The 99,669-nt window shown below is 42.9% G+C and carries 91 protein-coding genes, 4 tRNA genes and 1 pseudogene; 45 read left to right on the forward strand and 51 right to left on the reverse strand.

Annotated elements, in window-relative coordinates; all coding sequences use genetic code 11:
- Positions 1–63: 63 nt before the first annotated feature.
- From ilvC to B4C48_RS08320, 3 genes are all read right to left on the reverse strand, one after another.
- Positions 64–1,080 carry a ketol-acid reductoisomerase gene (ilvC, locus tag B4C48_RS08310; protein ID WP_291355429.1) on the reverse strand — a complete coding sequence of 339 codons (1,017 nt, stop codon included), beginning with the start codon at positions 1,078–1,080 and terminating at the stop codon, positions 64–66.
- A gap of 108 nt (positions 1,081–1,188) precedes the next feature.
- The gene (gene ilvN, locus B4C48_RS08315; protein ID WP_131287452.1) at positions 1,189–1,680 is read right to left on the reverse strand and encodes an acetolactate synthase small subunit; all 492 of its coding nucleotides are present in this window, start codon (positions 1,678–1,680) and stop codon (positions 1,189–1,191) included.
- Positions 1,677–3,404 carry an acetolactate synthase 3 large subunit gene (locus tag B4C48_RS08320; RefSeq protein ID WP_291355433.1) on the reverse strand — a complete coding sequence of 576 codons (1,728 nt, stop codon included), beginning with the start codon at positions 3,402–3,404 and terminating at the stop codon, positions 1,677–1,679. Before B4C48_RS08320 ends, ilvN begins: the two co-directional genes overlap by 4 nt.
- An 832-nt stretch (positions 3,405–4,236) precedes the next feature.
- On the opposite strand from B4C48_RS08320, the gene B4C48_RS08325 reads away from it, so the two are divergent.
- From B4C48_RS08325 to B4C48_RS08355, 7 genes are all read left to right on the forward strand, one after another.
- A complete protein-coding gene (locus B4C48_RS08325; protein WP_409449787.1) occupies positions 4,237–4,554 on the forward strand; it encodes a DUF4124 domain-containing protein in 318 nt (105 codons plus the stop codon).
- 147 nt (positions 4,555–4,701) lie between these two features.
- Positions 4,702–7,323, forward strand: coding sequence for a leucine--tRNA ligase (leuS, locus tag B4C48_RS08330; protein WP_291355437.1), 2,622 nt, complete (start codon positions 4,702–4,704; stop codon positions 7,321–7,323).
- 256 nt (positions 7,324–7,579) lie between these two features.
- Entirely contained in the window at positions 7,580–8,116 is a 537-nt protein-coding gene (lptE, locus tag B4C48_RS08335) for an LPS assembly lipoprotein LptE (RefSeq protein ID WP_291355439.1), read from the forward strand.
- Between the two features lie 17 nt (positions 8,117–8,133).
- The gene (gene holA / locus B4C48_RS08340; protein ID WP_291355441.1) at positions 8,134–9,123 is read left to right on the forward strand and encodes a DNA polymerase III subunit delta; all 990 of its coding nucleotides are present in this window, start codon (positions 8,134–8,136) and stop codon (positions 9,121–9,123) included.
- Positions 9,124–9,332: 209 nt separating this feature from the next.
- Positions 9,333–10,676, forward strand: a complete 1,344-nt coding sequence (locus tag B4C48_RS08345; RefSeq protein ID WP_291355443.1) for a MacA family efflux pump subunit — start codon at positions 9,333–9,335, stop codon at positions 10,674–10,676.
- A gap of 2 nt (positions 10,677–10,678) precedes the next feature.
- Positions 10,679–12,658, forward strand: a complete 1,980-nt coding sequence (locus B4C48_RS08350; protein WP_291355885.1) for a MacB family efflux pump subunit — start codon at positions 10,679–10,681, stop codon at positions 12,656–12,658.
- A gap of 11 nt (positions 12,659–12,669) precedes the next feature.
- Positions 12,670–14,073: an efflux transporter outer membrane subunit gene (locus B4C48_RS08355; protein WP_291355445.1), complete on the forward strand. Its 1,404-nt coding sequence runs from the start codon at positions 12,670–12,672 to the stop codon at positions 14,071–14,073.
- A 63-nt stretch (positions 14,074–14,136) separates the two neighbouring features.
- On the opposite strand, the gene B4C48_RS08360 is transcribed toward B4C48_RS08355, so the two are convergent.
- The gene (locus B4C48_RS08360; protein WP_291355448.1) at positions 14,137–14,658 is read right to left on the reverse strand and encodes a CHAP domain-containing protein; all 522 of its coding nucleotides are present in this window, start codon (positions 14,656–14,658) and stop codon (positions 14,137–14,139) included.
- Positions 14,659–15,291: 633 nt separating this feature from the next.
- Between B4C48_RS08360 and thyA the strand changes: the two genes are divergently transcribed.
- The 5 genes from thyA to msrA all read left to right on the forward strand — a co-directional run bounded on the left by thyA (position 15,292) and on the right by msrA (position 19,019).
- The gene (thyA, locus tag B4C48_RS08365) at positions 15,292–16,134 is read left to right on the forward strand and encodes a thymidylate synthase (RefSeq protein WP_291355449.1); all 843 of its coding nucleotides are present in this window, start codon (positions 15,292–15,294) and stop codon (positions 16,132–16,134) included.
- A 79-nt stretch (positions 16,135–16,213) separates the two neighbouring features.
- Positions 16,214–16,726: a dihydrofolate reductase gene (locus tag B4C48_RS08370; RefSeq protein ID WP_291355451.1), complete on the forward strand. Its 513-nt coding sequence runs from the start codon at positions 16,214–16,216 to the stop codon at positions 16,724–16,726.
- A gap of 28 nt (positions 16,727–16,754) precedes the next feature.
- Positions 16,755–17,804 carry a DUF4105 domain-containing protein gene (locus B4C48_RS08375; protein WP_291355453.1) on the forward strand — a complete coding sequence of 350 codons (1,050 nt, stop codon included), beginning with the start codon at positions 16,755–16,757 and terminating at the stop codon, positions 17,802–17,804.
- 114 nt (positions 17,805–17,918) lie between these two features.
- Entirely contained in the window at positions 17,919–18,380 is a 462-nt protein-coding gene (locus B4C48_RS08380; RefSeq protein WP_291355455.1) for an META domain-containing protein, read from the forward strand.
- 114 nt (positions 18,381–18,494) lie between these two features.
- Complete coding sequence (gene msrA, locus B4C48_RS08385; RefSeq protein WP_291355457.1) at positions 18,495–19,019, forward strand: peptide-methionine (S)-S-oxide reductase MsrA; 525 nt, start codon at positions 18,495–18,497, stop codon at positions 19,017–19,019.
- A 66-nt stretch (positions 19,020–19,085) separates the two neighbouring features.
- Here msrA and B4C48_RS08390 read toward each other — a convergent pair whose 3' ends face one another.
- From B4C48_RS08390 to B4C48_RS08410, 5 genes are all read right to left on the reverse strand, one after another.
- Positions 19,086–19,490 (reverse strand): ExbD/TolR family protein, encoded by a 405-nt coding sequence (locus tag B4C48_RS08390; protein WP_291355459.1) that lies wholly within the window; start codon positions 19,488–19,490, stop codon positions 19,086–19,088.
- On the reverse strand, positions 19,490–20,110 hold the full coding sequence (locus tag B4C48_RS08395) for a MotA/TolQ/ExbB proton channel family protein (protein ID WP_291355461.1): 621 nt from the start codon (positions 20,108–20,110) through the stop codon (positions 19,490–19,492). Before B4C48_RS08395 ends, B4C48_RS08390 begins: the two co-directional genes overlap by 1 nt.
- 20 nt (positions 20,111–20,130) lie before the next feature.
- The gene (locus B4C48_RS08400) at positions 20,131–20,928 is read right to left on the reverse strand and encodes an energy transducer TonB (protein WP_291355463.1); all 798 of its coding nucleotides are present in this window, start codon (positions 20,926–20,928) and stop codon (positions 20,131–20,133) included.
- Positions 20,929–21,141: 213 nt separating this feature from the next.
- Positions 21,142–22,008, reverse strand: coding sequence for a formyltetrahydrofolate deformylase (gene purU / locus B4C48_RS08405; RefSeq protein ID WP_291355465.1), 867 nt, complete (start codon positions 22,006–22,008; stop codon positions 21,142–21,144).
- Positions 22,009–22,086: 78 nt separating this feature from the next.
- Positions 22,087–22,788 carry a TetR/AcrR family transcriptional regulator gene (locus B4C48_RS08410; protein WP_291355467.1) on the reverse strand — a complete coding sequence of 234 codons (702 nt, stop codon included), beginning with the start codon at positions 22,786–22,788 and terminating at the stop codon, positions 22,087–22,089.
- A 116-nt stretch (positions 22,789–22,904) separates the two neighbouring features.
- Between B4C48_RS08410 and B4C48_RS08415 the strand changes: the two genes are divergently transcribed.
- The 4 genes from B4C48_RS08415 (at position 22,905) to B4C48_RS08430 (ending at position 26,789) form a co-directional block, all read left to right on the forward strand.
- Positions 22,905–24,353, forward strand: coding sequence for a coniferyl aldehyde dehydrogenase (locus tag B4C48_RS08415; RefSeq protein WP_291355469.1), 1,449 nt, complete (start codon positions 22,905–22,907; stop codon positions 24,351–24,353).
- A 162-nt stretch (positions 24,354–24,515) separates the two neighbouring features.
- Positions 24,516–24,752, forward strand: coding sequence for a 50S ribosomal protein L28 (gene rpmB / locus B4C48_RS08420; protein WP_000048256.1), 237 nt, complete (start codon positions 24,516–24,518; stop codon positions 24,750–24,752).
- Positions 24,753–24,764: 12 nt separating this feature from the next.
- Positions 24,765–24,920: a 50S ribosomal protein L33 gene (gene rpmG, locus B4C48_RS08425; protein WP_001205031.1), complete on the forward strand. Its 156-nt coding sequence runs from the start codon at positions 24,765–24,767 to the stop codon at positions 24,918–24,920.
- A gap of 150 nt (positions 24,921–25,070) precedes the next feature.
- The gene (locus tag B4C48_RS08430) at positions 25,071–26,789 is read left to right on the forward strand and encodes a cation:proton antiporter (RefSeq protein ID WP_291355490.1); all 1,719 of its coding nucleotides are present in this window, start codon (positions 25,071–25,073) and stop codon (positions 26,787–26,789) included.
- 56 nt (positions 26,790–26,845) lie between these two features.
- On the opposite strand, the gene B4C48_RS08435 is transcribed toward B4C48_RS08430, so the two are convergent.
- From B4C48_RS08435 to B4C48_RS08480, 10 genes are all read right to left on the reverse strand, one after another.
- On the reverse strand, positions 26,846–27,124 hold the full coding sequence (locus tag B4C48_RS08435; protein ID WP_086198409.1) for a hypothetical protein: 279 nt from the start codon (positions 27,122–27,124) through the stop codon (positions 26,846–26,848).
- A 109-nt stretch (positions 27,125–27,233) separates the two neighbouring features.
- Complete coding sequence (locus B4C48_RS08440) at positions 27,234–27,737, reverse strand: DUF6586 family protein (protein WP_291355493.1); 504 nt, start codon at positions 27,735–27,737, stop codon at positions 27,234–27,236.
- A 465-nt stretch (positions 27,738–28,202) separates the two neighbouring features.
- On the reverse strand, positions 28,203–28,457 hold the full coding sequence (locus tag B4C48_RS08445; RefSeq protein WP_086173986.1) for an RNA recognition motif domain-containing protein: 255 nt from the start codon (positions 28,455–28,457) through the stop codon (positions 28,203–28,205).
- Positions 28,458–28,534: 77 nt separating this feature from the next.
- On the reverse strand, positions 28,535–30,526 hold the full coding sequence (locus B4C48_RS08450) for an ATP-dependent helicase (protein WP_291355496.1): 1,992 nt from the start codon (positions 30,524–30,526) through the stop codon (positions 28,535–28,537).
- A gap of 276 nt (positions 30,527–30,802) precedes the next feature.
- Entirely contained in the window at positions 30,803–31,939 is a 1,137-nt protein-coding gene (locus tag B4C48_RS08455) for a glycerate kinase (RefSeq protein WP_291355498.1), read from the reverse strand.
- Positions 31,940–32,112: 173 nt separating this feature from the next.
- On the reverse strand, positions 32,113–32,871 hold the full coding sequence (locus B4C48_RS08460; RefSeq protein ID WP_291355500.1) for a hypothetical protein: 759 nt from the start codon (positions 32,869–32,871) through the stop codon (positions 32,113–32,115).
- Between the two features lie 335 nt (positions 32,872–33,206).
- A complete protein-coding gene (topA, locus tag B4C48_RS08465) occupies positions 33,207–35,846 on the reverse strand; it encodes a type I DNA topoisomerase (RefSeq protein WP_291355502.1) in 2,640 nt (879 codons plus the stop codon).
- Positions 35,847–35,881: 35 nt separating this feature from the next.
- Positions 35,882–36,331, reverse strand: a complete 450-nt coding sequence (locus B4C48_RS08470) for an ammonium transporter (RefSeq protein ID WP_291355504.1) — start codon at positions 36,329–36,331, stop codon at positions 35,882–35,884.
- A 70-nt stretch (positions 36,332–36,401) separates the two neighbouring features.
- Positions 36,402–37,403 carry a hypothetical protein gene (locus tag B4C48_RS08475; RefSeq protein WP_291355506.1) on the reverse strand — a complete coding sequence of 334 codons (1,002 nt, stop codon included), beginning with the start codon at positions 37,401–37,403 and terminating at the stop codon, positions 36,402–36,404.
- Between the two features lie 223 nt (positions 37,404–37,626).
- The gene (locus B4C48_RS08480) at positions 37,627–37,872 is read right to left on the reverse strand and encodes a SlyX family protein (RefSeq protein WP_291355508.1); all 246 of its coding nucleotides are present in this window, start codon (positions 37,870–37,872) and stop codon (positions 37,627–37,629) included.
- 33 nt (positions 37,873–37,905) lie between these two features.
- Here B4C48_RS08480 and B4C48_RS08485 point away from each other — a divergent pair, with 33 nt between their 5' ends.
- The 3 genes from B4C48_RS08485 to B4C48_RS08495 all read left to right on the forward strand — a co-directional run bounded on the left by B4C48_RS08485 (position 37,906) and on the right by B4C48_RS08495 (position 42,173).
- Complete coding sequence (locus tag B4C48_RS08485) at positions 37,906–39,813, forward strand: ATP-binding cassette domain-containing protein (protein ID WP_291355510.1); 1,908 nt, start codon at positions 37,906–37,908, stop codon at positions 39,811–39,813.
- A 106-nt stretch (positions 39,814–39,919) separates the two neighbouring features.
- A complete protein-coding gene (locus tag B4C48_RS08490) occupies positions 39,920–40,855 on the forward strand; it encodes a lauroyl acyltransferase (RefSeq protein WP_291355512.1) in 936 nt (311 codons plus the stop codon).
- Between the two features lie 217 nt (positions 40,856–41,072).
- Entirely contained in the window at positions 41,073–42,173 is a 1,101-nt protein-coding gene (locus B4C48_RS08495) for a glycosyltransferase family 4 protein (protein ID WP_291355513.1), read from the forward strand.
- A gap of 88 nt (positions 42,174–42,261) precedes the next feature.
- On the opposite strand, the gene B4C48_RS08500 is transcribed toward B4C48_RS08495, so the two are convergent.
- The 3 genes from B4C48_RS08500 to B4C48_RS08510 all read right to left on the reverse strand — a co-directional run bounded on the left by B4C48_RS08500 (position 42,262) and on the right by B4C48_RS08510 (position 44,420).
- Positions 42,262–42,669, reverse strand: coding sequence for a GNAT family N-acetyltransferase (locus B4C48_RS08500; protein WP_291355514.1), 408 nt, complete (start codon positions 42,667–42,669; stop codon positions 42,262–42,264).
- 7 nt (positions 42,670–42,676) lie between these two features.
- A complete protein-coding gene (locus B4C48_RS08505) occupies positions 42,677–43,069 on the reverse strand; it encodes a hypothetical protein (RefSeq protein ID WP_291355515.1) in 393 nt (130 codons plus the stop codon).
- Positions 43,070–43,289: 220 nt separating this feature from the next.
- On the reverse strand, positions 43,290–44,420 hold the full coding sequence (locus tag B4C48_RS08510; protein ID WP_291355517.1) for an endonuclease/exonuclease/phosphatase family protein: 1,131 nt from the start codon (positions 44,418–44,420) through the stop codon (positions 43,290–43,292).
- Positions 44,421–44,610: 190 nt separating this feature from the next.
- Here B4C48_RS08510 and asd point away from each other — a divergent pair, with 190 nt between their 5' ends.
- The 5 genes from asd to truA all read left to right on the forward strand — a co-directional run bounded on the left by asd (position 44,611) and on the right by truA (position 50,519).
- On the forward strand, positions 44,611–45,729 hold the full coding sequence (asd, locus tag B4C48_RS08515; RefSeq protein ID WP_291355519.1) for an aspartate-semialdehyde dehydrogenase: 1,119 nt from the start codon (positions 44,611–44,613) through the stop codon (positions 45,727–45,729).
- 147 nt (positions 45,730–45,876) lie between these two features.
- Positions 45,877–47,316: a hypothetical protein gene (locus tag B4C48_RS08520; RefSeq protein ID WP_291355521.1), complete on the forward strand. Its 1,440-nt coding sequence runs from the start codon at positions 45,877–45,879 to the stop codon at positions 47,314–47,316.
- Between the two features lie 70 nt (positions 47,317–47,386).
- Complete coding sequence (locus tag B4C48_RS08525; protein ID WP_291355523.1) at positions 47,387–48,688, forward strand: hypothetical protein; 1,302 nt, start codon at positions 47,387–47,389, stop codon at positions 48,686–48,688.
- Between the two features lie 46 nt (positions 48,689–48,734).
- Complete coding sequence (locus B4C48_RS08530) at positions 48,735–49,709, forward strand: asparaginase (RefSeq protein WP_291355525.1); 975 nt, start codon at positions 48,735–48,737, stop codon at positions 49,707–49,709.
- A 12-nt stretch (positions 49,710–49,721) separates the two neighbouring features.
- Complete coding sequence (gene truA, locus B4C48_RS08535; protein ID WP_291355527.1) at positions 49,722–50,519, forward strand: tRNA pseudouridine(38-40) synthase TruA; 798 nt, start codon at positions 49,722–49,724, stop codon at positions 50,517–50,519.
- Between the two features lie 91 nt (positions 50,520–50,610).
- On the opposite strand, the gene B4C48_RS08540 is transcribed toward truA, so the two are convergent.
- Complete coding sequence (locus tag B4C48_RS08540) at positions 50,611–51,618, reverse strand: AraC family transcriptional regulator (RefSeq protein ID WP_086195313.1); 1,008 nt, start codon at positions 51,616–51,618, stop codon at positions 50,611–50,613.
- A 231-nt stretch (positions 51,619–51,849) separates the two neighbouring features.
- On the opposite strand from B4C48_RS08540, the gene infA reads away from it, so the two are divergent.
- The gene (gene infA / locus B4C48_RS08545; protein WP_001284370.1) at positions 51,850–52,071 is read left to right on the forward strand and encodes a translation initiation factor IF-1; all 222 of its coding nucleotides are present in this window, start codon (positions 51,850–51,852) and stop codon (positions 52,069–52,071) included.
- Between the two features lie 134 nt (positions 52,072–52,205).
- On the forward strand, positions 52,206–52,607 hold the full coding sequence (locus B4C48_RS08550; protein WP_291355531.1) for a hypothetical protein: 402 nt from the start codon (positions 52,206–52,208) through the stop codon (positions 52,605–52,607).
- Positions 52,608–52,668: 61 nt separating this feature from the next.
- Here B4C48_RS08550 and leuB read toward each other — a convergent pair whose 3' ends face one another.
- The 5 genes from leuB to B4C48_RS08575 form a co-directional block, all read right to left on the reverse strand.
- Positions 52,669–53,748 (reverse strand): 3-isopropylmalate dehydrogenase, encoded by a 1,080-nt coding sequence (gene leuB / locus B4C48_RS08555; protein WP_291355533.1) that lies wholly within the window; start codon positions 53,746–53,748, stop codon positions 52,669–52,671.
- 44 nt (positions 53,749–53,792) lie between these two features.
- Complete coding sequence (locus B4C48_RS08560) at positions 53,793–54,356, reverse strand: hypothetical protein (protein WP_291355535.1); 564 nt, start codon at positions 54,354–54,356, stop codon at positions 53,793–53,795.
- Between the two features lie 105 nt (positions 54,357–54,461).
- Positions 54,462–55,112, reverse strand: a complete 651-nt coding sequence (leuD, locus tag B4C48_RS08565) for a 3-isopropylmalate dehydratase small subunit (protein ID WP_291355537.1) — start codon at positions 55,110–55,112, stop codon at positions 54,462–54,464.
- Positions 55,113–55,133: 21 nt separating this feature from the next.
- Positions 55,134–56,567: a 3-isopropylmalate dehydratase large subunit gene (gene leuC, locus B4C48_RS08570; protein WP_291355539.1), complete on the reverse strand. Its 1,434-nt coding sequence runs from the start codon at positions 56,565–56,567 to the stop codon at positions 55,134–55,136.
- A gap of 249 nt (positions 56,568–56,816) precedes the next feature.
- The gene (locus B4C48_RS08575; protein WP_291355541.1) at positions 56,817–57,008 is read right to left on the reverse strand and encodes a hypothetical protein; all 192 of its coding nucleotides are present in this window, start codon (positions 57,006–57,008) and stop codon (positions 56,817–56,819) included.
- 198 nt (positions 57,009–57,206) lie between these two features.
- Here B4C48_RS08575 and B4C48_RS08580 point away from each other — a divergent pair, with 198 nt between their 5' ends.
- The 3 genes from B4C48_RS08580 (at position 57,207) to ovoA (ending at position 60,859) form a co-directional block, all read left to right on the forward strand.
- Complete coding sequence (locus tag B4C48_RS08580) at positions 57,207–57,449, forward strand: DUF2061 domain-containing protein (protein WP_291355543.1); 243 nt, start codon at positions 57,207–57,209, stop codon at positions 57,447–57,449.
- Between the two features lie 203 nt (positions 57,450–57,652).
- Positions 57,653–58,525, forward strand: coding sequence for a LysR family transcriptional regulator (locus B4C48_RS08585; protein ID WP_291355545.1), 873 nt, complete (start codon positions 57,653–57,655; stop codon positions 58,523–58,525).
- 147 nt (positions 58,526–58,672) lie between these two features.
- A complete protein-coding gene (gene ovoA / locus B4C48_RS08590; protein WP_291355547.1) occupies positions 58,673–60,859 on the forward strand; it encodes a 5-histidylcysteine sulfoxide synthase in 2,187 nt (728 codons plus the stop codon).
- Between the two features lie 54 nt (positions 60,860–60,913).
- Here ovoA and B4C48_RS08595 read toward each other — a convergent pair whose 3' ends face one another.
- The gene (locus B4C48_RS08595; RefSeq protein ID WP_291355549.1) at positions 60,914–61,159 is read right to left on the reverse strand and encodes a DUF2789 domain-containing protein; all 246 of its coding nucleotides are present in this window, start codon (positions 61,157–61,159) and stop codon (positions 60,914–60,916) included.
- 279 nt (positions 61,160–61,438) lie between these two features.
- Complete coding sequence (locus tag B4C48_RS08600; protein ID WP_291355551.1) at positions 61,439–62,089, reverse strand: HAD family hydrolase; 651 nt, start codon at positions 62,087–62,089, stop codon at positions 61,439–61,441.
- A gap of 182 nt (positions 62,090–62,271) precedes the next feature.
- On the opposite strand from B4C48_RS08600, the gene B4C48_RS08605 reads away from it, so the two are divergent.
- Together B4C48_RS08605 and ptsP are read left to right on the forward strand one after the other, a co-directional pair.
- Positions 62,272–62,754 carry an RNA pyrophosphohydrolase gene (locus B4C48_RS08605; RefSeq protein ID WP_291355553.1) on the forward strand — a complete coding sequence of 161 codons (483 nt, stop codon included), beginning with the start codon at positions 62,272–62,274 and terminating at the stop codon, positions 62,752–62,754.
- A gap of 82 nt (positions 62,755–62,836) precedes the next feature.
- Positions 62,837–65,134 carry a phosphoenolpyruvate--protein phosphotransferase gene (ptsP, locus tag B4C48_RS08610; RefSeq protein ID WP_291355554.1) on the forward strand — a complete coding sequence of 766 codons (2,298 nt, stop codon included), beginning with the start codon at positions 62,837–62,839 and terminating at the stop codon, positions 65,132–65,134.
- A gap of 12 nt (positions 65,135–65,146) precedes the next feature.
- Here ptsP and B4C48_RS08615 read toward each other — a convergent pair whose 3' ends face one another.
- From B4C48_RS08615 to B4C48_RS08625, 3 genes are all read right to left on the reverse strand, one after another.
- Complete coding sequence (locus B4C48_RS08615) at positions 65,147–65,332, reverse strand: DUF7230 family protein (protein ID WP_291355556.1); 186 nt, start codon at positions 65,330–65,332, stop codon at positions 65,147–65,149.
- A 163-nt stretch (positions 65,333–65,495) separates the two neighbouring features.
- Positions 65,496–65,876 carry a YkvA family protein gene (locus tag B4C48_RS08620; protein WP_291355558.1) on the reverse strand — a complete coding sequence of 127 codons (381 nt, stop codon included), beginning with the start codon at positions 65,874–65,876 and terminating at the stop codon, positions 65,496–65,498.
- 295 nt (positions 65,877–66,171) lie between these two features.
- Positions 66,172–67,851 (reverse strand): acyl-CoA dehydrogenase family protein, encoded by a 1,680-nt coding sequence (locus B4C48_RS08625; RefSeq protein ID WP_291355559.1) that lies wholly within the window; start codon positions 67,849–67,851, stop codon positions 66,172–66,174.
- A gap of 94 nt (positions 67,852–67,945) precedes the next feature.
- Between B4C48_RS08625 and B4C48_RS08630 the strand changes: the two genes are divergently transcribed.
- The 4 genes from B4C48_RS08630 (at position 67,946) to B4C48_RS08645 (ending at position 70,910) form a co-directional block, all read left to right on the forward strand.
- Complete coding sequence (locus tag B4C48_RS08630; RefSeq protein ID WP_291355561.1) at positions 67,946–68,581, forward strand: TetR/AcrR family transcriptional regulator; 636 nt, start codon at positions 67,946–67,948, stop codon at positions 68,579–68,581.
- 289 nt (positions 68,582–68,870) lie between these two features.
- A complete protein-coding gene (locus B4C48_RS08635; RefSeq protein WP_291355563.1) occupies positions 68,871–69,803 on the forward strand; it encodes a hypothetical protein in 933 nt (310 codons plus the stop codon).
- Complete coding sequence (locus tag B4C48_RS08640; protein WP_291355565.1) at positions 69,796–70,086, forward strand: DUF4258 domain-containing protein; 291 nt, start codon at positions 69,796–69,798, stop codon at positions 70,084–70,086. Before B4C48_RS08635 ends, B4C48_RS08640 begins: the two co-directional genes overlap by 8 nt.
- Before the next feature lie 41 nt (positions 70,087–70,127).
- The gene (locus tag B4C48_RS08645; RefSeq protein WP_291355567.1) at positions 70,128–70,910 is read left to right on the forward strand and encodes a hypothetical protein; all 783 of its coding nucleotides are present in this window, start codon (positions 70,128–70,130) and stop codon (positions 70,908–70,910) included.
- A 126-nt stretch (positions 70,911–71,036) separates the two neighbouring features.
- Here B4C48_RS08645 and B4C48_RS08650 read toward each other — a convergent pair.
- Positions 71,037–71,168: pseudogene (locus B4C48_RS08650) on the reverse strand (catalase-peroxidase 2); the annotation flags it as partial.
- A 377-nt stretch (positions 71,169–71,545) separates the two neighbouring features.
- On the opposite strand from B4C48_RS08650, the gene B4C48_RS08655 reads away from it, so the two are divergent.
- The gene (locus tag B4C48_RS08655; protein ID WP_414631504.1) at positions 71,546–72,019 is read left to right on the forward strand and encodes a thiol-disulfide oxidoreductase DCC family protein; all 474 of its coding nucleotides are present in this window, start codon (positions 71,546–71,548) and stop codon (positions 72,017–72,019) included.
- Positions 72,009–72,410: a DoxX-like family protein gene (locus B4C48_RS08660; RefSeq protein WP_291355569.1), complete on the forward strand. Its 402-nt coding sequence runs from the start codon at positions 72,009–72,011 to the stop codon at positions 72,408–72,410. Before B4C48_RS08655 ends, B4C48_RS08660 begins: the two co-directional genes overlap by 11 nt.
- Positions 72,411–72,445: 35 nt before the next feature.
- Here B4C48_RS08660 and B4C48_RS08665 read toward each other — a convergent pair whose 3' ends face one another.
- The 9 genes from B4C48_RS08665 to hcaE all read right to left on the reverse strand — a co-directional run bounded on the left by B4C48_RS08665 (position 72,446) and on the right by hcaE (position 81,356).
- Positions 72,446–73,501, reverse strand: a complete 1,056-nt coding sequence (locus tag B4C48_RS08665) for an MBL fold metallo-hydrolase (protein ID WP_291355571.1) — start codon at positions 73,499–73,501, stop codon at positions 72,446–72,448.
- 75 nt (positions 73,502–73,576) lie between these two features.
- Positions 73,577–74,515, reverse strand: coding sequence for a cation diffusion facilitator family transporter (locus B4C48_RS08670; RefSeq protein WP_291355573.1), 939 nt, complete (start codon positions 74,513–74,515; stop codon positions 73,577–73,579).
- A 279-nt stretch (positions 74,516–74,794) separates the two neighbouring features.
- Complete coding sequence (locus B4C48_RS08675; protein WP_291355575.1) at positions 74,795–75,697, reverse strand: DMT family transporter; 903 nt, start codon at positions 75,695–75,697, stop codon at positions 74,795–74,797.
- Positions 75,698–76,052: 355 nt separating this feature from the next.
- Positions 76,053–77,285, reverse strand: a complete 1,233-nt coding sequence (gene hcaD, locus B4C48_RS08680) for a 3-phenylpropionate/cinnamic acid dioxygenase ferredoxin--NAD(+) reductase subunit (RefSeq protein ID WP_291355577.1) — start codon at positions 77,283–77,285, stop codon at positions 76,053–76,055.
- 11 nt (positions 77,286–77,296) lie between these two features.
- Entirely contained in the window at positions 77,297–78,259 is a 963-nt protein-coding gene (locus B4C48_RS08685; protein WP_291355579.1) for a 3-carboxyethylcatechol 2,3-dioxygenase, read from the reverse strand.
- A 70-nt stretch (positions 78,260–78,329) separates the two neighbouring features.
- Complete coding sequence (gene hcaB, locus B4C48_RS08690) at positions 78,330–79,145, reverse strand: 3-phenylpropionate-dihydrodiol/cinnamic acid-dihydrodiol dehydrogenase (RefSeq protein ID WP_092819094.1); 816 nt, start codon at positions 79,143–79,145, stop codon at positions 78,330–78,332.
- 2 nt (positions 79,146–79,147) lie between these two features.
- Positions 79,148–79,474: a 3-phenylpropionate/cinnamic acid dioxygenase ferredoxin subunit gene (gene hcaC, locus B4C48_RS08695; protein ID WP_067722172.1), complete on the reverse strand. Its 327-nt coding sequence runs from the start codon at positions 79,472–79,474 to the stop codon at positions 79,148–79,150.
- Positions 79,474–79,992 (reverse strand): 3-phenylpropionate/cinnamic acid dioxygenase subunit beta, encoded by a 519-nt coding sequence (gene hcaF, locus B4C48_RS08700; RefSeq protein ID WP_291355585.1) that lies wholly within the window; start codon positions 79,990–79,992, stop codon positions 79,474–79,476. The genes hcaC and hcaF overlap by 1 nt, the downstream gene beginning before the upstream one ends.
- On the reverse strand, positions 79,989–81,356 hold the full coding sequence (hcaE, locus tag B4C48_RS08705) for a 3-phenylpropionate/cinnamic acid dioxygenase subunit alpha (RefSeq protein ID WP_291355587.1): 1,368 nt from the start codon (positions 81,354–81,356) through the stop codon (positions 79,989–79,991). The genes hcaF and hcaE overlap by 4 nt, the downstream gene beginning before the upstream one ends.
- A gap of 282 nt (positions 81,357–81,638) precedes the next feature.
- Between hcaE and hcaR the strand changes: the two genes are divergently transcribed.
- The gene (gene hcaR, locus B4C48_RS08710) at positions 81,639–82,538 is read left to right on the forward strand and encodes a DNA-binding transcriptional regulator HcaR (protein WP_291355589.1); all 900 of its coding nucleotides are present in this window, start codon (positions 81,639–81,641) and stop codon (positions 82,536–82,538) included.
- A 285-nt stretch (positions 82,539–82,823) separates the two neighbouring features.
- Positions 82,824–83,498, forward strand: coding sequence for a DUF1345 domain-containing protein (locus B4C48_RS08715; protein ID WP_291355889.1), 675 nt, complete (start codon positions 82,824–82,826; stop codon positions 83,496–83,498).
- Between the two features lie 57 nt (positions 83,499–83,555).
- On the opposite strand, the gene B4C48_RS08720 is transcribed toward B4C48_RS08715, so the two are convergent.
- From B4C48_RS08720 to B4C48_RS08750, 7 genes are all read right to left on the reverse strand, one after another.
- Positions 83,556–84,413: an alpha/beta fold hydrolase gene (locus tag B4C48_RS08720; RefSeq protein WP_291355591.1), complete on the reverse strand. Its 858-nt coding sequence runs from the start codon at positions 84,411–84,413 to the stop codon at positions 83,556–83,558.
- A gap of 293 nt (positions 84,414–84,706) precedes the next feature.
- Positions 84,707–85,960, reverse strand: coding sequence for an OprD family outer membrane porin (locus B4C48_RS08725; RefSeq protein ID WP_291355593.1), 1,254 nt, complete (start codon positions 85,958–85,960; stop codon positions 84,707–84,709).
- Positions 85,961–86,374: 414 nt separating this feature from the next.
- A complete protein-coding gene (gene dmpG, locus B4C48_RS08730; protein ID WP_291355595.1) occupies positions 86,375–87,394 on the reverse strand; it encodes a 4-hydroxy-2-oxovalerate aldolase in 1,020 nt (339 codons plus the stop codon).
- An 11-nt stretch (positions 87,395–87,405) separates the two neighbouring features.
- A complete protein-coding gene (locus B4C48_RS08735) occupies positions 87,406–88,302 on the reverse strand; it encodes an acetaldehyde dehydrogenase (acetylating) (protein WP_291355597.1) in 897 nt (298 codons plus the stop codon).
- A gap of 38 nt (positions 88,303–88,340) precedes the next feature.
- Positions 88,341–89,138 carry a fumarylacetoacetate hydrolase family protein gene (locus B4C48_RS08740; protein WP_291355599.1) on the reverse strand — a complete coding sequence of 266 codons (798 nt, stop codon included), beginning with the start codon at positions 89,136–89,138 and terminating at the stop codon, positions 88,341–88,343.
- A gap of 657 nt (positions 89,139–89,795) precedes the next feature.
- Positions 89,796–90,464, reverse strand: coding sequence for an HAD-IA family hydrolase (locus B4C48_RS08745; protein ID WP_291355601.1), 669 nt, complete (start codon positions 90,462–90,464; stop codon positions 89,796–89,798).
- A 344-nt stretch (positions 90,465–90,808) separates the two neighbouring features.
- Positions 90,809–91,759, reverse strand: a complete 951-nt coding sequence (locus B4C48_RS08750; RefSeq protein ID WP_291355603.1) for an RluA family pseudouridine synthase — start codon at positions 91,757–91,759, stop codon at positions 90,809–90,811.
- A gap of 761 nt (positions 91,760–92,520) precedes the next feature.
- On the opposite strand from B4C48_RS08750, the gene B4C48_RS08755 reads away from it, so the two are divergent.
- From B4C48_RS08755 to B4C48_RS08780, 6 genes are all read left to right on the forward strand, one after another.
- Positions 92,521–95,892 (forward strand): Rne/Rng family ribonuclease, encoded by a 3,372-nt coding sequence (locus tag B4C48_RS08755; RefSeq protein WP_291355605.1) that lies wholly within the window; start codon positions 92,521–92,523, stop codon positions 95,890–95,892.
- A gap of 196 nt (positions 95,893–96,088) precedes the next feature.
- A complete protein-coding gene (locus tag B4C48_RS08760) occupies positions 96,089–97,930 on the forward strand; it encodes a long-chain-acyl-CoA synthetase (RefSeq protein ID WP_291355607.1) in 1,842 nt (613 codons plus the stop codon).
- A gap of 192 nt (positions 97,931–98,122) precedes the next feature.
- Positions 98,123–98,198, forward strand: a tRNA-Lys gene (locus B4C48_RS08765).
- A gap of 23 nt (positions 98,199–98,221) precedes the next feature.
- Positions 98,222–98,297 (forward strand) — tRNA-Lys (locus B4C48_RS08770).
- 57 nt (positions 98,298–98,354) lie between these two features.
- Positions 98,355–98,430 (forward strand) — tRNA-Lys (locus B4C48_RS08775).
- A gap of 217 nt (positions 98,431–98,647) precedes the next feature.
- A tRNA-Lys gene (locus tag B4C48_RS08780) sits at positions 98,648–98,723 on the forward strand.
- Between the two features lie 114 nt (positions 98,724–98,837).
- Here B4C48_RS08780 and B4C48_RS08785 read toward each other — a convergent pair.
- Positions 98,838–99,443: a hypothetical protein gene (locus B4C48_RS08785; protein ID WP_291355609.1), complete on the reverse strand. Its 606-nt coding sequence runs from the start codon at positions 99,441–99,443 to the stop codon at positions 98,838–98,840.
- Between the last annotated feature and the right edge of the window lie 226 nt (positions 99,444–99,669).

The raw sequence follows: 99,669 nt of genomic DNA on the forward strand, positions 1-99,669 counted from the left end.
TTTTACAAGGCCTAAAAAAGCCCCTGTTATCAAACAAGGGCTTTTTGACTTAGAAATTAGAACTTAGTTCTTTTCTTTGTCTACGATTTTGTTCGCTTGAATCCAAGGCATCATCGCACGTAATTTGTTACCTGTTACTTCGATGCCGTGTGCAGCGTTTTGACGACGACGAGCAGTCATAGATGGGTAGTTCAACGCACCTTCTTGAATGAACATCTTCGCGTATTCACCAGATTGAATACGTTTAAGCGCATTACGCATTGCTTCACGAGACTGTTCGTTAATAACTTCAGTACCAGTTACATATTCGCCATATTCAGCGTTGTTAGATACTGAGTAGTTCATGTCCGCGATACCGCCTTCGAACATTAAGTCAACGATCAGTTTAAGCTCGTGTAGACATTCGAAGTAAGCCATTTCAGGGGCATAACCAGCTTCAACAAGAGTTTCGAAGCCCATTTTAACCAACTCAACAGCACCACCACAAAGAACTGCTTGCTCACCAAAAAGGTCAGTTTCAGTTTCTTCACGGAATGAAGTTTCGATGATACCTGTACGGCCGCCACCTACACCTGAAGCGTAAGAAAGAGCAACGTTACGCGCATTACCAGAAGCGTCTTGGTGAATCGCGATAAGGTCAGGGACACCTGAACCACGTTGGTATTCAGAACGTACTGTGTGACCAGGTGCTTTTGGCGCAACCATGATTACGTCTAAGTCAGCGCGTGGAACAACTTGGTTGTAAAGAATCGAAAAACCGTGAGCAAATGCTAAAGTTGCACCTTGCTTGATGTTTGGTTCGATTACGTCACGGTAAAGTTGAGATTGGAACTCATCTGGAGTCAAGATCATAACCACGTCAGCTTGCGCTACAGCAGCAGGAACTTCAGCAACTTTAAGACCAGCATTTTCAGCTTTCTTCCAAGAAGTAGAGTTAGCACGTAAACCTACAGTTACGTCAACGCCAGAGTCTTTAAGGTTAAGCGCATGCGCGTGACCTTGTGAACCATAACCAATGATCGCTACTTTTTTGCCTTGGATGATAGATAAGTCTGCGTCTTTATCGTAAAAAATTTGCATTGCTGTCTCCGCTTAAATGCTTATGTTTCCTTTTATCCAAGTCAATGATGTTATTGGTATTCATTAACCTGGATCCTCATCTTTATAATGAGTAGAATGTGTTAAAAATTAGATTGTTAAAACTTTTTCGCCACGTGCGATGCCTGACACACCAGAACGCACCACTTCAAGAATGGTATTTTCTGCAAGCGCATCGATGAAACCGTCGAGCTTTTCAGTGGTACCAGCAATTTGAATGGTATAAGTCGTTGGTGTCACATCCACGATTTGGGCACGGAAAATGTCAGCTGTACGCTTGATTTCGGCACGTGCTGATCCAAGTGATTTCACTTTAATCAACATCAATTCGCGCTCGATATGCGCACCTTCAGACAAATCCACCACTTTAACCACTTCAACCAGTTTATTCAGCTGTTTGGTGATTTGTTCAATTTTATGATCATCACCATACGTGGTCAGGGTCAAACGTGACATGGTTGGGTCTTCGGTTGGTGCAACGTTCAGAGTCTCAATGTTATAACCACGTTGAGAAAACAGACCCACCAAACGAGAAAGTGCACCCGCTTCGTTTTCTACGAGAACAGAGATGATATGTCTCATTGCGTGCGCTCCCCTTTTCCTAACCACATATCTTGCATCGATTGACCTGCAACCAACATTGGATATACATGTTCCGCACGGTCTACCATGACATTAATAAATACGCACTTATCATTGATTGCCATAGCTTCTTCAAGCTTGGATTCAAGCTCATCGGCATGATCAATCTGAATACCGACATGACCATAAGCTTCCATCAACTTGGCAAAGTCAGGCAATGATTCAACATAAGAACTTGAATGACGACCTTCGTAGTTCATATCCTGCCACTGTTTCACCATACCTAGGGCACGGTTATTCAAGCAAAGAATTTTCACATTTAAGCCATATTGCTTACAGGTAGATAATTCCTGGATACACATCTGAATCGATGCTTCACCGGTGATACAAACCACTTGCTGATCTGGATAAGCCAGTTTTGCAGCCATTGCATAAGGCAAACCTACGCCCATGGTGCCTAAACCGCCTGAGTTGATCCATTGACGTGGACGCACATAGGTATAGTACAGCGCACCAAACATCTGGTGTTGACCAACGTCAGAAGTAATAATGGCCTGACTATTGGTGATTTTGTCTAAGGCTGCGACTACTTGCTGTGGCTTCATTGTGCCATCAGTTGGTGCAACAACTTTTAAGCCGTGTGCTGAACGCCACTCATGAATTTGCTTCCACCATGCTGCAATATCTTCAGGATTTGGTTTAGAAACATTCATTTGTTTCAACTGTACCAACATCTCTTGAAGAACAGGCTCTACCGCACCCACAATTGGAATGTGCGCCATGATGGTTTTAGAAATGGTTGCCGGGTCAATATCAATATGAATAACCTTAGCATTTGGACAGAACTTAGCCGGATTATTGGTCACACGGTCATCAAAACGCGCACCGATACACAGGATCAAGTCTGCATTATGCATACTCATGTTGGCTTCATAGGTACCATGCATACCGAGCATCCCCAAAAATTGAGGATCATTACCCGGGAATGCGCCCAAGCCCATCAAGGTATTGGTCACTGGATAGCCCAATAAGTGTGCAAGTTCAGTCAATAATGCTGATGCATTACCCTGCACCACACCACCGCCCGTGTAAATCACTGGACGTTTAGCACTGATCAATTCGTCAATCGCTTTACGAATTTGGCCTGAGTGACCACGATGCGGTGGTTGATACGAACGCATCTTCACTTTTTCAGGATATTCGTAGGCAAATTTTTCTGCAGGATTAGTTGCATCTTTAGGAATATCGACAACTACAGGACCTGGACGACCTGAAGATGCAATATAGAATGCTTTCTTGATAATGCCCGGAATTTCGCTGGCGTGACGCACCTGGAAACTGTGTTTTACGATTGGACGGGAAATACCGACCATATCAGTTTCCTGGAATGCATCCTCACCGATGAGATGGCTTGCAACCTGACCAGACAAAATCACCATTGGGATTGAGTCCATATAAGCGGTTGCAATTGGCGTTACGGTATTGGTCGCACCCGGACCTGATGTGACGAGTACTACGCCAGTCTTACCTGTAACACGTGAATAAGCATCTGCCATATGACCAGCAGCTTGTTCATGACGTACAAGGTAATGATTGATTTTGTCTTGTTGAAAGAGCGCGTCGTAAATATGTAATACTGCGCCGCCTGGATATCCAAAAACATGTTCAACGCCTTCGTCCGCTAATGCGCGAACAAGCATTTCACCACCAGATAAAAGTTCCAACGTGATTCACCCTAATCTTTTTTCACGCACAAATGGAGGGCATTTGCGGTGATTAATTCATTCACTGTGTGCTCTGTTATAGCACACAAATTTCATAGTTTTCATAGCAATAAGAAAAAAATCTGACCTGTTTGCCGTTTAAGCAATATGAGGTCTAAAACATGTTGGGATAAACATATTTTGTTGGCTTTGTTCAGCTTCTCGGCTAGAGAAGAAGTCCATTGCTAAAATGCGCTTATTCGAAGGGTGATCGATCTAAGGCATATAAAACTAAAGCAGCATTTTTGTGGTTTCGAGTATTAAAGTCAAGTTTAAAAATTAGCTTTTTATGCATTATTTTTGAATTCTTCGCTTTTTATTCACTCATTTTGTATTTAGCTGTTCACACAATAATCGCAAATATTAAAAATATTATTTTATTTCAATTAAATAACAAATATTTTTCATAAAAAATAAATATAAAAATTATAATAAAAAAGAATGAATATTTATTTTATTGAAAAATGTTTTTATTAATAAAAAGCTATTTCCAATCCTTTGATTTTATATTTTGATATCTTTTTATGCTCAAATTAGCGATACAGCAACTGACATGGAAGAATTTTTCCTGATTAAATCATTCGTCAAATAATTTCACCCCCTTAATACAATTCACTTATCTGCATTTTAGGGCTGTTTATCTTTTTTTTCTGCAAAACACTCAAGATCATATAAAATATGCAAACATTCAGGAGCTCTATTTCTCCCGCACTTTATCCGACTGATTATGACAATAAAGGACTTCACTATTATGACATCATCTTTCATAAAAATTGGATGCATGGCTGCATGCTTGAGCTTCAGTCTAACTGCAACCACGAGTTTTGCTAAAGAATATTACAAATGGGTCGATTCCAAAGGATCTACGCATTACACCACCACGCCCCCGCCAAAATCGGCCAAGAAAAAAGGTAAAGTTGATACCTATGGCGTCAGTCACTCTGCAACGCCTAGCCAATCGACAGCTGAAAATAAGACAACCCTAGAACAGCCGACTCAAAACACCACTATAGTTTCAGGTGAAAAAGTTATTGTCTTACCAACGTCACCTGTATCACCAAAGCCTCAACTACAACCTGCACCGGATAATTCGGCCCCTGCTGCACGATGATCAATTTGACGATATAAACTCAACTGCTGATCTTTATCCCAAAACGTCGATATTTTTCTTATTTATCCAGAGCCGCAAAATTCACTTTTAGGTGCATTTTGCGCTATGCTGTGCAACAAACTTTTTAACCATTGTTCTTATACGTTTATGACTACTCACATTGACCCTGAATATCAAGCTAGTGCGATTGAACCAACGGTCCAACAAGACTGGGAAACTCGCAAAGCCTTTAAAGTTGCCGATACTGTAGAAGGTCCACGTCGTTATATCCTCTCGATGTTCCCTTACCCAAGTGGCAAACTGCATATGGGTCATGTGCGCAACTATACCATTGGTGACGTGATCAGCCGTTTTCACCGCTTAAAAGGTGAAACTGTATTGCAACCTATGGGTTGGGATGCGTTCGGTCTTCCTGCGGAGAATGCTGCGATTGCACATAAAGTTGCACCGGCAAAGTGGACTTTTGAAAACATTGATTACATGCGTAATCAATTAAAAAAATTAGGTCTTTCAGTTGATTGGGATCGTGAATTTGCGACCTGTACACCAGAGTATTATCACTGGGAACAATGGTTATTTGTTCAGCTTTATAAGAAAGGTTTGATTTATCGTAAACTTTCAACCGTGAACTGGGATCCTGTCGATCAGACTGTTCTGGCCAATGAACAGGTTGAAAATGGCCGCGGCTGGCGTTCAGGTGCATTGGTTGAAAAACGCGATATTCCAATGTACTACTTCCGCATTACTGATTATGCACAAGAATTATTAGACGACTTAGACACATTAAAAGACGGCTGGCCGCAGCAAGTGCTGACCATGCAGCGCAACTGGATTGGTCGTTCACAAGGGATGGAAATTACCTTCCCTTCAGCGAACCCTGACGTATATGCCGATGATTTAACTGTTTATACCACACGTGGTGACACCTTGATGGGTGCAACTTATGTGGCGGTTGCTGCTGAACATCCAATGGCGCTTAAGGCGGCTGAAACCACCCCAGAATTAGCTGCATTTATCGAAGAATGCCGTATGGGTTCTGTGGCAGAAGCGGATCTTGCCACTGCCGAGAAAAAAGGCATGGCAACAGGTCTTTCTGTTAAACATCCTGTGACTGGCGAAGAAGTTCCTGTCTGGATTGCCAACTATGTATTGATGTCATACGGTTCAGGTGCAGTAATGGCCGTACCTGCACATGACGAACGTGATTTCGAATTTGCCAATAAATATGGCTTAACCATCAAGCAAGTGATTGATGCCAAAGGTGCAGATGATGCAGACTTTGATTCAACCCAATGGCAGGAATGGTACGGTTCTAAAGAAGGTAAACTGGTTAATTCTGGCGAATTTGATGGTTTAAATTTCCAGAGTGCTTTTGATGCGTTTATCGCGAAATTAGAACCACAAAAACTGGCAAATACCAAAGTTCAGTTCCGTTTACGTGACTGGGGTGTTTCTCGTCAGCGTTACTGGGGTTGCCCAATCCCAATGATCAACTGTGAAACTTGTGGTCAGGTGCCTGTACCTGAAGAACAGCTTCCAGTGATTCTACCGACTGATGTGGTGCCAGATGGTTCTGGTAACCCATTGAACAAAATGCCGGAGTTTTATGAAACCAAGTGTCCTTGCTGTGGCGCAGACGCTCGTCGTGAAACTGATACATTGGATACCTTTGTAGAATCTTCTTGGTATTACGCTCGTTATGCATCTCCAGACTTTACCGGTGGCATGGTGAAACCTGAAGCGGGTCAAACCTGGCTTCCAGTGAATCAATACATCGGCGGTGTCGAGCACGCAATTCTGCATTTACTTTATGCACGCTTCTTCCACAAATTGATGCGTGATGAAGGCGTGGTACAAGGCAACGAGCCATTCACCAATCTTCTTACTCAAGGGATGGTTTTGGCTGATACCTTCTACCGTGAAGCGGAATCAGGCAAGAAAACCTGGTTTAACCCGGCGGATATCGAGCTTGAAAAAGACGAAAAAGGCCGCGTTCTTTCTGCGAAATACAAAGAAGATGGTCAAGAAGTTGTAGTTGGCGGTCAGGAAAAAATGTCGAAATCGAAAAACAACGGTATCGACCCGCAAGCTATTATTGATCAATACGGCGCAGATACTGCACGTGTATTCATGATGTTTGCTGCTCCGCCGGATCAATCTTTAGAATGGTCTGATGCCGGTGTTGAAGGTGCAAACCGTTTCTTAAAACGCGTATGGCGCTTGGCAACTGGTTTCCTTGAACAAGGCAATAATGCTGCAACCATTGATAAAGCAAATTTATCAAAAGATGCGCAAGATTTACGTCGTAAAACACATGAGACCATTCAGAAAGTGGGTGATGACATCGAACGTCGTCATGCATTCAACACTGCAATTGCAGCGATGATGGAACTTCTAAATGCCAACAACAAGTTTGAAGCGAAAGATGAAAACGATGTTGCTGTAGCACGCGAGTCAATCACGACGCTTCTTACATTGCTTGCACCGTTTGCACCGCACTTAAGCCAAACTTTATTAGCTGAGTTTGGTATCGAATTAACTACGGCTGCTTTCCCTGCGGTAGATGAATCAGCGCTGACTCGTAATACGCAAACGATTGTGGTTCAGGTCAACGGTAAACTTCGTGGCAAGCTTGAAGTGTCTGTAGATGCTTCTAAAGAAGACATTTTGGCGCAAGCTAAAGCCTTACCAGAAGTTCAACAATTCTTGACTGCTCCAACCAAGAAAGAAATTGTGGTTCCAAATAAGTTAGTGAATTTGGTGGTTTAATTTAATCCCCCTAAGTCTCCCTTTTATAAAGAGGGACTTCCCAATCTTAATTAAAAAAGAGATTCTCCTCCCTTTTTAAAGGGAGGTCGGGAGGGATTAAATCTCCCCTAACCCCTCTTTAATAAAGAGGGGAATTTAAGGATTACAACAATTCCCAAACAAAGCCCGTTGCCAGTCAACGGGCTTTGCACATACAATCACTACATAATTTTAGATCTTCCTTTTTTGCTTTGAAGAACAACACAGAGGACAACGCATGCATTTGGGCAAACGTTTAGCAGCAATTGTTTTAACTTGTGGTCTAAGTGCAAGCTTAGTCGGTTGCGGCTTCCATCTAAAAGGCACCAATCCGGCGACAGCTCCTGTGGCTTATTCTAAAATGAAATTGGTACTGCCAAATGATGCAGGACAATTGCATGAAAAACTTGCAATTTATTTAGGTGCAACAGGAATTCAACTGAGCGACAGTGCTGATGCCTATGTATTGCGTGTACTGAATTACACCCCACAACGCCATGAATTGAATGGCAAACTGGTCGAAACCCTGCTGCGCCTGACCGTGACTTTCCGTATTGAAGATGCACAAGGCAACCCGGTCACCGAACCGCGTACCATTACAGCTTCACGCAGCTATCAATATGATGTGGCTACAGTAAACACGGATGATCAGGAACAGAAGTATCTCAATCAAGTGATTGTTGATGATGTGGCACAGCAAATCGTACGTCAGATTTCATCTAACCGTTTGCCTAAAGTCGTGACCAAACCGGCCAGTTCAACCCTTCAACCTTAAATATAGAAAATAGAGCTATGAAACTTGACTATCCCCAAGCACTCAAACGTGTTGATGAAGCTCGCGGTGCCTGGATTATGTATGGTCAAGAGCCCTTGCTCGAACAAAATTTACTGGATGCTTTTCGTCAAAGTTGGCAAAAACAGGAAATTGAACGGCAGCGTTATGATATTAGCAATGTCAGTGACTGGAAAAATGTCTTTAATGCTTTAAATAGCCTATCCTTATTTTCTACTCAACTTGCTGTTGAAGTGCATGGCAATATCAAGCCGGATGCAAACGGCATCAAGCAACTAAAAAGCTATATCCAGCACAATGAGCAAAACCTGCTTTTGGTGGTGATGCCCAAACAGGACAGCAGCAGCTTGAAATCGAGCTTCTTTCAGGTGGTAGATGCCAACGGTGTCACCGTACCGCTTACGGCCAATTATCCGCAAGACCGGCAGCGCATTTTAAGCATTGAGGCTGACAAGCTTGGGATTAAACTTGCCAATGATGCCTGGGCTTGGCTTGAACAACATCATGAACATAACCTACTGGCAGCCAAAAACAGTTTAATGCGCGTCAGTGATACTTTTGCAGATGTGGATATCATCCAGATTGATCATTTGTATTCATGCTTACAGGACCAGTCGCGCTACACCACTTACGATTTAAATGATGCCCTGCTTGCAGGCAATCTGGCTCAGGCGATTAAAATTTTCCAATATCTGATTGTTTCAGGCGAGCCGATGAGTCTGATCTTATGGAGCATCAGTAAAGAAATGCGTTTGCTGATGCAACTGTTTGAACAGCCGCAAAATGCCTTGCAGCTCGGAATCTGGAAAAATAAGGTCAGCCAATATCAGCAGGCTTTGAGACGACTGAATCCAAACATTTTTCTGACTTGGCCTTCCCTGTTATTACGTATTGATGCGTCCATTAAAGGTTTGGGAAAAGAAAATCCTGAACATTTGATTATGCAAGCGATTGGCAGCATGTGTGGTCAAACTTTATTTGTAGAGTAATCTGCACAGCTTATTTTCACTTTTTTTGTCGCTTATTGTTAACCAGAAAATTCTTATTTTCGTTCTAAAATGGCGTAACTACAGTAAAATTCAATAATACAACTCCATCTCACAAAATAATAACAATTCTCATTTGTTAAAAAAATTCACGTTTTATCCTCATTTAACTTTTATAATCCTTTTTAATTTCCATAATTTATATGTTTAGCATGCCAAAAATTAAACCATCTAAAATTGTCGTCGCGGTGGTCTGCATACTTGCGATCGCCGTAACCGCCTGGTTTTTCTTAAAACCTAAAGAACAGCAACCTCAATACATTACCAGCGAAGTGAGCCGTGGTGATATTGAGGATTCTGTGCTTGCAACCGGTGTACTTGAGGCGACCAAAATGGTCAGCGTGGGCGCACAGGTGTCCGGTCAGGTGAAAAAAATGTATGTGAAATTGGGCGACCAGGTGAAACAAGGTCAACTGATTGCTCAAATTGATTCGATCCGTCAGGAAAATGACCTAAAAACGGCTGAAGCGAGTATTAAAAATCAACAAGCGCAACTCGCAGTCAAGCAAGCCAACCTAGCTAAAGTTCAAGCCGAATATCAACGCCAACAAGCGATGTATGCACAAGATGCAACCTCACGTGCTGAACTTGAGTCCGCATTGGCCAGCTATAAAACAGCCCAAGCTGATATTTTGGCAATTAATGCACAAATTGAACAATCCCGTTTAACCCTGGCAACGGCTAAAGAAGATTTGGGCTATACCCAGATTGTTGCGCCGATGGATGGTACGATTGTGGCGATTGTGACTGAGGAAGGCCAAACCGTAAACGCCAACCAAAGTGCACCGACTATTGTAAAACTGGCAAAACTTGACAACATGACCATCAAGGCGGAAATTTCTGAAGCCGACGTGATGAAAGTTGAAGAAGGTCAAACTGTATATTTCACTACCTTGGGCAATAGCGACAAAAAACATTATGCAAAACTGCGCCAAGTAGAACCTGCACCGAATTCAATTAATACTGAAACCAATAACAGTTCAACCTCATCTTCAAGTTCTGCGGTGTATTACAACGCCTTATTTGATGTACCCAATGAAGATGGCAAGCTACGTATTGATATGACTGCACAGGTTTATATCGTACTGAATGAAGCAAAAAATGTGTTAACCGTTCCTGCGGCGGCTTTACAAACTTCAAACCGTCCACAAGGCAAACGTAGTGAGCGTAATGTAGACAAAGCCAAGGAACAAAAGCCGGCTGCTACAGATCAGGCTAAAGCTGAACGACCAAAACGCCTGGAACTGTCTGCTGAAGAAAAATCCCTGATTGAACAAGGCAAAGCTTCCATGTCGATGGTTCGTGTAGTGCAGGCTGATGGCACTGCAAAACCGCAACCTGTGTTGGTTGGCTTGAACAACCGTGTCACTACTCAAGTGATTAAAGGCTTGAAACAAGGTGACAAAGTCGTGATTGCAGATGCTTCTGATACATCAAATGATTCTGCAAAACGTAGTAACCGTGCTGGCGGTGGTGCTGGTCCAATGAGAATGTAATGATGAGTCAAGATCAACAACCTTTGCTCAAGGTCACAGATCTGACTCGTGAATTCCCTGCCGGGGAAAGCACCATTCAGATTCTAAAGGGCATTAATTTAGAAATTTATCCCGGAGAACTGGTGGCCATTGTCGGGCAATCCGGTTCGGGGAAATCCACCCTGATGAATATCCTCGGTTGTCTAGATCAACCGACTGCGGGTAGCTATCAGGTTAAAGGGCGCGAAACACGCAAATTGGAACCGGATGAACTGGCACAACTGCGCCGTGAATATTTCGGTTTTATTTTCCAGCGCTATCATTTACTCGGTGATTTAACTGCGGCAGGGAATGTTGAAGTACCAGCGATTTATGCTGGAGTGGATGCCTCTGCGCGTCAGCAACGTTCAACCGAACTGCTGTCCAACCTAGGTTTAGCTGAAAAAACCCAGAACCGTCCCAGTCAGCTTTCCGGTGGTCAGCAGCAACGTGTTTCGATTGCACGTGCCCTGATGAATGGCGGCGATGTGATTCTGGCCGATGAACCGACCGGTGCACTGGATAAAAACAGTGGTATTGAAGTGATGCGTATTTTACGTGAACTAAATGCCAAAGGTCATACCATCATTTTGGTTACCCACGATCATAACGTTGCGAAAAATGCCTCGCGCATTATTGAAATCAGTGACGGGAATATTATTTCGGATAAACCGAATGTTCCTGAAACCGATGGCGAAGTACTGGAAAAGCAGCAGCTTGACCGTACCCCGCAAAAGAAAACACCTTCTTGGCGTTCGGCAGCCGACCGGCTAGGCGAAGCCTTCCGTATGGCACTGCTGGCCATGAATGCCCACCGCATGCGTACCTTTCTGACCATGCTCGGGATCATTATTGGTATTGCATCTGTTGTATCGGTAGTCGCTTTAGGGAATGGCTCACAGAAACAGATTCTGGAAAATATCAGCAGTCTGGGTACCAATACGATTACGGTTTATCAGGGTCGTGGATTTGGTGATAACTCCAAAACCGCCCAAGTCAAAACTCTGGTTCCTGCCGATGCGGAAGCCTTGGCTGAACAACCTTATGTCGATGGGGTCAGTCCTTCAGTCAATAGCAGCGTCACTGCCCGTTTTAAAGATACCGAAGCGTCTGCCACAGTGAATGGTGTCAGTGAAGACTTTTTCTACGTGAAAGGCATGACCTTCGAATCGGGGCAACCTTTTGACAAAGAAGGTGTCACTAAACGTGCCCAAGATGTGGTGATTGATGACAATACCAAAAAGACATTTTTTAGTGATGGCACCAATCCTGTCGGTCAAGTTATTTTGCTGGGCAGTGTACCGAGTCGTATTATTGGCGTGATTGAAGCGCAAAAATCGATGATGGGGAATTCAGACAGCCTGAATGTTTATCTGCCCTACTCCACTGTGATGAGCCGGATGTTAGGTCAGGCCAATGTACGTAGCATCATCGTGCGGATCAAAGATGAATACCCAAGTGCGGCAGCTGAAAATGCCATTTTGAACCTGTTGGTACAACGTCACGGCGCACAGGATGTATTCACCCAAAATGCAGACAGTATTCGTGAAACCATTCAACAAACCACTCAGACCATGACTCTACTGGTTTCTGCAATTGCGGTGATTTCCCTGATTGTCGGCGGTATTGGGGTCATGAACATCATGCTGGTTTCGGTGACCGAACGTACTCAGGAAATTGGCGTACGTATGGCGGTCGGTGCTCGTCAAAGTGACATCTTGCAGCAGTTCCTGATTGAAGCCGTGTTGGTGTGTATTTTAGGCGGAATTTTAGGTGTGCTTTTATCTTTAGGTATTGGGCAGCTGATTAGTCATTTTGCTGGCGGTACTTTCCAGATGGCATATTCAACCACATCGATTATTGCAGCCTTTGTCTGTTCCAGCATGATCGGAATTATCTTTGGTTTTATCCCGGCCCGTAATGCAGCACAGCTTAATCCTGTCGATGCACTTTCTCGCGAATAAGGATTTTTAGAATGCAAATGAATTTTACCAAACTTGTCGCTAGTCTTATTTTAACTGGATCACTGGTCGGTTGTGCTGCGGTGGTGAAAACCCCGTATGAGCAGCCTGCCGTAAATATTCCAGGCAATTTCCAGAACAGTAAAGCACTCAGCCAGCAGGTACATGCCGATGTCTACGCTGATCAATGGTGGACCCTGTTTGGCGATGCACAGCTGAATCAACTGGTTAATCAGGTGTTAGCGACTAATACCGATTTGGCAGTGGCTGGCATTAACTTGCAGCAGGCACGCTTACAAGCCGGTTTGGCTCAAAACAGGCAAGGTCCACGGGTCAGCTCCAGCGTTTCAGCAGGACATAGTATTGACCTGAATTCAGGTGATGATGCTTCACGCGGCTTGTCTTTAAGTGGCGGTGTGAGTTATGAACTCGATTTGTTCGGCAAACTGGCGCGTCAAACTGAAGCCAGTAAATGGGAAGCGCTAGCGACTGAACAGGACTTGCAAAGTACCGCACAAAGTCTGATAGCGACCACTGCCAACTTATACTGGCAATTGGGCTATCTGAATGAACGCTATCAGATAGCCCAACAAAACCTCGCCAGTACACAAAAAGTCTTTGAGCTGGTACGCACCCAATATCGTGCCGGGGCAGTTTCAGGTCTGGATCTCACCTCTGCAGAACAATCGGTTCAAAGCCAAAGAGCCAGTTTAAGTCAGATCGAACAGCAGCGTGTTGAAGCACGCACGGCTTTGGCCGTTTTACTTAATATGCCCGTCCAGCAACTGAACATTCAGGAACCTGCCCGTTTACCGCGGATTACCCTACCGACTGTATCGGCTGGCTTGCCGGCTGACTTGCTGTCGCGTCGTCCGGATTTACAAGCCTCCGAATTACGTTTACGTAAGGCTTTGGCAAGCAAAGATGCCACTAAGGCCAGCTATTATCCTTCCATTAGTCTGACCGGAAATTTAGGTTCTTCCAGCACATCGTTAACTAACCTGTTGCAGAACCCGGCTTTAACCTTGGGTGCGAATCTCAGCTTGCCGTTCCTGCAATACAACGATATGAAGAAAGATGTGGCGATTAGTAATCTGGATTATGAAAAATCGATTATGCAATATCGCCAGACCTTATATCAGGCTTTTGCTGATGTAGAAAATGCGCTATCTGCACGCACGGAATTAAACAAACAGGTGGCTTTGCAGGAACGGAATGTACAGCTGGCCGAGAAAACCGAGCGCTTAACTGAAGTGCGTTACCGCAACGGTGCCATCGCGCTGAAAAACCTGCTCGATGCCCAGGAAACCACACGTAATGCCCGACTTTCTTTGGTGCAGACCAGACAGAGTCAATACAATGCCTATGTAACCTTGATGCAAGCTTTAGGTGGCAGTCCCATCAAACAATTGCCTTAAGCCAAGCAATAAAAAAAGCCTCAACAGAGGCTTTTTTTATTTAACTAGTTTTCAAGAAAAACTTTAAAAACTCGGACGATAATATTTATAAGTCAGACCTTTTTCATTATAAACGTCATAACTTTTTTGCTTAAAGTCAGAGACCCATTGCTTGCCATTAAACCCTGCAATATGTCCATACACATGTTTACCGGTCCGATCAATAATATAAATATCGCCTTCTTTAGGAGCATCGAATTTAGGATTAATCTGTCGATAGCCAATTTTCATTAAAGTATTACCCCAGTCTGCCGCAGCAACGGGATGACTTTGAAAGCGTGCCCCTGCCGACTCTAAAGCAAGACGAATACTTTTCGCACACTTTTGTGAACTGCTATATGAACTGATACCCTGCAAGAAATTGGTGAATTTATTAATATCTATTCGTTGGCCATTAGTGGTCAATATATTATTTTTTTGAGATGATTTGACGGACGTGGATTCTGTATTTTTCTTAGAATTTTTACCAGATTTGGAACGTATTACGATATTTGCCTGAACAGGAGCATGTACTTCACTCATGTTTACATTATGATCATAAGCCATTCTTTACCAAACACTCCTAAGCCTAAGACTAGCGGCTTTTCATTTATTTCGACGGCAAGATGGTACCTGTTAAAATGTGATTTTTCATGTAACAAATGTAATTAAATATAAATAAATCCCGCCAAATTGAGTTAAATGATTATTTTTTGTTAATTTTTATAATTCAAAAGCACTGAAAATTTAATTGATGCTCACTCGAGCAAGACTAAGCTGTTATTGCGTTTCGAGTCTCTAAGCCATAATTCGATGGAATAAAATGGCATAAATTGCGAAATCTGATATGGGCTATATTTTGTAATTTTTTTAAGCCCTGCTTGTGCTCTTGCAGGATCATGCAATTATTTTGAATATTGAATAGCAACTGACCTATAGCGTTTTTTAGGGGTTTGAAAATTCTTTACAGAAAAATTGATTCATTTTCCTTACCCTTATAATTTTTCATCCAATCCAGTCAAGATTTGACGTGATGACTCAGGTCACCATAAAATATTAATAATATTTATATAAATCATTATTTTATGGAAATTTACTCACAGATTTTAATTTAGCTATCTGCTCCCTTGATAGAGTTTCCTCACCGGTAAAAAAAGGCTAATATGTGCCACATGCAATTCACACGATTATGAGAGAGACATGCGTCAATATTTAGACCTTTTACAACATATCCTCGACAACGGTGGCGACAAAGGCGATCGTACTGGAACAGGTACACGTTCTGTATTTGGTCATCAAATGCGCTTTGATCTTTCCAAAGGTTTCCCTTTATTGACCACCAAAAAAGTTCATTTCCGTTCTATCGTGATTGAACTGTTATGGTTTTTAAAAGGCGATACCAACGTTAAATATCTGCAAGACAACAAAGTGACGATTTGGGATGAATGGGCGACTGCAGAACAAACGGCTCGTTTTGGTCGTCCTGAAGGTGAGTTGGGTCCTGTCTATGGTCATCAATGGCGTAACTTTGGCGCAACTAAAAAAGAAAATGGCTTATATGAGCAAGATGGTTTTGACCAGATCAAATGGTTGATTAATGAAATTAAGACCAATCCTAATTCACGCCGTTTAATTGTCTCTGGCTGGAACCCGAATGAAGCGGGAACTGTGGCGCTTCCACCTTGTCATACCCTGTTCCAGTTCTTTGTCCAGAACGGTAAGCTGTCTTGTCAGCTCTATCAACGTAGTGCGGACGTTTTTTTGGGCGTGCCTTTTAATATTGCCAGCTATGCGCTGCTCACACATATGATTGCGCAAGTATGCGACCTGGATGTAGGTGACTTTGTCTGGACCGGTGGTGATACCCATTTATATACCAACCATTTTGAACAGGCAAAATTACAGCTCAGCCGTGAACCTTTGCCACTTTGCCAATTAAAATTAAATCCTGAAGTGAAAGACATTTTCGACTTTAAATTTGAAGATATCGAAATTGTTGGTTATGAATCCCATCCAGGGATTAAAGCGCCGGTTGCGGTTTAATTTCTAAAATCCCCCTTTAATTCCCCCTTTTGCAAAGGGGGAAAACGTATCTGAGTATAAAAAATACAGGGAAAATTTTATGACCTTCCAAAATTTAGAAGTGGTTCATGTTGTGGCCATGGACCAGCAGCGCTGCATTGGTAAAAATAATGACTTGCCTTGGCACATTTCAGCTGACCTCAAGCATTTTAAAGAAATCACCCAAGGCGGTGTTGTGGTTATGGGTCGCAAGACTCTGGAATCGATGGGTCGTACCTTACCGAAACGGGTCAATTGGGTGATTACCCGTGACACCAGCTGGTCATTTGAAGGGACTAAAGTCGCCTATTCGATTGAAGAGGCCTTAGCCCAAGCGGTTGCCGATGTGCAAGCCTCAGAAAAGCCGGAAGCGATCTTTATTATCGGTGGCGGAGAAATCTTCAAACAGACCATGAATATTGCCGACCGTTTAGAGCTGACCCATGTTGAACTGGATGTTCAAGGCGATGCCTACTATCCGGAAATTCCAGCTGAATTTAAAAAGGTCGCCTCGGAACAACATATTGACGACAAAACTGGGATTGCTTTTGAGTTCGCAACTTACCGAAAATAAAGGCAATAATTATTTATAACAGCCAAATATGCATAATATTGAAAGAAGCGGATTCATTATTGCCTTAGGCATGGGGCTGCTGCACTGCCTGTTCGGTCTTTTCGTTGTTGTGTCCTCTATTTGGTTGTGTATGGCGTTATGGTTTCAGGAACCGTTTAGCGGTTTTGTGACCCGAGTACTGATCGGTGTGTGGGTCGTTTTTGCCTTAACTATTCTCGGCATTTTTATTACCCAATCTGTCTTTAACCGCCAGACTGATGCGCTTATTTATTTGCTGGCTTTTCTACTGGGCTTATTTTGGTATTTTGGCCTGCCAGCCAAACAGGATCGTGACTGGAATCCGGAAGTGGCCCAAATCCTCTCTTATGAAAGAGAAGGCGACCATGTCACATTACATCATGTACGTAATTTTAACTGGCATGCAGATGGCAGTTATGATGAACGTTGGGAAACCCGTCAGTTTGATTTAAACCAGATTACCGGCGTGAATATCATCACCTCCTACTGGATGGGACCACGTATCGCGCATACCCTGGTCAGTTTTGATTTTGCCAATAGCCAACCACTGACCTTTTCGATTGAAATTCGCAAACAAAAAAATGAAGAATTTTCAACCTATGGCGGTTTTTTTAGAAAATATGAACTCAGCCTGATCGCAGCAGATGAAAAGGATCTGATTTATACCCGCAGCAATATTCGTGGTGAGCATGTCTATTTTTTCCCGGTCAATATGTCAAAAACAGAAAGACGGGCTTTGTTCGAAGAATATCTGCGTAAAGCCGATGAATTGAAACATCAGCCGAAATGGTATAACAGCTTGACCAGTAACTGTACCACGCTGGTGTTTGATATGGTGCAAGCGATATCCAAAAGACCTTTCCCTGCAGATTATCGCCTGCTGGCTTCAGGCTATTTACCCAATTATCTGTATGACCTGAACGCCATTTCACATGACTTAACCATAAAACAGTGGTATGAGATTGCCTACATTAACCCACGTGTCAGCAAGCTAAAGAATATTTCCAGTACCCAATATTCAGACTTGATTCGCCAAGGTATACCTAAACCAGCACCATAAAAATGACCATAATTAAAAATGTAAAAATATATAAAACATGGATTTATCCCTAGTTAAATCAGTATTTTTTTGTTTATATAGAACACAGCTTAAATCAAGAATGAGAATTCCAATATGTTAAAAAAACTATTTGCCGTTGGCATACTGGGCGCTGCGATTGCTTTTAGCGGTTGTGAAACCACTCCAAGCGCCTCTGCTACCATTGAAACTGCAAATTTAGTGCAACTGCAAAACCGTAGCTGGATTGCAACCCATATTGGCAATACTGAAATCAAAACAGCACCGACTGCACACAATATTCCAAGTTTACAATTTGATGCGGCAACCAAACGGGTTAGCGGTGCTGATGGCTGTAACCGTATTATGGGCAGCTACGAAGCAGGTCGAGATACGCTCCTGCTCAGTCAAATGGCGGGAACCAAAATGGACTGTCTAGATCAGAACAATGTAGCGCCTCAATTTAATGAAGCCTTGGCTAAAGTCGCCAACTATCAGGTGTTTGGCAAGACCCTCAAATTGCTGGATCGTCATGGCAATGTGGTACTGCAATTCATCAGCCCGGTACAACCACGATAATCGCTCAAACAAAAGCCTGAAATCTCAGGCTTTTGTGTTTAAAATGTATAAATTCATTGTCGCTTCATAGAAAGCCCCTATATTAAAAATAATAAACAAATACAGGATAAGATCATGCAACAAGCTTTATTGGGTGGTGGATGCTTCTGGTGTGTCGAAGCCATATTCTTACAGCTTAAAGGTGTGGAAAAAGTGGTCAGTGGCTATGCTGGCGGTCACACTGTAAACCCGAGCTATGAGGATATTTGCAGTGGTGATACCAACCATGCGGAAGTCATTCTGATTGATTATGATGAAACACAAATCAGCTTTGCTCAGCTTTTGGATGTATTTTTTACTACCCATGATCCAACTACTTTAAACCGTCAAGGCAATGACGTTGGTACGCAATATCGGTCAGTGGTTTATTATCTGAATGATGAACAGCAGCAGCAGGCTCAGCAAGCCATTGATGCCCTGAAAGCGGAAGGTTTAAATATTGTGACTGAACTGAGTCCTGCACCCCGGTTCTACCCTGCCGAAGAATATCACCAGAATTTCTTTGCCCGAAATCCTGCACAAGGCTACTGTAACTTTGCCATTCCACCGAAACTGATGAAATTACGCAGCAAGTTTCAGGACTTGCTGAAGTCGGAATAGTCTAGTCCTGCCAATATTAGACATAAAAAAAGCGACCATTCAGGTCGCTTTTTTTATAGCATCAGATTAGTTATCGGTCGCAAAAGCAATATCACTGAGCCCGGCTTCGCTCGCACGGGACATCACTTGTGCAACAGCATCATAACGTGATTCTTTATCAGCTTTCAGCACAATGGTTGGCTGACGCTGTTCCTGACCAGCTTCGTTAAATTTTGTCTGTAATTCATCAAGCGTAAGCACCTTGCCATTCCAGGCAACATCTCCACTTGCATTAATACTGATAGTCACATTTTTAGGTGGCAAATCAATAATATCTGCCGTTGTTTTTGGCAAGGTTAATGGAATTGATGGGTTAGCAACGGTTGCTGTCACCAAAAAGATGATCATCAATACCAACATAATATCGATCAGTGGAATGAGGTTCATCTCATTCATACCTACATCGTTGTCTTCGCCCAATTGAAAGCCCATTAAGCTTGACCTCCAACTAAATTGTTTGCTGTTTCTTTGGTCGCAACTTGAGCTGCACTGTCCTGTTGCAACATGGTGTCAATTAACAGACTGTGCGCCTGGTCTTGTAGCTCATGCGCCAGACCACGGTTAACGCGGGTACAAATATTATAGGCCAGCACTGCAGGAATCGCCACAGCCAAACCCAGACCGGTCATAATCAAGGCTTCACCTACCGGTGTCGCCACTTGGGCCAAACCTGCCTGACCACTTTTACCAACCGCAACCAGTGCGTGGAAAATACCCCAAACCGTACCAAACAAACCTACAAACGGTGCCAGTGAAGCAATGGTACCTAACACTGCTACACCTTTTTCAGCATTGGCTTTTTCAGCAGAAATCTGACGCAATAACGCCTGTTCTACCACAGCTTTACGTTGTTCAAAATTCAAAGCTGAAAATTTTGCTTTTAACTTGCTTAATGCTTGAGAGAGTTGAGCATAAGCTTGTTGCTTCAGTTGGCGAGTCCCCATTACACGTAAGACGAAGATGGTCCATGTCGCAATCGACATTGCCAATAACACGAAATACAGTGTTTTACTCACTGCATCAGCATGTTGCCAATAAACTGAAAAGTTCATACTCGAACTCCTAATAAATGTTAGCCGCGTGGATTCAAGGTCAATAGTAATGGGAGGTTAGCCTTAATAGGATAAGCCACACCATTTTCTTTGTACGGTTTGAATTTGGAACTACGCACTGAGCGTAAAATCTTTTCATCTAAAGCAGGAACACCCGTCGAACGTACCATACGCGCCGAGGTAATTACCCCTTTTTCATTCGCTTCAATATAGACCATGGCATTCCGCGTTTGACCTTCCAAATCGCTATTGCTATAGGACGGCTTTGGCGAACGGCTCCATTGCACTCCAGAATCACCAATCACAACATTTTTTGGTGATGGTGGCGCAGGTGGTGCTACCGGTGCCGGAGGAGCAGGCGGTGTGACTGGTGCTGGTGGTGGGGTAACCGGTGCAGGTTTCACCACTTTAGTTTCAGAAATCGTCGTGCTTACTGTCGGTTTCGGTGGTGCTTCAACCGGTTTAACCACAGGTTTTGGTGTTTCTGCTTTTTTAACTTGTTGAACCTTTTCTATCTTTTTCGGCGGTGGTGGAAGTTGTTTTTCTACAATTTCAACTTTTTTCACTTCTTTAGGTTTTGGTTGTTCTTTTTTAGGTTCCGCTTTAGGTTTCGGCGGTAATGGTTTTGGTGATTCTTGAATTTTTACAAAACGAACCTTTAACGGTTCTTTTTCAATCGGTTTGAGTTCAGGGGTTTTCATTTGCCCCACCGCCCACAACACGCCCATGTGACCGACCACAACGGCGATCAGCGCTGTGATAATTTTCTTTTTCATCGGATTGGGAGTTTGCATATTTAGAGCGGGAGATTGACTCATTAAAATCAGTTACCTAATTAAAGCGATTGTCGATCAATTAAGATTTCAGCAATCAAGCTCATCGGTTAGTACAATTAAAGCACCGCAATAATAAATGAGAAGTGTTTTCATTTGCAACTATTAAATCGTAAGTTTTGATGAGTTTTTTTAATCAATAAAACAAGAAAGGCATACTTAAAGTATGCCTTTCTTTGAAAATTAGTCAATGTTGTTTTATTGGAAGACTACGGTTTTATTGCCATCGACAATAATACGATCTTCCAGATGCCATTTTACTGCGCGGGCCAAAACATTTCGTTCCACATCTTGTCCAAGTTCACGCAGCTGATCAACGGTGAAATCATGATTCACGCGTTCAACATCCTGTTCAATGATCGGGCCCTGATCCAGATCGGCAGTCACATAATGTGCTGTTGCGCCAATCAGCTTCACGCCTTTCTCATAGGCCTGTTTATAAGGGTTTGCACCCACGAATGCTGGCAGGAATGAATGGTGGATATTGATCACTTTCATTTCCCATTTCTGTACGAATTCCTCATCTAGAATTTGCATGTATCGCGCCAGAATCAGTAAATCATTGCCCTGCATGAGTTCATCAATCTTGCTATAGGCTTCACGTTTGTTTTCTTTATTGACTGGCACAACTTCAAATGGAATGCCAAAGTTTTCCACCGACTCGCGTAAAGTCTCGTGATTTGAAACCACTTTAGTGATTTCACATGGTAAACCGCCGCGCGCATGACGCCATAATAGTTCAAGCAAGGCGTGATCGACTTTGGAAACCAGAATCCCGACTTTTTTCACATCACTCACCAGTGCCAGACGCCAGTGCATGTCATAGCGTTCGGCAACATTGCTGGCAAAAGTCTGAGTGATACTTTCTTTACGGCTTTGCAGATTGTCCAGTTCAAACTCAACACGCATGAAATAACGCCCGCCCTGAGCTTCAGTCGCGTATTGATCAAGTGCGGTAATATTTGCTCCCTGATGATACAAAAAGCTCGAAACAGCTTGCACGATACCTGGTTTATCTTCGCAAGTAATCAGTAAACGTGCTGTGTTAGCGGTGGTCATATTCATGTTGGTTAATATCACTAATCAGTTAAATTGAAAAACAAGCCGAGTATTCTAACGCTTTTTTCATGCTTTCTAAATAGGCTAGTTCGCATCATGATTTTTACTTGAAGATAAACTCTCAAAAAGCTCTGAAGGACCCAGGGTTTCAAGTAAATGTTCATAAGTTTGACGGCTTTCACCACGCAAATATGCCCCTTCCAGGAACACCATTTGACGTAACGCCTGCCAGACCCACTTTTCTTCCAGATGGTTCGAATCGGTAATATGCCCCGACATGTACAGGAAGTTGGTCCAGTTGGTCAAAACAATCCACAAGTTAATAATCAGGGCTTCAATTTCTGAATCTGTCATTTCCATTAAGCCGGCAGTCACGAAGGCTTTGTAGATTTTTTGTCCCTGCTGCATCACCTGACCGGCAAAACGTGGATACATTTTTCGAAAATCTTCATTATTTTCAACCAAATGATAAACATCACGATGCAAGAAGCGATAGGCCCAAAGCTGGCTGCTGAGCACCTGAAAATAGCGAATTTTATCGTTGGCATCAAGTGCACGGTCATCGGGCAATGACAGCATTTCCAAAGTTTCGCTCTGGTACTGCTCCATCAACTCTTTGATGATTTCGTTTTTATTGCGAAAGTGGTAATACAAATTACCCGGACTCATATTCAGTTCAGCGGCAATATGATTTGTTGTCACTGAACGCTCACCGCGCTCATTAAATAACTGTAAGCTGAGTTGCAAAATACGTTCTTTGGTTTTCACCGTTTTGGAGTGAGACATCCTAAAGTAACCATTCATTCAATAGGTTAGCGAGCTAACACATAAAGTAACTTGACTATTTAGAGCTTTTACTCTAAAAATTAAATTAATCGCTTTTTATTTAATGGTAGCAGGTCATGAACAGTCAAACAAAAACAACTTCAATGACACCACATTCGTTTAATATTCAGCACTTACACGACGTGCTAGAACAGCAAAAGCATGCTTATCTACGTCATCCCTTACCATCGGCAAAGGAACGTATTGATCGTTTAGCACGTCTAAAGCGTATCTTAGTTAAATATCAAGATCAATTTGCCGAAGCAATTAATCAGGACTATGGTAACCGTTCTATCAGCGAAACCAAAATCGGTGAATTACTCACCTGTCTTGAACAGATTAAATATTATAGCAAGCATTTGACCAATTGGATGAAACCGTCCAAGCGCCATGTGGGAATTATCCATCAGCCGGCAAAAGCCTGGGTTCAATATCAACCTCTCGGTGTGGTGGGAATCATTGCGCCTTGGAACTATCCACTATTATTGTCGGTTGGTCCCCTGATTTGTGCAATCGCAGCGGGTAACCATGCCATGATTAAAATCTCCAGTGCTTCAAGCCATTTTGGCCGTGCGCTGGAAAAGGCCTTAGGCGAAGCGTTTCCAACCGAACTGGTTGCAGTAATTAATGGCGGCGGACCGGTTTCCGATGCCTTTAGTCATTTGGCCTTTGATAAAATCATTTTTACCGGTTCAACTGAAATTGGTAAAACCGTAATGGCCGCTGCTTCAGAAAACCTGGTGCCTGTGATTTTAGAATTGGGTGGAAAATCCCCTGTTCTGGTTCATCCTTCTATCGATTTGCAAGATGTTGCGCAGCGGCTGGCTGCCGGTAAACTCTGGAATTCAGGTCAAACCTGCGTGGCACCTGACTATATGTTCCTGCCTAAAGGCAAAACGGCTGAATTTATTGAGCACTATAAGGCCTGTATTGAAGAGATGTATCCGAGTATTGAATACAATCAGGATTACACCTCGATTATTAATGACAAACAATACAATCGTCTGCAGGGCTATCTGGAAGATGCGCGTAGTCAAGGCGCTAAAATTACTGAATTAAATCCAGCACATGAAGACTTAAGCAAAGTCCGGAAAATTGCGCCCACTGTCGTGACCGGCGTCACCACAGAAATGCGGATTATGAAAGAGGAAATTTTTGGACCGATCCTTCCTATTCTAGAATATGATCAAATCGACGATGTGATTGACTTTATTAATAGCCGTCCGCGTCCACTTGCATTATACTATTTCGACTTTGATCAGGCGCGTGCCGACTATGTCGCACAGCATACTCATTCAGGGCATTTCGGGCAGAATATGGTACTCACCCATGTCGCACAGGATGACTTACCTTTTGGTGGAGTCGGTGCTTCAGGTATGGGCAAATATCATGGTCCAGAAGGTTTCTTCAGTTTGTCGCATGAACGGTCAGTAATGTCTAATCCAAAGCTCTATAGCTTGAAATTCATTCTCCCACCGTTTAACAAGCCGATTCACAAGCTAATTTCGAAGACCCTTCTTCGATAACTGATCAAGGCATGATCTATCACACCTGATCATGCCGCGTTTTTCTTAAATTCGCTTGTCTTTTAAGCGTATTTTTGGTATAAAACGCCCCTTGAATGATTTCATCCGTTTACTTTTAATGACTAGCCGCACAATCGGTGCTGTCTAGCAATGGAGTTCACCATGTCTAAGGTTTGCCAAGTTACCGGCAAGCGTCCAGTCGTTGGAAACAATGTCTCGCACGCCAATAACAAAACCAAACGCCGGTTCGAGCCGAACCTGCATCACCACCGTTTCTGGTTAGAAAGCGAAAAACGTTTTGTACGTCTTCGTTTAACCACTAAGGGTATGCGTATTATCGACAAATTGGGCATTGAAAAGGTTGTTGCTGACCTACGTGCTCAAGGTCAAAAGATCTAAGGAGTCTGAACCATGCGTGATAAAATTCGCTTAGTTTCTTCAGCTGGTACAGGTTATTTCTATACCACCACTAAGAACAAACGTACTATGCCGGAAAAAATGGAAATCAAAAAATTTGATCCAAAAATCCGTCAACACGTAATCTTCAAAGAAGCTAAAATTAAATAATTTTGACTTCTTTAAAAAAGCGACCCTTCGGGTCGTTTTTTTTTGCATTTTTTTTGCTCGAGTTGTTACACTTCTAATTATTCTTTTTTGGCATTTTTTGTGCTTATTCTTTTTTACCCTTAACTTTGGCTCAAGCTTAAGGAGTTTTTAGTGCCTCATGATGTAGATCTGATTATATTACTTGCCGTCGGCTTTGGACTGGCGCTCATTTTTGGCTATATTGCTGCGCGTATTCGTCTTCCCCCTCTAATTGGCTATTTAGTTGCGGGTATTTTAATTAGCCCGAATACCCCCGGAGTGGTAGGAGATATACATCTTGCCAATCAGTTGGCTGAACTCGGGGTGATGTTCCTGATGTTTGGTGTCGGGATGCACTTTTCCTTAAGCGACCTGATGCAGGTACGCCGTATTGCTTTACCGGGTGCTGTTCTGCAAATTGCTGTAGCGACTTTACTCGGTATAGGCGTGACCATGATCTGGGGCTGGAGTTTTGGTTCAGCACTGGTGTTCGGTTTAAGCCTGTCCTGTGCCAGTACGGTAGTCCTACTGAAAGCCTTGGGAGACCGAGGTCTGATCAACTCTGTGAATGGTAAAATTGCCGTAGGCTGGTTACTGGTTGAAGATCTGGTCATGGTACTGGCTTTGGTGTTGCTTCCTGCTACAGCCGTTTTACTAGGGGGAACAGCAATTGTCGGCTCAGACCCCAATGCCAATATCTGGATGACTTTAGCTATTACGTTATTGAAAGTGGCCGGCTTTATTGCCTTTATGCTGATCGTTGGCAAACGCCTGGTGCCATGGATTATGCAGATTGTTGCCCGCTTGGGATCGCGTGAACTGTTTACCTTAACTGTCGTTGCTGCGGCAGTATCTATTGCATTTGGGGCGTATAAAGTTTTTGGCGTGTCGATGGCACTCGGCGCATTCTTTGCCGGAATGGTGGTTAAAGAGTCTGATTTCAGTCACCGCGCAGAAGAAGAAACCCTACCCTTACGTGAAATTTTTTCCATTTTATTCTTTGTGTCGGTAGGGATGCTGTTTGATCCGATGATTTTGGTACAGCAGCCTTGGCAGGTTCTTGCTGTGGTTGCCATTATCATGATTGGTAAAACGATCGCTGCGATGGCACTGGTACTGTTCTTTCGTTATCCTATTAATACGGCTTTAACCGTCGGTGCCAGTCTTGCACAAATTGGTGAATTTTCATTTATTCTGGCGACCTTAGGGGTCTCACTGCATCTGTTGTCTTTAGATGGTCAAAACCTGATTTTAGCCGGCGCACTCATCTCCATTACCTTAAACTCATTCGTGTTCTCTGCCATTGAACCGGTACAAAACTGGATTCGTGAACGCTCGAACTTGGCCCGTTTACTGGAACGTAGCGGTGACCCGCTGTCCATGTTGCCAGATGAAGTCTCACAAGAGTACTTGCGTGATCAGGTGGTGATTGTCGGTCATGGTGAAGTCGGTCGTCGTATTACCAAGTCATTAATGGCACAAGACATTAAGGTGGTGATTGCTGAAGAAAACCGTGAGATTGTTGAAAGTCTGCGTGCCAAAGGCATTGCTGCGGTGTCGGGGCATGCGACCGAAGCCGGTGTACTTATTCAGGCACATATTCAACATGCACGCCTGTTGGTGCTTTCTCCTATGGATATTCTGGATATTCATAAAATTGTCGATATTGCCAAAACATTGAATCCGCAAATTCAGGTTTTGGTCTGTGCCGAAAGCAAGGAAGAAGCTGAAGTGATCCGTCGCGATAATATTGGTCAGGTTTATTTTGCCAAAGAAGAAATGGCCATCAACATGACCAATCATATTTTAAATCAGATTCAGATTGCGCATCATCAAGCACCCACACACTAATTTTCAGCCCATAAAAAAAGCGCACTTCAGTGCGCTTTTTTTAGGTTTAAATAAGCTTAGCTCATGTACTTTGGCTGTTCATCCACGATTTCAGCCTGCCATTCATTGACCTGCTTTTCCATCATCGCGAACAAAGCCGCCTGCACCATATGCTGGGCAATTACTGGTGTCTGGTCACCAAGTAACGCTTTGACTTCATCATTAAACTGAATTTTGACGAGCGGTTCTTTTTCAGAGCCTGCATTTCGCAATGCTAACTCACCACCTTCAAGTTGAACAAGTTCCAAAATCGCTTCTTGATTACCAAATAATTCTTTCAAATGTTCTATAGACATATATCCTCCATGTTCAACATGGTGGCAAAGTGCTGTGTGCACTTTGCATTGCTTAGACTATTGTATATAAGGTCTGTGGCAGAAACTTCAAGAGCATTGGTCGTAAAGTTTAAAATTCAACCATCTCATTGCGAAAGCCATCAATTAATTGAGTCAAATCGCGATGCCATTCACGCAGGATTTTGGTATCTGGCAACCAGGCTTGAGGAGTCTGAGTCACCTTAATAATCAGGTTGGAAGATGTTTCATCTTCAGGTTCCGGTGCACTCGGTTCCGGCGCATATTGGCACATACGGTAGGCACGTTTTAGCTCGGCAATAAACCCCTGTTTTGCCAACTGCTGCATTACGGTCACTTCAGGCGAGATTTGCCCTTTGTCTGCCATGTGTTCTTCAATCGACTTCAGGGTCGGTGCAAAGTCATTTAAACGGTAGTAACGAACCAGTTCCTGCAAAAATGCCAATACTGCACCGTGCAAATGAAATACTGCCGCTTCACGGTGTGCTTGCGCCTGCTGAACATGATCTGTTTGCTCAGCGAGTTGACATGCAAGACGTGCAAAATACAATTTTTGATTGGTACGATCCGCATGAAAGCGCGCAACACGAGACATGGTGATTTCCTAAATTCTGGCGTGAGTTACATCACTAAGAGTAAACTTAATTTTACTCGATGCACAATAAAAAATTATGCACGATTCATTTTAATTAAATAGATTTTGCGCTTTGCCTGTACAGCAATTGGTGAGTCGATAGGCATACATTGTTATCACCAAGGCAATAACCTGCTGTCCAGTATGTAGCACTGCTGCAATTCCATTTTCTTGTCAGGGATGAACTGACTCCATAGCCACTCTTTTGACTACAAAAACTTGCACTTGATGACCCGCATTGGTCCGGCAAGTTTTATTTACTACATTCCACCAATCTTGCACATTTAACAGTTTGGATTGCTTAAGACGTATTTCTAATTCATTTTGTTCTTGAGCAATTTACCGTCCAGCAGCTGCTACTCTAAAAACTGGAAAACGCCATTTCTTTTCCATGCATAAAAAAAGGAGCATCGCTCCTTTTATTGTTTATTCTGCTGCCGGCTTGTCTTCAGCCTGCTTGACGCGAATACCCTGTCCATGCAAACGCAAAGTATTTAAGCCTTTAATCGCTTTCACTGCTTCACGACCATGCGGCATTTCCACAAAAGCAAAGCCTTTTGATTTACCTGTTGCAGCATCTAAAACCAAAGTGCATGAATCTACTGTGCCATATTGCTTGAACAATTCAAGCAATTCAGCTTCTGTCACTGTACGTTCTAAATTACGAACTAAAATTTTCATCTGATGACCTTAAAATAGGCTAAAAAAACCAAAAAGCACTCGCCTACTTACTTTTTGCACTTCAATATTGAGATAGTTTAATCGAGATCGATACCAAAATCTAAATTAATCGATTGCCGTTCAATTAAGGCACTTTTTACCGTTTGTTGACGCTGCTTGTAATGGGTTTCAGTCGTACAGAGGTTGCGGGTCAAGTCATTGAGGAAATAACTTTCAACTTTACGCCCCTGTTCATCGACCTGATCCCGTGCCCACAGATTCAGGTTCTGTTTGGTTAGGATCAGTTCATCCTTGGCACGGGTTAAAGCCACATACAAGACCCGGCGTTCCTCTTCGACGTCGTCGAAATTGCCCGAAGCTCGTGCATGTGGATACTGTCCCGCAGAAACATTCGCGACATAGCAAATCTTCTGCTCTGTGCCTTTGGCAGAATGAATGGTGATGAGGGTTACAACATCATCTTCAGACTGGCGTTCTATTTCACTGATTGATACCGGATCGAGCACATATTCTTCCAAAAACTCACTCAGCTGATCATGTTTGGTGGCCAGCTGTTTGACCAGGTCAAAATCGCCCATCCGTTTCGACCAGTCTTTCTTGGCGTAGTTTTCTTCCAACTGTTCGACCAAGGCTTCTATCCCTAAAGTGACACAAGCTTGCACCTGATCTTTTAATACCGACATTTGCTTCATAATCAGCAAGGTCTTTTCAGGAATACGGCCAAATTTTTCCAGTTTGTCAAAAATCAGTTCGACATCGTCTTGCTGCAGTAGCTGCTGCGCCAGTTTACTGGCACCGACATCACCCACTCCGTTCCACAGGGTCAGAAAACGCATCCAGGCAATATCATCCAAAGGATTAGCAATGACCCGTAATAAACTGAGCAGGTCTTTGACATGCGCTGTTTCTAGCAGTTTCATGCCGCCAATAAAGCGGTAAGGCACATTAGCCTGAATAAAGGCCGCCTCAATGTGACGCGCAGCAAAACTGGAACGCACCAGCACCATATGGTCATGCCATGGCGTGCCTTCCAGAAAATGCCGCTCTTTAATATCAATGGCAATCCATTTGGCTTCATCAAACTCGTTCGGGAAAATATGCAGTTTGGGTTTAATGCCCTCTCCACGATGTGCATCCAGACGTTTGTCATATTTGATCGGACTTTGATCGAGCAGCCAGTTAGACAGATCTAGAATTTGCTGTGTTGAACGGTAATTTTGTTCCAGTTTAAAAATCTGCGCATCCGGTACGCGTTCTTTAAAATAGTGGATATTTTCAAAGTCCGCACCACGAAAGCCATAAATGGATTGGGCATCATCACCAACACAGAACAGACTGACTTTATCTTTTAACGGTTCCAGCAAAGCCCATTGCAGCGGATTGGTATCCTGCATTTCATCCACCAGCATGTGCTGACAAATCGAGGCTACATAATCACAGAGACCTTCAGATTGCGCCAGTGCTGATGCGACCACCGCCAAAATATCGTCATAGTCCAGAAAGCTACGGGCACGTTTTCGTGTTTCGTATTCTTTCATGATATCGGCGATTTGATCTTTATATTCCAAAAATTCAGGATGCTGTTTTTCTAGGGAAATACTGAGTTTTTGTCGGGTATTGCGGGCAAAAGAATACAGGTCACACAGCTGCTGCGGCTTAGGCAAGGCATTGGGATTTTTTTTATCATCCTTTCCGCGAATCAGACGGAACATCATCAACTGATCATCACGATCAATAATCGAGAATTGCTCTAAGCCAAATGCTTTCGGAATACGGCGCAGCAGATACATGCAGAAGGTATGAAAAGTCGAAGCTCGCAAGCCTTTAGCCTGCTCGCCCAAAGCCAATTCGACCCGTGCCACAATTTCACTGGCTGAACGTCGGGTAAAGGTTAAAATTTGAATTTGATTGGCCGGCACACCTTGATCAATCAGGTAAGCCGCACGTGCCACAATGGTTTTGGTTTTGCCACAGCCCGCCCCTGCAAGTACCAGACTATGCTTTGCCTCGGTCGTGGCAGCCTGTTTTTGTTGCGGATTTAATTCATTAATCAGGGTGGCTAAACTCATGGTGTCTCATCGTGCTAGATAGATGAATAGTTTAACAGAGCTGACCATAAATCTGAGATTGATCAACTTAAAAATTGAATCTATCCCTATATTTTGCCATCCAGAAAGGCGACATGGATGTCGCCTGTTGAACTGTGAAACATGGATGTTGAATCAGTTCAACAAAGGATTTTTGTTACTTTTCATCCTTGAAAAGTAAATTTGCCTACCCAAAAACCCATGCTAAAGCTATTCATTGGAGGCCATGACACTCTCTACTTTTAGAATTCAGCATAATCACTTTTCAAGTTTGCTTAACACCCCAACTACCACATCCTCCAAGTGCATTTCTGCATTTTGCATTGCATCTTCTAAATCAAAATTAGGTGGATTAATCCCTACAATTTGAGTAAAGCCCAAGTCATATAACTCATCAATGCCATCGCCAACTAGACCCGCAAAAGCAATCACAGGCTTATTCAATCGCTTGGCGACCTGCGCCACACCAAACGGCGTTTTGCCAAATTTAGTCTGGAAATCAATCTTGCCTTCACCAGTAAATACATAATCCGCCTGAGCAATTTTCTCTGCCAATTTGGTCTGTTCAATTACAAGCTCGACACCTGAACGAATCTTGGCACCTGCAAATGCCATCAAACCAAAACCCAAGCCACCTGCTGCCCCTGCACCCGCAATCTCCCGATAATTTATTCCAAGTTGCTGCTCCACGACATCAGCAAAATGATTTAAGTTATTATCCAGAATTTTCACCATTTCAGCTGTAGCGCCTTTTTGTGGCCCAAAAACATACGATGCGCCGTTTATTCCAGTCAGAGGATTATTCACATCACTAGCAATGAGGATTTCTGTGTGCTTTAAACGTGAATCCAAACCTGTAGTATCAATCATTCTGATTTGATCAAGTTGCCCGCCACCTACTGCAACTTCGGTATTGTGTGCATCTAAAAATTTCACCCCTAAAGCTTGTACCATACCTGCACCTGCATCATTGGTCACACTGCCACCCAAACCGATAATAATTTTAGAAACGCCTAAATCCAGTGCTGCTTTGATCATCTCTCCTGTGCCCAAAGTGGTGGTGAGCAAAGGATTACGCTGGGCAAATTCAATCAGATGAATGCCATTGGCTTTCGCCATTTCAATAACTGCTGTTTTGCCTTCATCCACCAAGCCAAAATAAGTTTTTACTTTTTTTACAAGCAAAGGTCCTGTAACTTCACATGCAATTTTTTGTCCCTTTAAACTTGAGACTAATGCATCGACTGTGCCCTCGCCGCCATCTGCCATAGTAACTGAAATGCAAATCGCATCTGTACATAACTTTTCAATACCACGTTGCATGGCCTGACAAGCCTGTTCAGTAGTCATGCTTTCTTTAAAGGAATCGGGTGCAAGGACAAAAGTTTTAGGCATGATGTTCAAAAAATGAAATGAATAAATCTTTTATACAATAAAATAAATTCCCTAGAGCACTCTTTAACTAAATTGGATTTAAATATCGGCAGAATTTTTGAGTACTTCATGTTCGAGATAGGAAGCTAAAGTGAGATAGGGAATCTTAAAACTTTCAACCTTATCTACAGCTTTTATTTTTTCCAACCGAGTTCAAGCGCACTTATTTCATTGATTAATGTCTGCTGCAAAGTGTCAGGCATCTTGCTTTTATCATTTGACACAGGAATGTGCCCTGCCATTAACTCTGCTTTGGCTTGAGGAAATAAAGGCTGTTGATTCGGATAAGCATAACCTATCGGATACAGCGGCTGTCCTGTTGCTAAATCATATTTATCGGTCGCACCAAAGGCATGGAGTAATTCATGAACCAGCACAATCTTGTTTTGTTCTGACTGTTTTTTAGAAGCAAACAAATTGACTGAACCAATACGGCCTTTTTGCAAGGCAGTAGAATGTTTTAATTCTTTCATTATTTCAGGATCATAATAATTTAAAAATAATGTCACTGTAGGTGAACCATCGATACTTTCATGCTGTTTCCAGGCATAAAAGCGAAACTTTAAGCTCCATAAAATGGTATCCAGTATCGTTGCCTGTGCAGGCACTTTGGGAGGTAATCTGTTGAGTTCACGACCCAACTGAAAATAAATCGCGATCGGCTGTCCACGATACTGTGCCGACATCTGCTGGAGATATTCTTGCGCCCCTTTTAACTCAGAGAGATTTAGGGATTGAATATAGTTTTGTGTGGCAGCCCGTCCATCTGCATTGATGGGATGTAACATGACAATAATGGGCTTGGACCAATCCTGATTTTGGTCACGGTAAGCATTGACTGCCACAATCAATAAAATGATGAGTAAACACAGTATCCGAATATTTTTCCACATTTCCTCAACATCTCAATCTTTTGTATTTATTTTCAACGATCATTAAAACATATAAGTATAGCGGAGTCTTTCCATTCAACCATGAATAGTGGGAGCTCATTCAGTACTTTTTGCCGTCAAAAAGTACCCAAAAACTGTGTCATGTACAAAACTCGGTAACTTCCGTCTTTTATCTATTTTAGCGCTGAAACAGTATTTTACCGATGTAGTCCTGTCTCGAACAATTGTGCATGACCTTGCCACGTGTTCAAATAATTTTTGACAAATCATGCTCAATTCAATTTATAAAACAATAAAAATGCCGACTTTCGTCAGCATTTTTCAGAACTTAAAACTTAAGCTTCAATCCATTTTCCATCCTGGAATACCAGACTCCACTTGGTCTGCTTACCTTCAGCATTTTCAGAACCGATATATTGTGCTTGATTCTTACGGCTGAATTTTACCAAGGTTGGATTCCCTTCAGGATCTGCATCCGGCGCTTGCAAAATAAACTGATATTTTGGATCCAGCTGCTCGGCGACACTACGCAGTTCAGCCACTTTCGGTGCACGGGTTTCGCGCACTTTAGGAAACTTGCTCGCTGCCAGGAATAAACCTGCCGCGCCATCACGAAGCACAAAGTAGTCATCATGCTTGGTAGAACGCAAGTGTTCCATTTTAATTGGATCTACGCGCGGAGGTGCAGGCTGACCATTCTTTAGCACTTTACGGGTATTGTCACAGCTGGTGCAGGCAAAATAAGGACCAAAGCGGCCAGTTTTGAGCTGCATTTCACCATCACACTTGTCACATGGAATGGTTGGACCATCATAACCTTTGATTTTGAACTCACCTTCTTCAAGTTCAAAACCGGCACAATCCGGGTTATTCCCACAGATATGCAACTTGCGACCACCATCAATCACATAACTGTCCATTGCCGTTTCACAAATCGGGCAACGTTTTTTCGACATCAAGTCAGCTGTTTCTGCCGCATCATCATCAGACAATGCCGCCAAGGATTCGACCGGCGTTAAATTCAGAGTCCCTTTACAACGCTCTTTAGGCGGCAGGTTATAGCCAGAACATCCCAGGAATACACCCGTCGTTCCAGTACGAATCTGCATCGGACGAGAACATTCAGGGCAATGTACTGCTTCCACTTCAACTGGCAGATTACGGCGCATACCGTGGTCGCCTTGGGCTGTGGTTAAGCGTTTCTTAAAGTCGCCGTAGAAATTATCCAGCAACTCTTTCCAGTTCCGCTGACCATCAGCGACTTTATCCAGCTGACCTTCAAGATCTGCGGTAAAGTCATAGTTCATCAGATTATTGAAACTTTCATCGAGACGGTCTGTCACGATTTCTCCCATCTTCTCTGCAAAGAGACGACGGTTTTCCAGTTTCACATAACCACGATCCTGAATGGTGGAAATAATGGCTGCATAGGTCGAAGGACGGCCAATGCCACGTTTTTCCAGTTCTTTTACCAGCGATGCTTCAGTGAAACGTGCAGGCGGTTTGGTAAAATGCTGAGAAGGATCAAGTTTTTCCAGTTTCAGGATTTCACCCACTTTAACGGCAGGTAGCAAAATATCATCATCAGCTTTATTTGCACCACGAACTTTGGTAAAGCCATCAAAGACCAAGGTACGGCCTTTCGCTTTAAGTTCCACACCATTGGCATCAACTAAAATGGTCGATGATAAATATTCTGCGGGTGTCATCTGACAGGCTACAAACTGGCGCCAGATCAGGTCATACAGACGCTGAGCATCACGTTCTACACCCGCTAGACTATCGCCTTTCAGTGCCACATTGGAAGGACGAATCGCTTCATGGGCTTCTTGCGCACCCGCCTTGTTACCATAGCGGTTTGGCTTGGCAGGTAAGTATTTAGTACCAAACTCGGACTCAATATGACCACGCACCATATTGACCGCATCATCACTCAGGAATGTCGAGTCGGTACGCATATAGGTGATGAAACCCGCTTCATACAGGCGCTGCGCCAGCATCATGGTTTTCTTCACAGAAAAACCTAAACGTGTGCTTGCAGCCTGTTGCAGGGTTGAGGTGATATACGGTGCACTTGGGTTGACCTTGGTCGGTTTATCTTCACGACTGGCAACTTTATATTCAGCATCTTTAATCAGGTTGAGTAAAGCATCGGTCTCGGCTTTATTGTGCAGTTTGAGCGTCTTGCCACCCTGCTTTACTGCTTCAAGACGGATATCGTCTTTTTGCGATTTGGTATCTGCAAAAACTTGCCAGTATTCTTCAGGGATGAAAGCACGAATTTCACGTTCACGTTCAACCACCAGTTTTACTGCAACCGACTGTACACGACCAGCCGATAAACCACGGGCGATTTTTTCCCAAAGCAATGGCGAAATCATGAAACCCACAACACGGTCCAAGAAACGACGGGCTTGCTGTGCATTGACCTTGTCGATATCTAAACGTGCCGGCTGTTTAAACGCTTCCTGAATGGCATTTTTAGTAATTTCGTTAAACACCACACGCTGGTAACGTGAATCATCGCCACCAATCACTTCTTTTAAATGCCAGGCAATGGCTTCCCCTTCACGGTCCAAATCCGTTGCGAGATAGACTTCATCAACTTGCGATGCCAGTTTTTTCAGTTCAGCAACGACATTTTCTTTGCCTGGCAGCACTTCATAATGTGCTTTCCAGCCGTGTTCAGGATCAACGCCCATACGGTTGACCAAAGCTAATTGTGCTTTTTCCGCTTTTTGTTCATCGGTCAGTTTGGCACGTGATACAGGCTTTTTTTCTGTACTTTTAGATCCGCCAGTCGGCAAGTCACGAACATGGCCCACCGATGATTTTACGATGTAATTTGGACCCAGATATTTGTTGATTGTTTTCGCTTTTGCAGGCGACTCCACAATCACTAAGGCACGCTTGTTCGCAGCACTCGGAGATTTTGCTGTGGTACTTTTAGATGTGGACCGAGGAGCGTTCGCCATAGTTAACCGTTAATCCTGTTTGATTGGTTGATAAATTAAAGTTCAGCCAAAGATGTTAAATAAGCTTTAATGTCTTCTAACTGTGTTGCTCGAAGGTCTGATTCTTCATCCCAATAGAGTCCTACACAGTTTGCCTGCATATCAATAGCATAAATGCCCTTTAATGCAATGGGCAAATCGTTAAACTTGTCATCGCCTTGCACAATTTTCAGCTTTTGATCTTCTACCCGAGCACGCATCAGTGGCAGTCGGGCATCTGGAATTAGAACACTGTAATAAGCCACCATACTGGCACGGTTTTCTGTTGCCATTGGAACTTTGGTCCAATCGGGAGCTGCGACTAAACGCGGATGTAAAGCCATCTTGCGCGCTTTTTCACGCATCAGGCCTAATGCTTTTTCTCTTGGGCTGACACGTAGCCCAAAAATTGAGCCAAGCACAAACAGCACAATGAAGACTGTAATCCAAATTCCAGTATTTTCCATAGTACAACCTTATTATTCCTTTATTAGAGTTGCATAAGCTGAATGTAAAACGCAAGTTACAGCGATGAAATTAATTCAAGAACAGCTCATGACTATATAATATTTCACTACCATTCCAGTAAACATATCCCTTTTCAATCAATTCTTTAAGTAATAACCGAACATCCGATTTGGGAAACATTTGTTCCAGCAAATCGCGCAGGGCATAAATGTCTTTGGGCTTGTCGGATTTTAATTCGCGTAATTTTTGCGCCACAATCACCTGAACAGGATCAATTTTGGAAAAGTTTTTAAATAACTCTTTTTGTGCATGATGCAGCGTATTGGCCTGTTCTACCTTTACTTCTGGTGAAGAATCTTCAGTGGATAATTCCGCAAAAACAGAGGACATATTTGGGGCTTTTTCTACAAATATTTTCTGCTCCAAGTCGAGCTGCATCCATTGCTTAATGACTTTTTTACGGAAGCTGATTTGCTCATCAAAGCGTTTTACAATTTTTAAATTAATCAATAAACCCGTGAAATGCTGAAGCTGATCATTTGGCAGTTGCAAAATATTCGCCAGCGAGTTCTTCAACTTCTCCAGCGTATTCGGTTTACCCTTCATTTTCCCTAAAGCATCACAATACTTTTTCACCAACAGCAAGTCCGGTTTTTGCAGAATAGTCTCAACACTGGGAATTTTATATTTTGAATTTAAAACTGGTCGTTCAGCCTGAATCTGAATCAGACTACAGTTCAGGTTTGAAGATTGCATCATGTCGAGCAAAATTTCACTGCTTGGCATGGCAGAGATTAGCTCAATTGGCGTTTCGGTATCTAGCAGTGCAATCAGTTGTCCTACGACTACCGCATATTCAAATTCTTTGTGCTCAACTTCTGCGGTTTCTAAAATAACCACCTGTCCACTGCTGACCCAACTTGAAAACTCAGTTAAATCTTCCAGAGAATATTCAAATTTTCCTTGGCAATTAAACAGGTAAATTGCAGCATAATGCGGAATAATGTTACGCAGCAATTGCGCAGTCGGCATATTATTTTCAAGATCAAGAAGAACGACTTTATCACTCATATCTTCAAATAAACAGTTCAGCTAGGCAGATGCCGTGCATTAGAACGGGAACCAGGATAAAGGTCAAATATTTTTCTGCTTTTGGCTTTTATTCAATGTCATGACTCATGCTGAATGCTTTACCCGTAAATGATTAATATCAAAGTGAAGGAAAGGTTAAATTCTTTTTTCAGTAAAAAGCCCAAGTATAAGACCCGGGCTTTAATTTATATCTTGATCAAGCTTAATAATGCGGTGGTCGATCAGCCAGAGGATCAAAAGCAGCAATCCCTTCAGATAAATCTGAAGATTCCACACGCTGATAAAGCAGCTGCATTTGCTTCTTTAAATCCGTAATTTCAATATTTTGACGGGTTACTTGCTCATTTAATTGTTCAACTAAATCATCTAAAAATGTAATTCGAACTTGCAAATCTTCCAAGTGTGCGGAAAATGACGCCTGATCATTAAGATTTTTTTGTTTAGTCATTTTAAGTCCTCATTTTGGATTTCAGGAAACAGTATGGCCTATATTACGTTAAGGGATGTCCAACTCGCGTTTGGCGGACCGTCCCTGCTCGACGGCGCGAACTTCAATTTGGAACGCGGTGAACGAGTTTGTTTGATTGGCCGTAACGGTGAAGGTAAGTCTACTTTACTTAAACTCATTGAGGGAAGTTTACTGCCAGATCGTGGTGAAGTTTCTATACAAAATGGCATCACCATTTCCATGCTGGCTCAAGATGTACCGATGGATTCCGGTAAAGTTGCAGATATCGTGGCCGATGGTGCAGGTGAAGCGGCAGCGGTACTCAAAGCCTATCACGAAGCCAGTGATGCTTGTGTACTCGGTGATATGGAAGCCTGCGACCGCATGGGTAACCTACAGCACAAGCTCGATCAGGTCGATGGCTGGGCTTTGGAAACCAAAGTCAATTCTATTTTAAGCAAAATGGGTTTAGACCCGGATGCAGATTTAGCCGATTTATCGGGTGGTCGTAAACGTCGGGTGCTATTAGCACGTGCGCTACTTACTCAACCCGATGTACTTTTACTTGACGAACCAACCAACCACTTGGACGTTGAAAGTATTGAATGGTTAGAAAAATTCCTGCTCGATCAAAATAATTTGACCTTATTATTTATTTCGCATGACCGTTCATTTGTCGACAGCATTGCAACGCGTATTGTCGAACTCGATCGTGGTACTTTGCGTAGCTATGAAGGTAACTATTCACGTTACCTTGACCTGAAAGCGCAGCAAATGGAAGCGGAAGAAAAGCAAAATGCATTGTTCGACAAACGTTTAGCTGAAGAAGAAGTCTGGATTCGCCAAGGAATTAAAGCACGTCGTACCCGTAATGAAGGTCGTGTACGTGCCTTAAAAGCGCTACGTGAAGAATCAAAAGCACGTCGCTCACAGCAAGGCAAAGTCAGCATGGCAACTCAGGAAGCCAATCGTTCTGGCAAGCTGGTCTTTGATATTGAACATTTAAGTGTTGCTTTCGGCAATCAAGAACCGATTATCAAAGATTTCTCTGCTTTGGTGCTTCGTGGCGACCGTATTGGCTTGGTGGGTGATAATGGTGTCGGTAAAACAACACTTATTAAAGCTATTCTGGGTGAGATCGAACATACTGGTACAGTAAAAACCGGTACCCAGCTTGAAGTCGCTTATTTCGATCAGCTACGTAATGCACTCGATTTAGAAAAATCAGTTAAAGACAACGTTTCGGAAGGTTCGGACTTTGTCGATGTTAACGGTGGCCGTCGTCATATCTACAGTTATCTTCAAGATTTTCTGTTCTCTCCGGAACGTGCCCGTACGCCGGTAAAAGCATTGTCTGGTGGTGAACGTAACCGTATTCTGTTGGCAAAACTGTTACTTAAACCATCCAATTTAATTGTCATGGATGAGCCAACCAATGACTTGGATATGGTGACCCTTGAACTATTGGAAGAAATGCTCGGTGGTTATAAAGGTACCTTGTTATTGATCTCGCATGACCGTGCCTTCATGGACAATGTGGTCACGTCGACTTGGGTATTTGATGGTAAAGGTCATATTGACGAATACATCGGTGGTTATCAGGATTATCTGGAACAGCGCCCAGATCAAACAGCCGTAGATCAGAAAAGTGATGTGAAAAAAGCCCTGGCCAAAGCCGAAGCAGCGGCTGCCGCAGCAGCACCGAAAAAAGTGAAGCTGAGCTATAAAGATCAGCGTGCATTAGAACAACTGCCTGCTGAAATGGAAGCGCTTGAAAAAGAGCAAGCTGAAATTAATGCTCAACTTGCAGATGGTTCACTGTTTGTGACCGATGCGGACAAAGCTATGAAACTGTCTAATCGCCTCACGGAAATTGACGAGCAATTGCTTGAAAAATTAGAACGTTGGGAAGAATTAGAGAATCTCAGCAAAGGCGATTAATTTAGCCGTGTTACAAAAGCACCTGTAAAGTATTTTGCAGGTGCTTTTTTATTTAAAAAATAACTTCATGTTAAACTGCAGATAATTTTTGGTATAAACGGTCATTATGAGTAAACAGCCAGACTACAAACCCGGAGAATTCCAATGGTCATTTCTTTTACCTCAATATTGGGGTATCTGGATTGGTATTGTATTTCTGATGATTCTGGCGATTTTACCGTGGGCCATTCAACACCGTTTAGCCACTTTTATTGGCAATCTGGCATTTGACAAACTGAAATCTCGCCGTAAAACCACAGTACGTAATCTGGAAGTCTGTTTTCCTGAATGGACGCCTGAACAGGTACAAGTACATGCACGTCAGGTTTTTGTTGACCAGATGATTGGGATCTTTGAAACCTTAAATGCCTGGTACTGCCCGCAATGGTTTAAAGGCCGTGTCACGATTGAAGGCTTGGAACACATTCAAAATGCCCAAGCCGCAGGAAAAGGTGTTTTACTGTTAGGTACGCATTCAACATTACTCGATGCCGGCGGTTATTTGTGTGCTCAATATTTTGAGCCAGATGTGGTTTATCGTCCGCAAAATAATCCCCTGCTCGACATGCTGATTTATCGCTGTCGTGCCACTATTTATGCCAATCAAATTGACCATGATGACATGCGTGGTCTCATCCGTAACCTGAAAGAGGGTCATGCCATCTGGTATAGTCCGGATCAGGATTTTGGTTTAAAACAGGGCGTGATGGCACCATTTTTCGGTACCCCTGCTGCCACAGTCACTGCACATCGTCGTTTACTGAAAATCTCCAAAGCCGTCCCGATTCCGTTATATTTTTATCGCACCGGTGATTTAAAAGATCCGCGTTATCATGTGCTGATTGAACCGGTTGTAGATAATCTGCCTAGTGAAGATGAAGTGGATGATGCTACACGTGTCAATCAGATTATTGAACGTCAGCTGCGTATTGCCCCGACCCAATATATGTGGTTCCATCGTCGCTTTAAAACTCGTCCGGAAGGCTTTGAGAAAATCTATTAATAAGATAATTAAGATAACTAAGAAACCTCGCACAGAATCTACTATCGTGTAAAGGCGACAAGGATGTCGCCCGTTGGACTGCGATATCATGGATGTATCGTCAGTCCAACAGATGGTTTTTTTACTTTTGCCGAAACAAAAGTAAAGAATAAACTCCAAATATTGGATAAATGAACGGTAAAACTCCGCTTTGCGACAACCCTAAAGGCAAAAAACCATGAAAGTGATGCAACTTCTTCCTGAACTGAATAGCGGTGGCGTAGAACGCGGTACTTTAGAAATCGCCCGTGCCTTGGTTGCAGAAGGTCATGAATCTTTTGTGGTATCCAATGGTGGCCGGTTGGTGGCACAGCTTGAAGCGGAAGGTTCAACACATTTGACGTTAGCCATTCATAAAAAAGCCCTGTCGAGCTTATGGCAAATTCGTCCGTTGCGTCAGCTGATTGAACAGCACCAACCCGACATTGTGCATGTACGTTCCCGTGTCCCTGCCTGGCTGACCCATTTTGCTTTAAAAGGCATTCCTGCAGAACGTCGTCCACATTTAATCAGTACCGTACATGGCTTCTATTCAATTAACCGTTATAGCCAAATTATGACCCAGGCTGAAAAAGTCATTGCGGTGTCCGACAGTGTGGTCAAATACATTACCGATAACTACAAAAATTGCCCCACTCAAGATATTGTGCGGATTTACCGTGGCATAGACCCTACCGCTTTCCCGCATGGTTATCAGCCTTCTGTACAGTGGTTGAATCAAACTTTTAAAGATTTTCCCGAGCTGGAAAACAAGTTTTTACTCTGTCTTCCAGGTCGAATTACCCGCTTAAAAGGTCATGAAACTTTAATTAAGTTAATGGAACAGCTGCAAAACCAGTATCCCAACCTGCATGCGGTGGTGGTTGGCGGGGCTGATCCGAAAAAGGCTGCTTATCTCAAAGAAATGCAGGACAATATTCAAAGCAAAGGTCTGAGCGACAAAATCACTTTTGTGGGGCATCGTTCGGATATTCGTGAATGGCTGGCTTTTAGTGATGTGGTGCTTTCATTGTCCAATCAGGCAGAGACTTTCGGTCGTACTGTTTTAGAGGCCTTATCCGTGGGTACGCCAGTGATTGGCTGGAACCGGGGCGGTGTGGCAGAGATTTTATCGCAGCTGTATCCACAAGGTTTAATTGACGTAGATGATCAGGTGGCACTTTTAAATGCTGTTCAACAGCATATTGATGAGTCCCAGCAAGTTAAGCCCGTCACAACATTTAGTTTAAAAGAAATGTGTGATCAGACACTTCATTTATATAAACAAGTTTTGAAATAAATTTAAAACGATTTATCCCAGTCTCTTGAGAATCTTTATTACAGATAAAAGTAGACTGGGCTAAAGATAGGATTCAATACAGATATTATCAATGTTCCGTGCCTGCATAAATCCACATCGGTTCAGTTTGTCCTGCCCGAACAAAACCCATGGATTGATAAAATTTTATGGCTTGATGTTCAGCAACCAATATTTTTTGATGAAAATCCTTATATTTAAATAGCATTGCTTGCATCATTAATCGACCAACGCCCAAATGCTGAAAATCGGGATGTACCAGCAAATGTGGAAAATACACCACCAAGTGTCCATCAGAGATCGCATTTCCCAAACCAATAAGTTGCCCTTCCTGTCTGGCTGTCACCAGACTATGTGAATGTTGTAATGCTGCCAACAGCTGAACCGGCTTTTGCGCTGATGACCAATGATTCGCTTGATAGATTTTTAATACTTCTGCTTCATGAACCTGATCATGCATTGAGATATCGAAAGTCATAGCGTCATTAGCCTTTCCACACTCGAAATCGAGCCATTAACCAAATAACCAACGGCCAGAAAATGGTGTTGATGATATCGTGCAGACTGGCCCCAATGTGCCAATACCCATAATTGATTAAATCATCATGGGCATCAAACAGCTCTGCAACAACTGCAGCAATTAGCACAGCCCCTATTGCCCATTTCGATTTCAATTGATGATGGTGAAAAAAGGCCACAATAAAGAATAGCGTCAGCCCTGCATAAATATGTAAAGCATCACGTGATAATTCAGTAAAATTAGTGATATCAATTTTAAGTTCTTGAAATTTTGACAAATACATGGCTGAAATTTTATTTTTAGGATGTTCTATTAAAGCATAAACCCGAGTTCTGCATCCTGCAAAACTCGGGTACATGAGGTTGTGCTTCCAAATATTATTTTTATTTTGTTATTGCTATCCATTGCTGCATCATATCCATGATGATTTTCTCTCAGCCACCTGTTTCGTCTTCCTTAATGGGATTTTCCTTTCCCGGCTCCTTGGCTGATGAGTCTAGATTAAGGCAGTTAATAAAAAAGAACCATTCGCAATTGACCTAAATCAATGTAAGCCATTTCGTACACTTTTCTATTATTTAATCCGCCTGCTTGATCCCATTTTTATAGGACTGGGTAATTTTATCTGTAACTAATTTTTCTTCTTTTTCAGCCTTTTCAATACCTTCTTGTATATTCTCTTGAGCTTCCTGTTCATCGGCATCTGTTTGCTCCAGCTCTTCTTGTAGCTGATCGAAAACCCTTCCCGTCTGTAAAACCACATATACTGGAAAATGATCTGACCCCATATGAGGTAATCTTTTCATGCGAACCAGGGCAAAGTCGGTACTGTGAAAAACATGATCCAGTGACCAACGCAATAAGGGATAATCGGCATGGAAGGTATTGACAAAATGCCGCCCCACACGTGGATCGAGCAAACCACTAATCCGCTGAAACAGTCGGGTTGTTCGCGACCAGGCCACATCATTCAGATCCCCCATCACAATACAGCTTGCATCCAGGTCCTTGATCTGATCACCTACAATTAACAGCTCGGCATCGCGCAGCGTCGAATCTTTGGCTTCAGTTGGACTAGGCGGTTTAGGATGTAAACAATAAAGCTGCACCAGTTGACCGGAGCGTAAAATTACCGTGGTATGAATGGAAGGTATCTCATCACTTAAAATAAACTTGACCTCGGTATCTTTTAACTCTAAACGACTATATAGATGCATGCCGTATAAATTATCCAGAGGTACGGGCACCCGGTAGGGATAATCTTTTTCAATCACCGAAAGTGCTTTTTGCCACATTCGATCTGATTCCAAAGTTAATACCAAATCAGGTTGATATTTTTGAATCTGCTCAATCAGTAAATGATATTTATTATTTGGCGTCAGTACATTGGAGATAATCAAAGAGATTTGCTTATCCGGGTTAAGCTGATGTTTGCGAACATGCTTAACCTGTTTCTTCCATAAAAAAGTATAAGGAAGCACCATTTTGAGCTGGTATGCCAGTGCGGCAATCAGGGCAATAACAATAATTTCCCGGCTTAAATTCCACGGCTGATCCCAAACCAGCAGTAAAATTAAAGCAATAAATCCCAAAACCAAAATTTGCAAGCGTGGAAAATCAGCACCTCGAATCCACCATTCATCTCGTGGAATTAATGACCAGAATGTCAGCCAAATGACAAAAACTGTAACGATTTCCACCCAAATCATAAGCCTCTACTCTTTTTTATCTTTTTTAATTCAATCTGCAGTTAAAAAACTTTATCAATTTTGTATGTAACATAAACAAGATATTCCGCTCAATAATATTGATGTTTTCATTGTGTAGTACTTGCAGTTGTGGGCACTTTTGATACACTCAAACCCCCTTTTATTTTTTAACGCACCGAGGCAAAGTGACATGAAAGTAGGTCTGGTCGGTTGGCGCGGGATGGTTGGTTCTGTCCTTATGCAACGTATGGTTGAAGAGAATGATTTTGCTCATTTTGAGCCATTCTATTTTTCTACCAGTAATGCCGGTGGTGAAGCACCTGCGTTTGGCGGTAAAACCGCCCCAGCACTTATGGATGCATCAGACATTAGCAGTCTGAAGCAAATGGATGTCATTATTACCTGTCAAGGCGGCGACTATACCTCCGAGATTTTTCCTAAGCTAAAAGCTGAAGGCTGGAATGGTTACTGGATTGATGCTGCATCTACCTTACGTATGGCGGATGAAGCGATTATCGTACTTGATCCGGTCAACATGAACGTGATCAAAGATGGCTTGGTGAATGGCACTAAAACATTTGTGGGTGGTAACTGCACAGTTTCATTGATGCTGATGGGCTTAGGCGGTCTATTCCAGAACAATCTGGTGGAATGGGCAACCTCAATGACTTATCAGGCAGCTTCTGGTGCAGGCGCGCAAAACATGCGTGAACTGATCACTGGTATGGGCTACCTGTACAACAACACTAAAGATTTGTTAGACGACCCACGCTCTCCTATTTTAGACATTGATTCTAAAATTGCTCAATTACAGCGCGGTGAAGGCTTCCCTTCAGCCAACTTTGGTGTGCCTTTAGCAGGTTCACTCATTCCTTATATCGACAAACAGCTGGAAAGCGGTCAGTCTAAAGAAGAATGGAAAGGCCAGGTTGAAACCAACAAGATCCTCGGTAACCAACAAATTGTTCCTATTGATGGTCACTGTGTGCGTATTGGGGCAATGCGTTGTCACTCACAAGCATTGACCTTGAAACTTCGTAAAGATGTTCCATTAGATGAAATCGAAGATATCATCGCCAATGCAAATGACTGGTCTAAAGTGGTACCTAATACACGTGAAGCATCAATGACTGATCTTACACCTGTAGCAGTAACAGGTACCCTGTCTGTTCCAGTCGGCCGTTTACGTAAACTGAACATGGGTAAAGAATACTTGGGCGCGTTCACTGTCGGTGACCAGTTGCTTTGGGGTGCTGCGGAACCTTTACGTCGTATGCTACGTATCCTGATTGATTACAAAAATACTTAATGGCTCATTGAAAGAAAAAAATAAAAGTCGGTCATAATTGATCGGCTTTTTTTATGTATCCTTTATGTTAAATGTTTTACAATTATTCAACACCTCGCTAATCTATAACTTTCGCAATGCGATAAAAAAACCGAGCTAAAGATTAAGATGACCGTATATAACAAATTAAAGATAGCCATTTTAGCCATTATTGCTTCGCAGAATATTCATGCGATTACTATTGATCCTATTCAAGTTCAATCTGCGGCAGGTGAACTCTTATATGCGGAAATGAATTTTCGCAATGCTGATCCTCAGGCACAAATCCAGGCCAGCCTGGCGGATGTCGAAGATATCGCAACTTTAGGCGTTGTCTATCAACCTCCCGGACATCTTAATTTTTTTACCCGTCGCGATAGCTCGGGCAATGGTGTGATTACCATTACTTCTTCACGCCCCTTAACTGAATCTGAACTGAACATTATTATTAAAATTCAGGAAGGTAATGCCACCCGTTTACAGCATATCAAAACACCTTTGCAACGCAGCCAGGTAAAGGCACAGGCACGGGTTTCAGGTAATGAAAAACCGTTAACGCCTATCACGATTGTCAGTGAAAAAGATATCGCCTTACAACTGCCTGAAAGCACGCAATATCGGATTGAAAAACCACAAACGGCATTACAGACCTCATTTGAAGCGCCATTAAAGCTCAATAAAGCGGCCCCACCGAGTTTAAATAATAACTCTACTGCACCTGTGGTCATTTCAGCAATGGTGATCCCATCTGCGCAGCCGGCCCCCCTTCCCCAAAATGCTCCAGCTGACCCAAAGAGTGCAATACCGGCACAAATTGCCACAAAAAATGAAGTAAGAATTCCAAACAATTCAAATAGCTCTACCTCATCAGACCCTTTAGTCAGACAATATGCAGCATCGGCACAACAAACACTGGCTAAACCGAAGGTGGTAGCAGAACCCGTAGCAGCAGCTGCGCCAAAAACCAGACCAGAAACGGCGCCTACCCCCTCGCCTCAGCCTGCAGTTACAGCTCAGACCAGTACGCATGTAGTGAAATCTAATGAATCACTCTGGGCAATTGCATCACGTGTGGCTACTGAACAAAATCGTCCAATTGGCGAAGTCATGAAACAAATCAAGGCCAATAATGAACATGCCTTCATTCAAGGGGACGTGAATCGTTTACGCCGTGGAGCTGCCCTGAATTTAAATACTGCCGGCGCCGCTAAGGAAGAGCAGAAAGCAAAAGTTGCCCATTTAGCCCAAGCGCCAGCCAAACATTCCAATCAGTCAGCTAAGGCCAAATACCGCTTGAATCAGGCTGAAATGAGCCTGGTTGCAGAGAAAGAACAAGATTCAGCCAGCGGTTCTGCTAAAAAGAACACGAAAAAAAATCAAACTTCAAACGAGTTGTCATTAAAAGTTATGACATCGCGTAAAAAAACCGTTAAATTACAGAGAAACGTAACACAGTTAGATTTGGCATTGCGTCAAAAGGATCACAGAATTCAATTATTAAATACTCGTCTTGCTCAACTGCAACAGCAATTGAAAGCACAACAAGTACAGAAAAAGCCAACACACTAAGGTGTTATACAATTTGATTTTTTAGGATAGGGTTCATTGATAACAACTCAATCCTGTAAGGGGTAACAACATGCTGCTTTATGTGATTCCGTTTATATTGTTATTAGTGATCGCAATTGTATTTAAAAAGCGCGAAGCAAGTAAACAAGCAGAACAAACATCGAAGGCGAAAACCAAAAAAGCCACTTCAACCAAAAAGTCACCACAGAAAACTCAAATTGTGGAAAATTCGGTTGTTACGAAGAAAAAAACCACCCCTTTAGCTACCGATGTACGTAATAAAATTGAAGGGCTGATTCGCGAGAATAATTTTTTCTCAGCTGAGGCACAGATTAATCAGGCTTTAAATAAAGACAATTCACAGCATGAGTTGTATTTACTATTGCTGGATATTCATATCTTGCAGAAAGATGAATTTGCAATCAGCCAGCTCATTAATCATCTACGTTCATTAGAACTGGACGATTTTCTAGAACAGGCCTTGGCTAAAAAAGAAGCCCATGAAAAACAAACGGGAAGCTCTAGAGATAGCATTGATTTCAAACCTGAATCATTTATCGCTCCCGCGGCTGAACCGGTGGTTGCTGAAAGCAAGAAGAATACGGCAGATTTTGATGCTTTAATGAATGATGCTGCTGCAACAAATGATCTTGCTTTTGATCAGTTACAGCAAAATCAGCTGGCTCCGCAAACTGCAGTTGTTGACGAAATTAAACCGCTTGATTTCAGCAGCCTTTCACTGGATTCAACGGCAGAAGTAGCAACCGCACCCGTTCAAGAAATCAAGCCTTTAGATTTTAATACCCTTAATCTTGATCCTGCACCTATAACAGAAACTAAGCCAGAAGCTGCCCCAGTTCAGGAAATTCAGCCTTTAGATTTCTCATTCAGTTTAGACACTGTAACAAATCAACAAGCAGAAACTGAGAAAGCTGCAAGTATTGAACCTGTTGTAGCAGAAAGACCTGAGTTTAATTTTGACTTTTCCGTTGCAGAAACTCCAGCAGCCGAAGCAAAAGTTGCAGTTGAACAGACTATCCCAAGCTTAGACCTAGACTTTAATTTAGAGCCAGCGACTACAATTGAAGAGCCAACTGTTGAAGTAGCTCCAGCGAAAGCGTCAGGTGTAAGTTTTGATATTAGCAATATCAGCTCATCTGCAGCCAAAGCAGATAAAAATGATCCATTGGTTCAATCATTTCCGGAACTGATGGAAGTGGATGAAATTAACCTGAATCTGGAACTGGCACAGCAATATATCCAACTCGGTGCTTATGAATCAGCACGTGAATTATTGGCAGAGCAAGAGGCTAGCTATACCTCTGACCAGCGCCAACAAGCGGATCTTTTACGCAATCAAATAGCATCTTAAGCGATTTCGATCTACTATAAAGCAGTCATCCTTGGCTGCTTTTTTTATGATGAAAAAAATAGCGTTAATTTATATGGGCGGTACATTTGGCTGTATTGGTGATCCACTCAGCCCGATGCCAGCTGAACAATTTATTCCGAAACTGCAACATATTCTCCCCCTAGATCAGCAGATCGAATGTTTTGTTGCACCAGTTATTCAAGACAGTAGCGCCTGCACAGCCACAGACTGGCTGAAACTGGTTCAGTATATTCAACAGCTTCAGCTACAGCAGTTTCAGCATTTTGTCATTATTCATGGCACCGATACCCTAAGTTATGCCAGTGCCGTGCTGTCACGCTTTTTAGGTCAATCTGCGCATGTGGTGATGACCGGTAGCCAGTATCCCCTGTTAAATGCTGCGGGAGACAATAGCCGTGAATTTACCGATGCTATTGATAATTTAAACTTTGCTCTGGACTGCGTGATTAAATATCCGGTTGGGGTCTATTTGGCCTTTCATCATCAATTGATTCATGCCCAGACAGCGTTAAAAATCCATACCACAGAACTGGATGCCTTTGGCGGTATCAATGCAGCACAGCCAATCGCTCTCTCCAGCCAGCATCAGCATATTGTGCATGAGGATGATATCAACAAGGCGGCAACCTTCAACTGTTTAAGTCTGATGATGCAGCCGCTGGATTTGGCTCAGCAAGTGGCAAATTTGCAAACCATTTGCCAAGCACCGCCAAATTGCCTGATCCTGCAAGGGTTCGGTAGCGGTAATCTGGCAGTAAATAGCGCCTTCATTAACTGGCTTCAAAAACTGCAACAAGCAGGCTGTGTCGTCATTCTTACCACTCAAGTTCCTTTTGGTGGCATCAATCAACGTTATGCGATTAGTCAGTGGATACAACAAGCCAATATCATCCTGAATGATTGTCTAGGACATGCAGATCTTTATGCAAAAGCACTGAAAATGTATTTACAATACGACACTGTAGACCAATGGCAGTCACATTGGCATGATCACGTGTAATTTGAGGTAAATATGCAACGTTTTGCAGTCGGTATTGAGTTTTGTGGCATTCGATATAGAGGTTGGCAAACTCAACAACCTGGCGTACCAAGCGTGCAGGAAACCATTGAAAAAGTGCTCAGTAAAATTGCCGATGAACCGATTATTTTGCACGGTGCCGGCCGTACCGATGCCGGTGTCCATGCCACCAATATGGTTGCCCATTTTGATACCCATGCCATTCGCCCGATTCGTGGCTGGCTGATGGGGGCAAACAGTCAACTTCCTAAAGATATCGCCTTCCAGTGGATCAAGGAAATGGATCACGATTTCCATGCCCGTTTTAAAGCTCAGGCGCGTCGCTATCGCTATGTGGTCTACAACAACCCGCAGCGCCCTGCACTTCTCCATAAACAGGTTACCCATGCCTACTATCCACTGGATGTAGAGAAGATGATTGCAGCGGCGAAAAAATTTGAAGGCACACATAATTTTGAAAGCTTCCGTGCTGCAGCCTGCCAGTCCAATCAACCAGTTCGTCATGTCAAACATTGTCGCCTGATTCAGCATGGTTGTTATCTGGTGTTAGATATTCAAGCAGATGGCTTCCTGCATCACATGGTACGCAACATCATGGGCTGTTTACTGGAAATTGGTCAGGGCATGTATGAGGTTGACCATATTGACAATATTTTTGCCGCTGAAGACCGTAAAGCAGCAGGCATCACTGCCCCACCGGATGGCTTGTATTTCATCCATGCCGATTATCCGGAGCAATTTGAGCTGCCTAAAATGCCATTAGGCCCGCACTGGCTCAATATGCCTGAATAACTTATTTTAATGATATTTACCTCCCCCTCACCCCTTCTTAACGGAGGGGGAAAGTTCCTCCCTTTTTCAAAGGGAGGCTAGGAGGGATCTTTTAACGCTGCTTCCTTTTTCTATATTCCACTGGCGTCTCATTGGTCCAGCGCTTAAAAGCACGGTAAAACGTACTCGGCTCGGAAAACCCAGTGAGGTACACAATCCGCTCAACACTTTCCGCAGTATTGGCCAATAATTTCTTTGCCAAACGACAGCGATAGTCGGACAGAATTTGCTGAAAACTGGTATTGGCTTCACTCAGCTGGGTACGTAAACGGCGCGGCGTGATATTCAAATGCGTGGCTACAGTTTCCAAAGTGGTTTCACCACTTTCTAAAGTCGAACCAATCGCGCGGCGCACTTCACCAACCAGATCATAACGCGCTAGCTCTTGCAGCTTTTCAATCGCTAATTGCTCATGCAATTGCAGCAATTCAGGTTCAGCCTGCCATAACTGATAATCTAAAATCGCGGGATCGAAATATAAACGGGTTTCTTTTTGCCCTAAGCTGACCGGACACTCATAGACACGGAAATATTCATCATCAGGTGCGCCCTGACTAAAGTTAAAATCGATATAGATCGGCTGAAAACGACCTTCAGTAATAAATTTAAAGAAACGTAATACGCCTGATAATGCACATTCCGAAAAATGCCGATTGACGATATTTTCACCCCAAGGCTGCTCACCATTGGTTAAATAGCAGCGATCATCTTCAATCACCAGTTTGGCATGAAAGGCATCACTGATCAGGCGCTGATAGGCCAGTGCACGCTTTAGCCCTTCCCCAAAATTTTCACTGGAAATGAACAGGTGTTCGATCACCTGACCACGGTATAAAGGCAGGTGCTCACCCAAATGCAAACCAATATCGGGATCCTTACTGACCTCTTCCGCAGCCACCCAAAACGCATATTGAGCACTGAGCGGGGTACGATCATTGGTTTCGACCTGATTTAAGGCCACACCAGCTTTCATTAAAATTTCTTCAGTTGGCAAACCTGCACGACGAATGGCTTGATAACCCAATCGTAAAACAACTGATGCATCAGTTAGCTGACCCACGCAAAGACCTTCCTTGTATGTTCTTCATTTATACTTAAAAAGATTGATTTTAGATTAACTGCGATTGACCAAACTGACAACAGAACAATGCGCTTTTTTACAGAAAATCTTTATACGGAGAGTTCGCTTATTTAACTGACAGATGAACCAGCAAAGCCGCATTGTGCCTTGTTTTATGCAAAAAAATTGACTATAATTTGCGCCTTTCCAATTTATTCATTCAGGTAGGCTATGGCCAATAAAGAGGAACTCATCGAGTTCGAAGGCGTTGTCACCGAGACGCTTCCTAATACTATGTTCCGTGTACGTTTAGAGAACGGTCACGAAGTGATTGCCCACATCTCTGGTAAAATGCGTAAACACTATATTCGTATTTTGACTGGCGACAGTGTGAAAGTAGAAATGACCCCTTATGATTTGACCAAGGGTCGTATTACTTATCGTGCACGCTAAGTTTTAGCGTAAGCAAAAGCCACTTAAACAGTGGCTTTTTTATTGGGTTTATACTTACTGACCGTGTATCAAATCACAACGTTCATTCAAATTTCTCTGTTTAAAATAAGGTTTTATGCAACAGAGAAAAGGTCATGTCATTTCTTCATTCTCTCGGTCTTTTTGCAATTCTGGGCTTGTTGTATGGCTGTACCACATCCCCCCTAACCAGCGCACAACAACGTGATGCCTATTTACAGCAATTCATCGGGCAAACCAGTCAAAACATTCAAGCTAAACTCGATTTGAACAGCATAGGTTACCAGCAGGTGTTGGCGCCTGTTGCAAATCAACAGACACTCACTTATACAGTGATGCGTCCTGTCACCATTCCGGTACCGATGGCACAGAATCCTGCCGATATCGATGCTGGCAATATTCCCATACCCGTGACACCTCGAGCCCAAAGTTATGATGTCGATTTGCAATGTAAAATTATCTATCGTTTAGAAAACAACATAGCTAAATCGGTTTATTACACGGGTCGTACCTGTTAAAGCCTTGTGAAAAGCAATAAAAAAACGCAGCTCAAGGCTGCGTTTTTACGATTTAGTGAAATTAGTTCAATGCTGTTACCACAGCTTGACCCATTTCCACAGTGCCTACCTGAGTATTCCCTTCTGACATGATGTCGCCAGTACGTAAACCTTGATCCAGTACCTGACCTACAGCATCTTCAATGGCTTGTGCTGCTGCTTCTTCACGGAAGGTATAACGCAGCATCATTGCCACAGAAAGAATGGTAGCCAATGGATTGGCAATGTTTTGGCCTGCGATGTCTGGCGCTGAACCATGACATGGTTCATACATGCCTTTACCATTTTCATCCAGTGATGCAGATGGCAACATGCCAATAGAGCCTGTAAGCATTGCTGCTTCATCAGACAGGATGTCACCGAACAGGTTACCGGTCACAATCACGTCAAACTGCTTAGGCGCGCGTACAAGCTGCATTGCCGCATTGTCGACATACATGTGTGACAGGTTGATCTCTGGATATTGCTCTTCTTTCAGTGCAGTCACTGTCTGTTTCCAAAGCTCAGTCACTTCAAGAACATTGGCTTTATCCACTGAACAGACCTTACCGCCACGAAGACCAGCAAGTTCAAATGCAACTTTGGCAATACGTTTAATTTCAGATTCTGAATAAACGTCGGTATTGAAACCTTGCTTTTCACCATTTTCCAGTTCACGGATACCACGTGGCTGACCGAAGTAAATACCACCGGTGAGTTCACGCACAATCAAAATATCCAGGCCAGAAACGATTTCAGGTTTTAAGCTTGAAGCCCCAGCAAGTTGCGGGTAAAGAATCGCAGGACGCAAGTTTGCAAACAAATTTAATTCAGAACGGATTTTTAATAAACCACGTTCAGGACGAATTGAACGTTCAATCGTATCCCATTTTGGACCGCCAACAGCACCCAACAAAATTGCATCAGCAGTTTTTGCCTGTGCTGCTGTCACTGCAGGGTACGGTTCACCATGCGCATCAATCGCAGCACCACCCAATAAACCCTGTTCCCAAGTCAAACCCAGATTAAATTTTTCATTCACGCGTGCAAGCACTTGTTCAGCTGCTTTTACGATTTCAGGACCAATACCATCACCTGGTAAAATCAAAATGTGTTTTGACATGAGTGTTTCCATTTATGAAGTCGATGCATTACATCAACGGGATTTTAAATTTTCTTTTCTACAAACTCACCCAGACCGGTTAAGGCATTATAGGGTCTGCAGAAACGTCGGATTGTCTTCTGGTCTTGTAGCAGATCTACACACAGCGGTTCAGGTGCAGATACATTTAACAAGCTGCCCTGCTGTTTATTGCGTTCACGATACATTTTAAATGTGTAATGCTGTTTCGCCTTAAACTGATGGAAAACATGAAGCGTTTCCGCACGATCTTTGGAAATCGGATAAAAACGGATGACCAGTTCATGTTGCCCAGCTGGGACTGAAAGATATAACGCATTCGGCTGACTTAAGGAGTTCGCCTGTAAACGTAAAATACCCGATTCAACTGCAGCGCTATTTACACGGCGCTGTACTGCATCAATAATTTGAATTTGATCTAAACGTTCAAATTCACAGTTTGCCGTACCGGAGCAGTAAATTAAGGCATTCGTTTTTGTACTTTCAGTTTCTTTTACATGTTTGATACGTACTGTATCAATGCCTTGGCATGCACTTAAGAATGCAACCATAAGGCCAATTACAACAAGCTGACTGTAAACCTTTGTCATTGTTCGAGCCCAACCCTCACCAATTAAAGCCAACTAAATATTTTTATGGATCCGATATTAGCAAGAGTTAGGCTTGGATACTACTAGCGCTGAAAATTCAAGTAATTAACTGTGGATTTCCTGAAACACCCAAGGGCGTGATTGCTGGGTTTTTTCTTCATAAGCACGAATATCATCAGCAGCTTGTAAAGTTAAGCCAATATCATCCAAACCATTTAACAAGCAGTGTTTACGGAACGGATCAACTTCAAATTTAAAGCTCTCACCCGATGGTGTACGTACTTCCTGCGCTTCCAGATCGATGGTTAACTGGTAACCTTCAGTGGCCGCACATTCTTTGAATAACTGATCGACGATCTCTTCCGACAGACTCACCGGCAACATGCCATTTTTAAAGCTGTTATTGAAGAAAATGTCGGCATAGCTTGGAGCAATTACGGTACGGAAACCGTATTCATTCAAAGCCCATGGCGCATGCTCTCGGCTTGAACCACAACCAAAGTTGGCACGTGAAATTAAGACGGTGGCACCTTGATAACGCGGCTGATTCAAAACGAAATCAGGATTTTTAGGACGTTTTGAGTTGTCCTGACCCGGATAGCCTTCATCCAAATAACGCAATTCATCAAATAAGTTGTCGCCAAAACCGGTACGTTTGATCGATTTCAAAAACTGTTTTGGAATAATTAAATCTGTATCGACATTGGCACGGTCTAATGGTGCAACGATACCTTGTTCAACGGCATATTTTTTCATTTTTTGCTCCCCTTAGCCCAATTAGAATGAACGAACATCAACAAAGTGACCGGCGATGGCTGCGGCAGCTGCCATGGCTGGACTCACCAAGTGAGTACGACCGCCATTGCCCTGACGACCTTCGAAGTTACGGTTAGAAGTTGAGGCACAGTGCTCGCCTGGCTGCAATTTATCGGCATTCATCGCCAAACACATTGAGCAACCTGGCTCGCGCCATTCAAAGCCAGCTTCCAAGAATACTTGATCCAAGCCTTCAGCTTCAGCCTGCTGTTTCACCAAACCGGAACCCGGAACCACCATTGCCTGTTTAATTGAAGCAGCCACTTTACGGCCTTTAATCACTTCAGCAGCAGCACGAATATCTTCAATACGCGAATTGGTGCATGAACCGATAAATACGCGGTCTAACTGAATGTCTGCCAATGCCTGACCTGCATTTAAACCCATATATTGATAAGCACGGGTCCAGTCGTTACGTTGTACGTCGTCTTTGGCCTGTTCCAAAGTCGGCACTGCTTCAGACACTGGAATCACCATCTCTGGCGATGTCCCCCAAGACACTTGCGGTTCGATCTCTTCGCCTTGCAATACCACAACGGTATCGAAATGTGCGCCTTCATCAGAGTGCAAGGTATTCCAGTAGGCTACAGCGGCATCCCACTGCTCACCTTTCGGTGCATAATTACGGCCTTTGACATATTCAATGGTTTTGCCATCCACAGCCACCATACCGACACGTGCACCGGCTTCAATCGCCATGTTACATACGGTCATACGGCCTTCAATCGACATGTCACGAAATACTTGACCACCGAATTCAATCGCGTGACCCGTACCGCCCGCAGTACCAATTTTACCAATGATCGCTAAAACCACGTCTTTTGGTGTTACGCCCTGACCCAATTTACCGTCAACACGTACCAACATGTTTTTCATTTTCTTTTGAACCAAGCATTGGGTTGCCAATACATGTTCAACTTCTGAAGTCCCAATACCGTGCGCCAAACAGCCAAAGGCACCATGAGTTGCGGTATGCGAGTCACCACATACCACGGTCATGCCCGGCAAGGTTAAACCCTGCTCAGGACCGACCACATGGGCAATGCCTTGACGGATATCATTGATATCAAATTCAACAATATTGAAGGTTTTACAGTTGTCATCCAAGGTTTGCACCTGAATACGTGAAGTTGGATCTTCAATACCAGCAATACCCTGTTCACGTTCAGTTTTTGAAGTAGGCACGTTATGGTCTGGCGTTGCCACATTGGCACTTAAACGCCAAGGTTTACGGCCTGCAAGTTGCAAACCCTCAAAAGCTTGTGGTGAGGTTACTTCATGTAATAAATGACGATCGATATAAAGCAAGGCTGAACCATCATCGCGTTGTTTTACTAAATGGTCATCCCACAATTTATCGTATAAAGTCTTTGCTTTTGGGGTATTGCCTGCCATGTCGACGCGCTCCATAGAACTGGGTAATGCTTACATTAACTTCGATTATAACCACCTATTAACATAAATCTAATTTATCATTTTTATTAGTTTAAAAACTTTTTGGAATTAATTTTAACGCTATAACACCCTGTATTTTGGCAAAATCCCCTCTCTTCTGCTCTTAAGGCAGACAGCATTCTCCTTATGATCAGGCTGGTTAAATCAAAGTCTCTAGAATGCTTGAGCAGGAAATTCAAAATTCCGAATTTAGCCTGATGGATTTTCTTTCGCGGCTATAAGCTGTTCAATCGCCCGGATGAGTTCTGCTTTCGCTGCGCCGCATTCAGCCGCTGCATGATTTTCATCATCTTCATCATCGGCAATTTCATAGACCTGACTGCGTTTTTCCACCGCTTCCTCAAAAATATCAAGAAGGTATTTAATGTGTTTAATATCCATAATGTTCACCCTGTTAGAAAAGTATCTCTAGAAAATAGCTCTAAGCGATACCATTCCCCTGTTGTTTATGAATTATGAGGTTTAACCAGCCAATAATTCATAAAACCGATTAAAAATATAAAAATGTTCGTTTTTACAAATCAAATAAGACTGATTATCATTTAACCATATCCCGAGGCAAAGATTGAGGAACAACCCATGGCTCATATTCAAAAATTTGTTGATAACAACCAGCGTATGTTTAAAAAAACCTTTAGCTATTACATTATGCACATCACCATTGCCATGTTGGTCGGTTATTTCGTGACAGGAAGTATCTGGATGGCAGTGACCTTGAGTTTGCTTGAACCGACGATTCAGGCGATCGCTTTCTTCTTTCATGAAAAAATCTGGGAAGCCAAACCGGCGAAAGTGCAAAACAGCAATAACGCAGCCATCTAAATATTTGCCAAGCTAGAAAAATATCATGGGTTCCGGTTTTTCACTTTACAAGGATCACTTCATTCACATGAGGTGATTTTTTTATTTCCTGCTTTAAGTTCACATCCGTATACATTTTTTAAGGTCTTTTTAAAGATTAAGCCCCCATTTAATATAAAAATATTTTATAATTATTTGAATTTCATATAACCAGATATCTCCTTATGAATCTTGCTGCCTTTGAAGCCTTTATTAAAGTCATGGAAACAGGTTCTATTTCTATGGCCGCTGATCTATTGTTTATTACCCAGCCTGCTGTGACCAAAAGGATTCATAGTCTGGAAGAATATTTTGGCGTGAAACTGTTTGAGTCGGCCGGTCGTGGTGTTCAGGCCACCCATGCAGCACACTCTTTATTGCCAAAAGTGAAAAACTGGTTAAATGAACTGGGCGATATTCATCATACCCTCAGTCACGAACAGGAACAGGTGCAAGGCAAGCTGAAAATTGGCACCAGTCACCATATTGGTTTGCATCATCTACCCCAGCACCTGCGCAATTATGTACAAAAATTCCCGGATGTGACTTTAGATGTACATTTTGTTGACTCGGAACAGGCGCATGAGCAGGTACTGGCCGGTGACCTGGAGCTGGCATTTCTGACCCTTCCGCCGCAAGGTGATGAACGCCTGAGTTACGTGACCATCTGGAATGATCCGCTGGTGTTTGTGGCAGCACCTTTTCATCCGCTGGCGCAAAAAAAACATTTGAGTCTGGAAGATCTGGTCCAGTACCCGAGCTTATTGCCAGCATCACAAACCTATACCACGCAAATCACCTTGGCCGAGTTTGAAAAGCAAGGGGTGAAACCGAAAATTACCATGAGCAATAATCCACTGGAATCAATCCGCATGCTGGTTTCGATTGGCCTGGGATGGTCGGTATTACCAAAAACCTTGCTGAATCAGGAACTGCAACTGCTGGATATTAATGTGCAAATGAACCGTCAACTCGGCATGGTTTGGCATCCGGGTCGTACCCAGTCACGTGCGGTACAAGAACTGGTGGCCATGATGAGAAACGCCCATCCCTACTAAAATCTGCTTTAGTGCTGCATCTGCCTGGATGCAGCATTTTGTTACCTAAATCCTCAGTACAGGGGCATGGCTTTCGAGTACTTTTAAATAAAACACATAAAACATGATGTTTTAAATGTGTAAAAGAAATCGATGGAGTGTGACCCTATGTTGAGGGATTCATTATCTGTACTATCTCAAAAAGACCAATCTGTAGCTTCTACTCATCATTCCGGCGTGTGGCAAAATGCGAAAATTACGTTGCTGCCGACTCCTCATTTAAATTTTCCTGACGAAGCAACTGCACGACATACTTTGCGTGATTATTTCCTCAATACGTTCGACAGCTATGAACGGCTGTTTGACTGTCTAAAAAATGATGAAGCCTATTACCTCCAGTCCATTTCCTTACGCCATCCGCTGATTTTTTATTTTGGTCATACGGCGACCTTTTTTATCAATAAACTGCTTCTGAGCAAACTGATTCGTGAACGTTTGAACCCGCAGCTGGAAAGTATTTTTGCTGTCGGGGTCGATGAAATGAGCTGGGATGACTTGAATGAGCAGCATTATGACTGGCCGAGTGTAGACGAAGTCCGTGCTTATCGTACGCAGGTACGGACACTGGTACTGAATCTGCTTGAACATGCGCCTCTTACTTTACCGCTGGACTGGAACCATCCGTGGTGGTCGATCATCATGGGGATTGAACATGAGCGGATTCATCTTGAAACATCATCAGTGCTGATTCGCCAGCACCAGCTGGACTATGTCTACAATCATCCGCAGTGGCGTGCCAAGGTTATGACTGGAGTTGCTCCAGAAAATGTCCTGCTTGCTGTGCCTGCAGGACAAGTCCGTCTGAACAAAAATTTCAACAGTAGCTTTTATGGCTGGGACAATGAATATGGCCTGCATCAGGTGGATGTTCCCGCTTTTGAGGCTTCACAACATCTGGTGTCCAATCAGGCATTCTTGAGTTTTGTCGAAGATGGCGGGTATGCAACCGATCGTTACTGGACCGCAGAAGGACAAGCTTGGCTGAAATTTTCGCAAGCTGTGCATCCCAGTTTTTGGCGAAAAACCCCGGAAGGCTGGTTACTGCGTATTATGCTGGAAGAAATTTCCATGCCTTGGGACTGGCCGGTCGAAGTGAATTATCTTGAAGCCAAAGCTTTTTGTCAGTGGAAAGCCGAAAAAACCGGTCAAAACATTCGCTTGCCCACAGAAGATGAGTGGTATCGGCTTTACGACGTGGCAGGTTTAGATCCTGAGCTACCTAGTCCTGAACAGGCCAATATCGAACTGAAATATGGCACCAGTCCCTGCCCGGTCAATCATTTTCAGCAAGGCGATTTCTTTGATATTCAGGGCAATGTCTGGCAATGGACTGAAACTCCGATTTACCCTTTTGACGGTTTTCAGGTGCATCCGATCTATGATGATTTCAGCACCCCAACTTTTGACGGGCAACATAATTTAATCAAAGGTGGTTCCTGGATTTCGGCTGGCAATGAAGCTTTGCATAGTTCACGTTATGCCTTCCGCCGGCATTTCTTCCAGCATGCTGGATTCCGCTATGTTGCCGCCTCCCAAGAGCTGAAGCAGTTTCAATCGCAGTATGAAACTGACCAGATGATCTCGCAATATTTGGAATTTCAGTACGGTGCAGAATATTTTAATGTCCCCAATTTTGCCCAAAGCCTGATTCACCTTGCACGGCCTTATTTTAAGGATATTGCGACCGAGAAGGCATTAGATATCGGATGTGCCACAGGTCGTGCCAGCTTTGAACTGGCAGCTTATTTTAATCAGGTCACAGGACTAGATTTTTCCGCACGCTTTATTCAGCAAGCGGCACAACTGGCGCAAGGCGAAACGCTACGTTATACCCTGCCTGTTGAAGGTGAACTGGTCGAATATCAAGCCTGCAACTTAAAAGAACTGGGGCTGGATGCACATGCGAATCGAGTGGAGTTTTTTCAGGCCGATGCCTGCAATTTAAAACCGCACTTTAGCAATTACAATTTTATTCTGGCTGCCAATTTGATTGACCGCCTGCATCATCCGAAAGATTTTTTAGCCTCTATTCATCAACGCTTAACTCTGGGCGGCATTTTAATGCTGACCTCCCCTTATACCTGGCTAGAAGAACATACGGCGCGCCATGAATGGCTCGGCGGTTTTAAAAAAGATGGCGAAAACTTCACTACGCTGGAGGGCATGACTGAACTGTTACAAGCGCATTTTGAAATGCTCGCTGAACCTCAGGATGTCGCCTTTGTCATACGTGAAACCGCGCGTAAGTATCAGCATACCTTGTCTCAAGTAACACTATGGAAACGGGTGAGATAAAGCACTTTCCAAAAAAAAAGCCAATCTGCTGATTGGCTTTTTCGGTTTTAATCTTTATTGAGTCACTGAATCTTCATGCAAAGATTCATTCAGCTGGTCGACAATAATCGCCCATGAGCCATCGGACTTTAGCTTTTCTGCTAAAAACTGGCGCTGTGCATCAGTCCAAAATTCTGCTTCAGTAATTTTGGTATGAGCATTCAGTTGATGTGTGGCAATAAACAGGGCGATCGCTTCTTCACTGGAGTCTAGTCCCAGCTGCTCAAAAAGATTGGTCATTCTTGGACGTGTTTGGCTCATTTTGATCTCCCGTTCTTCCCGCTAAAGTTTAATTTTTTATCAGTACCAGCCATGATTTTCATTTCTAATATACGACAAAGGCATAATGATAGTAAGGGTTATTTTATGCTTGCATAGTCGGTATCAAACATGCAACCCGGTTCAGCAAATCGGTTGCAATCTCCCTGAAAAATGGAAGAATTTCAGCACAGTTTTATTTTTCTTTTTTTTATTTTTAACGTCTAAAATAGGCAGAGCCACGATATTCCTCACGACTCTGCCCTCACTCAAAAAAACAGGCTAAATCGACCAGTCCTGAATTTCCCAGTTTTGCGCTTTGGCTAAAGTCTCTAGACGCTCGTCCGGATTGACCGCAATGGCATGATCGGCATATTCCAATAAGAAACGGTCATTGAATGAATCTGAGTATGCCCATGATTCATCAATATTACGGCCTTCAAGCCATTGTTCCAAGCGAATCAATTTACCTTTTTGATAGCACGCGGTATTGATGACTTTACCGGTATATTTACCATTTACCATTTCTGCATTGGTGGCAATAATTTCAGTAATGCCAAACTCGTGAAAAATAGGCGCAGTAATAAAATCAGACGTTGCAGTAATCCCGACCAGCTCATGTCCGGCATCGCGGTGCTTTTCAATGGCAGCAAAACCTTCAGGGCGCATTTGTGGACGAATCACTTTTTTCATGAACAATTCATGTAATTCGGTCAAATATTGATTGTCATGCTGGGTTAAAAACTCAAATACAAATTCGTTATAGGCAATCGGGTCAAGTTGCCCTGCTTTATAGTCCTCATAAAATTTGTCATTCATTTGACGATGTCGGATTGGATCGACTAAACCTTCGTTTACTAAAAACTCACCCCATGAATAATCTGAATCGGTATTGAGTAGGGTGTGGTCGAGGTCAAATAAAGCCAATTTCATGAAAATACTCGTAAAAACTGCAATTTAAGAAAAAAATTGTAAATCTATCTCCGCTAGTCGATAGAAATTCGTTAAGATCATAGCAATTTTTAACATTTAAGCTGTGCTTTTTTTCGAGATGGATATAGAAATAACAATCCCCGTAGAAAAAGTCATACATTACACAAAATTTAGGTAGCCAAATGATCGACTCAGAAGGTTTCCGACCGAATGTCGGGATCATTTTGGCAAACGACATTGGACAAGTTTTATGGGCAAAACGCATTGGACACAATGCTTGGCAATTTCCACAAGGAGGGATCCAGTATGGAGAATCCCCCGAACAGGCACTTTACCGTGAGCTGAGAGAAGAAGTTGGTTTATTGCCCGAACATGTTCAAATTGTAGCGCAAACAAAAGGTTGGCTGCGTTATCGTTTGCCGCAACGGTATATACGCTCGGATTCAGACCCGGTGTGTATTGGTCAAAAACAGAAGTGGTTTTTACTGAAGCTGACAGCACCAGCAAAAAATATTCAGCTGGATTTGTCTGACCCACCTGAGTTTGACCAGTGGCAATGGGTAAGTTATTGGTACCCATTAGGCCAGGTCGTGAATTTTAAACGCGATGTATACCGAAAGGCGATGGTAGAACTGTGTCATCAGTTACCTTCCATCCAGGTATAAAAAATTGCATGAAAAGGCAGATTTTTTAGTAGCAAGTTGTTATAAATAAAAACAGTTTTAAACTTATTGTGGAGCAGATTTTATGTCGAATATGCAACTGGACACCTTAAGACGCATTGTGCAGGAAATCAATGCGTCCACCAGTTTGCATGAATCACTCGACATCATGGTCAATCAGGTTGCTGAAGCCATGCATGTAGATGTCTGCTCCATTTACCTGCTTGATGAACGTAACCAGCGTTATCTGCTCATGGCGTCTAAAGGATTAAATCCTGAAGCTGTCGGGCACGTTTCTTTACATACTAGTGAAGGTCTGGTCGGACTGGTAGGTCAACGCGAAGAAATCGTCAATCTGGACAATGCACCGAAGCATGAACGCTTTATGTACCTGCCTGAAACCGGGGAAGAAATTTATAATTCTTTTCTTGGCGTTCCTGTCATGTACCGCCGTAAAGTGATGGGCGTTCTGGTGGTACAAAATAAAGAATCTCAAGATTTTAGTGAAGCTGCCGAATCGTTCCTGGTCACGCTGTGTGCCCAGCTTTCCGGTGTAATTGCCCATGCTCATGCGGTCGGCAATATCGATGTATTCCGCAAGCCAAGCAACCTTCCCGCTTATAAAACCTTCCAGGGTGTTTCAGGTTCAGGCGGCATTGCCTTAGGGCGTGCCGTCATTCTCTATCCGCCTGCAGATTTGGCGGCTGTACCTGACCGTGAAGCGGATGACATCAGTGAAGAACTGGAACTGCTTGATCATGCGCTGAATGCGGTGCGTCAGGAAATTCAATCCCTTGATGAAAAAATGCAAGATGCCTTAATGGCAGAAGAACGCGCCCTATTTAGCGTGTTCTTGCGCATGCTGGATGAAAATGCTTTACCTTCTGAAATTAAAGCTGAAATCCGCGATGGTAACTGGGCACAAGGTGCAGTCAGAAATGTCATTGATAATCACATTGCCCTGTTTGCACAAATGGAAGACGATTATCTACGCGAACGTGTTTCCGACCTGAAAGATCTCGGACGTCGCATTCTGGCATTTTTACAGGAAGCCGATGCCAGCCATCGCGAACTGACTGATGAAAGTATTCTGATTGGGGAAGAAATTTCAACGGCAGCCCTGGTTGAATTACCGGTCGATAAAATTGCTGCGATTGTCACCACCGAAGGTGCCATGAACTCGCATATGGTGATTGTGGCACGTGCGCTGGGCATTCCTACTGTGGTTGGTGTCACTGAACTGCCGATTAATACCTTGGATGATGTCGAGATGATTGTCGATGCTCATCAGGGACGTGTGTTTATTAATCCGCCTCGCCGTTTGCGTAGCCGTTATAAAGAAATTCAGAAAGAAGAAGAACAGCTTGCTAAAGACTTAAAGCAATACGAGACCAAAGATGCGATTACGCCGGATGGAGTTGCCGTTAAACTGTTTGTGAACACGGGCTTGATGATTGATGTGGTACGTGGGGTACAACGTGGCGCTAAAGGCGTAGGTTTATATCGTTCTGAAATTCCGTTTATGCTACGTGACCGCTTCCCCGGCGAAGAAGAACAGCGTGCCATTTACCGCCAGCAGCTCAGTCACTTTGCCAATAAACCTGTGGTGATGCGGACTCTCGACATTGGTGCAGATAAGGATTTACCTTATTTCTCCATTGAAGAAGAAAACTCGGCGCTGGGCTGGCGCGGCATCCGTTTTACTTTAGATCATCCTGAAATTTTTTCTGCACAAATTCGTGCCATGCTCAAAGCCAGTATTGGTCTGAATAACTTGCACATTTTACTGCCAATGATCACCAGTGTCAGTGAAGTAGAAGAAGCTTTATATCTACTGGATCGAGACTGGGCCGCAGTTCAGGAAGAAGAACAAGTTAAAATTACCAAGCCAAAAATCGGCATTATGGTTGAAGTACCGAGTGTGCTGTTACAGATTGAAGAGTTTTCTGAGCTGGTGGATTTCTTCTCGGTCGGTTCCAATGACTTGACCCAGTATTTACTGGCAGTCGACCGTAATAATCCTCGAGTTGCCAATGTGTATTCGCATTTCCATCCTGCGGTTTTACGCGCCTTGACCCGTCTGGTTCAGGAATGTCATAAATATGATAAACCGATTAGTATTTGTGGAGAAATGGCTGGCGACCCATTGGCGGCTGTACTGCTGATGGCGATGGGCTTTAATACCCTGTCGATGAGTTCTAGCAATATTTTGCGGGTGCGTAAAGCGATTTGTCATGTTCCAATGACCGATGCGCAGGAACAGCTGGAACGTGTATTAAAAATGAGTAATCCACTGATGGTGAAAAGCTGGATGGAGTATTACTTCAAGACCCATGGCCTGGGGGATATGGTGAAATCTGCAACCCGTATTGTAGGCGCTTAATTCTATTCAGATCTAAGAAAATACAGTGAAATAAAAAGAGAGATAGTCATTTGAGTATCTCCCTTTTTTGTGCTTATCATAGCCACGTTTTGCATTTTTCTTGCGGTCCACAAAGACTTGGCTTTTGTTGACCTCATGCATGTGTTTTGCCACAAAGTTGTGAACCACAACCTCTGGCAATCCTTTTTTCTTTGCCATTTTACTCACCTGTTTTCATTCACTATCCAGATTGGACAGTAAGCTGATATTACGCTTTTTTGCACAGAATTCAAGCGGTTTTTACCGTGCGATACAGTTTATATAAAAAATAATAATTTCAAATACTTAATCTATTATTCTTAGTCTTTAGATCAACCAGTTCTTACAATGTATGCATATTGAAAAAATGCATGGCCAAATAGCAGAGCAAGAGCAACCAGATTAAAATGATCACGCCTGCCGCCCAGCGATTGACAGGCCGTTCCGCCAATAGCGAGGCACGAATTCTGCAATCGTCTATAATTTCTTTTGGCGTAAGCTTAATCACCAATAGCAGCCCCAAGGGCACAATAATAAGATCATCCAGATAGCCCAGCACTGGAATAAAATCGGGAATCAGATCAATCGGTGATAGCGCATATGCCGCAATCATCAGTGCCAGTAGTTTGATCCAGACAGGTGTTCGCTCATGTTTAGCTACCAGCCAAACGACCACAATCTCTTTTTTAAGTGCTTTGGCCCATTGTTTAATTTGTTGATACATACAGGTAGTGATCATCAAAAATTTCTAAAACATATTAAATAAATTTTCTTAAATGAATATAAATTTTCCAGTTTCAAGCTTATGTTCGTGTAAGTAGCTGAAGCTCTACTTTCCTTGATCATCACAATAAAAAATAAATTTATGAAAGGGTTTTTCTCATTTCAAAAATTCACAAAATATATTTTAAGTACTCAAGTGAGAGACTTTTAATTAATATTTTCATCCCCTGCCCTCATCCCACGCCTTCTCCCTGAGCCATAGATGGCGCAAGAGAAGGACTTTTATCATGACAATATCAGTTAACGTGAGCTAAAACCCGCTCTAGCAATCTTTCCACATCTACCTGCTTCGCTTCAATCATACCGACCACTCGGCCATGAAATTCGCTATAACGCGTTTGAATAAAAGCATCGGCCACGTAATCCGGGGCATAACGTTTCAACAACACTGCTTGCGCTAAAATCACCAGACGACTGACCAGACTGCGCCCCATAAACTGCAGTTCTTCAGGCGATTTTTGGAATAGTTTAAACAGGTTTTGTAATTCATTTTTCAGCGTTTCATCTTGCATCACAGTCGATGCCAAATCTTTAAACAGCACTTCAATGGATTCAGGTTCTCGTGCAATTGCACGCAGTACATCCAGACACATGACATTACCCGACCCTTCCCAAATGGTATTCACCGGAGCTTCTTTGAATATGCGTGCCATGATACCGTTATCGACATAACCATTGCCGCCAAAGACTTCCATCATCTCACCGGTCAGCTCAACTGCACGTTTGCAAATCCAAAACTTGGAAGCAGGTGTCATGATTCTTTTCCATGCCAGAGACAGAGCATCATCCGATTCATAACAATGTGCCAGATGGAAACTGAGTTGCATCGCAGCTTCTGTTTCCAAAGCTAAATCTGCCAACACAGCACGCATCAAAGGCTGTTCGGCCAAGTGTTTTCCAAAAGCCTTACGCTGACGAGTATAGGCAATACATTGCACTAGAGCCTGACGCAGCATCGCGCTACTGCCGACCGAACAGGTTAAGCGGGTGTAGTTCGCCATTTCAATAATGGTCGGAATGCCGCGTCCTGCTTCGCCAATCATGATGCCCCAGGCATCCTTAAATTCGACTTCGGAACTAGAGTTGCTGCGGTTACCGACTTTCTCTTTTAGACGCTGCACATGAATATTGTTTTTCGTGCCATCTTCCAGCCAGCGCGGCACAAAGAAACAGGCCAAGCCATCTTGCTCGGTTTTCGCTACCACCAAATGTGCATCACACATCGGCGCAGAAAAAAACCATTTATGTCCAGTCAGTAAATAAGCCTTGCCACGACCTGACTCAGCGACAGGTACAGCCAGTGTCTCATTGGCACGCACATCCGAACCGCCCTGCTTTTCGGTCATGCCCATCCCGAGCCAAATCGATTTCTTCTGGGCTATTGGCAGGTCACGTTCATCGTATTCGGTAGATAGCAGTTTCTCGCCTATTTTTGCCCATAGTTCAGGTTCACGCTGAATCAGCGGAATACTGCCAAGCGTCATCGAAGTCGGGCATAAACTGCCAGATTCCACCTGTCCGCTTAAGTAAAAACGTGCTGCCCACTCCACCCATTTGGCAGATGATTCTGTATGATTAAATGGATGAGCATGGCTGTCAAATTTGCGGTTTAAAGCCATCCATTGATGCCATGCAGGATGAAATTCAATATAGTCTTTACGGCGACCGCGCGCATCGAAGGCATGCAAAATGGGGGTGTGTTTATTGGCTAAATCGGCATATTGATAATACTCGGCTGATCCCACCACTTTCCCCATCTGCGACAAGGTGGCCTGATCCTGACTGCCGTAACGGTGCAAAATTTCTTTTAATACGGTGTCTGTTTCAAACAGGTTGTAGTCTTGCAGTTCGTCAAACTGGTTGCTGATCTGATGGGTCATCCATGTCTGATTTGATAACTGGTTCGATGTATTCATCGTCTATATTTCCTGCTTGTTGTTCTGGGCTTTTCATTCCAGTATAGAGAAAAAATAGCCACAGCATGTTCGGCTTTGTTTGATCAAGAGTTTTATGAAAAATCCACAGATTCAAGTACGGCGTAAGCCGCGTCAGTCCAGAGCCAAGCTGACTCAGGAAGCCTTGCAGGACAGTTTTGTTCGGCTTTTGCATGAGCGTGCTGCACATGACATTACCATTCGCGAGATTACCGATTTGGCCGGTGTAGGCTTGGGCACGTTCTATGAATATTTTTCCAAGAAAGAAGATTTGGTTGCGCTGACCATTCACCGACATGTGAAAAACAATGCTGAGGACTTAAAAACTTATGCACAAAGCCTGATCAAGTTATCCACAGATATGGCTCTGGATGATTATTTAAGACAGGTGATTCATTTTCAGCTTGAGCAGATTCAAGCACAGCAGTTTCTATGGGCACAGACCTTTTTGCTGGAACGTCAAATTTCCAATATTGAGAGTTACCGTAAGAGTTACAAAATGATGATGCAAATGTGGCAAAACATTCTTGCACCTTTTATTCAGGATGCTGGACAGCTCAAACGGATGAGTTTAAATGTGCAACGGGTCTGCTATGGCTTTGTGTCGCAGACGTTGTTGATGGAGCCTGAGTTTGTCGAGTGGGATGAGTTGGAGAACGATATTATTCAAACTTCAATTAACTTAATTTTTAATAAAAATGTTTTTTTTTGAAGTTAAAGATCCATTTTTGGTTGGCAAAACATATCAAAGCCGCTCATAAAAAAAGCCGACTTGTTTCCAACCTGGATTTTTCGCATTTTTGTGTTGTGGTAATAATTTTAAATATTTGATTTTTAAATTAATGTACACGTGCAGTTTGTATAAAGACCATTATATTAAATAAAGCATCAAAATTAATCATGAAATTTTCAAGAAAAAATCATAAATATTTTTGACAAACAAAAAAAATCATGTATTATTCCAATTATTAAATTTGTGATTTTTTCTGGAAAAAAACATTATGTTATTAAGTTGTTTTGAATTAGATAATAAAATTATAAGCTTAGAGTCTTATTTATCGAATATATTTGAGGCTTCATATCTTCATCAGATTATTACGGAAAATTATTCAGATGATTATCTAAAAGGGAGCACAGATAAACTATTTGGTTTACCTCCAGAATCCTCTGAAATTATACATCAACCTAGTTTGTACAGTCTTGATGAAGAACTACAAAAAGTTGCGAAGCAGACTTTTATGAATACATTTATTTGTAATGCATGTCTAACTCTATATGAATATGCGGTAAATGGTATTCCGACTTCTGAACATTGGAGTGATATTGTTGAAGATGTAAATATCTATCTTCAACATATTCATAGCGACTTTTCACCTATTTCTCCTAATACACGCGTAATTGTAGATCTCGCACTTTTAAGATTTGGAATAGATGGTGAACAGGATTCAAATCATTTTATTTGTGATTTGGATAAATTCAAAGTTATTGCACTCATGGCTGATCTAGATGAGCGAACTGTAAAAAATGCTCATTCACAAGGTTTTTTTAATGGTGATTCAGGAGATTTTGATTTTAATGCCATTAAATTATGGTTAAGCACAAAACGAGGTTTTATACCTACCAAAGGCTTAATCAAAAAGAATAGTCAATCCTTAAATGAAGTGAAAACAGCCCCAGAATTTGGTTACTTTTTAAAAGAAAAGAGAGAAAGTTTAGGGGCTTTATTCGATCTGAAAGTATTTCAAACTAAACACTATCTTTTTGATAAAAAAACAGTTGTTGAATTAGAAAATGGTTTTTTTGATTTGCCATTAAACACAGTATCTATTCTTGCAAATGCTTATTACATAGATGAAAACGAATTTTTAAATTGTGTTATGAGAGTGTTTTTTTCTTCGGAGTTAGAAAAAATTAGAGGAATGAAAGATGCATAGTTTCAATACAACTCGCCATAGTAATAAGCGGATGAAGCAACGCGGCATTACTAAAGATATGATTGATTTTACTATTCTTTTTGGTGAAATAGATGGTGATAAATATTTTACAAATCAAAAGAATATAAAGGATGAAATATCAATGATTGATCTGAAAATTATGCAATTACGGAAATTAAGGAAGACAGCATTAAAAGTTTTAGACAAAGGTGGGGTAACTGTTGTTGCTGATAATGGAAATATTATTTCTACTTATAATTTCAATAGTTATTTAAGTTACTAACTAAAGCTAAATCCATTCAATAAATTATTTACGAGGAATATATGGGTACTAAATCTTACTCAGAGATGGCTTCTGCCTTAAAAAAAGTTGTTATAAAATCTGATACAACATTGGAACAGTTAGAATCTTTGAGAATTGCGAAAGATGGAGCTGTAGAAAGCTATTACATCCCGTTTGACTATCTTACACCGAACGCCAAAGTTGTTTTAGTTGGAATAACACCTGGTAAAACGCAATTATTGAATGCTCTTATTTCAGTAGAAAATTCTATTAAAAAAGGGCTTTCCACTAATGAAATTTTAAAAAATGCTAAAGTAGAAGGAGCTTTTAGCGGAACATTAAGAAAAAACCTAGTGCAATTATTAGATTATATTGGTCTAGATAAAAAACTTGGTATTAAAAGTACAGATTCTTTATTTAATACAAATGCACATTTAGTTCATACAACTTCTGTTTTACGTCATCCAGTTTTTGTAGATGGGCAAGATTATAGTGGTTCTACCCCTAATATGATAAAACATCCCCTTATGGTCGATTTAATTGATAAGTATTTAAAAGAAGAAATTCGTCAATTACCTAATGCATTATATATTCCGCTAGGTCCAAAAGTATGCAAAGTTTTTGATAGCTTGGTTAAAGAAGGTTTGTTAAACAGTGATCAGGTTTTATCTGGCTTACCTCATCCATCAGGTGCTAATGCCGAACGTATCGCTTATTTTATGGGAAATAAACAAAAAGAACTTTTATCAGTTAAGACTAACCCTAAATTATTAGATAAGGCAAAAAGTGAAATTTTAGAAAAATTGGCGAAAGTTAAAATTTAATAATCTCTAAAATTAACACAATAAGCTTTATACGCAACTAAGCTTATAAATCAAATAATATCAACATATTGAAGTCTATAAAAAACCGCCCCTCAAGGCGGTTTTTTCTAAGCTAAATCAGTGAAATTATTTCTTCATATCAAAACGGTCTGCATTCATTACTTTTGTCCATGCAGCAATAAAGTCTCTCACAAATTTTTCTTTGTTGTCGTCTTGCGCATACACTTCTGCGTAAGAGCGCAGAATCGAGTTAGAACCACGGAAGGTACGAGCGCTATCCCATGCAGTTGCAATCAGTTCAGCAGAAGTTAAACCACTATTTAATAATTGTGCTTTTAAATCTGCCACTTCCGCATCAGTCAAAGTGTAATCCACAGTCAAATGATTATTGTGAGAAACCGTTTAAAAATATTTAATCTATTAGCAAAATATCTGTTTTTTATGACAATACAAAACAAGTTATATGAATGAAAATGATCGAAAAAGCCTATTCCAAGGTCGGTTTAAAGGCAGAATTATTTGACCTGCAAAAGATGAGCTAAAAATTTAAAAACCGCATGTTCAATCCATGAAAAAAAGAAGCATGCTTTGACTTTTTAAATGATATTTTTTATCAGAAAGAGTTTGCTATAGTGATGCTAAAACAAGCCAGAATAAATCCGGTCATGACCCATCACATCGCCACAATAATTCAAAAGCATAACATTGTCTTGTTTGACGCTGTCTGTGTGATTTGTAATGGTTGGGCAAAATTTCTGATCAAGCATGATCGACAGGCAAAATTTAAACTGGTTTCCGCACAATCGGCATTGGGTGAACAAATTCTGCACTATTACGGCATGTCCACCATGCACTACACCACCATGGTGGTGATTCTGAATGGACAGCTGTACACTGAATCAACCGCTTTACTCAAAGTTATGCAGCAATTAGGACTGCCTTTCTCATTGATGAATGCAGGCTATTTCATCCCGCGCCCCATCCGGGATTTTCTCTACCGCCGTGTCGCACTCAACCGTTATTGGTTGTTTGGTCAAACTAATCAATGCTTAATCCATTCTGCTGGAAACCGACAGCATTTTCTGGAACAGGCCATTCGTGAACCATAAGCTTCCATTAGAAAAACCGCTTCAGCTCATTCAGATCACGCTTGCTGCACTTTGGATTTATCAGGGTTTGATACCCAAAATTGTGTTTCAGTCGGCTGCTGAAATCGCCATCTGGCAGAGCATGGGTTTAGAGCTTCATCTGGCAAAAATAGGCGTTGCCCTCTCGGGCATCATTGAAATGATGTTTGGCTGTAGTTTTCTGCTTTGGCAAAGAGCCATTCTTATCCATCAGCTGAATATCTTGGGCTTGAGTGGATTATTGGTGCTGATTATGGTCACAAATCCCTTGCAACTCACCACTGCATTTAATCCAGTGGTGATGAATATTGCCCTGATCGCCCTTTCAATGCTGGCCATTCAACTGTTAAGGCTGAGCCAACAGTCAGCTTAAAACTGTCATCTTTAAAAAAATCATCTTAAACAAGATCAAACCACCAGACGGCGCCCTTCACGAACGCAGTAAAACGGCGTCATCAATTTGGAGGTATTTTTCATCGCCACTTTTAAATCAATCTCAGGCTGTTCGCGACTTTCATCGGTCAGCTGAAAGGTTCGATAATGAATCGCCAGTGAACACTTTGAATGTAAATCCTGATGCGCCTGAAAAGCCTCCTGCGGATTCATGTGCATATAACTCATCAGCTCACGCGGCTCGTAGGCGCCAATCGGCAACAAAGATACACGCGGTCGACCTAACCGGCTTTGAATTTCCTTAAAATGGGGTGAATAGCCAGTATCTCCGGCAAAGAAACAATGATCTTGCCCGGCAAGCACTGAAAAACCGCCCCACAGTGCCCGGCTGTGATCGCGCAAACCCCGGCCGGAAAAATGTTGTGCCGGAGTATAGATAATTTTTAAATCATGCAATAAGGACGATTGCCACCAGTCCATTTCCAGCACATGGAAACTTTTCGGCAAATACCAGGCGTTGCCCAGTCCGGTGTAAATCGGCATGGCAAATTTATTATGCAGCCATTCCAGACTGGCCAGATCCATATGGTCATAATGATTATGACTGAGCAGCACCGCATGGATGGTCGGCAGTTCTTCTAGAGCAATTCCCGCAGGAATGACCCGTTTCGGACCTTTGCCCTGCTTCGGACTGGCATATTCACACCAGACCGGATCGGTGAGCAGGTTATACGGCCCAATCTGTAAAAGTACCGTGGCATGCCCGACAAACCACACTTGCCAATCGTCAATGCTGGCCTCGGGACGATCTTGTGGAAGTGCCCGTTTGGTGGCATGGAATTCGGCACGTTCTTTATCAATATCGACATTCCAGGTGGATGATTTTCGGCTGAGCAGCCATTTGATCATATCGGCGCGGCCAGGTCCTTCCGGTCGAGGTAAAGCATTGACGAATCGCTCACCATTATGATGATTCGAATGCATAAACTGAAATGAAGGCTGACGCCAGGTATGTGACCAGCATGTTTTGGTCGGGAGTTGAAAGTGTAATTGCTCAGGCTTCTGCTTCATGTACATTCAATTTCTTAGAGTGACCTAAACATTCAAAATCCGATATTTTGAATGTTGCGCCATATATATCACGTTTTATTCCAAACGTCCTTTCATACGTTCCAACCACACCTGTTTAGTTTGCGGTTTGATAAACAATGCCACAATTTCTGGATGAATCTGTTTGATTTTCGCTTCAATTCTGTTGACACAAGCTTCAATGTCATCCGAACTTAAATTGTCTTCAAACTCAAGACTTAACGATGCCAGCACCTGATGCGCACCGATCTGTTCAGTCAGCACACCATTGGCCGACTGTACCGCCTCATCTTCCTGAGCTATCAGCAAGATATCATTGCGTAACAGTGGATCAGCCGTTTCACCCAGCAATAAGCCCTTGGTTTCACGGGCTAATAAAATAGCAGATACTGCCAGTACAATACCAATCAAGATAGAAGCCACACCATCCAGTTCGGGAATATTTAAGGCGTGAGCCAGATAAATCCCGATCAAGGCAATAAACAGGCCACATAAAGCGGCTGTATCTTCAAACAGAACGGTAAAGGTGGTGGGGTCTTTGCTGCGGCGAAAAGCCTCGAAGTAACCTTGCTCACCTTTGATCTTGCGAAAAGCTTTTAGCGCTACAAACCAGGAGATGCCTTCACATACAATGGCAATGCTTAAAACAATATAGTTAATAGTAGGATTCTGCATTTCTTCAGGCTGCAACACGTGCTGTATACCCTGATAAATCGACACAATGGCACCCAAAGCAAAGACCATTAACGCCACAATAAAGGCCCAGAAATACAGTTCACGTCCATAACCAAACGGGTGCCTGACATTGGCGGGCTGTTGCGATTTCTTCATGCCGTAAAGCAGCAAAATTTCGTTCAATGTGTCCACAACCGAGTGAATTGCCTCACTGAGCATGGCCGAACTATTGGTGATATATGCCGCGACAAACTTGACCAAAGCAATCGCCAGATTACCTGCCAGTGCCGCATAAACTACTATCTTATTCGAATCAGACATTCAAATTTGTCCTAAGCATTTTTTGCCAAGCCTTATTGTTATCAAATAGATCTATTTGATTTTACAACTTATTCCATACTACCCAATGTCATTGTTCTAGTTGTTTATGCTTTTGTTGTTTTTAGCGCAACTGTTGATTGTTTCGCCAGTTAATTTTTAGATAGGTCATGTGAAAAACTGCCGTGAAATACCAGACATTTTTCTTGATTCAGCCAAATTCCAATCTAAGCAAAAAAGGAAGCCGAAGCTTCCTTTTTTCATCTTGTTTGTCCTGCAATATTAACGCAGTTTAGAAAAATACTGCTCTCGCCATTCTTTCCAGAAATACATCACAATCCCGCACATCACCACCGCAATGCCGATAAAAGCATTCGGACTGATATGTTCACTGTTCAGGGTTGCTCCCAACACCAAGGCAATTACCGGCGTCATGACATTACTTAACGACACGGTCGAGGCATTCAAGCGTTTAATCAGCCAGAAGTAGCACAGCATCGCCACGATGGATGACATGATCATGGTGAAGACAAAGCCAATCATGGCACGTCCACTTGGCATAGCCGTTGGAAAATGCTGCCAAATAAACGGAATAATTAGCATCGAACCTAAAGCAGAGACAATCAATGAACCGGTCGCCTGAGACATCGGTTTCAGTGGCGCATTAATCTGTTTAACCCAGAAGATCGAGCTGATATAAGACACCATACTGATCAGCATCAATACTACACCCCAGGGATTAATCTTGCTGTCTGCCGAGTCGGCAAAGACAAAGGTCAGGCCTGAAACCGCAATCGCCATACCCAACCATTGCAGTGCAATCAGCTTTTGCGTTTTTAAAATCACATGCCCAATCAAGCCGGCAATTAAAGGTGAAAAACCAAAAATCAGCGCCATTAAACCTGAAGTCAGATAATTCGCTGCAAGATAGATAAACAGCTGTGCACCAATTAAATTCAGACTCCCCGCGACATAACTTTTTAAAGAAGTCTGATCAAACGGCAACGGGTCACGCATCAGCTTTAAAAGGAACAAAGCGATAATGGATGCGCCAAAATAACGGATGATCAGCACCCACATCGGGTGAATCTCCTGCACGCTCCAGACAATCGCCAGCGGAGTCATCGCCCAGATAAGTACCAGTAAAGCGTAAATACTTGCCGTGACCGGCAATGATGATTTCATTTCATTCTCAAATTTGATTGTTCTAACTACTCAACCTGAAACCCACTATTCAGGTCTGGAGCTACTCGCACAGCTAGTGACTAATAAAGTTTAAGACAAACTATTGTCCTTCCCTTTATCGACTACATTGGAGGCGGCATGGATGCCGCCGCTAAACTGGGATATATGAACATATCCTCAGTTTAGCAAAAGATTTTTGTCACTTTTGATCTCTCAAAAGTGAGGCATTACCTACGCAAAGTAATACAAACCAAAACTGAAACTTGAGGTAGTGATCATATAGATAATATTCGATAAACATAAAAAAACAGACCTATGCAAAACATAGGTCTGTCCAAAAATATCTCAACAAAACTTAAGCAATTTTGCGTAAGTCTTGTGCGATATCTAAATGTTTTTCAGCTTCAAAAGCGGTATTTTTGCTGATCATTTTCTTCAAATGACGCATTTCTTTTGCGGCATTGACCGTAATACCCGCAACGATTAGACCATCCGTTACACCGTACATCACGAATGAATTGTCTGCACCTTTGGCTGCATCCATTTCACCACGGATCTGCCACTCAGCTGCTGCCATATCACCAACAAACTGGAAGTTGATATTCAGCTGATCAGTCCAGAACCAGGCCGGATTAGCTTTCGGATGTTCAACGCCCATCACGTGACGTGCGAAAATGCCTGCCTGCAGGTTGGCATTTTCCCAGGTTTCAACGCGGCGGTGATTACCACAGTCACGAAGCTGAGTCGCCACGTCGCCTGCTGCATAAATGTCAGCATTCGAGGTTTGGCAATGTTCATTGACTTTAATCGCGACATCAACGTCCAGACCTGCATCTACCGCAAGCTGTGCGTTTGGCACAATCCCGATCCCGTAAACCACCGCGTCGGCATGAAGTTGTTCACCACCCTCAAGGCTAACCACAACTTCTTCACCCTCTAAACGGCAATCTGCAATTGCAGTTGAAAGACGGACATCCACACCATTTTGACGATGTTGCTCAAGCAGAAATTCACTCAAGATACGTGGTGAACAACGGCCCATCACCATAGGACCCATTTCAATCACAGTCACCTGACAGTCTTTGAAACGTGCAGATGATGCTAACTCAAGACCGATTACACCACCACCGATCAGAATCAAACGGCGGCCCGGTTGAAGCACAGGAACCAGCGCTTGAGAATCTTCAAGGTTACGTAGCGTATAAACGTGTTTACCCAAAGCATCGAAGTTCGGTAAACGGCGTGCTGCACCACCGGTAGCAAGAAGCAGCTTGTCATAAGCAATAACGTCGCCATTTTTAAGTTCAACCGTTTTCGCGTCGGCATTGATTTTCACCACACCATTACCGCGAATATGCTCAACGCCTAAATCTGCCAGTTTTTGTTCTGACAGAATTTCGATTTTAGTGTCTTCTGGTTTTAGAATCACGTCTTTAGACAAAGGCGGACGTTCATAAGGCAGATGTGTTTCATCACCCACCAAAATGATTTTGCCTTCGTATTTGTTGGCACGGAGTTCTAAAATGGCGCTAGCACCAGCTTGACCAGCACCGACGATCACGATGGTTTCGATAGCATTTTGGCTCATGGGTTTAATCCTTATTTCAATTCTGCAGATACGATGCCGAAGCCCGCAATCCACTCACTAATGTCTTCGTAGCAGTGAGTTGTCATTTCGTACTCACCCACTTCATGTAATGCAGCAAATGCAGCCATCCAGGAACGGACTTCCTGACCACCGCGACCACCTTCAACACGAATTTCAGCTTCGGTCATCGCTTCAATGGCGGCAAAGTCTGCTTTGGCAAACGTTTCCAGCAATGCGCGATCCCACTCAGGGTTCAACGGTACTGCAACAGATTTATCACCTGCTGCCAGTTTCTGACCCACAGCAATAATCTTGGACTGACGTGCGTTACGTGCTTCAGCAGTTGGGTTACGACCTGCAATCAGGAACTCTTCCACTTCTGGTGGTACAGAACCCATTTGCGGAGTCGGTGGATCGTGTGAAAGACCACCGGTACCCAAAACAAGCACACGCTCATTTTCAAGGTTTAAAGACTTGATGAACTGACCAACTGCACGACCCAAAGCCACAGTACGCTTGGTGGTTGGCATTGGTGCTGCAGCACCATTGATAAATACTGGAATGGTTGGGTAACGATCCAGCTGACCGCCACACAAGAAATGTAAAGGCTGAGTCACACCATGGTCGGCTTGCATACGATATGAATAAGCAACATCAACACCTTCATCCAGCACGCGACGAACCAGGTTCAGCGCTGTTTCTTCAGGTACATTGATTTTGGCATTGTCTTTACCATAATCCCAATCGCCTGCTGCTGTGGCACGAATGCCGACACAGAAACTTGGCATCAGGTCATAGAAGAAGCCATTAAAATGGTCAGGACCAAAAGTGATGATCAGGGTTGGGTCGTAAGCTTTGACTTCCGCAGCAAGCTTTTCAAACGCATCACGAACAGCTTGTTCTTGACGTTGTTCTTGCGGTGAAGCAAATTCCATTAATGGGCTGTGCGAAGCACAAATAAGTTTAACGGCCATGAGAGACTCCAGAACGGAAGGTAGCCCAGAACAGGCTACCGAGTAAGTCCATTACATTTCAGACTGAATTTTATTCGTCAAAGAAACCTGCACGTGGCTGACGTAAACCACGAATACCCAGACCACATTCAGCGTTAATTAAAACACCGGTCAAAGGACGGTTGTTTTGACGAGATGCCAACAGCACGTATGAACCAGTCATATCTTCCGGTTCAGGCAAGAAGTTCAGTGGCATGCCACGTGCAATTTTCTCAGGATCACGCGCATCAAGCAGACCAAGATTTTCCTGACCCAGTGATGCCGCACCTTTGATATTGACATTCATACCTGATGGCGCAACCGCGTTCACTCGTACTTTAGGCGCAAGCTCATAAGCCAGTTCTTTCATAATCCCGACACCGGCATGCTTGGATGCTGTGTATACAGGGCCTCCGCCTGCCGAGTACAGCGCAGAATTAGACAAAGTAAATATGATAGAACCTTCAGAAGCTATCAATGCATCCAGCGCAGCCTTCGCACCAAGAATTAAAGACTTGGTGTTAATGCCCATAATCTCGTCAAAGGCTTTTTCCAGCTGCTCACCAGAGGTATTGACGATATCAGCATAGTGATCCCAGATACCGGCATTACCGACGAAACAGTCAAGTTTGCCAAAGCGCTCAACTGTTGCATTGACTGCGCGGACGTTGTCTTCATAGCTGGCTACGTCACCGGCAATTGCTAAAACCCGATCACCGAAATGTTCTTTCAATGCATCAACTTTAGCCTGTGAACGTTGCAATACGGCAACTTGCGCACCCTCTTCAAGGAAACGCTCAACCAGTGCCCAGCCGAGTCCTGAACCACCACCCGTGATAAGTGCAACTTCGCCTTGTAGCCAACCCATGATTACTCTCCTGCCATCTCTACAAATAACTGACCATCTTCAACAATCACCGGGAAGGTTTTGATTGGATCAGTTGCTGGTAAACATAATGCTTCACCAGTTTTCAAACAGAAACGTGCTGAATGAAGCGGGCACTCTACAGTACCGTCATCTTCCAGATAACCTTCTGACATAGAAGCGTTACCATGTGAACAACGGTCATTCATTGCAAAGAACTCACCGCCATTGTTGAACACTGCAAGCGCTTCAATACCATTCACGCCGCAATCTACTTTCAATGCTTCGCCTTCGTCTAATTCATCAACTTGGCAAACAAAAATCTTATTCATTAGAAGAACACACTCAGGTTATGTGAGTTATAAGTCACCTGATCAAGGGTGATCTTACGGTTAAAGATCTGGAAACCTTGTTCAGTGTCGACTTTGCGGATCTTGTCGTGACGCTTACCACAGTAGATGGTGACATCTTTCTCTTTCTGGGTACGGTACAACAAGTACGTAACGTAAACGTCGTATTCACCTTCAGTCTCAGTTGGCTCAACGATCACGTTTGAAACCATATGAGTAGTACGTGAAGGAGGTTCTTCAGCCCATGCCATACCGGTTTCCAGACGCGCAACACGGCGTTCCAGCAAGTCTTTGGTATCGTTAAATACCCAAGTTGTCGGTGGCTCGATCGAACGACGACGGTCACGAGTTTGAGCGTTTGGTGTCGTACGTAGCGTATAAGAAATATCTTCAGCCAGTACTGCTAACCAGTCGCGGAATTTCCAGTCGTCCAGCAATTTTGCTTCGCGATACAGGAACTGACTAATTTGGTGATGAAGTTCTAAGCTGATTTGACTCATTTCATAAGCTCCTTCTCATATTCGTCAGCTGCTTTTTCCACGTCTTCCCATTTTTCATGGATCAATAAATCTGCCCAGCGGCGATACATGCCACGTGCTGCAGTTTCAGAGAAAATATAGTTGGTGATACCCGGAATGCCGTCTTCACGTACTTTCTCGTTGCCTTTACCCATTTCCATGATTAAGCGGTTTTTACGTGCTTTATAACCACGTAAAACTTTTTGGATTTCGATCCAGTTTTCAGAGTCATCTTGCTCTAGGAAACCGGCAGGACCGAAAGCACGAGTCGCAGAACGTTCAAATGCTTCTTTCACTTCCTGAGACGCTTCAGCATCGGCAATACAGAATGCCCAAACTTCAGTTTTGTTTGGACCACGTGGGTGCCATACGCGAAGTGTTGCCGTACCGTTCAACCAAGACAATGTCGGGAACATGGTGTTGTGACCTGCAAGACGTAAGGCACGAACTTCACCAAGACGTTCTTTCACTTCCTCAAAAGTTTCACGGAAGTAGTTCGCCACTTCACCGTCAACCCAAACGTTAGCATCTGGTTTTTCTGTGAAGAAGAAGCCTGAACCGTGACCGCGTGAACCGTACTGGATCGCGTCTTTCGCTGTTTCCCAAACTGGACGAGCCGTTTGCGCAGCGCCTAATTTCTTAGATGATTCGTCATCAGGTTTTGCACCCAATACTTGAATGGCAGATGCGTGAGAGAACAATGCGTGATATTGGTCAGATGCAAACTGTTCAGCAGCAAATTTCCAGTTACACTCGATTTCCCATTTGTGTACACCACCGATGATTTCAGTACCACCCGGACGACGGTCAAGTACGCCATCTAAGTACCATGCGATATCACCCATGTATTCTTCTAGATCTGGAGTGGTTTCATCCCAGCATCCGAAGATCAAGCCTTTGTATGACTTCACACGGTTCACTTCAACCAGACCCCATTGCTCTTTGCATGCGCCTTGCGGGAAAGCACGCTCTTCAAGCGGGATGTCTTTAAGTGAACCATCAATACCGTAAGACCAGCCGTGGTATGGGCAAGTGAATGCACGGGTATTACCACAGTCTGCGAAGCTCACACGCATAGAGCGGTGACGGCACTGGTTTAAGAATGCTTTGATTGAGCCATCTTTTTGGCGTGCCACAATGATTGGATCTTCACCCATATAGGTATTGAAGAAGTCACCAGCCTTAGGAATTTGGCTTTCATGACAAAGGAACAACCAGGTACGACCGAACACACGTTCAAGTTCTAATTCATATAGATCTGGGTCAGTATAGATCGACGGCGAGATACGTCCATTTTGTGCATCGACTAAAGCGTCGATTTCGCGCACATCAATTTTTCCACTCATGAAAAGCTCTCCTGTGACCAGTAATGGCACAAAGTAAATAGACTCAACTTTTCAGCGATAATGGATTTTTAGCCAGTTTTGGTGAAATATTTTTTTTGTTTCAATTAAGATATTTTATGGATTATTCAAAATGGTGCTTTATATATTTAAACACTAATAGAAAACGCAAGATCATTTATTTTCTAAATGACAGAATAATCTTCACCTAATAGTTGTTTATAGATTATACTGCTACAAAAATATAGTAAGACATTTTTTGGATTACTCTTTTGGACGAGTTATATGGAATTACGACACCTACGCTATTTTATCACCGTTGCAGAAGAACTTAACTTCAGTAAAGCTGCCTTAAAGCTTTATACCGCTCAACCCTCTTTAAGCCAGCAAATTAAAGATCTGGAAGAAGATGTTGGGGTAAAACTGCTTTATCGTACTAAACGCAAGGTTGAGCTGACCGAAGAAGGTGCCGTATTTCTTGAACAAGCCCGTTTAACCCTGGCCCAAGCAGACAAAGCCATTGCCATGGCACGTCAGGTGTCACAAGCCAAACAGCAAATGCTACGCATTGGTTTTGTGCCGGTTGCGGAAATGAAAATTTTCCCTTATGTGCTACCGAATTTACGCGTGCAAAATCCTGATTTAAAAATTGATTTGCTCAGCTTAAACAACAATGAACAAATGAAGTTGCTGAAAAAAGGCGAACTGGATGTCACCTTTACCCGACACAACTTTAACAGTGATGAAATTGAAAGCCTGTTCGTACTGCGCGAACCTTTGATTTTTATTTTGCCGGAAAACCATCCTTTGGCTAAATATGAGTGCATTCCGGTTAAGGAATTGAACGGCATCGATTTTATTATTCCTGCTGCGGAACAGTCTTTAACGCTGCATAATGCCATTATGGATTTTGCCCATGCCAACGGGATTGAATTCAATATTGTGCAAAAAGCCGACAACATCCTGTTTAATATCAACTCTGTAGGAATGGGCCTCGGCTGTACCATCCTGCCGGGTTATGTAGCCCCGCTAACCATGAACAATACCGTGATTCGTGCCTTGGATGTGGAACTGCCTTACCTTGACCTGTATGTGAGCTACCATAAAAACAGCAGTTCTGTCGCTGTAAAGAAATTTATTGAATTGCTGACCCATGTGTTTTATCTAAACATTAACCGCACTTAAAAAAACTTTTTTACACTTTTGCACCGGATTGAAGCCACCATTATTTTGCTAATAAATAATGGGGCTTTTTTTTATTTCAATTTGTGTATTTTTAACCCGGCTTAGACTTAAGTCTTACTCTTTTTTCATATCATTGCAGCAGTCTTAATAGGAAATAACTCATAACTTTTCTTTTCACTATTTATAACCAATACAGGATTAGCTAAAATTACAACTTAAGTCTAATAAATTTTCTGACAGCTTATTAAAATCTTAAAAAACAAGAACAACGATAAAGGCTTGAGCATTATGCATCTACTACTGCGTATAAAAACAGGAATTCAGCACCATCTTTATTTCTTTCTGACCTTTCCCGTTATTGCTGTGCTGTATCTTGGTTTTCAGTTGATGACCGCCTGGCACTGGTCGACCTGTGTTTTACTGAGCTGGAATCTTACGATCTATAGTTATTTATTTTTCACCTTTAAAAAACTCTGGCACATTGACCATGCCCACATCCTGCAGCGGGCCAAACAGCAAGATGCCAGCAAATGGCTGATTCTTTTTCTAGTTCTGCTGACCTTAATTATTTGCTTCATTGCAATTATTATTGAAGTCAATAATTTGCCTAACAATACTATAATTCGAACGGGTCATTTAATCTTATCCATGGTGACCATTACCTCGGCCTGGTTTCTGATGCATACCATTTTCGCGATTCATTATGCGCATGACTTCTATCTGGCATTAGACAGGCATAATGAAGGTGGGCTGGATTTTCCCAAAACCCCTAAACCGACTTATCCCGACTTTTTGTATTTTAGTTATATCGTGGGGACTTCCGCGCAAACTGCCGATGTTTCCATTACCCATTCCGCAATGCGGGTATTAAACACTTTGCACCTGCTTCTGGCTTACGGCTTTAATACCACCATTCTAGCCATCACCATCAATGTCGCAGCGAATTTTATTAGCCCTTAATATGCCCATAAAAAAAGGATGACCGAAGTCACCCTTTTTATTTGCTATATAGCGGGATTAAACGCCACGAGCAGTTAAATAGTTTTTAATGACAGTATTGAACTCTTCAGCTTTTTCAACTTGAGACCAGTGACCACATTGGCTGAAAATGTGCGCATCAGCATTTGGTACAATGTTCAAGATATCCCAAGTACGTGATACCGGAATCACCACGTCCTGAGTACCGTGAATTAACAATACAGGCACAGTGATGTCTTTCATTTTTTCGAAGTCGAGTGGGAATTCGAAACGGTCACGGTCACGTGCGCCAACCACATCCATCAAACGATTTGATGCATAGTCATTTGCAGCAGAAGCAAAACGTACTTTCACCAGTTCATCAGTAATCAGGTCTTTGTTCACGACGAACATTGAAAGCGTTTTCTTGATCCCTTCTTCTGTAAGAACTGGGTTCGCATGCGCTTTCAGTGCAGCAGTCTGTTTCGCACCGCCAGTACCCATAGACACAATACCCAATACACGTTCAGGGTAATCAAGTACCATCTGGAATGCTAACCAGCCGCCCAAAGAGTTACCCACTAACCAGGTTTTTTCAATGCCAAGTGCATCTAAAGTACGAACCGCATGATCTACCCAGGCACGGATACCATAAGCAGTATTTGGAGCCACTACAGTTTGACCATAACCAATGGTATCAATCGCGATACAACGTGCCTGTTCACCAATTGATGGCAGGTTTAACCACCAGTTTGCCGCAGCAGATACACCGGTACCTGAACCGTGCAAGAACAAAATTGGAGTACCTTCACCCACTTCGTGATAGTGAGTCAACTCACCTTCTGCTGTTTCAATCCATTTGTCTTCTAAGCCAAAGAATGGATCTGTTGTATATTCAGGGATTTGAACAGTGCTCATACATACTCCTCGTACAGTCTTTAGCTTGCGTTTCCATCTCTATTCAGAATTTAACGTCAAGTTGACTCAGTGAAATTTACTTTTTACAGTCTTATCTTACCTGTTCAAACCCGCTCAACTGATACAAATTTACGATCAAATACTATAAAAAAACGATAATTTAAATATTTGTTTTTAAATAATTTATTAAAAATTAAAACCCTTAATTTTCTCAAGGTATTTAATAACAAAATAGCGTTTTATACATTAAAAAAGCGACTTATCTAAAGTCGCTTTTTTATTGCACTGCTTAATCAGAACTTATAGGTATAAGTCGTTGCTACACGGTACTCTTTCAGGTCTGATTTCCAGTCAAAATCAGTATCGATATACATCGCCTGGAAGCCTAAACCTTTCAGTTTTCCTTCTGGAACAGTGTAATTAAGGATCAAATTCAGCTCATCTGATTTCTGATCTTTCAAAATACCGGTCTGAGTTTTTACCTCAGCATCTGAACCGGTGAAGTACACTGCAGTGGCATTTAAGCCTTTGGCACCCAATTCAGAGAAGTCATAAGCATAAGTGAAGCCCCATGATTTTTCATCCGGATTGGTAAAGGTCGCTACCCCCCAGTTGGTCAGGTAAGGCTGCGGCACCCAGCCACCTAAGGTCGGGAATGCTGAATCGCCAAACATTTGCTGGTAACCCAAGCCAACCGTATGTGAACCGTAATTCACTTTTGCAGCAACCGACAAAGCCTGGTTATCAATATCACCATACAGCTTGTCACCTGACTCCGAGTTGTCAAAGTAACGGATGTGGCTGTCTAGTTTGGCTTTTTCACCCAGCTTGGTTTTGTAAGCAGTACCGACATAATGTTGCTGATAAATATCTTTAACATCGGCATACCAGTAGCTGCCCCCAATTTCTGGCGTGAACTGGTGATCCACACCGGCAATATACATACCATCCGCTTTGGCACCATTGTCATACGCAGGTGGGGCAAATTTGGTTAAATCACGGAACTGGTTGTCATAACGGTTGTTAATGCCGTCAATATACGCCAGGGTTAACTTGGTATCTTTAAGGTCTTTCGATTCCAACCATGCACCGCTATAAGTGGTTAGCAACTGACGCGATGGATCAAAAACCAGTACTGGAGATACCGGTAATAATTCACCCACTTTTAATTCAGTTTGTGACACTTTGGCTTTTAAGGTTGCACCGACTTTACCAAAGTTGTCTTTCGACTCTTTGCCATCATGCGGCAAGACCCAGTCCGGATTCTTATCACGACCGTTTAACTTAAATGCATGCTGAACCAAAAGATCGGCACCGACCTGAATACCGCCACCGATATCCTGATAACCCGATTTTGCATCCAGTGTGATGCCTTGAGACCATGAACCCCAGTTATTTTGCGGAAGGTCCGCATACTGACGGTCGAGATAAAAGTTTTTAAATTTAAGTTGCACTTGGCTGTCGTCAACAAAATCTGCATAAGATGCAGTTGTCCCTAAAGTTGCTGTCGCAGCAAGCATTGCTATCCATAAATTTTGACGACGCATGGCTGAATTCCTAGTAATCAAATCAAGCTATGGCGCCATCATGCTGAACTATTCTATGAAAAAAAATCCGACCAGAGTCTTAAGATTGCAACCACTTACCGTTATTTTTTTAATTTTAAATGGAGCCTCTTTATTTCCTTAAGAACTTTAAACAATAAGATATTTCACTCAAAATTTATTCCATTACTTTTAAAGCCTTGTTCCAGTGTCTGTTTTTATCAAAATTAACTTTTTAGAATGCTTTAAAAAAATGACTAATCGTTTTTAAGTTTAACCCGAGCTGTACACTACTTAAGCAATTGATTATATTAATATAATATACCTATGATATGATATTTCTTATCTATAAAATAAATACTTAGCTATAAAAAAAGCGTCCTTATGGACGCTTTTTTAGCTTTAACTTAAAATAAATTAAGCAGTTGCTTCTTTAGCTTTAGACATGGTCAATGCCAAATCTTCAATCATGTCTTCCTGACCGCCAACAGTGCCACGACGACCAAGTTCCATCAGGATTTCACGCGCAGAAACGCCATATTTCGCTTCAGCACGTTTAGCGAACAACAGGAATGAAGAATAAACACCCGCATAACCCAAAGTCGCTGCATCACGGTCCGCACGGATCTGATGAGTCATCATTGGGATGATCAGATCTTCTGCAACGTCTTGTACTTTAAATAAGTCCACACCTGTCTCCATTTGCATACGGTTCGCTACCGCAACAAACAGTTCAAGCGGTGTATTACCTGCACCTGCACCCAAACCGGCAGAAGCCAAGTCAACACGTGTTGCACCGGCAGTCACGGCAGATACAGAATTGGCAACACCCATACCCAGGTTATGGTGACCATGGAAACCGATTTCGATGTCTGAACCCAGGTTGGCACGTAAAATACCTACGCGGTCAGTCACATCTTGAGGAAGCATGTAACCTGCAGAATCTGTTACATAGATACAGTTGGCACCGTAAGACACCATTTTCTGCGCTTCTTCAAGCAGCTTTTCTGGAGTCGCCATGTGCGCCATCATCAAGAAGCCCACAGTGTCCATTCCCAGTTTGCGCGCAGCAGTAATGTGCTGTTCAGAAACGTCGGCTTCAGTAGAATGCGTTGCAACACGGATTGTTGCCACACCTACATCATGTGCCATTTGCAAGTGATCAACCGTACCGATACCCGGCAGTAAAAGTGCAGATACTTTTGCCTGTTTCAGGTTTGGAATCACCGCTTTCAGGTATTCTTCATCAGTTGCAGCAGCGAAACCGTAGTTTACAGAGTTACCGCCAAGGCCGTCACCGTGTGTGACTTCGATTAAAGGTACACCTGCATCATCCAAAGCAGTTGCAATGGCAACCATTTGTTCAGGTGTAGTTTGATGGCGCATAGGGTGCATGCCATCACGTAAAGTCATATCATTAATAATAATCTTAGACATGAAGATGCTCCTTATGCTTCAACTGAGTTTAAAACACGTTCTGCAAACATTTCTGCGGTACGCGCAGCTGCTGCAGTCATAATGTCGAGGTTACCGGCATATTTAGGCAGGTAATCGCCTAGACCTTCAACTTCCAGGAAGATTGAAACACGGTTACCATCAAATACTGGACCGTTGACCAGTTTGTAACCCGGTACGTATTTTTGAACCTCGAGGATCATCGCATGCACAGATTCTGTGATTGCAGCCTGATCTGGCGTACCTTCAACCAGGCAGTGAACCGTGTCACGCATCATCAGTGGTGGCTCTGCAGGGTTAATGATGATGATCGCTTTACCCGCTTTTGCACCGCCGACTTTTTCAATCGCACCAGCTGTAGTACGCGTGAATTCATCAATGTTTTTACGTGTACCTGGACCGACTGATTTAGTCGATACAGTGGCAATGATTTCACCATATTCAACCGGCTGAACACGTGAAATTGCTGCAACCATAGGAATGGTTGCCTGACCGCCACAAGTCACCATATTCACGTTTGGGACTTCGCCCGCGTCTAACAAAGCTTCAAGGTTTACAGGTGGAACGCAGAAAGGACCGATCGCAGCAGGCGTCAAGTCAATCATCAACACACCAAGCTCATTCAACTTGCGGCTGTTTTCAGCGTGAACATATGCAGACGTTGCATCGAATGCAATTTTGATGTCATCTGCAATCACGTGAGGAAGTAAACCGTCTACACCTTCACTTGTGGTTTTCAAACCCATTTTCGCAGCACGCGCCAAACCTTCAGAAGTAGGGTCAATACCTACCATCCATACTGGCTCTAAAAATTCGCTACGTTGTAATTTATACAGCAAGTCAGTACCAATGTTCCCCGGACCGATCAATGCACATTTAATCTTTTTCATGAACAATTTCTCTTAAAAAACGCTCTTAAAATCTGGACTTATTCAGCAGCGAATGCAGCAGTTACAGAACCAAAACCTTCAATTTCAACCAGGAATTCGTCACCCGAGTTGGCGACAACCATAGGCCCAAGCGCACCTGTTAAAATGATGTCACCTGCAAGTAAAGGACGGCCACGACGTACCATTTCATCGGCCAGCCAAACAGCTGCATTTAATGGGTTTGAAAGACATGCTTTACCAACGCCTTGAGACACGATTTCTTCACCGCGTTTCATGGTCATTTTGCAGTTTACAAGATCGAGATTTTCTAGTTTCACAGGACGTGAACCCAGAACATAAGCTGCAGAAGATGCGTTATCTGCAACAGTATCAATTAAACTGATTTTCCAGTTTTCGATACGGCTATCTACCACTTCTACAGCAGGCAGTGCATATTCAGTGGCACTAATAATGTCTGCATAAGTGTGTTTTTCTTGGGTTAAATCTTTGTTGATGATTAACGCGATTTCTGCTTCAACTTTTGGCTGAATCAATAGACCCGCTGGAATCGCTTCGCCATCACCATAAGCCATGTCAGCAAACAGCATACCGAAGTCCGGTTGGTCTACACCCAGCTGCGCTTGCACAACTTTAGAGGTCAAACCAATTTTACGGCCAACCAAACGACGACCTTCAGATAATGCACGCTCTGTATTTACTTCCTGAACGGCGTATGCGATATCCACGTCAGCACTTTCACCACCAAGTTGCGGGCGAACAGGTGCAATCGCAGTTTTTGATAATTCAGCGTCACGTAATGCTTGCGCAACTGATTCAACAACAGCAGAATTCGACATCAATGTTTCCTTAAACTGCAAAAATTGGACTTATACCGTTAGCGATGGGAATGCGATGAACAACAAGAAAAAATCTATGCACTGATCAAAGCCATCAGCAAATGGGTGCTGCCATCTAGGCAAACGCGTATATGTATAAACAGTTTTAGAATCGGAAAATTGCGGTTTTTATGCCAATACTTATTTTATTTATGACAATAGCTAATTCCTATAAATTAGCTTGGTTTTATTTTTCAAAAACAAGTATATGAACTAAATATAAAAATAATTTTCTATATGGGCTTAAGCAGAAATTGTCAGATTGATAAATTAAGTATCCATCTACGACTAAAAGACTAGATGAATTGCCTGCTTTTAATACAACCCATTTGTTGTAGCGAAGAGTTATTATAAAAATTATTTTAAAATCATAATCTTAAATACCAAGCATTGATCAGGTTTATTTTCATTTTATCTACTACACATGACCTTTTCAGAATACAGATCTACTGGTTAAAAACACATTTTGATCTCAAAACAAATCTGTAGCTTTGCCAACCAAACATTATCAAGGACAATTTTTTGTGTCCGTCATCATGAGATCAAATGAAATAGCAATAAGAAACAACAATAAAAAAGGAGAATCTAAAATCCTCCTTTTCACACATGGAATTGGGTCTAAACAGCCTGTTTTAAATTGACATGATTAAGCAAAAGCTGATGCAAATCGGCGACATCTTCTGCAATGGCCAGCGGATTATAACGGGCAAGCACTTCAGGTGTATGCACGCCATAACTTACCCCTATACGCGGCATGGCAATATTTTGTGCCATTTCTAAATCATAGGAGGTATCACCGACCATAATGGCATTTTCAGCCGCAACACCGGTGACTTGTAAAATTTCAACCAGCATCAGCGGATCAGGCTTGGACTTGGTTTCGCTGGCTGCACGGGTCACATCAAACAAATCATCACTGGCTGTTTGATGAAGCACGCGGTCTAAACCTTTACGGCTTTTTCCTGTCGCCACCGCAAGTTTCACCTCTTGTGCCTTTAACTCCTGCAACATCACCGAAATCCCTTCAAACCAGGCATCCTCTTTGGAATTTTCAACATAGTGATTGGCATAGCACTGCAAAATTTCTGCATGCAATTCAGGAACTGAAGGAAATAAGACTTGCGCCACTTCCGGCAAACCTAAACCGATAATGCTTTTTGCAACCTCGTCTGTTAAAGGTTGTTGAAACTGCTGCGCTGCAAACTGCAAGCTCGCGACAATCTGCCCGACCGAATCAAATAAGGTTCCATCCCAGTCAAAAATAATCAGTTCTACAGGTTTTTGCATGTTTAAGTTCCAATGTTTGATTCATTTTTTAATCTGCCGTATGCCTCCTTGATTAAAGGAGAGATATTACGAAGCAATCTCGGTGCATATATCATAACAAGGATTTGATACACGATGGCGACATGGATGTCGCCGTTGATCTGTCTTGCACTCCGCTTTAAAGCAATGCTTAAAGCTCGTTCAGGATGCACCATCAGATCAACAAAAGGGTTTTGTTACTTTTGCCCTGTCAAAAGTAAAGCTATGCCTACGCGATAATAATTCAAGCCAAGATAATAAGAAGAGGCTATATCATTCCACGCACCTCTCCCTAACCCTCACCTTCAGGAGAGGGAAGTTAAAAATCAAGAAGACTCTTTATCTTTTTTCTGCGCTCTGAGCTGCGCCACCAAACTCTGCATATCTTCAGGTAATGGCGCTTCAATGGTTGGATAACCCGGAATTTCCAGACGCATCGCGTGTAAACACAAACGGCGCGGCTTTGGTCCCTTGTATTCAGTCTCATGACCATATTTTTCATCACCCACTAAAGGATGACCAATACTTAAACCATGCACACGAATCTGATGGGTACGACCGGAAAGCGGTGATGCATACACCAGAGTGGCATGCATAAAACGCTCTGCGACATTCCATAGGGTTTTACTGTCCTTACCTTCTTTAGAAACACGAACCCGACGCTCGCCATTGGCCAGCTCATAGCGATGCAAAGGTGCATCAATCAGCTGTTTATCCAGACTCACCTGCCCTTTAACAATCGCGGCATAAGTCTTTTTAATTTTGTGTTCACGCAATAAATCTTGCAATGTTTTTAAGGTACTGCGCTTTTTAGAAATCATCACCAGACCCGAAGTGTCGCGGTCAATACGGTGAATCAGTTCCAGATATTTTTTACCGGTGGCTGCACGCAGTCCTTCAATCAGACCATAAGCCACACCGCTGCCGCCATGTACGGCAATCCCTGAAGGCTTGTTGATCACCATCAAGCCTTCATCTTCATACACGACACGGCTTAACAGGCTTTGTGCAACCTTGTCCGAAACCGGTGCCGCCGTTTCATCCTTAGCTTCATAGCGAATTGGTGCCACGCGAATCTGGTCACCAATATTCAGTTTGGTTTCTGCTTTAATGCGCTTTTTATTGACCCGAACCTGGCCTTCACGGATTAAACGATAAATCCGACTTTTCGGTACACCCTTGAGTCTGGAAAATAAAAAATTGTCGATCCGTTGACCCAATTGATGCTCGTCCACTTCAAACCAAGTGACACTTTGCCATTCTTGCGTAGAATTCATACAGTTACGATGACCCAAAAAAATACTAAAATTGATTAAAAACTGATCACTTAGGCTATGCTTTACACAAGAAAGATAAGCTTAGCCCATAGGCAGATGATGCAAGGTTTGATATAGTCAGCGCACGGATACCACCGTTAGTGTGAAAAAATTTAATTACTTCAATCTTTTTTGAAGCTCAAGATTAAATTTCACCATTCACATTAAATACGGAAAGGTCCCTAAAGAATATGCCGACGCCGAAGGCTTATTATATCGGCAAAAAAGCAAACTGTTGCGTTTAATTGTACTTCGTACATAAATCAGTTTGTTCTAAAAAATATGTCGCCAACTTAGTTGGTTTTTAAACGTAAACTGATACACATCAGATTAGTCGCAACCTGAAGTCGCATTCAGGCTACAACGTTGATGCATTGGATCTGCACATAAAGCACCGATACGATGATAATTCCGTATCAAGACGCCCGATCATGAATTAATGAAGGGACGATCTTAAAGCTACGTGACAGTGAAAGTTACTCACATCTAATGCACCGTTTGTCCGCCAGTGAATCGTTCAGGTGACTTTAATCGTTTATAAGATTGAAGCCGTATTGCCATCTTCAATACGTGAATCAAAAACCGAAGCCCAAAAAAAGGCCGGTAAAAAAGCTCAGACCACAATTGCGTCATTTTGAGATCTGGGTGTTGATCCGTAATGTGTGATGTTCGCTACGTGTATAGCGATGTTTTGGTGTGTATCACTATTAGGTGTTACACCCATGAAACGTATGTTGATTAATGCAACACATGCTGAAGAGATTCGCGTTGCACTTGTCACTGGTCAGCGTCTTTACGATTTCGATCTAGAAAATCGTACCCGTGAACAAAAAAAATCCAATATCTATAAAGGTCACGTGACTCGCGTTGAACCTTCTTTAGAAGCTGTTTTTGTAGAGTATGGTGCAGGCCGTCAAGGCTTCCTGTCTATGCGTGAAATCGCAAACTCTTATTACAAGGCAGATCCTCGCCAAACTTCAAATATCCGCGAATTGATCACTGAAGGTACCGAACTTTTAGTACAAGTGGAAAAAGAAGAGCGTGGCAATAAAGGCGCTGCCCTTTCTACCTTTATCTCGCTTGCTGGCCGTTATTTGGTCCTTATGCCAAATAATCCGAAAGGTGGCGGTATCAGCCGTCAAATTTCCGGTTCAGTTCGTGAAGAATTGAAAGAAATGTTGGCATCTTTAAATATTCCTCGTGGCATGAGCGTGATTGTACGTACCGCAGGGATTGGCCGCTCTCAAGAAGAATTACAACTTGACTTGCAACACTTGATGGATCTTTGGGCACAAATCCAAAACACCGCTAGTTCTGGTCCATCACCCATGCTGGTCCATCAAGAAGCTGGTGTAGTAACACGTGCTATTCGTGACTATTTACGTGATGATGTTGCAGAAATCCTGATTGACTCAGAACAGGCTTATAACGAAGCATATAACTTCGTAAAAGCAGTGATGCCACGTCAAATCGATAAGCTCAAAACCTATACTTTAAATGAGCCTTTATTTGCTCATTTCGGCATTGAAAGCCAAATTCAAACTGCTTATGAACGTGAAGTAAAACTTCCTTCTGGCGGTTCAATCGTGATTGACCAGACTGAAGCTTTAGTATCCATCGATATTAACTCGGCGAAATCAACTCGTGGTCATGACGTTGAAGACACAGCTTTAAATACCAATTTAGAAGCAGCAGAAGAAATTGCGCGTCAACTGCGTTTACGTGATATTGGCGGTTTAGTCGTGATCGACTTTATCGATATGACCAAAGACCGCAACCAGCGCATGGTTGAAGCGAAACTTCGTGAAGCAACCCAAAGTGACCGTGCTCGTATTCAATTCGGTCAATTGTCACGTTTTGGCTTGATGGAAATGAGCCGTCAGCGCTTACGCCCTTCACTTGAAGAAGCAACCGGTTACGTCTGCCCACGCTGTCATGGTACAGGCATGGTACGTGATCTTCGCTCTTTATCACTTTCGATTATGCGTAAAGTGGAAGAGATTGCCCTGCGCGAACGTCATGGTGAAGTACAGGTTGAAGTTCCTGTTGAAATCGCAGCATTCTTATTGAATGAAAAGCGTCACACCCTGGTGTATTTGGAACAGACCTCCAATGTACGTGTTACCGTGTTGCCGCATCCGCACCTCGAAACACCGCATTACGAAATTACCTACAATGCTGAAGGTTTTGCACCAACCAGCTATGAACGTACGGAAGCAACACGTTCAAGTGAAAAAGAGTTGGGTTATGAATCTTCTGAATGGCATTTGGAAGATGGAGCACAAGCTCAAGCTGCAGAGCAGGCCCCTGCCCAGCAACAAGGAAAAAATCAAAACAATAAGCAGCAGCGTCGTCCACAACAAGCGGCTCAAGAATCACAGCAACAACAACCTGCTCAAGTTGCCCCTGTTGCTCAAGCTTCAGCAAGCCCATGTGCATGGTTAGAAAACCTGTTTGTACAAAAGCAAGCGAAAACCGTTGATCAGGCACGCACTGCAAACAATGCTGCTGCTGCGATTGAGCAAATGGTTAATGCGGGTGCAGTGAGTCGCGGTCAATTCGGTCAAGTGGTAACAGCTGCTCCGACGACTACGCCAGTAGCGACTACCAGCAGCAACGCTTATTTAACGCCAAATGCTCCTGTAAGCAATAAACAGGAACAGCGTGAAGTTGCCGATAAATATTCTGATAAAGAAGAAAAAGCGCAACGTCACAATAAAAAGCGTAACAAGCCTAAAGAGCAACGTGAACAAGTTCAGCACGACAATCAGCAAAACCAAGTGCATGAAGAAATTGTTCAGGTTTCTCGTCACGAGCAGCGTCAAGAACAACGTCCGGAACAGCGCCAAGATTCACGTGAAAACAAGCGCCCTTCTCGTCGTCAACACGCTGAACAACAACATGCGGATCAGCAAACCGAGCAAAATGCTGTGCCACGCCGTGACCGTCGCAACCAGCAACGTCCTGAACGTCCAAATCGCCACCGCGATCAAAGCGTCTTGAACGAACAGCCGGCACAACAAACTGCACCTGCTGCGGTCGTGAATGAACAGCAACCTAAAGTCGAAGTGGTTGATACACCTCGTCAGGAGGTTCTTCCAACAGCATTGGTAATCAATGTCGATCAGGCGAAAAGTGAAATTGTTGCATTAAATTCCGCACCTGCTGTGGCTGCAACAAAAACCTCTCAAACCACTCCAGTAAGGGTTGAAGTTCCAGCGCCGGTAACCGAGAAGCCAGTAGTAACACAGGAAGAAAAGCCTGCTGCTACCAATGAAACTCAGGAACCGCAAAAGCCACGTCCTGCAGAAAAACGTGCCAGCAACGATCCGCGTATGCGTCGTCGCCAAAAACGTGAAGCTCAGGCAAAACAAGCTCAGGCACCGAAGTTAAGTCCTTCTCAGGTTCCAACTTTGGGTCAATACACCGTGATCAGTCTTATTCGCCATGTCTATGGTGAAGATTGTTCAGTACTGATTGAACAGTTTGGTTTAATTCCAACTTTCAACCGTGCCTTGGTGAAATTTACCGAGCAATATGCTGCAACACTTTCTACTCAGGCAACTGAAACTGAAGTACCAGCACAACCGGTGACTCGTGATGTGGCGGTAACCAAAGCAGCACCTGAAGCAGAACCTGCTCCTGTGCTTGACTTAACTCCGCCAAAAGCAGTGTCTGACAAGCGTGTGGCGAATGATCCGCGTGAACGCCGCCGTTTAGCCAAGCAGGCTGCAGAGCAAGCTTTAGAGCAAGCGAAGCAGGCGCATAGCGAACCTGAAACTGCTCCAGCTGAAGCTACTCCTGCACCAGCAGAAGTAGAAACAGTAACAGCCGAAGCGGTTGAACCTGTCACTGAAGCGGTTGTGGAATCTGTGGTAGAAACAGAAACCGCTACAGTAGAAACTGAGCAGGCTGCTGAAGCTGCAACAGCTGAATTGGTGGAAGAAGCTGCCCAGGACACACCAACTGAGGTGGAGCCAAAAGCTGAAGCTGAAGCTGAAAAAACCGAAGGTGAAGAAGGAGACAAACCTGTCCGCCCTCGTCGTCCTCGTGGTCGTCCACCAAAGAAAGCAACGCCTGCAAATGAGTCATAATTAGTTCTCTAATTAGCTCTAGTGCAGCGAAATAAAAAAACCTAGTCATTCCGGTGACTAGGTTTTTTTTGTTATTTTTGTCGGATTAGGTTGATTGCACTAGATTGAAACGATTAAAAGACGTATGTAGAAATGACAGCAAGCGTATTGCGAACAAATAGACTGTATTGGATTACGAAAAATAAATAGGATTGATATGAATCACACTACACCGAGCGATCTTATTGGTATTACAGATGTCGCGGCAAAATTACCCAAATTTATAAGCAAAGTCCCTCATTTATTGAGTGGTCTCAAACAAGCCTATTTGCGCACCTCCAATACGCCTGCAGGCTTAGGAATTGCTTTTGAAAAAGCAGTAAAACGCAATCCTCACGGCATGGCTTTATTATTCGAAGACCAGAAATTCAGTTATCAGGAACTGAATGAATGGGCCAACCAGATTGGACATTTTTATTTATCTCTTGGTGCTCAAAAAGGCGATGTGATTGCGGTGATGGTCGAAAACCGTCCGGAACTGATTGCCACTGTTATCGCACTGGCAAAAATTGGTGTTACCTCGGCTTTAGTTAATACCTCACAAACTGGTAAAGCGCTGACTCATAGCATCAATCTGGTTAAACCGTTTGCCGTCATTGTCGGTGAAGAATGCCGTAACGCTGTCGAAGAAGTCTGCCAGGATTTAGAACTTGCCGCAGACCGTTTTCACTGGTTTGCCGATCAAGCCACGCAAATAGATGCGGGCAAAGCACCGCAAGACTGGGCGAATCTGGCAGAAAAAATTGATCAATTTCCGAAATTCAACACTCCGACCACTCACACAATTCAAGGTAAAGATGGCTTATTTTACATCTATACCTCAGGCACGACCGGTTTACCCAAAGCGGTTATCTTTACCCATAGCCGCTGGACTTTGGCTTATGGCACCTATGGTCATGTGCTGGATCTAAAACCAGATGACGTAATGTACTGTACCCTGCCGCTGTACCATGCCACCGGTATTGTGGTGTGCTGGTGCGGGGTGATTGCCAGCAGCGCAACCTTCGCTTTACGTCGCAAATACTCAACCTCTGCTTTCTGGAAAGATGTCAAAAAATTTGATGCTTCCGCGATTGGTTATGTCGGCGAACTCTGCCGTTACCTGATAGATGCACCACCGTCTGAACTGGAAAAAGGCCACCGTGTCAAAAAGATGATCGGCAATGGCATGCGCCCGAATATCTGGGACAAGTTTAAGGAACGTTTTGGCATAGAAGAAATTTTGGAGTTATATGCTTCCAGTGAAGGTAATGTCGGTTTCAGCAATGTGTTTAACTTTGACAACACCGTGGGCTTCTCGCCTACGCCTTATGCGATTATCGAATTTGACAAAGAAACCAATCAACCGGTAAAAGATGCCAAAGGCTGGTGTAAAAAAGTCAAAAAAGGCGAAATTGGCTTACTGGTAGGTAAAATTACCCGTCGTTCACCTTTTGATGGTTATACCGATCCGGAAAAAAACAAATCTGTGATCATGAAAGATGTGTTTAAACATGGAGATGCCTTCTTTAATACCGGTGATCTGGTACGCGATATTGGTTTCCGTCATGCCCAGTTTGTAGACCGCCTGGGGGATACTTTCCGCTGGAAAGGCGAAAATGTTTCTACCACCGAAGTGGAAAATGTAGTCAGTGAATATGAAAAAATTGCTGAAGCAGTGGTTTATGGTGTTGAAATTCCCAATACCAATGGCCGTGCCGGCATGGCAGCCATTACCTTGGATCCTGGGGCTGAATTAACCACTCAAGATTTAAAGCAAATGGCAACCGAGTTTAAAAAATGTTTGCCGGCTTATGCTGTTCCGGTATTTTTGCGTGTCCAGGCTCAAGTCGAAACTACGGGTACGTTTAAATATCAAAAGAATAAGCTCAAAGAACAGGCATTTGATCCCAACAAGACCGATGAACGCTTGCTGGTATTACTGCCGAATGCGACTGAATATTGTGATTTAACTGCGGAAATATTCAACAATATTCAAGCTTATCAATACCGGTTCTAATGGCAGAACAGCTGTTTTTTCACGAGATCAGGCAAATTTGTTGTATTTATAATCAAACATCAACAAGTTTGCTAATTTTTACTTGCGCTCGTTTGATATCTTGCTACAATACGCTCCATCAAACGAAGTGGTGTTGAGGAAACTCTTTATTTTCTTGCACTGCACATTCAGACAAGCGCTGAATGTTGTTCAGGGTCGTTAGCTCAGCTGGTAGAGCAGCGGACTTTTAATCCGTTGGTCCCGCGTTCGAATCGCGGACGACCCACCACTTATTTTGATCAACCTAGAGATGGGTCGTTAGCTCAGCTGGTAGAGCAGCGGACTTTTAATCCGTTGGTCCCGCGTTCGAATCGCGGACGACCCACCATCTTTTAAAAGCTTCTAACATGAAGCTTTTCTAGCTTTTAAAGCACTCTTTCTGCATGGGTCGTTAGCTCAGCTGGTAGAGCAGCGGACTTTTAATCCGTTGGTCCCGCGTTCGAATCGCGGACGACCCACCATTCTTTCTTAGGGCTTCTTTCTGTACTACAATAGAAACGAAACCTGCAATATTCCGACCAAGACAAACCACACCGTTTCGGTGGATTCGCCATTCTCGAAATTTTGCTATACCGATGTTGCAAATTACGGTGCTCTAATGCGCCTTTAAAATCATAGATTTTTTTGCACTCGGGTGAATTCTTAAAGCGATGCTTTAAGTTCACTAATCCTTGTTTAGGGTTGTTAGCTCAGTTGGTAGAGCAGTAGACTCTTAATCTATTGGTCGAGGGTTCGAGCCCCTCACAACCCACCAAATTGTTTTATTATTCATCTTATATTGATGCTTTTATAAAATAAAAATACTCCACATTTGGAGTATTTTTATCCTTTGATTTATCAATTCTTTAAACTTAACTAGAATCTCTATTTAACTGACTTTCTCTTTCAGCAAACGATAAGCCTGTTGGGGCAGCGGATTACCCGCATTAAAATACTGCTGGTTTCGTTCAGAAGCATGGGCAATCTTTTCCAAATCCATAACCAGGTTTTTATTCTGATCAATATCATAGAAAAACTTCACCCCGTTTGAACGATACACAACCACCTGATGATGCTCGGCATCATAAGCCCAGCGATCTTGCCGGTAATGGAAATTTGAAGCAAAGGTAATCTGCCCCAGATGGATCATGGTACGGTGCGCACTACCATCAGCCAATAAATTGATCACATAGTCGCTTGTGCCTTGATCGCAGTTCGCAAAAGGATCTTTGCAGCTAATGGTGCATTGGTAACGTCCGATATAGGCTTTGGCATTTTGCGGTATGGTATTTTTAAGCACTGGTTGAGTTTTTTCTACAGGAACAGTCGCTTTTCCGGCAACTTCGGTCAGACTTTTGGCCGACTCATTATGCTCAGCTGGCGTTTCTGTTTTGACTTGCTGAGCTACTGAATCTTCCAAAGGTTTATGACAACCTACCAGAGCTGTGCTAATAATTAAAAAGAAAAATCCGCAATAATCCGTTTTTTGAAACACCCTTTTCCTCCTGAAACCTCAATTTTTTTGGCTATCCATTGCCGTATTTACCCATGTAAAACATAAATACTGAAACATGACTTTTCATTTAATAATTCTACATAGTAAACAAGATTTTATTAGTTCTTATTGATATAAATCAACTGATTTAAACAAAATACAACTTAAATCACGATATGAGGATCAGCCCTCCATATTTACATAAGTTAACTATTTTTTATGAATC

It is taken from the genome of Acinetobacter sp. UBA3106, assembly GCA_002365595.1.
GTDB lineage: Bacteria > Pseudomonadota > Gammaproteobacteria > Pseudomonadales > Moraxellaceae > Acinetobacter.

Coding starts and splice junctions, on each gene's coding strand:
- B4C48_RS08345 (WP_291355443.1), top strand. CDS start 9,333: ATGCCAAAAATTAAACCATCTAAAATTGTCGTCGCGGTGGTCTGCATA.
- B4C48_RS08470 (WP_291355504.1), bottom strand. CDS start 36,331: ATGGAAAATACTGGAATTTGGATTACAGTCTTCATTGTGCTGTTTGTG.
- B4C48_RS08510 (WP_291355517.1), bottom strand. CDS start 44,420: ATGATTTGGGTGGAAATCGTTACAGTTTTTGTCATTTGGCTGACATTC.
- B4C48_RS08390 (WP_291355459.1), bottom strand. CDS start 19,490: ATGGGCTTTCAATTGGGCGAAGACAACGATGTAGGTATGAATGAGATG.
- leuS (WP_291355437.1), top strand. CDS start 4,702: ATGACTACTCACATTGACCCTGAATATCAAGCTAGTGCGATTGAACCA.
- leuC (WP_291355539.1), bottom strand. CDS start 56,567: ATGGCAGGCAATACCCCAAAAGCAAAGACTTTATACGATAAATTGTGG.
- B4C48_RS08620 (WP_291355558.1), bottom strand. CDS start 65,876: ATGTATCAACAAATTAAACAATGGGCCAAAGCACTTAAAAAAGAGATT.
- B4C48_RS08495 (WP_291355513.1), top strand. CDS start 41,073: ATGAAAGTGATGCAACTTCTTCCTGAACTGAATAGCGGTGGCGTAGAA.
- B4C48_RS08525 (WP_291355523.1), top strand. CDS start 47,387: ATGCTGCTTTATGTGATTCCGTTTATATTGTTATTAGTGATCGCAATT.
- B4C48_RS08370 (WP_291355451.1), top strand. CDS start 16,214: ATGACCTTCCAAAATTTAGAAGTGGTTCATGTTGTGGCCATGGACCAG.
- ptsP (WP_291355554.1), top strand. CDS start 62,837: ATGTCGAATATGCAACTGGACACCTTAAGACGCATTGTGCAGGAAATC.
- B4C48_RS08635 (WP_291355563.1), top strand. CDS start 68,871: ATGTTATTAAGTTGTTTTGAATTAGATAATAAAATTATAAGCTTAGAG.
- hcaE (WP_291355587.1), bottom strand. CDS start 81,356: ATGAGTGGAAAAATTGATGTGCGCGAAATCGACGCTTTAGTCGATGCA.
- hcaF (WP_291355585.1), bottom strand. CDS start 79,992: ATGAGTCAAATCAGCTTAGAACTTCATCACCAAATTAGTCAGTTCCTG.
- hcaD (WP_291355577.1), bottom strand. CDS start 77,285: ATGAGCCAAAATGCTATCGAAACCATCGTGATCGTCGGTGCTGGTCAA.
- truA (WP_291355527.1), top strand. CDS start 49,722: ATGCAACGTTTTGCAGTCGGTATTGAGTTTTGTGGCATTCGATATAGA.
- B4C48_RS08410 (WP_291355467.1), bottom strand. CDS start 22,788: ATGTCTCACTCCAAAACGGTGAAAACCAAAGAACGTATTTTGCAACTC.
- B4C48_RS08640 (WP_291355565.1), top strand. CDS start 69,796: ATGCATAGTTTCAATACAACTCGCCATAGTAATAAGCGGATGAAGCAA.
- leuB (WP_291355533.1), bottom strand. CDS start 53,748: ATGTCAAAACACATTTTGATTTTACCAGGTGATGGTATTGGTCCTGAA.
- B4C48_RS08575 (WP_291355541.1), bottom strand. CDS start 57,008: ATGGATATTAAACACATTAAATACCTTCTTGATATTTTTGAGGAAGCG.
- B4C48_RS08615 (WP_291355556.1), bottom strand. CDS start 65,332: ATGGCAAAGAAAAAAGGATTGCCAGAGGTTGTGGTTCACAACTTTGTG.
- B4C48_RS08355 (WP_291355445.1), top strand. CDS start 12,670: ATGCAAATGAATTTTACCAAACTTGTCGCTAGTCTTATTTTAACTGGA.
- thyA (WP_291355449.1), top strand. CDS start 15,292: ATGCGTCAATATTTAGACCTTTTACAACATATCCTCGACAACGGTGGC.
- B4C48_RS08530 (WP_291355525.1), top strand. CDS start 48,735: ATGATGAAAAAAATAGCGTTAATTTATATGGGCGGTACATTTGGCTGT.
- ovoA (WP_291355547.1), top strand. CDS start 58,673: ATGTTGAGGGATTCATTATCTGTACTATCTCAAAAAGACCAATCTGTA.
- B4C48_RS08475 (WP_291355506.1), bottom strand. CDS start 37,403: ATGAGTGATAAAGTCGTTCTTCTTGATCTTGAAAATAATATGCCGACT.
- B4C48_RS08625 (WP_291355559.1), bottom strand. CDS start 67,851: ATGAATACATCGAACCAGTTATCAAATCAGACATGGATGACCCATCAG.
- B4C48_RS08670 (WP_291355573.1), bottom strand. CDS start 74,515: ATGTCTGATTCGAATAAGATAGTAGTTTATGCGGCACTGGCAGGTAAT.
- B4C48_RS08655 (WP_414631504.1), top strand. CDS start 71,546: ATGCTAAAACAAGCCAGAATAAATCCGGTCATGACCCATCACATCGCC.
- infA (WP_001284370.1), top strand. CDS start 51,850: ATGGCCAATAAAGAGGAACTCATCGAGTTCGAAGGCGTTGTCACCGAG.
- ilvN (WP_131287452.1), bottom strand. CDS start 1,680: ATGAGACATATCATCTCTGTTCTCGTAGAAAACGAAGCGGGTGCACTT.
- ilvC (WP_291355429.1), bottom strand. CDS start 1,080: ATGCAAATTTTTTACGATAAAGACGCAGACTTATCTATCATCCAAGGC.
- B4C48_RS08665 (WP_291355571.1), bottom strand. CDS start 73,501: ATGAAGCAGAAGCCTGAGCAATTACACTTTCAACTCCCGACCAAAACA.
- B4C48_RS08435 (WP_086198409.1), bottom strand. CDS start 27,124: ATGTCTATAGAACATTTGAAAGAATTATTTGGTAATCAAGAAGCGATT.
- B4C48_RS08445 (WP_086173986.1), bottom strand. CDS start 28,457: ATGAAAATTTTAGTTCGTAATTTAGAACGTACAGTGACAGAAGCTGAA.
- B4C48_RS08395 (WP_291355461.1), bottom strand. CDS start 20,110: ATGAACTTTTCAGTTTATTGGCAACATGCTGATGCAGTGAGTAAAACA.
- B4C48_RS08725 (WP_291355593.1), bottom strand. CDS start 85,960: ATGCGTCGTCAAAATTTATGGATAGCAATGCTTGCTGCGACAGCAACT.
- B4C48_RS08460 (WP_291355500.1), bottom strand. CDS start 32,871: ATGTGGAAAAATATTCGGATACTGTGTTTACTCATCATTTTATTGATT.
- hcaC (WP_067722172.1), bottom strand. CDS start 79,474: ATGAATAAGATTTTTGTTTGCCAAGTTGATGAATTAGACGAAGGCGAA.
- B4C48_RS08375 (WP_291355453.1), top strand. CDS start 16,755: ATGCATAATATTGAAAGAAGCGGATTCATTATTGCCTTAGGCATGGGG.
- B4C48_RS08550 (WP_291355531.1), top strand. CDS start 52,206: ATGTCATTTCTTCATTCTCTCGGTCTTTTTGCAATTCTGGGCTTGTTG.
- topA (WP_291355502.1), bottom strand. CDS start 35,846: ATGGCGAACGCTCCTCGGTCCACATCTAAAAGTACCACAGCAAAATCT.
- hcaB (WP_092819094.1), bottom strand. CDS start 79,145: ATGGGTTGGCTACAAGGCGAAGTTGCACTTATCACGGGTGGTGGTTCA.
- B4C48_RS08630 (WP_291355561.1), top strand. CDS start 67,946: ATGAAAAATCCACAGATTCAAGTACGGCGTAAGCCGCGTCAGTCCAGA.
- purU (WP_291355465.1), bottom strand. CDS start 22,008: ATGAATATGACCACCGCTAACACAGCACGTTTACTGATTACTTGCGAA.
- B4C48_RS08600 (WP_291355551.1), bottom strand. CDS start 62,089: ATGAAATTGGCTTTATTTGACCTCGACCACACCCTACTCAATACCGAT.
- B4C48_RS08760 (WP_291355607.1), top strand. CDS start 96,089: ATGAATCACACTACACCGAGCGATCTTATTGGTATTACAGATGTCGCG.
- B4C48_RS08415 (WP_291355469.1), top strand. CDS start 22,905: ATGAACAGTCAAACAAAAACAACTTCAATGACACCACATTCGTTTAAT.
- B4C48_RS08485 (WP_291355510.1), top strand. CDS start 37,906: ATGGCCTATATTACGTTAAGGGATGTCCAACTCGCGTTTGGCGGACCG.
- B4C48_RS08675 (WP_291355575.1), bottom strand. CDS start 75,697: ATGAAATCATCATTGCCGGTCACGGCAAGTATTTACGCTTTACTGGTA.
- holA (WP_291355441.1), top strand. CDS start 8,134: ATGAAACTTGACTATCCCCAAGCACTCAAACGTGTTGATGAAGCTCGC.
- hcaR (WP_291355589.1), top strand. CDS start 81,639: ATGGAATTACGACACCTACGCTATTTTATCACCGTTGCAGAAGAACTT.
- B4C48_RS08350 (WP_291355885.1), top strand. CDS start 10,679: ATGAGTCAAGATCAACAACCTTTGCTCAAGGTCACAGATCTGACTCGT.
- B4C48_RS08750 (WP_291355603.1), bottom strand. CDS start 91,759: ATGAATTCTACGCAAGAATGGCAAAGTGTCACTTGGTTTGAAGTGGAC.
- rpmG (WP_001205031.1), top strand. CDS start 24,765: ATGCGTGATAAAATTCGCTTAGTTTCTTCAGCTGGTACAGGTTATTTC.
- B4C48_RS08455 (WP_291355498.1), bottom strand. CDS start 31,939: ATGCCTAAAACTTTTGTCCTTGCACCCGATTCCTTTAAAGAAAGCATG.
- B4C48_RS08440 (WP_291355493.1), bottom strand. CDS start 27,737: ATGTCTCGTGTTGCGCGCTTTCATGCGGATCGTACCAATCAAAAATTG.
- dmpG (WP_291355595.1), bottom strand. CDS start 87,394: ATGTCTAAGATTATTATTAATGATATGACTTTACGTGATGGCATGCAC.
- B4C48_RS08745 (WP_291355601.1), bottom strand. CDS start 90,464: ATGCAAAAACCTGTAGAACTGATTATTTTTGACTGGGATGGAACCTTA.
- B4C48_RS08685 (WP_291355579.1), bottom strand. CDS start 78,259: ATGGCCGTTAAACTTATTTGTGCTTCGCACAGCCCATTAATGGAATTT.
- B4C48_RS08740 (WP_291355599.1), bottom strand. CDS start 89,138: ATGTCGAATTCTGCTGTTGTTGAATCAGTTGCGCAAGCATTACGTGAC.
- rpmB (WP_000048256.1), top strand. CDS start 24,516: ATGTCTAAGGTTTGCCAAGTTACCGGCAAGCGTCCAGTCGTTGGAAAC.
- asd (WP_291355519.1), top strand. CDS start 44,611: ATGAAAGTAGGTCTGGTCGGTTGGCGCGGGATGGTTGGTTCTGTCCTT.
- B4C48_RS08580 (WP_291355543.1), top strand. CDS start 57,207: ATGGCTCATATTCAAAAATTTGTTGATAACAACCAGCGTATGTTTAAA.
- B4C48_RS08720 (WP_291355591.1), bottom strand. CDS start 84,413: ATGAGCACTGTTCAAATCCCTGAATATACAACAGATCCATTCTTTGGC.
- msrA (WP_291355457.1), top strand. CDS start 18,495: ATGCAACAAGCTTTATTGGGTGGTGGATGCTTCTGGTGTGTCGAAGCC.
- B4C48_RS08490 (WP_291355512.1), top strand. CDS start 39,920: ATGAGTAAACAGCCAGACTACAAACCCGGAGAATTCCAATGGTCATTT.
- B4C48_RS08645 (WP_291355567.1), top strand. CDS start 70,128: ATGGGTACTAAATCTTACTCAGAGATGGCTTCTGCCTTAAAAAAAGTT.
- B4C48_RS08505 (WP_291355515.1), bottom strand. CDS start 43,069: ATGTACCCGAGTTTTGCAGGATGCAGAACTCGGGTTTATGCTTTAATA.
- B4C48_RS08520 (WP_291355521.1), top strand. CDS start 45,877: ATGACCGTATATAACAAATTAAAGATAGCCATTTTAGCCATTATTGCT.
- leuD (WP_291355537.1), bottom strand. CDS start 55,112: ATGAAAAAATATGCCGTTGAACAAGGTATCGTTGCACCATTAGACCGT.
- B4C48_RS08480 (WP_291355508.1), bottom strand. CDS start 37,872: ATGACTAAACAAAAAAATCTTAATGATCAGGCGTCATTTTCCGCACAC.
- B4C48_RS08560 (WP_291355535.1), bottom strand. CDS start 54,356: ATGACAAAGGTTTACAGTCAGCTTGTTGTAATTGGCCTTATGGTTGCA.
- B4C48_RS08380 (WP_291355455.1), top strand. CDS start 17,919: ATGTTAAAAAAACTATTTGCCGTTGGCATACTGGGCGCTGCGATTGCT.
- B4C48_RS08360 (WP_291355448.1), bottom strand. CDS start 14,658: ATGGCTTATGATCATAATGTAAACATGAGTGAAGTACATGCTCCTGTT.
- B4C48_RS08595 (WP_291355549.1), bottom strand. CDS start 61,159: ATGAGCCAAACACGTCCAAGAATGACCAATCTTTTTGAGCAGCTGGGA.
- B4C48_RS08500 (WP_291355514.1), bottom strand. CDS start 42,669: ATGACTTTCGATATCTCAATGCATGATCAGGTTCATGAAGCAGAAGTA.
- B4C48_RS08585 (WP_291355545.1), top strand. CDS start 57,653: ATGAATCTTGCTGCCTTTGAAGCCTTTATTAAAGTCATGGAAACAGGT.
- lptE (WP_291355439.1), top strand. CDS start 7,580: ATGCATTTGGGCAAACGTTTAGCAGCAATTGTTTTAACTTGTGGTCTA.
- B4C48_RS08735 (WP_291355597.1), bottom strand. CDS start 88,302: ATGAAAAAGATTAAATGTGCATTGATCGGTCCGGGGAACATTGGTACT.
- B4C48_RS08605 (WP_291355553.1), top strand. CDS start 62,272: ATGATCGACTCAGAAGGTTTCCGACCGAATGTCGGGATCATTTTGGCA.
- B4C48_RS08400 (WP_291355463.1), bottom strand. CDS start 20,928: ATGAGTCAATCTCCCGCTCTAAATATGCAAACTCCCAATCCGATGAAA.
- B4C48_RS08755 (WP_291355605.1), top strand. CDS start 92,521: ATGAAACGTATGTTGATTAATGCAACACATGCTGAAGAGATTCGCGTT.
- B4C48_RS08450 (WP_291355496.1), bottom strand. CDS start 30,526: ATGAGTTTAGCCACCCTGATTAATGAATTAAATCCGCAACAAAAACAG.